The sequence below is a fragment of the Yersinia entomophaga genome, from assembly GCF_001656035.1.
Classification (GTDB): Bacteria; Pseudomonadota; Gammaproteobacteria; order Enterobacterales; family Enterobacteriaceae; genus Yersinia; species Yersinia entomophaga.
Map to the genome: position 1 here is coordinate 4,127,138 of NZ_CP010029.1, position 113,372 is coordinate 4,240,509.

Genomic DNA, 113,372 nt, shown 5'->3' on the forward strand with positions numbered 1-113,372 from the left:
CACAGGGGATTTCGCGAGAAAAAGTTGAACGTTCTCTTTGCGGTTCGCTTTGCTTTGGCGGTTACCTGAGCGGACGGCAAGTGGCGTTTGCTAGAGTCATCACCGATTGTGCTACCTTCGCTAATCTGGTGGATGTGTTTGTATTACCTGAATTTCGTGGTCAGGGTTATAGTAAACTGCTGCTCGGTGAGGTGTTTTCTCATCCGGATTTGCAGGGGCTGCGCCGTTTTACTTTGGCTACGTCAGATACCCATGGGCTTTATGCTCAATTCGGTTTTACGGCACTGAGTCAGCCGCAGACTTTCATGCAACGTTACTCTCCCAATATTTATCGAGAGTAGCTTGTAAAAAATGGCGTAAAGTGCGGAACTCATTCGCACTTAATCGGCGAGTGATGGAGGGTTAATATATTACCGTTATTAATGCGTTCCATTATGCGCTGAATTTCGTTCCGGCAGGGGCTTGATCTGTCACCTAGACTACGACAGGATCTGTGACCATTAAGTGGTCAGCACCCGCGGGTAAATGAATGAGGTCGTTACCACTTAAATAAAAAATGGCTGGTGAATAATACACCGGTAGGTGCTTTCTTGAAAAAACAACGAAACTCTGTCCCCGCGGGTGATTACACGGGGGGAATAGGTGATGCGCAGTTTGCACTGGTCGTGTTGCTGGCGACTTCTGCGGCATTAGTGGTTGTAACTTTGGCTGTAATTTTATGGATAGTTTGAGCAATTGTTGAGTAATGGAGGATGTGTGGATAAGAGTTTATTTGATGATAATAAAGTCATTGCCTTGGTAGGATTATTAACAGCGGCGTTAATTGCCGTCAGTGTGATGTTTACTCTGACTTATATGACGGAACGCCAGCGTAATGAAGCTAAAGTTGTAGATATCCAAAACTGTTATATCCAAAACAAATAACCCTGTTTAGATGCCAGAGCCACACTGCCGCTTTCTGAGGGCCGGGGCTAATATCATCTCAGGGAAAATTACGCCTGTTTTTGATGGATGGTGTGCAGCGGCGGGGCGATTTTCAAATCAATGTCGGCATTCTGTCGAAAATCGTAGGGTGTAATGCCGTAACGCTTCCTGAACATATAGGTAAAGTGCGACTGCGAACCAAAACCAAAATCCAAAGCAATATCAAAAATAGAAGTGTCACTGCTTCTCAATTGATAAACCGCGCCCGCCAATCTTCTTTCCCGGATGTATTTACCCAGAGAAATGCCGGTCACTTCCTTGAATATTTTTTGCATATGCCACAGCGAATAGCCTGAGTAAGCCGCCAGCTCCTCAAGGTGGATGACTCTACCGAGGTGAGTTTCAACCCATTTACTGAGGGCGCAGACTAACGAGAGATGGTTTTCTTGTTGCATTATTTAGTCTGTTCCGAAGATAAGTAGTGATGCAGTATACACAAGTTAAATCCAACAAGACAAAATCAGGGCGCCTTCCTGATTAGCATATATGATTAAATGGCACGATTAAGTAAAAAATGTATCAGCTGCGAGAGTAAAAGGAGTAGTGTCGTTTGTGGGGGATTCCCCCTGAGGAATTTGTCCGTTCCCGTAAGAAAAAATCAAAATTGATGAGGTGATCGCATGTTGATAACGGTGATTATGACTCTGATAGCGGTAGTTGGTGTTACGGTGTTTCTCATGATGCCAGTGATGATTTTGGATAAAGGCAAACGTGTTGGAGGTGATGAACTGTGAGAATAGGATTGCTGTGATGATTGTCTACTTCGAACCAGGCGAACTGCTCATCTAGCGCCTGGTTTTTTTATACTTTCCTTTTGGTTCCTCGTCAGTTTAAGACGCTCATTTCGCTACAATGCTATTGATTTTCAGAAACCGCGCACAGGGGTAAACGCTGCGTCAAATATCCCATTTCCAAGCAATCTCAAAGGTTAACCGTGGTTAAACCTATACAGATTATTCTGATGACGACACCCCGAATAAAGAAAAGTTGTTGCGAGCGTGATATTCTTTGCCTACTGAGCTGCAAATTAGGAATTTTATTGTGTCTGAGATTTTAACAAACGATCAAGAATTGGTATCCGATCTGGTTGCCTGTCAGTTAGTCATCAAACAAATCCTTGATGTTATTGACGTTATCGCGCCTACCGAAGTGCGCGATAAGATGTCTCATCAACTCAAATCCATTGATTTCTCTACTCATCCCGCAGGTGCCGATCCGGTGACTAAACGGGCAATTGAGAAAGCCATCGCCCTTATTGATCTGAAATTCACCCAAAACTGAAAAAACAACCCGCAGTATATGCGGGCTGTTAGTCAAGTTACTCAATCACCGAGGTGGTTTTTTTCAGTAATGGGCAGTCGGTGATGCCGATAAAGCCATTATCGCCATTCAGGAATTGTGCAGTAACAATACTTCTGGCTGTGAGGTACTTACACTGTAGGCCTAATCCAGCAGCGTTCTTTTCGCTGCCGATAAGGACACCATAGCCTGAAAAAAGCAGTGCCAGGTAAGCGACCAGCAAAATGAGTGCAAGTCTGAAAAGGGTCATAAAGAGCTCCATAAATTGAGATGTACTCAATCTGTTACAAGGTTGAGCACAACTCTAGCTGAAAGATTAAGGTCAGTTTACGCTAAAAATCCTAAACTTGCGGAGTAGGGCAAGGCGTTTAACCTGAGGAATAACATCCGTAGCCCGGGCAGGCAGAGTGATATAGAGAATGACCGTTCGGCTATGACCCGTTGAGGCTGGCTGAAGTATAATTTATCAAAATAATTAAAAGGTGCCTGATGTGAACATTAAGAAACTTGTTGCAACGGTGATACTGATAGCCGTTTGTTGCTTGTTTTATCTATTAGCGTTAGACAGTTACTGCGATCAAGGCGGTAATTTCTCTAATGGTATTTGTTCTATTACCGCTATTGTCCCTTGGTAATGTTGAACCGCGATCTGGCAAAACAGAGGCATAATTATTGCCCGTTGCCGTCTTTCCTCTGAACAAGTGTGCTACGTTTCAGTATTAGTTTGTTTTCTGAACGCGCCATTGGGCGCGGCGCAGTGATAAGATAGCGTTCTAGTCTCGCATGTAATAGGGTTGTCAATGTACGAAACAGGTATGGGCGCAGTGAATATCGCCTCAATTGGATTCTCATCGCTGGTGGTCGTGTTCTTTTTGGTCGTCTGGTTCTTTTTAAGCCGAGCCAGCGTTCGCGCCAATGAGCAAATTCGATTGCTTCAGGAAATCACTGAACAGCAAAAACAACAAATTGAGTTACTCAATACGTTAGTGCGTAAGACCTCCGGCGACGGCAAGGATTTACCGGATGGTGATACGGTAGAAGTGCTGGATTTTAAAGGATTCATTCCTGAGCGTTAATGCTGTGAAGGCACTGTGACCGGGTTGCAGTGCCTGCCCGATGTGCTGGTTTCACTCCTTTTTCTATTATCCTCCTCGCGGTAAAAATTGCTGCTTCAGCGTTATTGTTCCTTTCATTTATACATTATTAGCTTTAATCTTAAACCGACGCTGATTGTCATAAATGTGTCTTATTTTTCCCCTAATGTAGCCGGAATACTCCAGCCCAAGGGTAAACCTAGATGATTAAATGGTATGAAGAAAGCGACACCGAAGTGAACCGAAATATTGCACTGCTGACGGGAGAAGATCCGGACAAATGGTACCCTTACGGCGGTGTGAAAGGTAAAGACTATTGCAAGAATCCCTCCGATGCCTGGCCGATTATCTGCGCCAATAAAATAGGCATTCACTCTCCTGAAAATAGCGACGATAACCACTGGCAGGCGCGTATCGCCACAAGCCAGGGGGAATGGCAAGCCCGAAGCACCAGCCCATTACGGGCGGCAATGATCTGTTTTTTATTGAGTCAGGATACTGAGAAAGCCCTAATGTAGTTATCGAGTAAATCCGCCAGAAAATCTGGCTGGGTAGTATGCGTTATCCATATTTTAGCCAGTCATTTTGCGATGGAGCTGATCATGAAACGTATTATTAAAGGGGATATGAATTTATCCCACCTCGTTATTGCTCATACGGCGATTGATCGCCACCAACAGTCCTATGGCGATCGTCGTCAAGGCTGGCCTTCAACTTATCTCATCCGCTATAAAAATAATCGGGTCGCCGTTGAAGTTGTCACTCGACGTCAGTCTTATGTTGCCACATTAATGATAGGTGCACGTAATCTGAGTAGATTGTGCAATATTCCATCGCTTTATCCTTAATTAATTGCATCAATCACATCTTTGCCGTGGTTGATACTCAAACATCAATGGCATTGATATAACGAATTTTGCCACCGGGTTTATCACAAATTTCAGACTGATAAACCCCCATTTTCCCCGCAATGAAATGCCTTAATCCTTGATGCTACCGGGTTTAAATGTTAAAAAGCCGCGCGGCTTCATTTACGGACAGTCAATTTTCTCGTTTAACGGGAGGAAATTGCGGCAGAGGATACAATGCAAGAGCAGTTACAAGATTCGACCCTAAAACGAGGGTTAAAAAACCGACATATTCAGCTGATTGCGCTAGGTGGCGCGATTGGTACCGGCCTGTTTCTGGGCATCGCGCAAACGATTCAAATGGCTGGACCTTCGGTTATTTTAGGCTATGCCATCGGCGGGATTATTGCCTTTTTGATTATGCGTCAACTGGGTGAAATGGTCGTTGAAGAGCCGGTTGCTGGTTCATTTAGCCATTTTGCCTATAAATATTGGGGCGATTTTGCGGGCTTCCTGTCAGGCTGGAATTATTGGGCAATGTTCATTTTGGTGGGCATGGCTGAGCTGACGGCGGTGGGTATCTATATCCAATATTGGTGGCCGGAAATCCCCACTTGGGTTTCTGCCGCAGTATTTTTTGTCGTAATCAACGCTATAAATTTAATCAACGTCCGAATGTATGGTGAAACCGAGTTCTGGTTTGCCATTATCAAAGTTGCCGCCATCATCGGAATGATTGTATTTGGCGCTTATCTGCTGGCCTCGGGTTCCGGTGGGCCAGGGGCGTCCGTCACCAACCTTTGGGCACATGGCGGCTTTATGCCACATGGTATCAGCGGCCTGATTATGGCGATGGCGGTCATTATGTTTTCTTTCGGCGGGTTGGAAATGGTCGGTATTACCGCCGCTGAAGCCGAAGACCCGCGTCGTAGCATTCCTAAGGCGACCAATCAGGTGGTTTACCGGATTTTAATCTTCTACATCGGTTCTCTGTCGGTATTGCTTTCCCTGTATCCCTGGATAAAAGTGGTTGAGGGTGGTAGCCCGTTTGTCATGATTTTCCATGCGTTAGACAGCAATTTGGTTGCCACTATTCTTAACGTGGTGGTACTGACTGCGGCCCTTTCGGTCTATAACAGTGGAGTTTATTGTAATAGCCGCATGTTATTTGGGCTGGCAACGCAAGGCAATGCGCCTAAAATATTGACCAAGGTGAATAAGCGCGGCGTACCGGTGTTATCAATCGCTTTGTCTGCTTTGGCTACCTCCGCTGGCGTATTAATTAACTACATCATGCCCGGAAAAGCATTTGCTTTATTGATGGCGCTGGTGGTCTCAACGCTGGTGATTAACTGGGTCATGATCTGCCTGGCGCATTTGAAATTCCGCGCCGCTAAAGTGCGTGAAGGCGTAGAGCCAAGTTTTAAGGCTTTGTGGTATCCGTACGGTAATTATCTGTGCCTGGTGTTCCTCAGCCTGATTCTGGTGATTATGTACATGACCGAAGGGATCCGTATTTCCGTGCAGTTAATGCCTATTTGGCTTGGGGTGCTGTGGATCGGTTTTATACTGACACGACGGAAAAAAGCCGAGGCTTAAGATGAAACCGGCAGTTTGGGTTTATTTTCTCATGTCTGCCGTGCGAATGTTTTGAAACCTGACGTAAAGCCCGCTCATCAGCGGGCTTTTTTGTGAGCGAAATCGATAAATAGTCGGTGCTGAATGCGCCTCAACGCTTTGTCACGCGGATAAGAAATAGAGACGAAGAAAGACGGAGTGGATAGAGGCAAAAGGCGTTAGAGGCGGCGGGGGGCTATTTTCCGCCTTAATTTCGGGTTAATTTAGGCGAAGTAAAGAATATCTTGCCGAGTGTGCGAGCTAATAAATCAGTGCACCGAGTGAGTGCACTGCTATTTGAGAATCATTCCTGATAACGGCGTAGTTATCCATTAAGAGATCTGGTGCAAATTGGTTTGAGATATTACGCCACAGCAGGGAATATTATCTCCATATAATCAAATATGATTAGAACTGCCAGCGAAGCCAGGCAAACAATACGTTACCATTATTATAAGTCCCCGGAATGTAGGTGGCTTGCAGCGAAAGCTTATTATATTCGACGGAAACCAGCGGCAAAGGCAATGGCATCGGAATGTAATAGTACTCATGGCGCGCAGTGACGCTGAGAGTAAAGCCCGCGCCGAAACGCCATCCGTCCATTGCTCCTGGAATCCACATCTTCTGAAAGCCATAACCAATAATAGGCTCAACTTTATTGTGTGAATCCATAAAAGCCATGGCATACAGAGAGTGCCAGTCGTTATCTTCATCGTATCGATATTTGCCAAAGCCAAAGCCCCACGGATTCTCGTTATACGAGTCTGTCTTTTCCTTGTCGTAGGTCCAACGGTTATGCCATGTCAGCACCGGTAGGTAGAATTCACGCCCCGGCGCATCCCAGGTCAGCGAGACATTGCCTTTAAAACGTTCCCACAGGCCGCCATCTTCGGCTTTAATGGCATTAGGTTGATTGGCTACCGGTAACGCTTCGCTGCATGCCGGAAAGGCCACAGACAACAGACTCGGCGCAAGGAGAGCAGCACCTATAGCTGCAACTTTATATTTCATAATGGAGTCTCTGGTATCGATAAGTTGAATAGGGGGAGTTTCTGCCCCTTGTGCCTATCAAAGGTAAAACAAATTTTGCCGATTAATTATTATTGAAAATAATCCGACTATTAGCCGTTTTGATTACTTTCATAGGTGTCTTTATAGCTAGTTTAATTAATTTAGTAAAATACATCGGGCTTTAAATAAAGGCGGGTATTGTACTGAAAAAAATGCTGATGAAAAGGAAGAAATATCCTATTTACCCTTTTCATTTAGCTAAGGTATAAGAATCACTCGGTTTTTCAGGTGCGTTTACTTGATTAAAAGAGTCCGTTTTATGTGTATTTATGCCACTAGTGATAATCCATTCCATTGCACCATGATAGTGCGCATCCATTTTGATTAAATAGAATAATAAACTTCCGTTAATGATGAGGTACTAAATATTGATTAAATAGATTCCGATATTTTATTTATTATTCACATTTATTTTTTTAGGTAAATATATTTGTAGTCATTTATGCATCGTAACGTTTTTTTGTGAAGACCTGCGGCTTTTAGCCGTTATTGTCATCAGATTGTCATAAGCATGAGATTTCGCCAACCTGAGCATAAGTAAGGATTTAATCAACTAAAAGTTGAAAATTTCAACCCGGAGTGAGGTGTGGAAGGGCTGAGGGCTGGCAGAGCAGGTATATTCTATTTTTATATATCAAAGACCAATAGGCTTTATTAAAATAGATTTGTTCCGCGTAGAACGGATAGAAAATCGACAACGTTTATGACGTAATAGGTATTATAAAAATAGTTAGCAAGATTGTTAAAGTTAAGCAAAAAAAACGGGTTAAACAGTATAAAAAAATAGAGCAGAAAATACGATGACCTTCAACAAATTTCAGCATATTTAAGCAGTGTTTGTGATCGACTGGCCCAAATATGTGCGACAAGTACATCGTTGATTAAAAATGGCTTGCCAACGAATTCAGAGTATGTGATAACGCATATGGGTAAAACGAGGTACAGTTCTGTATATGTGTGGCATTTTCAGTAAAGAAGTTCTGAGTAAAGACGTTAGCGTTGAATACCGCTTCTCTGCCGATCCTTATCTTAGTGCCTCAAGCAGTAACGACTCTAGTTTGTCTATGTAACGCCTCCGGGCGAGTTAAACAATCCAAAGGAAATACTCAAGATGGCTAAGATTAAAGGTCAAGTTAAGTGGTTCAACGAGTCTAAAGGTTTCGGTTTCATCACTCCAGCTGACGGCAGCAAAGATGTGTTCGTACACTTCTCTGCAATCCAGGGTAACGGCTTCAAAACCTTGGGCGAAGGCCAGAACGTAGAGTTCGAAATCCAAGACGGTCAGAAAGGTCCGTCTGCAGTAAACGTTACTGCAATCTAATTCAGCTCTAGCTGAAAAAAACCCGCCTTGGTGCGGGTTTTTTCGTTTCTATAGTAATCCGTTTTATTAATAATTAAGGCAAGATGATTAAGCCGGAATATTGGTTTCTGCCGCTGATCCCTGGATGGGTTGGATCTATGGCTCGCTGCTGGCTATTGCGGCGGAAACTGGTGTATTTAAACGCAGGGACAAGCTCTTCCCGATTCTCGTTGGCCGAACCGGCTGATTTCGGCGGCATGCAGTCTGCCGGTGTACAGATGGTGCAACTTCCCGCGCGGTCTATCTGATGAAAACCCAATGATTGCAACTGATGCTCAGCAATGGCGGTAAGGTTGAGATGTCGATAGCGGGGAGAAATAACCGTTTTTGGGATATTCATATTATCAATAAATCGTGCCACTAAATCTTCGGTTACCTCGTAACAACAGGAACGTGCCGCTGGGCCAATAGCTGCAACCCATTCATGCGGCGAATCATCTTGCGATATACGTTCTGCCATTCGCAGTAAAATTCCATCCAATAATCCGCGCCAGCCTGCGTGAGCCACGGCGATAGCTTTTCCGTCCCGTCGGCTAAAAATGACCGGTAGGCAGTCCGCCGTGAGTACCGTTAGCAAAATACCGGGTTGGGTGGTGTATAAACCGTCGGTTTCACCGCAGGCTTGCTTGGGTTCGCGAACATCGACAATTCGCGTACCATGTACCTGTTTTTTCTCCGGCATGGTGGCACGAAATGGCTGTAAATTCTCCGGCAGCAATGCGGATTTACTGCCAAAGCCATGAAGAATATGAGGGACATGGGTAAATAATCTGGATACGTCAGTCATGTGAATCACTTTGCCTCGGTGGCTGCGGAGTAGCCCAGTGTAGGCCGAATTTTGATTAGTTGGCTACTGTTGGCTGCTTTAATAACCTGAATGACGTTCCCATTTGCGCTTTGTTGCAAAATAAGACGCCTTGTATCACTGTTTCCACCCTGTAACGGCCAAGGTTCAGGTTTAATGATCGACCAGAGCGGATAATGCCTACAGGGAAACCGAATGATTTCTAAAGTAAATAATGACGCTAACAATTTTGTCCGTTGGCGTTTTAGTCTGCTGTGCGGTTGTATCCTGCTGTCACTCCTAGGATTGCTTGGGCGGGTGGCCTGGCTACAGGTGGTTGAACCGGAGCCGCTGGTAAAAGAAGAGAATATGCGTTCGGTTCGCGTGATGACGACCCCGAATACTCGCGGCATGATTACCGATCGCAACGGTCATCCTCTGGCGGTGAGCGTGCCGGTGGCGGCAATTTGGGCCGACCCCAAGGTTTTGCTGGAAAAAGGCGGCGTCGGGAATGATGCCCGCTGGCGGGCGTTGTCCCAAATGCTACATATGCCATTGGCTGATATTGCCAGCCGTATCAATCAGAATCCGGATGGGCGTTTTGTGTATTTAGCGCGACAGGTGGAGCAGGCGTCGGCTGAGTATATTCAACGGCTTAAACTGCCGGGAATCGCCCTGAGAGCGGAGTCGCGCCGGTTCTATCCCTCGGGTGCTACGGTGGCGAATCTGGTCGGCTTCACTAATATCGATGACCAAGGCATCGAAGGTATCGAAAAGAGTTTTAATCAGCTACTGAGCGGAACGGCGGGCAATCGGGTAGTACGCAAAGACCGCTACGGCAACGTGGTGGAGGATATTTCCGCCACCGATAGTCATCCCGGTCAAAATGTTCAGCTCAGTATTGATGAGCGCTTACAGGCCGAAGCTTCCCATGCTTTAACCAATGCGGTGTTGTTTAATAAGGCGGAGTCTGGATCGGCGGTGTTGGTGGATGTGGACACTGGCGAAGTGCTGGCGATGGCCAATTACCCGACCTATAACCCCAATAACCGAACCGATACGCCGGAGGGAAATTTCCGCAATCGGGCTATCAGCGATATTTTTGAACCGGGTTCGACGGTAAAACCTATGGTGGTGATGACGGCATTACAGCGCAAACTAGTGAAACCCGATAGCGTGTTAGATACGCACCCTTATATTTTGAGTGGTCACCAAATTCGTGACGTCGGCTTTTACCCCGCGCTGTCTCTCACTGGCGTGTTACAAAAATCCAGCGACGTCGGCGTATCCCGCCTGGCATTAGCGATGCCCGCTTCGGCACTGCTAAAAACCTATGGCTCATTTGGGTTGGGCAAATCTACCGAATTGGGATTAACCGGAGAAAGCAGTGGGTTGATGCCGCACCGTCAACGCTGGAGCGATCTGGATCGCGCCACTTTCTCGTTTGGCTACGGATTGATGGTGACGCCACTGCAGTTGGCGCGGGTTTACGCCACGATTGGCAGTTATGGGATTTATCGCCCTTTGTCTATCACTAAAGTCGATCCGCCGGTGTTAGGGCAGCGAGTCCTGCCTGCGGAACAGGTTCAAGAAGTAGAGCATATGATGGAAAGCGTGGCGCTGCCCGGCGGCGGCGGGGTGAAAGCAGCGGTACGCGGTTATCGGGTGGCAGTTAAAACCGGTACCGCTAAGAAAATTGGCCCCAACGGACAATATATTGATAAATATGTGGCTTATACCGCTGGCGTGGCTCCCGCCAGCCAGCCGCGTTTTGCTCTGGTGGTGGTGATTAATAACCCGCAAGGGGGAAAATATTACGGTGGAGCAGTGGCGGCCCCGGTATTCAGCGAAATTATGGGGCAAATTTTGCGAACCAAGAATGTGGAGCCAGATGCCGTTCTTGGCTCGCCTCAGCGCCATAGCTGAGAATAGTGTCGGACAAGGCTGCCCCGGCTTGCAACCACGGAGGCGGTTCTTTAGACTAGCGCCGCCTTGCGCGTTCTCGCATTTTCCCTGCTATCTGGAAATATAACCATGTCTTATCAATGTCCTCTTTGCCATCAGCCGTTACAGCTTAATCAGAAGCAGTGGCGCTGCGAAAATAATCACCAGTTCGATTGTGCCAAAGAGGGCTATGTCAATTTGCTGCCCGTTCAGCATAAAGGCTCCAGGCAGCCGGGAGACAGCCCGGAGATGATGCAGGCGCGGCGCGCATTTCTTGATGCCGGTTACTATCAGCCACTGCAACGGCGGGTTGCTGCGCTGTTGGACGGCGTTTTGCCGCCTGAAGCCGGATTATTGCTAGATATTGGCTGTGGTGAGGGGTATTACACCGCGGCTATAGCTCAACAGCTGAAACAGCGGCGAGAGATGCAGGTTTATGGCTTAGACGTCGCCAAGGTTGCGGTGCGTTATGGGGCAAAACGCTACCCTGAGGTGAGTTTTTGCGTGGCATCCAGCCACCGTTTGCCGTTTGCCAACGGGGCACTGGACGGCGTTGTGCGTATTTATGCGCCATGTAAGGCGGAAGAATTGGCGCGAGCGGTGAAACCGGGCGGGTTTCTGGTGACGGTTGCGCCGGGCCCACGTCATTTATATCAATTGAAAGAAATGATCTATCAGCAAGTGCAGCTGCATGGTGAGAACGACGAACATTTGGAAGGATTTGATTTGGTTAGCCATGAGTCATTAGCCTACCCAATGGCGTTGCCGGGATCGCAGGCTGTCAATTTATTGCAAATGACGCCTTTTGCCTGGCGAGCGTCAGTTGAAACCGGTCAGCAGTTGGCCGAGATGGAAACTTTTGCCTGCGAAACAGATTTTGTTATTCGTGTGCATCAGCGGCATATCGATAAAACTGAATGTAGTGCAGATTAATGTCGGTTTCTATTTTATATAGCCAGATCATTATGGCTTAAATAATATTTAGATAAAGAATTATGAGCGTCAGGGAAAATAGGCGAACCTGACGCTCTATAACATTCAATGATGTAATAAACAGCGAAATAGCGATAATTAAGTCAAATCATTAGTGATAACTAGGGGTGACCGTTTTATAGTATTGGTAATGATTTAGATATTATCAATAAACCAATCAGATCGCGGGCCGGGGAAAGTGTCGGCCTAATGATGGGTCAATGAGCAACTGGATTGGTTCTTTCACTGTCATTTTATTAACTCTTTAAATTTAAAACGTATTATCTCTATTTTTGTGAGTTAAGATCCAGGTTACGCCATGTGCGTCCGCCAGACTCGGTCACCAGAATCGATGGTACGAAGCGCACTTGCTCTGCCACTTTCAAGGCTAAGTCGGCAACTTCCTGCTTATTCAACGATCCGCTGCCGTAATTATATTCGCCGTCCGGTAATTTATAAACTTTGTCCCGACCTATTAATCGGGTAAAACCGGCTTCGTCCATTTTTTCATTAAGCGTCTGGTAATCGCTTTCTTCGGCATTATGCAATTTAACACTCACGGTAAAGTAAGGCATAGAAATCCATTTATTTAGTGCGGGATAATATGCTGTATATCATGATGGGCGGCTTTTTATTATGACCGAGATCGAATTGCTGAGAATTAAGCAGGATGCGTTAAGGTAGGTGGCGGTTATTTGTACGAATCATTACGGCAAGCAGGATAATAATGAAGAGAAAAGAAGAGAAAAGAAGGGAAGAAAAGAGAAAGGAAGAAAAGAGAAAGGAAGGGAAGAGAGGAACAGTGCCAGTGCTCTGAGAAGTTAAAGACCAATCACCCATCGGTTACGACCACCGTGTTTAGCCGAGTAGCAGGCAATATCTGCCTGACGCAACGCCTGAACCGTGGATTCGGTTTGTTGGGTTAGATTGATATTATCGTAAGTAAAAAACAGGAAATTTGGCTTAAGGGATGTTTTTTAAGATAAAACGCATTCTAACTGCGTTTGTGGGCTATAAACTCGAATCGTTAATAGCGCCATATGCAGAGGCGATTAATCTTAGTGATGTGATTGCGTTGAGTGGTTACATTTATATTGTGGTGAACGGTGCGCGAAACGAATCAGCGTCTGTTCAATTTCTTATCTAAATTATTGACGCGCTGTAATGGGCAGGTAGAGCAAATTTCCAATCCATTCAAACGATAGCGTAAACAGCAAAGTCGGCGCTCAATTCTTATATTGCCACTTTTCTCCGTGACCTGACGAACAGGCTGAAACAGCTTGTTTTTGCTGCCGTCGGACAGGGTACGTAAAGCGAGAAAATGCTCGGCAATTTGCGTATTTGCCTGCTGTTCCTGCGCCATTTTTATTCCCTGATACAGACGAATCCCCGCGTTATTCCAAAACAGGCTTTCGCCCATACCCGCCAGTTGGCTCAGAGTACCGCAAACCGGTGTCAGATGATCTTGCACCAACTGCTGAAAACGACGTTCAGGGTCTTGTTGGGTTACTTGATGACCCGAATGGGAAAGAATAAAGCTTTCAACCACGCCGGCTTCATTGAGCGTCAGGCCGATATGCTCCGGTAAAATGGGCAACTGCCAGTTGAACTGCAAATTAATCCGCATCCACGGCCCCAACAGGCGGGCAAAGTACCATTGCGACCATTTTGATACCAAAGCTGCGCGATCTTCATTCGAATGAAGATTCAGCAGGGGCGAGATCAAGGTGAGTGCGCGTTCAGGCGTATATAAAGCACCGGCAGAAAAAGTCTCGCGTTGTCTCGAGGCTGCAGACGGAAAGTACTGTTCAATGGCTTCCTGTCGGGCGAGGCTGAGATTTTCTGCGGTTAGCGCCATAATAATCCTATTTAAAAACCTTATTCAAATCAGGCTTTGGGGCATCGGCTGACGAGTTCAGGCAAGCATAATAGGGGATAAGAATCATAATGAGAATCGTTTTTATATCCAGAGTGAGATTTCCCGCTTCCGGTGGTTGCAAGGGGTCGCATTGCTGTCGTTTGGCACATTTTCCTATGGTTCAACGCCACGACATCTGAATCTCAACCACATTATTGCATTGCGTGGGAATGCCTTCGTTCGAACGATTTTGGCGCTGGACGCAATAGCGTGAGCGGTGGCAGACAAGCTGGATTACGGGCAATTTTTTCGGGTGCTCCGCGCTTTATCTATCTGTTACGTAAACAAATCTCGTAAAAGCATTCAAATTAATGAACATAAACGCTTGCAAAGTGTCACGTCGGCGGCATAATTCGTGAATTCTTATAATAAGCATTCGCATTTAGTTATTAACATTTAGGCATCAACCTTTAAATATTCGCATTAGCGATAACATCGCAAACTTTCAGGGAACACCAAATAATGAAAAGCACAGCAATAATCCGGGGCGGTAAAAATCGTTTAGCGCCGCGCCTTTTGTTTGTCATGATCGGCGCAGCCTTGGGCACGCTATCTGCGCCGCTAATGGCAGCCGATGAAACAGCGGTAGCAACCAAAGACGCCGCTAAGCCAGCTGCGGCAAAAGGTGGCGATACTATTACCGTCGTTGGCACGCAGGAAACTTTCCGCGCGGGCGGTAACGATCTGATTCCGACCTATCTGGACGGTCAGGTGGCGAACGGTGGCCGCATTGGTTTCCTCGGCCAGCAGGATGCTCGTAACGTTCCATTTAACGTTATCGGTTACACCTCTAAGCTGGTGGAAGATCAACAGGCACATACAATAGCTGAGGTCGTGAAAAATGATGCCTCGGTACAAAATGTACGCGGTTTCGGTAATGCCTCACAAAACTATCGGATTCGTGGTTTTAATCTGGATGGTGATGATATTTCATTCGGCGGCCTGTTCGGCGTATTGCCGCGTCAGGTTGTTGACACCAGCATGATCGAACGCGTTGAAGTATTCAAAGGCCCAAACGTTTTTGTGAACGGTATTTCGCCGAGCGGTAGCGGCGTTGGCGGGATGATTAACCTTGAACCTAAACGCGCCGGTGATACGCCATTGACTCGCGTTAGTCTGGATTATACTTCCTCATCCAAAGTGGGCGGGGCGCTGGATGTGGGGCGTCGCTTTGGTGACAATGATCAGTTTGGCGTGCGTGTGAATATGCTGCATCGCGAAGGGGAGACGGCAATCCATGACCAGAAAGAGCGTACCACCGCACTTTCTACCGGCTTGGATTATCGTGGCGATCGCGCCCGTACTTCCATCGATGTGGGTTATCAGAAACAAACCGTACACGGCATGCGTACCGATGTTGCGGTAGGCGCCGCGACCGTTATTCCTGAACCGCCGGCGGCGACTTTGAATTATGGTCAGCAGTGGGTTTATACCGACATGGCGACCACCTTTGGTATGCTGCGCAGTGAATATGACCTAAGTCATAACTGGACCGTCTATGGTTCTGTTGGTGCCAGTCGTAACGAAGAAACCGGCCAGTATGGCTCACCTACACTGACGGATAACAACGGCAACGCGACTATTAGCCGCCTGTACGTGCCTTATACCTCGGATTCTATTGCCGCGTTAGGCGGGGTTCGCGGTCATTTCGATACTGGTTTGGTCACGCATAAAGTGAATATTGGTTATGCGGCCAACTATCGTAAAGCGATGTCCGCCTGGAATATGTCCGACCCGGTAGAGACCAATATCTATAATCCGGGCGTGATTCCATTCCCGCCGGCAACTTCAGGTAGTGCCAATCAGGATCCAACGCTTAACAGTCAGGTTCGCGCCAGCAGCATTTCCGTGTCTGATACCTTATCGGCACTGGATGATAAAGTGCAGCTGATGCTGGGGCTGCGTCGCCAGGAATTGGTGATTCGTAACTTTAGTAACGGTGTGCCGGACAGCGTCAATTCACAAGATGCGATGAAAGTGACCCCAATCTACGGCGTGTTGGTTAAGCCGTGGGAAAACGTATCTCTGTATGCAAACCACATTGAAGCGTTGTCTCCGGGGAAAGTTGCGCCCTGGTATACGGCAAACGCAGGTAATGTAACCGGCATTGTTCACTCTAAACAAAATGAAGTGGGCGTGAAATTTGATAACAAACGCTATGGAGGTACGTTAGCGCTGTTTGAAATTACCAAGCCGGCAGGTTCTATCGATCCTGTCACCAATACATACGCTCTCGGCGGCGAACAACGTAACCGTGGTATTGAGCTGAATGTGTTCGGTGAACCCGTATTTGGCACTCGCCTGTTAGGTAGCGCGGTCTGGTTAGATCCTATTCTGACTCAAGCGCAGGATAGTAAGAATAACGGTAACTACGCGGTTGGCGTTGCTCGCTATCAATTGGTGTTCGGCGGCGAATATGATATTCAGTCGGTTGAGGGGTTAACGGCGACAGGCACCGTGACTCGTTCCGGCTCTCAGTATGCGAATGATGCCAATACCTTGAAAATCAAACCGTGGACTCGTCTGGATCTGGGTATGCGTTATACCATGCCGTTAAAAGATACCAATCTAATCTGGCGTGCCAACCTAATGAACGTGACTAACGAACGTTATTGGGAATCTGTAGAAGATACGGGTACTTATATTTATCAAGGCAATCCGCGCGAGCTGAAACTGTCTGTCTCGATGGATTTCTAATTAGCTTAGGCTAATTAAACTCTCTGTCACTGTCCCGCCGTTGGGTTGCTAACAGCGGGATTTTTTTAATCGATAATAGCTCGTTTACCGATATTCTGCGCCAAACGCAGCAGATAACCGTCCGCATCTTGCACTAAACATTGTCGCTGGGCGATTTCGATTTCATTGGCACGATACCAAACGTCGGCACAGGGCTGAAACACCGGGCAGTTGACCTGCTGCAGGCGCGTCAGAATCGGGGCGACCTCAGTCACTTCAATCTGGAAAGTCACGCCATTACCCAATGTCTTACCGAAAGGTGCCGTCAGCCAATGATCATCATCTCCCTGATACTGCTCCAGCATAATTTGCGCACCTTCGCGAACCAGATAGATAAAGCCTTGTTCTGGTCGGTCGTATCTGATGCTGAAACCAATTATTTCACACCAAAAATAAATGCTTTTCTTGATGTCGCGCACCACTATTTCGGGAGCCAACGTCGCCCAATTTTCCATTTTCTGTTGTTACCTCAGTGAATAGCGGGAACAGACAGAATAGGGGAGAGAGGGCCATTCGCCAATACAAGGAGGGGAAAGTTGTGTTGTGAGTAGGATGAATCGTGAGGAAGAGAGTGTTCAGGCAGCCGATCAGGGAATAACTAACCGGCTGCGGAGGAGCTAGGCCATGTTATACAGGTGCTCGTATAGAATATTAAAGCCGATGCCGATAAGAATAACGCCACCGATAATTTCGGCTCTCTTGCCTAACAGTGGGCCAATATAGCGGCCAATCAGCATACCGAGCGTTGCCATTATCATGGTGGCCATACCGATAGCCATGGCGGTATGCAGGATATTGACCTGTAAGAATGCCAGACCTACACCGATGGCCATTGCGTCCAGGCTGGTGGCAATGGCGGTCATCACCAAAACCCAAAAGCCGTGACGCCTAACCTGCGCTTCGTCCGCAGAAGGCCCTTTACAGCCTTCGACAATCATTCGGCAACCTAAGATAAACAGCAGGCTAAAGGCTACCCAGTGATCCCACTCCATAATGTATTGGCTGGCAAATAAGCCGATGCTCCAGCCGATTAATGGCGTAATAGCTTCAATCACGCCGAAAATTAATCCGGTGCGAACGGCTTCACGAAAACGGGGTTTATACAGAGTGGCACCTTTGCCAATTGAGGCCGCGAATGCGTCCATTGACATGCCAAAAGCCAGAATAAGGGTTGCTGATAGATTCATGGTAAATAGTCTCGGCCGGGTGGCTCCATATACACGCAACCCACCCCCAACCTACGACGGAGTTACGTGTCTATGGTCTCGCCAACCTTACCTGGCTGCCCGCACCACGTTTCGATGAATGAAACGAGTATGTTGATACGGGCGTTTCTGAAAAGCGATGTAATGCAGGATTACATGCGTCAGAAACCGGCTACTCCCCAATGAACGGCGCAACCTTATCATATTATTTTGACATCGGACAACTATAAAAAAATAATAGCGATCGAGTTGATAATGATATTTATTCTTGTTATCAACTTCAGCGCTAAATCAGATGATATAAGCAGCAATAATAATGTGGACTTAAAGCGGAAATATATTTTTGTTGTTGGCAAATTAAGCATTCTGCGGAAATTTTAATCTGCCATTAGGTTCGAGGAAATATTTTCAACCTTGATTTTCAAGGAAAAAGTTATAAATTTTTTCTAGGTCATCCAAATGTGTCACTTGAATCAGTAACCTACGCTTTTCTAACTCGATAACTAGAATGCCATCTTCAGATAAATTCATAGTCTTTATCCGGTTATATTCTATAAAAGCGTTAGCGTAGAAGAATCCGGTGGGTTTAAACAATAATTTAGGCCAACGGATATAAGATATATACAGAGCGACTAAAGCCAAACCAAACAATAAATAAGTGGTGAGTGGGGCGCCGTCGGACATCACATTATTATAAATAAGAATGGCAATTAACCCGACAAAGATCAGGCAGTCGAGTTTATTTTTACGTTTTAGGCGGATGGCCAATAACGTTTTTCCCTTCAACGTCTTCATGATGAATTCGTCGTAAATAGCGTAGATAAGCAATAGGGTAATAAAGACAACCAAGACAATATCGGTAACCGACATGCGTTTACTCCTGAAAAAACAACCGGGGGCTAGCCCCCGGTTTGATACAGATATACAGACAGTGCGCGGAAATTACGGTGCCAGGAAACCAATCCAGTAGCCGAAGATACCGATGGCGAAGAAGCCCATAATAATCCACAGGGCGTTAACTTTACGGCGTAACAGCCACATACAGCCGAAGGTTAACAGTAGCGGTACCAGCCCCGGCATCAACTGATCCAGAATGGTTTGTACCGTCGTGATAGTGGTTTCACCGGCCTGGTTGGTAATACGGGATACCACCACCGGAATATCAACGTGCGTCCACTTGTTAACCAAGGCCCCCATAACAAACAGGCCGAGAATTGACGCCCCCTCGGTCAGTTTTTGCAGGAAGCCGCCGCCCATATCGTTAACGATATTGACCCCTTTCTTATAACCGTAGGCCACGCCGTAATAACGGGTTAGCAGGCGAACCAGGTTAAACAGCACGAAGAACAGGATCGGCCCGAGCAAACTGCCGCTCAAGGCGATACCGGCCCCCAGCGCCGCGAATACCGGACGTACGGTGCCCCAGAAGATCGGGTCACCCACACCGGCCAGAGGCCCCATTAAACCGACTTTGATACCGTTAATCGCTGCATCGTCAATCGGTGCGCCGTTAGCCCGTTGTTCTTCCATTGCCATGGTAACGCCCAGTACCGGCGCGGCCACGTAAGGGTGGGTGTTGAAGAACTCCAAATGGCGTTTAATTGCCTGCTTGCGCTCATCGTTATTCTCTGGATACAGACGACGGATCACCGGCACCATAGAGAAGCAGAAGCCCAGCGCCTGCATACGTTCGAAGTTCCATGACCCTTGGAAAAGGTTAGAGCGTAAAAACACACCGCGAATGTCGCTGGCCGTGAGTTTCTTTTCACCAGTAGTTGTTGTATCAACCATTTCTCTCACCTTCGCTTAGTCTAATTCGTTATCGAGATCGTTATTGGCAGGAGCCGGACCAGACTGCACAACCTGAGATTTGTTGTATTTCGGGCTGAGCTGAATGTAGAGAACGGCCATGACGACACCAATCACACCCAAAGCAACAAGGTTGAAGTTGGTGAAGGCTGCGGTAACGAAACCTAAATAGAAGAACGGCATCAAGTAGCCAGCACGCATCATGTTGATAACCATGGCGTAACCGACCACGACGATCATACCCCCTGCGATATTCAGACCGTTGGTAACGACTTCTGGGATAGAGTTAAGCAGTGACTGAACTTCCGATGTCCCGACGGAAAGGGCAACGATCAGTGCAGGAATAGCAATACGCATGGCCTGTAAGAACAGGGCAGAGACGTGTAGCCAGGTAATGGCTCGCAGACTACCGCGCTCCGCCGCACTGTCTGCCGCGTGCTGGAAAGCCACGGTAACGGTACGAACGATGATGGTCAGCACTTGACCGGCGGCGGCCAGCGGGATCGCCAGTGCAATACCGGCCCCGATGCTTTGACCACCGGCGATAACCAGAATGGTAGAAATGATGGATGCCAGAGCAGCATCAGGGGCAACGGCGGCGCCGATGTTCATCCAGCCCAGAGCGATCATTTCCAACGTACCACCGATGATAATACCGGTTTTCATATCACCTAAAACGATACCGATTAAGGTACAGGCGACGAGGGGACGGTGAAATTGGAACTCATCCAGAATGGAACCCATCCCGGCGATACAGGCAACGATAAATATCAGCACAATCTGAAGAGTTGTGATCTCCATTGTACTTCTCCTATGACTAAAAAAAGCTGAGTAAAATAACCCTGTTCAAACAGAACCGGACATAACCTTTCTGTGTAGTTATTTATAGAGCTAATTAGTTAAGTTTTGCGATCAGATCCATCATTTTTAAGCGACTATCCGAAGACACTTTTCGTACTTCCAGTTCGATCCCGCGTTCATTTAATTTCTTAAATGCTTCGACATCTTTCTCATCAACGGAAACCGCGTTGTTGACCTGGGTTTTACCCTGACGGAACGCCATACCACCAATGTTGACTGATTTAATATCCACGCCGCCTTCTACCAGGCGCAGGACGTCGTTTGGATTGGTGAATAACAGCATGACCCGATCTTTGGCATATTTAGGGTTGTTGTATACGCGAATGGCTTTTTCCACATCGACGACGTGGGCCGTTACGCCGGGAGGAGCAACCTGAGTCAGTAGGGTCTTACGCATATGGTCGGCAGCAACTTCATCACTGACAACAATAATACGATTGACGTTGGTTTCTTTGGTCCAGCGAGTAGCGACCTGGCCGTGAATCAGACGGTCATCGATACGCGCCAAACCGATCTTCATATGGTCATCGGGACCCAAAGGTGCAGCGGGCGCGGACGGCGCTTTGGCTGCGGGAGCTGGTTGCTGCGTCTCGGGCTTATCACTCGTATCTGGCGTTTTTAAGGCTTTTACACCAGTGCGACCGGTTTCCACCGCGATACTGACCAGTTCGGCGAAGGATGGATTATCATCACGCGCCATAAAGGTTTCTACCAGCATCGGAATGTTAACCCCGGTGACGACCTCATAGTTTTCTTTATCAACAACGATACGGCTGGCGGCATTAAAGGGACTGCCTCCCCAGGTATCGACCAGGAACAAGACACCTTTCGTGGTATCCAGACCTGCCAATTTCCCTGTGTACTTCTCAATAAGCGTTTCGGCATTTTCACCGGGTACGAAATCGATATACGCGACGTTTTCTTGCTCGCCTAGGATCATTTCCGCAGTACGCAGTAGCTGTTCAGCCGCTGCCCCGTGTGTGCCGATGATAATAGCTATACTCACTCGCTACCCCCTCAGTTAACTCAAGATTGAGTTCTGGCACGTCATGAAAGTTGGTTTACTACCAGCGCGTCCCTGCGGTACATATTGAATCTATTATGATAGTCGTAATCACTACGACCCGCCGACGATTTGTCCTTTATCCCCATGAATCGATTCAGGTCATGGGCACAATGCCGCTGGCTGGTATTTATTTTAGTCAGTGAAAAAATAATTTATGTGACGTTGCTCATTTATTGGGACATGTTATGAATAGATTTAGTCTGGTTGGATAATTAAACAGCACTGATGTGACAAAGAGTGTTGGAAGGTTAATAATTCCCGCTATGACATTAAAAAGATTCCTGATAAAGTTAAGTTCATTTTTATTTGTAAGGAGTTAAGGGCCTCAGCTCTCCCTATGGACTGTCACCGAAGTTACTGCTTTGAAGAAGGTTATCCCCCGCCTGCGGGTAAAAATCAGGTTATTCGATCGCGTATTTATCTATCGCTCATCTTCGTACAATCTTTCACTGAATTCCGACGTGTAATCGGTTTGCGGCGTTTTGTCGTGCCTGTTAAATCACGTCTGTCCCGTCAGTCATGTTCTAATTTTTGGAGTCTTGCATGGAATTTCTAATGGACCCCTCGATTTGGGCAGGGTTACTTACGCTGGTCGTGTTGGAAATTGTACTGGGTATCGATAACTTGGTGTTTATCGCCATTCTGGCCGACAAACTGCCGCCTAAACAGCGAGACAAGGCCCGAATTATCGGCCTGGCGCTGGCGCTGATTATGCGTTTGGGACTGCTGTCGGTGATTTCATGGATGGTTACCCTCACCACCCCGTTGTTTAGCGTCGCCAGTTTCAGTTTCTCCGGACGGGATTTAATCCTGTTGGTCGGCGGGCTGTTCCTGTTGTTTAAAGCCACCACTGAGCTACACGAACGGCTGGAAGGTAATCAGCATGATGGCAATGCTAACCGAGGCTACGCCAGTTTTTGGGCGGTAGTCGCGCAAATTGTGGTGCTGGATGCGGTGTTCTCGCTCGATGCGGTGATTACCGCCGTCGGCATGGTGAACGATTTACCGGTCATGATGACCGCAGTGATCATTGCGATGGGCGTCATGTTGCTGGCCTCTAAAGCGTTAACTAACTTCGTTAACGCCCATCCTACGGTGGTGGTGCTGTGCCTTAGCTTCCTGTTAATGATCGGCTTAAGTCTGATCGCGGAAGGTTTCGGTTTCCATATTCCGAAAGGTTATCTGTACGCGGCCATTGGTTTCTCTATCCTGATTGAGCTGTTTAACCAGATTGCGCGCCGTAACTTTATCAAAAATGAATCCCGGTTGCCGCGACGCCAGCGTACCGCCGAGGCGATTATTCGCTTGATGGGCGGACGTAATCAGGAGCAAGAGCAGGGCAATGCGCCTCAAAATGCGCCCGTTGAAGCTTTTGCGGAAGAAGAGCGCTATATGATTAGCGGTGTGCTGACGCTGGCTTCCCGCTCATTGCGCAGCATTATGACGCCGCGCACCGAAATCAGCTGGGTTGATTGCCATCGCTCCAAAGATGAGATTCGGATGCAGTTGTTGGATACGCCGCATAGCTTGTTCCCGGTGTGCCGTGACTCGCTGGATCAGATTATCGGCGTGGTGCGAGCTAAAGATCTGCTGGTGGCCATTGAGCAAGGCCAGTCTATCTGCGAATTTGCGGCGGCAACGCCACCCATCGTGGTGCCAGATACCATGGATGTCATCAATCTGTTGGCGGTGTTGCGTAAAGCCAAAGGGCGTCTGGTGGTAGTCAATGATGAATTCGGTGTGGTTCAGGGGCTGGTAACGCCGCTGGACGTGCTGGAAGCTATCGCCGGTGAATTCCCTGACGAAGATGAAACCCCGGATATCATCACCGACGGGGATGGCTGGCTGGTGAAGGGCGGTGCAGATTTGCACTCGCTGGAGCAAGCGCTGAACTGTCAGGAACTGGTTAGCCCGACGGAGGACTACGCATCGCTGGCGGGGATGTTACTTTCTCACTCCGGCCACATGCCATCTGCCGGAGATGTGATTGAACTGCATCAACTGCGTTTCCAAATCATTGACGTGACCGATTACCGTATTGAATTAGTTCGTATCGATAAAATCGAACCTTCAGACGACGAATAAGCGCAGATTTTCGGTTAACCAGTTATACCCTAAGGGAGCCAATCGGCTCCCTTTTAACAATCCAGCCTCCTCCTGCTATCTCGGCTTCTGAGGGGGCAATGCACTGACGTCAGCCGTATTTCTTAGCGCGCGAATAATGCGCTGACCATTGAAACGCTAAATTAGACGGCGAAATAACGCTGCGATAAACCGGATGCTGTTTAAACGGACGAGACTTTCATGGAGAGAAATATACGAGTTTACGTGAGTTGATAGACCAAGAAATGTGTCTGATCTCCGGCGGTAATATGGGCAGCGGGAATTTACAGGCCGCAGCGAGTGTGAATACCAATCATTCAGTGAATTAATTTCTGCTGGAGTGGACCCTCTATCGATATGAATGAAACAATAAATATCCTCCGGCATAGCCGGAGGTTTTTCATATGCGCCTATAAGGCTCTGTTGCCAGCCGCGCCCTAACAGGCGCATCGCGATCTGACATTTGCATTTATGGATTACTTACGGCCCGTAAACGGGCTGCCCGGATAGGGGATCGAGAGTTGCTCTCCCATTTTATCCTCTTCCAACTGGTGCTTTATGTATTCTTGTATCCTGGCTGTATTTTTCCCAACCGTATCAACGTAATACCCTCGACACCAGCACTCCCTGTTACGGTATTTGAACTTCAAATCGCCAAACTGCTTATAAAGCATCAGGCTGCTCTTTCCTTTCAGGTATCCCATAAAACCCGACACACTCATTTTGGGCGGGATTACCAGAAGCATATGGATGTGATCCACACAGCATTCTGCTTCCAGAATATTCACGTTTTTCCATTCGCACAGCTTTTTTAAGATACTGCCTATCGCTTTGCGCTTTTCCCCGTAGAACACCTTTCTTCGGTACTTCGGCGCAAAAACCATGTGATATTTACAGCTCCATCGCGTGTGCGCTAAGCTCTTTTCGTCCCTCATAGGGACCCCCTTTTGATTTCTTGTTGAACATTTGCAGTTGCCAGACCGCAAACTGTTTTAACAAATCAAAAGGGGTTTTTATAACTGGCTCAAAGCTGAAAGCTTTACCGAACCTCCAGCCTAGCTGGAGGTTTTCTGTGCACAATAAAACGGGAGCCGATTGGGCTCCCGTTTGCTGATTTATTTTTGCCGGTTTAGCAAAAGGCATCAGTGAGTTGCATTGTATATTTAGTTACACTGCACTTTGATCGCCAGACCGCCGCGAGAAGTTTCACGGTATTTAGCATTCATATCTTTACCGGTTTCAAACATGGTTTCGATAACCTTGTCGAGAGAAACGCGCGGTTCGCTGCTACGGCGCATTGCCATGCGTGCGGAGTTAATCGCTTTTACCGAAGCAATCGCGTTTCGTTCGATGCAAGGAACCTGTACCTGACCGGCAACCGGGTCACAGGTCAGACCCAGGTTGTGCTCCATACCGATTTCGGCCGCAATGCATACTTGAATCGGGCTAGCGCCCAGCAGCTCCGCTAAACCGGCCGCCGCCATAGAACAGGCTACGCCCACTTCACCCTGACAGCCCACTTCTGCACCGGAAATCGACGCATTCATTTTATACAGAATGCCGATAGCGCCGGAGGCGAGGAAGTAACGGATAAAGATTTCCGGTGTCACAGGCTCGATAAAGTGATCGTAGTAAGCCAGAACCGCTGGAACGATACCGCAGGCGCCGTTGGTTGGTGCAGTCACCACGCGTCCACCGGCGGCGTTTTCTTCGTTCACGGCCAGCGCAAACATATTCACCCAGTCAATCACGTTCATTGGATCGCTGGAAAGTTTATCGGAAGAAACCAACAGACGGCGTAGCGCAGAAGCGCGACGCGGAACGCGTAGCGGACCCGGGAGAACCCCTTCGGTATTCAGACCACGATCGATACAGGCGCGCATAGTGTCCCAAATCGCCGTAAAGTAAGCATCAATCTCTTCTTTACTGTGCATGGCCAGCTCGTTCTGCATCACCATACCGGAGATGGACATCCCGGTGGTGCGACAGTGGGCCAGAATGTCTTCAGCGGAGTTAAACGGATAAGGTACGCTAATCTCGTTGACTGAGGCTTTACCGAAATGTTCTTCATCGACGATGAAGCCGCCGCCGATAGAATAGTAAGTTTTGCTGTACACTTTTTCATCGCCAGCGAAGGCGTGAATTTGCATACCGTTTTCATGCAGGGGCAGGTTATCGCTACGGAAAACCATGCCGCCTTCACGCGGGAAATCAACTTCGTGCAAGCCATTGGCCAGCATCAGTTTTTCACGTTGCTCAACATCGCGAATAAAACCGGGAATGCTATCGATATCTACGGTGTCAGGCATATTGCCCGCTAACCCCATAATGATAGCGATATCAGTATGGTGGCCTTTACCGGTTAATGACAGTGAGCCGTAAACCTCCACGGCCACACGCGTGATAGAAGGCATTAGTCCCTGTGTTACCAGGTCGTCTACAAACTGTTTGCCGGCTTTCATCGGTCCAACCGTATGAGAGCTGGACGGGCCGATGCCGATCTTAAACATGTCGAAAACGCTAATCACGCTAGAACTCCTCAAAAGGCATTGTGTTTAAAGCCGATGTTTTATGGTCGAAGCGTTTAAAAATTACGCAACGGGAACATCGGTATTGTAGGTTGACTCGTCAATTTTCGTGACTTTATTCGCATGAAATAAAGTAATCGCGAGCCTTAGTTTATTTTGTTTTTACTGGTGTTAGCGGTATCGATCGGATACAGCAACGGTCACTCTGTTAACCAACAACATAAGTGACTTTTTTTACGGGTTATTAACCCCACACTATTAGTGGTTTATAGTGAAGGAAGCTATTTTACAGGTATTTCATAACGCTGACAGGCCTGTTTACAGTTTTTTTAAAAACTGCGATACAGAGAACATAGAGTAAAAGTGGTAAAAGTGAGGTGATAGGGATCGTTTTATGCTGAAAATGAGGGGGTTAGCGCGTGATGATGTGATGGTTATCACGCGTTTCAGCGCGGTTCGATGCTGACCTGCTGAGCCAGACGGCGAATAATGGCGGCGGTGAGTCCCCAGACAAATTGACTTTCGTACCAGGAAAGGTAAATCCGGTGGTGCGCGCCCGCGCGATGAACATCCAGTGGATAATAACGTGAAAGGCTTAACGCTTCGTATAGCGGCATTTCGAATAGACCGGCAACCTCCTCTTCATTACCGTGAAAGGGGACGTCCGCAGGAATAAGACCCACAATTGGCGTGACCTGAAAACCCGTCGAGCTATCCAGTGGCCCTAGCTGACCCAGCACGCGTACCGATTCAGGAGGAATCGCTACTTCTTCCTGCGCTTCCCGCAGAGCGGTTTCAATCAGCGAATGATCTTCTGGATCGGCCTTGCCGCCAGGGAAAGCCACTTGTCCGGCGTGTTTACGTAAATGAGCGGAGCGACGAGTTAACAGCAGCGTCGGCTCTGGGCGACAAATAATCGGCACCAGCACCGCCGCGCGATGATGATGAGCCGACAGGCTGCCGGGCTGGGGCAACTGAAGCTGAAAACGACTGATAAATTCGGCTAAACTGATCCCACTCACGGCTGCGGGTTCTCCCCCAATAATGGCAAAATGCGCGCGATTTTATCAAAAGTTTCTTGATATTCGGCTTGCTCCTGACTGTCTGCCACTATGCCACCTCCCGCCCAACAATAGATTTTACCCTTTTCCGTCAATAAGGTACGGATGGTGATATTGGTATCCATGGTGCCACAGCAACTAATATAGCCAATGTTTCCGCAATATCCATTACGACGATGAGGCTCCAGTTGTTCAATAATCTGCATGGCACGGATTTTGGGCGCGCCGGTAATCGAACCGCCGGGGAAACAGGCACGCAGCAATTGTGTTGGCGAACAATTCGTCGGCAGGGTGGCGGTGATGGTACTCACCAGATGATGCACCGCAGGGAAAGGTTCCACCACGAACAGCTCCGGTACCCGAACGCTGCCAGGTTCAGCGACGCGGCCAATATCGTTACGCAGTAAATCCACAATCATCAGGTTTTCTGCTCGATCTTTGGGTGACGCGGCTAAGCGCTCAGCCTGCTGCCGATCGGCATCCGCATCTTTCAGTCGTGGCAAAGTGCCTTTGATTGGCCGAGTCTGTATCTGTTGATTTTCTAGCCAGACAAAACGCTCGGGGGAAACGCTGATCACCGTATGTTCAGGCAGGCGAATAAATGCGGAGAAAGGCGCGCGATTGCTGGCGCTCAGGCGTAAAAAAGCCTGCCATTCATCCCCCTGATATTCGGCGCTGAAGCGTTGCGCCAGATTGATTTGATAGCAGTCGCCACTGTGCAGATATTCCTGTACCTGACGAAATTTTTCGCCGTACTCTTCACGAGCCATATTGGCCTGCCAAGGGCTTTGCAGCTCGAAAGACTGGGGCGTAGCCGGGCGCTGCTGCTCGAGCCATTGATGGCGTTGCTCTATATCCCCGTGGCTAATTAGCGTCAGTTTTTGCCGTTGGTGATCGGCAATCAGCGCCCAGTCATACAAACCAATGGCCATATCCGGCAAGTGAATATCTTGCTGTGCCAGCTCCGGTAAGACCTCGATTCTGCGTCCTAAATCGTAACCAAATAGCCCTAATGCGCCACCCAAAAAGGGTAGGTCTGGATTCGGTGAGCAGGTCAATCCCAAGCAATCCAGCTGTTGCTGTAATAAATCGAAGGGATCGATTTCTGAATATTGGGTATTCAGGGAATCGCTGATTTCCGTTTCTTTGCCTCGGGTGATCAAACGCACGCGGGGTTCAGCGACCAAAATATCAAACCTGTTATGGGAATGCTCGGCAAAACCCGAATGCAGCAGCATCGCCCAAGGCAAAGTGGAAATCGGAGCGAAATAGCGTAACAACGCATCGGGGTGATAAGGCAGGCTTTTACAGAAAGGAGCATTGGCTTGCAGGCTATGAGTATTTTTTTCGACTGACGACATGACAACTCGTGAAATAATTTCGGGGAAAAGATTCGGCCTGTAAGGTTATCACAGATTATGTGGGCGAGGGCAGTAGCGGCTTGACAGGGAATTCCCTATTACGCTAAAGAAACGGGTATACTTGCCGGCTAATTCGTAGGAGACAGATAATGCTAGCGGGAATGCCCTCACTTTCTCACCAAGAGCAACAGGAAGCTGTTGAACGTATTCACCAACTGATGTCCGAAGGGATGAGCAGTGGTGAAGCCATAGGTCTGGTTGCGGAAGAAATTCGCGAGCGCCACAAAAACGATCCTCAGGCAATGGTCATCTTTGATGATGAAGACTTTGAGGAACACAGCGATCCTGAATATCGCCGCGACAATGAAAAAGACGCGGACGAGTATGAGGATGACTACGAAGGTTAGTGATAACTATCAGTGACCAGAAGCTAAGTTATCCGAAGGCTAGCTAGCCAAAGTCAATCGCCATCATGAAGGTTTCGGTAAACTAGCCTGCAACCTTCATGATGTTTCGTATCACTTCCTAGAGCCTTGGATTTTTAGCTGTGGCTGACCGTGATTTGCCCAGCGGCATTTTTCGCCACGGCCACGGCTTGTTCTACCGTTTCGGCTACGGCCAGCGCGACGCCCATCCGCCGTCTGCCGGCAATTTCGGGTTTACCAAACAAACGCACGTCCACGTCACCCAGCAGCGCATTTCCCAAACCGCGATATACCACATTCTGGCTGGTTAACTCAGGTAAAATAACCGCCGAGGCGGCGGGGCCATACTGGCGAATCTGGCTGATTGGCATGCCGAGGAAGGCGCGAACATGCAGCGCAAATTCGGAAAGATTTTGTGAAATCAGCGTGACCATACCGGTATCGTGTGGGCGAGGGGAGACTTCGCTGAAAATAACTTCATCACCGCAGATAAACAGCTCCACGCCGAATAAACCGTAGCCACCCAAAGTTTGAACCACTTTAGCCGCGATCGCCTGAGCGCGTTGCAACGCCAGTTCGCTCATCTGCTGCGGCTGCCAGGATTCGCGATAATCACCCTCCTCCTGACGGTGGCCAATCGGCGCGCAGAAATGGATACCATCTACGGCGCTGATGGTCAGTAGGGTAATCTCGAAGTCAAAATTAACCAGACCTTCCACAATCACCCGACCGCCGCCGGCGCGACCGCCTTGCTGTGCATAATTCCATGCGGTTTGTCGTTGCTCTTCACTGCGGATCAGGCTTTGCCCTTTGCCAGAGGAACTCATCACTGGTTTCACAATGCACGGATAACCGATTTCGGCCACGGCTTGACGGAAGCGGCTTTCGGTATCGGCAAAACGGTAGCTGGAAGTGGGTAATCCCAGCGTTTCTGCGGCCAGACGACGAATGCCTTCACGGTTCATTGTCAGGCGAGTGGCTTCGGCGCAGGGCACTACGTGTTGACCCATAAGCTCCAGCTCCACCAGCATATCGGTGGCAATGGCTTCAATTTCCGGCACGATGTAGTGGGGGTTTTCCAGCTCCACAATTCGTTTGAGCGCCGCCCCATCCAGCATATTAATCACGTGACTGCGGTGGGCGACGTGCATAGCAGGGGCATCGGCATAGCGATCGACGGCGATCACTTCCAGCCCAAGGCGCTGACATTCAATCGCCACTTCTTTGCCCAGTTCGCCAGAGCCAAGCAGCATCACACGGGTTGCGCCGGGGCGCAAAGCAGTTCCAATGGTTAACATAATTCGATACCTACATCAGCAAGATAATATGCGAGGAAGAAACCGCCGCAGTATATACGAAAACGATTGCGCGGGCAGCGCTTAGGGCAAAAAACAGGTTTGAGTGCGGATAAATTCAGCAAAGTAAGGTCTGGAGCAATCAGGGGGGCGAAGATATCGAAAGGGATGCATTTGACCCATATCTAGGGTTACAGGAGAAAAACGCAGATTTCCCCGCGCTTTTTTACGCTTTAACTCAAGAAAAGGCCTCAACTCTGCTATTATCGCCGCAAATATTGCGCTTGCCTTCAGGCATCGCTTTCAATCCATTCCGTTATATAAGAGTTACCGCCGTGAGCACAACGTCCTTTTCTTCCCTAACGCTGCCTGCCGAGCAGTTGTCGAACCTTAATGAACTCGGTTATACCGAAATGACGCCGGTACAGGCCGCCGCGTTACCGGCCATTCTGAACGGGCAAGATGTTCGGGCCAAAGCCAAAACGGGCAGTGGTAAAACGGCCGCATTCGGCATTGGTTTGCTGGATAAAATTGCCGTGGGTGAGTTTGTGACTCAGGCATTGGTACTCTGTCCAACTCGCGAACTGGCCGATCAGGTCAGTAAAGAACTGCGTCGTTTGGCTCGTTTTACTCAAAATATTAAAATTCTGACCCTATGTGGCGGCCAGCCAATGGGGCACCAGTTGGACTCTCTGGTTCATGCGCCGCATATTGTTGTGGGCACGCCGGGACGCATTCAGGAACATTTGCGTAAACGCACCTTGGTATTGGACGATCTGAAAGTGCTGGTGCTGGATGAAGCGGATCGCATGCTGGACATGGGCTTTACTGACGCGATCAATGACGTTATCAGCTACACGCCGCCGCAGCGCCAGACGCTTCTGTTTTCCGCTACTTATCCGGCGGGGATCGAACAGATCAGCGCAAAAGTACAGCGTGAGCCGCTGAACGTAGAAGTGGCCGATGAAGGCGATGAACCGGCGATCGAACAGGTATTCTTCGAAACGACTCGTGAAAAACGTCTGCCGCTGCTGATCTCAGTGTTAAGCCACTATCAACCGGCGTCCTGCGTAGTATTCTGCAACACGAAAAAAGACTGTCAGAGCGTTTACGATGCGCTGGAATCACGTGGAATCAGCGTATTAGCGCTGCACGGTGACTTAGAGCAGCGGGATCGTGATCAGGTGCTGGTGCGCTTCTCTAACCGTAGTTGTCGAGTGTTGGTTGCCACCGACGTCGCGGCGCGCGGTCTGGATATCAAAGATTTGGAACTGGTTGTGAACTTCGAACTGGCTTTCGATCCGGAAGTCCATGTACACCGCATTGGTCGTACCGGGCGTGCGGGCATGAGCGGACGGGCAGTCAGTCTGTGTACGCCGTCAGAAATGGGGCGTGCGCACGCGATTGAAGATTATCTGCAAATCAAAGTGAAATGGACGCCGGCGGAGCAAGTGAGCCGCAGCGCCAATGTCATGCTGGAGCCAGAAATGGTGACGTTATGCATCGACGGTGGCCGTAAAGCCAAGATTCGCCCAGGCGATATTTTGGGGGCGTTGACCGGCGATGCGGGTTTGACGGCGGCTGACGTCGGTAAAATCGATATGTTCCCAGTTCATGCTTACGTTGCTATTCGCAAAGCCAGTGCGAAACGGGCTATACAACAATTGCAGCAAGGTAAAATTAAAGGCAAAAACTGCAAGGCACGTTTGTTAAAATAGTAAATAACGATTTTTACGGGGTAGCGTGTATTGCGTTGCTCCGTTTCAGCCCCTTATATTGAATGTTAATAACTGACGGATTTACTGTTTAAGTTATTGAATTTATATATTTATTTCGTTTGTTTGAGCTGGCCGGAATCATTCCTTCCGCTCAACGGAATGACTATTTAACCGCATTTAATAAAGGGAATGTATTAAATATGATACCTGTCATTAATCAGACCGCAGTATTTTTCCGCCCAGCTTCTCTTTCTTCTTCCTCGGTTAACCCTAATGATTTTGCACCCCCAACAGGTGAGATAAAGTCCGCGCTGGATCAGCATATTAAGGGAAAGCAGGTGCTGGTTTTTAGCGGCTTTTCCGGCATGGGGTACGACGATGTTGAAGCGTTTCAAACCTCACTTGAATCTACATTAAAAGAGGCCAGCCTCAACCACGGAAAACATAATGTAGTGGTGGTCGCGGGGGCGACCAGCGTAGGTATTGGAGCGGTTTATTCGCTAGCAAAAAAACTCGAAATTAAAACGCTGGGGATTGTTTCTGAACAAGCCAAAGGCGGCGGTGAAATAGCCAGTAGTTGTGACGATGTAATTTATGTTCCTGATAAAAAAGGCAGTTGGCAGGTGCTCTACTATATAGATAAGGCGAAGGGATTAACGGGTTCATATATGACTTATGTCGCCTCAAAAGCATCGCCAGCTTCAGGTGGTGAGTTCTTCGCTTTTGGGGGCGGAGACGTGACGGTGAGTGAACTTAAGGAAGCGAAAAAACTGGGAATAACCACGCGAGTTTATCCTGATTTCCAACCCAATCGGGATAAAGTAAAAGAGCGCCAGGCCAATAAACCGGGTAGCGATATGACGCCCGTGAAAACTTATATGACTCAGTTTTTGGAATAAAGCCTGACCACATTTTTCGGTAGCGGATGCCAATCCGGGTTTGAGATCCGTATTTACGAAAATCGTGTTCGCTAAATGAGTGTTCATCAATTTGCCGTTGAATGACTTCGAATAATGGGAAGCGCTGAGCCGCAACGAGAGCTTCCCATTATGTTATAATTTCTCCGGATTAAATATTTCCTGCTTATGTATCCGCCACTTATCGTTTTCAGAAATCCCTATTATTGGAAGGGATTTCGTTCTTTCATTTTGAGGTGAATAACGCAGCAGGGAATGATTACCATCATGTCTGAGTGTCTCTTCGGGGCGTCGCGGATATTAATAAAGTTACGGGTTGGTAAAAGGACTCTAATAAATGGCCGTTGAAGTAAAATTCGTTGTAGTACGACAGGGTGAGGAAAAAATGACTTTCACAACCAAAAAAGAAGCCGATGCATACGATAAAATGTTGGATTTGGCCGATAATCTGGCCGAATGGTTGTCGCAGTCCCCTCTGACGATGGAAGAAGAACAGCGTGAAGCGCTGAGTTTCTATCTGGCTGAAAATAAAGATGTTTTATGGCAGATTTTACGTGGCGCTGCTCCAACCGCAGCGGCGGAGCCTGTGGTGAAAACCAAGGCAGAGAAAGGCGCTGCCAATAAGAAAAATGACAAAACCGAAGAAATTCAAGCGGCTTAATGAGTTATCTCCCGGCAAAATGGGGAAAAAGGATCTAGAATGAATCGTGAAATCACCTTCTTCAGCCGTTTTGAGGCGGATATTCTGGCGAATCGTAAAACCATTACTATTCGTGATAGCAGTGAATCCGATTTTCAACCCGGTGAAGTTTTGCGGGTTTGCCGCAATGAGGATGGCGTATTTTTTTGCCACATTGAAGTGAAGTCAGTGACGCCAGTGACATTGGACGCATTAACTGAACGCCATGCGAAGCAGGAAAACATGTCATTGGATGAACTGAAAAAGGTGATAAAGGAGATCTATCCCGGTTTGCAGCAATTTTATGTGATCGAATTTACCCAGTGCTAGTTCTGTAATGGAATTCACTCTGTAACCTACAACGCGATCTTTTGCTGCACCTCCGGATAGAAATAATAACGATTGGAGGAGCAATGAAAAAAACGGCATTCACTTTGACTGCGATGATGATGGCGCTGGGTAGCATGGCTGCATCGGCTCAAAACCACGAGCAGGAGCAACGCACTGCGAAGTTCCCCGCCTGCGTGGGATTGACTCAGGCCAAGGTGGCGACTCAGGTGAAACGTGACTTTTTGCAAAATCGCATTGTCCGTTGGGAGTCTGATAAAAAGCTGCTGGGAACCGCAACGCCGGTGGCCTGGGTGAGTCCAGATGATATCAATGGGAAAGACGATATCTGGGAAGTGCCGCTGACGGTGCGCGGGACCAAAGCGAATAAAAGCTACGACGTGGTTCTGAACTGCGTTGAAGGGACGATAACCTACAGTTTGCCGCAGTAACAGGTTAAATTTAGACAGGTTTTAGTCGCTCAGGCTATTTTGAATGACAGTGTCCGAGTGCCGCTTTCTGACTGAAATCCCGATTCGCAGGAACGGCATTCGGCGCTGATTATAGTTTCTCCGAATTATTCAACGACTGTTTACGTTGCCTCTCGATACACCTCTTATTTATCATATGGTTACCACGACATCGGATTTGCCGAAAACGTGCAGGTGCTCTTGGCATCGTGCGTTAATCGTGTCACTCTGGCAAACATATATTGATACGGATAATTCACAGATGATCACACCTCCAAAGGCGGCCAAGCGCCCTCATACCATGACTTTGCACGGCGATACTCGTGTAGATGATTACTATTGGCTCCGCGATGATGAACGGAGCAATCCCGAAGTATTACGCTACCTGCAGGCGGAAAATGATTTCACCGAAGCGGTGTTACAGCCTCAGCAACCGCTGAGGGAAAGCTTGTATCAGGAGATGGTAGCGAGGATCCCTCAACAGGAAGCCTCGGTTCCTTATGTGCGTAATGGATATCGTTACCAAACTCGCTATGAACCGGGCAATGAATACGCTATTTACGTTCGCCAACCTAAAGAGGTCAATGCCGAATGGCATACGTTGCTGGATGGCAATATCCGTGCTGCAGACAGCGAGTTTTATACTTTAGGCGGTTTGGACGTGAGTCCGGACAATCAGCTACTGGCGGTTGCCGAGGATTTTCTGTCTCGCCGTCAGTATGATATTCGCGTTAAACAAATCAGCGACGATCGCTGGCATGACGAAGTCATCCGCAATACCTCGGGTAATTTCGAGTGGGCGAATGATTCGCAAACCCTGTATTACGTGCGTAAACACGAAAAGACGCTGCTGCCTTATCAGGTGTATCGCCACCGTATCGGCACCGATCCAGAGCAGGATGAGCTTATCTATCAGGAACAGGACGATACTTTTTACGTCAGCCTGGAAAAAACCACCTCGGAGCGTTTTATTCTGATTCACCTCGGTAGCACCACCACTTCGGAAATCCTGCTATTGGATGCCGATGACGCTGAGGCGATGCCGCAAATGTTTGCTCCGCGCCGTCAGGATCATGAATACGGTTTGGATCATTATCAGCAGCATTTCTATATTCGTTCGAATAAAAACGGGAAGAATTTTGGGCTGTATCAGAGCCAGCAGGCTGATGAAAGCCAATGGCAAACCCTGATCGAGCCACGAGTTGAAGTGATGCTGGAAGGCTTCAGCCTGTTCCGTGATTGGCTAGTGGTGGAAGAACGTAGTCAGGGGTTGACGCATCTGCGGCAAATTCACTGGCGTAGCGGCGAAGAGAAAACCATTGCCTTCGACGATCCAACCTACACCACCTGGCTTGCCTACAATCCAGAGCCGGATACCGCGCTGTTGCGTTACGGTTATTCCTCCATGACCACGCCAAGTTCGCTGTTTGAAGTCAATATGGATACCGGCGAACGGGTTTTGCTGAAGCAGCAGGAAGTGAAAAACTTCACGGCAGAACATTATCGCAGTGAACGGATTTGGGTGAGCGCGTCGGATGGGGCAAAAGTGCCCGTTTCGCTGGTTTATCATCGCGATCACTTTAAGCCGGGGACTAACCCGCTCATGGTTTATGCCTACGGTTCCTACGGGAGCAGTATGGACCCAGCGTTTAGCGGCAGTCGTCTGAGCCTGTTAGATCGTGGTTTTGTCTACGCATTGGCGCATATTCGCGGCGGCGGCGAACTGGGGCAGCAATGGTATGAAGACGGTAAGTTATTCAACAAAATGAATACTTTTAACGACTTTATTGATGTAACCAAGGCTTTAATCGAGCAAGGCTACGGCGACGCCGAACGAGTGTTTGCTATGGGCGGCAGCGCTGGCGGCTTATTGATGGGCGCGGTGATCAATCAGGCTCCTGAATTATTTAAAGGCGTAGTAGCGCAGGTACCTTTCGTTGATGTGGTCACGACCATGCTGGATGAATCTATTCCGTTGACGACTGGCGAATACGAAGAGTGGGGCAATCCGAACGATAAGGCTTATTACGACTATATTAAACAGTACAGCCCTTACGATCAGGTGCGCGCTCAGGATTATCCTCATTTACTGGTGACGACCGGCCTGCACGATTCCCAGGTGCAATACTGGGAACCGGCAAAATGGGTCGCGAAGCTACGGGAAATGAAAACTGACGACCATCAACTGCTGCTGTTTACCGATATGGACTCCGGCCACGGCGGTAAATCAGGTCGTTTCAAAGCCTACGAGGATATCGCACTGGAATACGCGTTTATCCTCGCGCTGGCTTAATTTACCTATGATTCCAGATAATGCGTTAGGGTATGGCGCATGTCTGGAGTCAGGTCTTTCACCGATTTCAGCATCCAACGCAGATAGTCCGGATCTTGCTGGGCTATCTGTTCAATGTTTTGCCCACGATACTTGCCAAATTTCAGCGTCCGTAACAGCAGGGGGGCCTGCGTCAGCTCAACCATTTTCTCAGCGCTCCAACCGGAGTCTTTAATTATGCGTTGCAGCAGGGCGGCGGTGATATAGCAGTCATATAATGCGCGGTGGGGATAAAGATTTTCCGGTGGCGTAACTTCCAGTCGCAGGGCATAACGCAGATATTGATTACTGTATTTGATATCCGGATACAGTGCTCGCGCCAATTTATAGGTACAAATCCACTCACCGCCCATTTCCGGCAAGACACCTCGGTCAAACGGGGCATTGTGCGCGACATAATATTGACTGCCTTGATATCGGCCAATGGCTTTAGCAATTCGAGGCTTACCTTCCACCATTTCTTCGGTGATATGGTGAATGGCCATAGCTTCAAGGCTAATTGGCCGGTCCGGGCTGATTAAATCACTGATCGGATTAACGATTCGCCCATCAATCAGATCCAACGAAGCAATTTCGACGATCCCGCCGTCTAACCCGCAAGTCTCAGTATCAATAATGCGAAAATTCATGTGTTCTCCAGAGACTGGCCATTATTCGGTTTTATCTGGCGATCATAATAGACTGGCCAGTCCCTGCCAACTTTCTTCAGTCAGGCGGGTAATCACCAGAGCCTCGTGTTACCGCTAATCTGGGCGATCGCGTTGCCTTGTTGATCCCACACTGCGCTTATGCCCGCGCCGATTTTAGCCGAATAAATTAAGTTATAGGCAATAAAAAACCCGCCTGAGCGGGTTAACTTAACGTGATGAAAAACCTTTACTCTGCGCTGGAAGAAGATGCCTTCTTCGCACGTTTCTCCGCCTTTTTTTCGGCCGGAGTTTTCAGTGGTTTTTTCTTCGCGTTCTTTTTGCTGTCCATTCCCTTACTCATGGTTTGCCTCTCTATGACCTTCGGTTAGGTTGGTACGCATCTTCATTAAGGCCCTAATAGCGAATACTTGCAAGGAGATAAAGTCGATAAAAGGCTAACACGCTGTTAATTATAATGATTATTAAAATGTAATACTTGATATTAACGAGGAATAGCGACATTAACATCCTTTGCCAGTGAAACCGATGTAATGATCGGTTATGGAATCTGCAGCGCATTTCCTAATGATTGACTCATCAACGGCGATAAAAAATGCGCGATAGGGATCGTATAACCGGTATTTAAATGATTAATCAGCTTTATTTGACCTCTTTAGTCGTTGACCCTGCGTCAGGCATAGGCTTTTATAGAGAGGTGATCAATAACAAAAATGGAAAATGCGATGGGACAATTACGGGGACTCTATCCGGCTTATGAGCCTTACGATTGCGGCTGGTTGGAAACCGGTGATGGGCATAGCATCTATTGGGAGTTATGCGGTAATCCGCAGGGAAAGCCCGCAGTATTTATTCACGGCGGTCCCGGTGGCGGCATTGCGCCATATCATCGCCAGTTATTCGATCCAACCAAGTATAAAGTGATGCTGTTTGATCAACGCGGCTGCGGGCAATCCAGACCACATGCCAGCCTGGATAACAATACTACCTGGCATCTGGTGGAAGACATTGAGCGTCTGCGCGAACTGGCGGGTGTCGGTCAATGGCTGGTGTTCGGCGGTTCCTGGGGCTCTACGTTGGCATTGGCCTATGCGCAGAAGCATCCGGAGCGGGTGAGTGAGATGGTGCTTCGGGGGATTTTCACCCTGCGCAGAGAAGAATTGCTTTGGTACTATCAGGACGGCGCATCCCGTTTCTTCCCCGATAAATGGCAAAGGGTATTATCCATTTTATCTGAAGAAGAGCAAAAGGATGTGATCGCGGCTTATCGCAAACGTCTGACATCCCCGGATCGGGCTGTGCAGCTGGAAGCTGCGAAATTATGGAGCCTGTGGGAAGGGGAGACGGTAACGTTATTACCAACTAAAAGCTCGGTTTCATTCGGAGAGGATGATTTTGCCTTGGCTTTTGCCCGCATTGAAAACCATTATTTCACCCATAACGGTTTTTTGGCCCATGACAACCAGCTTCTGGATGATGTTCCATTAATTCGTCATATACCGACGGTTATTGTTCACGGCCGTTACGATATGGCATGTCAGGTGAAAAATGCCTGGGATCTGGCCCATCGTTGGCCTGAGGCAGAGTTACATATAGTGGAAGGTGCCGGGCATTCATTCGATGAGCCGGGGATATTGCATCAGTTGATGTTATCAACGGACAAATTTGCCAAATAATCGGGTTCCCGCAGGCTAAACGCTGGCGGGAACCTTTCAGTCGCCTTACTTAATTTTAGGCTCATAAGGCAAACGTGAGAATTTATTCGATTCGCTCCGATAGTGCGCGAGGCGCTGCAAAAAGTAGTCTCGCAGGTTTTCCGTCTGTTCACGGGCAACCAGTTCAGGGATCACTGGCATGTTATAGCGTTCCTTAAATGCAACGCCCGATGCAGCTAAATCGACGTTCATTTTTGCCGTTTCTTCGTCAGAAAGCTCTGCCAAGTTGTAACCCATCGTTTTCTCCTCTTTCGACTTAAGCGGCGGATTGTATCAAATCAGCGTTGAAAATAATGCAGGCATCTCCCTATGGCAAGAGGGTGTGGATAACGGCAGAGAGGAATGTAGAGAAGAAATAGCGAGCCAAATAATAAATGAGAATGATTGGCGTTTATTTTAAATAATAAATTAAAAATAAGAATGATTCCTTTTATTATTGGCGGGCTTGTTGATAATAGTTATCAAAGTTATTTGCCCACTTTTTCCCAGATTAATTAAATAATTTATTTCCTCATATTAAACATGCAGTTAATACAATTTGTTGTTTTAATCTTTTTAAATGTGAATAGGGTGTTTTTATTTTGTGTTTATGTTGGCATAATACGTGAAATAACCTCCTGCCAACCTGCATGATAAAAACTAGGGACTAATTATGTTGAAGAAAGAAATGGCTCAAAAGCTCAATGAGCAACTCAATTTAGAATTCTATTCTGCCAATCTTTATTTGCAAATGAGTGCATGGTGCAGCGATAAAGGTTTTGAAGGTGCGGCCGCTTTCTTGAAAGAACATTCGCAGGAAGAGATGCAGCATATGCAGCGTTTGTTTGAATACCTGAGCGGCACAGGTTCGATGCCGATATTGGGCACCATCAGTGCGCCCCCGGTAGAGTTTGGCTCGTTAGCTGATGTCTTCAAGCTGACCTATGAACATGAGCAATTGATCACCACCAAGATCAATGAACTGGCACATGTTGCCATGACTACGCAAGATTACTCGACGTTCAACTTCCTACAGTGGTACGTTTCTGAACAGCATGAAGAAGAAAAACTGTTCAAATCCGTATTGGATAAATTGGCTCTGGTGGGTAACAGCGGTAATTCTCTGTTCTTTATCGATAAAGATTTGAAGAACATGGCCACCAGCGCGCAAATCCATTCTCAAGGTTAATTCTATCTTTTGAGCTATAACCGCAGTTTCTCTGTTATCGACAGAGGCTGCGGTTTTTTATTTTGTGTCATCCCTGCCTGAAACCATTTCTTGTCTGTGCCTGTAAGCTCGACTTCATACTCTCAACTCATTATTATTCATGGCTAACATACGGAAACGGATGACTTCAAGTGAGCATCCGGTGGCTTTTCGACCACTTATCCGATGTCGGCAGTTTATTTTGTGTGGTATCTCACATGTAGTACATCCAACTGGAAGCGATCGGGGTTTACGCCGCCAATATAGGGTAAAGTTGGTAGCAGCGATTTTTTTACCCCAATTTATTTAAGGGACTTTATGTTAATTAACAAAGTACGTTCATCCTGCCGCATGCTTTCTGCACTGGTTGTTTTGTTTGTTGGCCTTTCCAGCCAGCAGGCTTTAGCTCATGCTCATTTGAAAGTGGAAACCCCTGCCGCCGATACCACGGTAAGTGCCGCTCCAGAAGCGTTAACACTTAATTTTTCCGAAGGGATCGAGTTGGGTTTCAGCGGTGTGAAGGTGACGGGGCCAGATAATAACGCGGTGAAAACCGGCGCTTTAAAACTTGACCCGGTTAATAACACTCAGTTGATTTTGCCGTTGGATAATGCGCTAAGCGCAGGGAAGTATAATGTTTCCTGGCATGTGGTGTCCGTTGATGGCCACAAAACCAAAGGCAATTACAGCTTCACTGTAAAATAATATGTCTTTAGCGGCCTTATTTGTCCTGTGTCGCTTTGTGCATTTTATGGCGGTGATGCTGATGTTTGGTGTCAGCGTATTCACCGCCATATTGTCATCCGACCGTTTCGCTCTAACATTACAACAACGCCTTCAACCCTTGCTGGCTAGCAGTACGCTAGTCGCGGCATTTTCTGCCGTCGGCCTGTTGTCCATTCAGGCTGGAATTATGGGCGATGGATGGGCAGATACCTACCAGTTTCCCGTGTGGGGGTTAGTGCTGGGCACGCGTTTCGGCCAGGTTTGGCAGTGGCATCTCGCACTGTCTTTCATCAGTATCCTGCTGTTGTTTTTCAATCGAAAATCATATTTTTCGGCTCTGATGGTCGCCTGTTCGTCGCTGTTACTGGCTAGCTTGGCTTTTATCGGTCATGCGGCGATGCATGATGGCATAATTGGCTGGATACATCAGTCGAATCAAATTCTGCATCTTTTCAGCGCCGGTTATTGGTTCGGTAGTCTTTTACCTTTGCTGGTTTGCCTGCCCTATACCCGCAATAGTCAGCATAAACCCGCCGCTATCCATACTTTAATCCGTTTTTCCAGTTGGGGTCATTTGGCTGTCGTGCTGGTGGTTGTCACCGGAATGATTAATAGTTTCATTATACTGCGTGGTTGGCCCCTGGATTTCACCTCGACATATCAGAGATTGCTTTGGTGCAAAATTGTCTTGGTTGTTTTGATGATTATCATTGCGGTAATCAATAGGTATCGCGTGGTTCCAGCAATTCGTCATTTACCGGAAAAAGCGCACTATTGGCTGGTGATGAACGCTTGGTTTGAGGTGGTACTAGGGGCGGCGGTTCTACTTTTGGTGAGCACCTTTGCTACATTTGAGCCGGTATAAGCGGCTAGAGGGCTAACTAGCAGGGAACAAGGCTTGCTTCTTTAGGGTTAGATGCAGGAAAATCAGGTCAATCAGCTAACTTAGGAATAGTTAACATGAAGGGTTTCGCGCTAACGCTTTCTCTTTTGCTTCTGGCTGCTAATGCTGCGGCAGCATCAAAGATTATCACGGTCAGTAAGTTTGAATTTGGCAAGCAATGGGCATTCACGCGTGAAGAAGTGATGCTGGAGTGCCGCTCAGGTAATGCGCTGTTCGTGATTAATCCCAGTACACTAGCGCAATATCCTCTCAATGAAGTAGCAACTGAGCAGATGAAATCAGGAAAAGTATTGGCTTCATCATTAGATCCGTTGGTTTTGGAAGACAAAGATAATCCGGGCAAAAAAATGAGCCTGCAACCTTTCCAGCAACGAGCTCAAACTCTGTGTGAAAAATAGGGCGAAAGCGGATATGCCCGCCGGGATAGCGTTTGAATAATCTCATAATTACCAGTGGACTAACTAAGAAGCTATTAGTTAACCTGAGTGATTATTAAGTTATTATGTCGAAAGTTGGTAAAACGTGGGTCGTCTACTACGCTTAAGTAGTACGGCTGAATAAGCCTGCATGAAATGCCAACTTTTAGCGCACGGCTCTCTCCCAAGAGCCATTTCCCTAGACCGAATATAGGAATCGTATTCGGTCTTTTTTTATCTGATTGTTTTTATTGATGTTTTTTCTCTCCGTCCGAAAATGTCCGAAATTTGTCCGAAATCCTATACTCGGCCTAAATCTCAACCCACTCATTTTTACGTGAATCCAGGTATACATTCGTCATTTTCATCGACTTGTGACCAAGCAATTTCTGTGCAAATTCCTTACCGTATTCTGCTTCATAAAGCCGCGATGCCAGGCTGCGGATTTCATGAAAACTGGGCGGGGAGACTTCATAAACCAGATCGGTTGCCTTCAATGCTTTAACAAATGCTTTGGTGAGCGAGTCCGCATTTAATGCACCGGGCTCTCGGCCTGATTTTCTACTGGACGAGCAAATGAGATATTCGCTCTTATTGTTATTCAGGCATTGTTCTACAACGTCACCGACGGAGGTATTCATTATTTCCAACCGAAGTGATAGTGATATAGCTATCTGCATTTTAGTTTTACTTTGGACTATCCAAAGCTTGCCATCATGCACGTCGCTTCTTTTTAATTGCCGCACATCGTCACGGCGTTGACCGGTAATCAGCGCCAGTGCCAGGCTGAGTTGAACCCAGTTCTGTTGTTGGCCGGCAGCCTCATAAATCTTGCAAAAGGCTTCATAGTCGAGCCGCTCTCGCTTAACTTTTGGTGACGGCGTACGGGTTGCTTCCACAGGATTGCGGCTAATTAATCCATCAGCTATGGCCTCTCTGAAAACGTCTGATAAAACAGAGCGCAAATTAACCGCCATTGAACTTTTACCATTATCGACATAGGTATTAATAAAATCAGCGATATGCTTGGTGGTAACGGTTTCAATCGGCTTATCTCCAAATTCTTGGTTAATATATCCGATTTGCAGGACTCTCATTTTCATGGTGTTATCAGCCAGCTCCCGACGCTTTAATAGTCCTCATGTATTGGCCACCTGAATAGAGGTGATATGCTCACCTCAGAACAATACAGGTGCCTCAATGAAAAAAAGAAATTTTAGCTCAGAGTTTAAACGCGAATCAGCTCAACTCGTTGTTGATCAAAACTACACCGTTGCTGATGCGGCCAGCGCTATGGATGTGGGTCTTTCCACCATGACGCGATGGGTAAAACAGCTGCGTGATGAACGCCGGGGAAAAACGCCAAAAGCTTCTCCTATTACTCCAGAACAAATTGAAATACGTGAGCTAAAGAAGAAACTACAACGTATTGAAATGGAAAATGAAATATTAAAAAAGGCTACCGCGCTCTTGATGTCAGACTCCCTGAACAGTTCTCGTTAATCGGGAAACTCAGGGCGCGTTATCCTGTGGCCACACTCTGCCACGCGTTCGGGGTTCATCGCAGCAGCTACAAATACGGGAAAAACCGCCCTGAAAAGCCAGACGGCAGATGGGCTGTATTACGAAGCCAGGTTCTGGAACTGCACAGCATCAGTCATGGCTCTGCTGGTGCAAGAAGTATCGCCACAATGGCAACGCTGAGAGGCTTCCGGTTGGGGTGATGGCTCCATGAAAGAACTGGGTCTGGTCAGCTGCCAGCAACCTGTTCATCAATATAAACGTGGCGGTCATGAACATGTCACTATCCCGAATCATCTTGAGCGTCAGTTCGCAGTCACAGAGCCAAATCAGGTGCGGCGATGTGACATATATCTGGACCGGGAAACGCTGGGTATATAAAAATGGAAGCAATACGCTGTCTGAAGCGTTATATCTCACGCGAAGTTTATACATTACTGCGAAATCAAAACAGACAGATCAACAGCATCTCGATAACGGCTTGACTCTTAGAAGGGCGTCCAGGGTAGCCACTATACAAGCAGGCAGTTCCGACAGTCACTGTGGCGGTACCGGATCAGGCAAAGTATGAGTCGCCGTGGAAACTGCTGGGATAATAGTCCAATGGAACGCTTCTTCAGAAGCCTGAAGAATGAGTGGGTACCGGTGACGGGTTACATAAACTTCAGCAACGCAGTGCACGCAATAACGGACTATATCGTTGGGTATTACAGCGTGCTCAGGTCGCACGAATATAACGGTGGGTTACCGCCAAACGAATCGGAAAATAGATACTGGAAAAACGCTAAAGCGGTGGCCAGTTTTAGTTGACCACTACAAAACGCGTATCGTCGTCGGTCGGGTCGTCTTCGCCATGATCTGCTGGCGGGTTAATCGACGTGACTTCAATGGGATTGCTTGGCGCAGGAATACCGAGCCGAAAACTGGCCGCAGGATAATTACCTCTGCCTTGGGTCGCAATGGCGGAACTGGTTACCTTGGGGTATTCGCCATCGGTAAAATACACCCGATCATATTTATCCTGAGCGATTGGGCTATGTATCGCATCCACCTGTCCGCGCCAGGCAAACCAGAAATTATCCCGGTAACGGAATATTGTCTCTGGTTTGAAGGCAAAGGTTTTTCCGCCGTCACCATCAGCCATCATTGGGGTAATTACGCCGTGGCGGAAGTGGCAATTACGGGCAACCGTGGCGGCTTGTTCAGGTAACAGATGTGCGACCGCACGCGGCATTTCACCACGCATGGTCGTGATATCAATAGCGGGCATAATGAGTGATTTCCGACAGGCATAAAAAAAGCCCCACTAAAAAGTGAGGCTTGGCATCTTTGGGTAATTTAGCGCGTAACCTGTTCGGCATCAATGATATCGTCGTTTTTTTCGCAACCAGAGCATCAAACAACGACGGATAACACGAAAACCATGAGCGAGCCAACATCCACCTTATCAATAAGTATACAATTTGATAGTATTGTAAAAGATATTCAGATGTATTTTGTGAGTTCGGAATTTTAGGTTTTTCAGGAAATTAACGTAAGGGAATTATGTGGCTAATTTAATTTAATTTATTTGACTATAAAAGGCGAAAAACAGGGGCTTATCTCTGCTGGATGCTCAACTTATGACTCAATCGGCAATAAATTTCAAGCCGGTCATACTGACCAAATAATGGTCTACTCACTGACTCATGGTATCAACCGGGCTCAGAATGCGACTCACTTACCTATAAATATCGTTAAACCAATAGATAAGGCAACGCCATTATTAGGCACCGCTATTTCTGATAATGAAGTTTTGCATCTGACGTTGACCTCTACAGAACATCAAGTAATGGTCATCAAGAAATCTATTTTTCCATTGAAGTTAGAAATGCCAACATCAAGCATGTTGGTATAAATTACCCCCATATTATGACCAATAAAGATAGCCAACCCGAAGAAATGCTCAGTGTCACCTACCAAGATATAAAATGGGTCCATCACGCGGCAGGAACGACAGGTTATAGTTTGTGGGAAGATAGGGTTTATTAAGCCGTTATGACAGTGACTGGTAGTGTGCCGGTACATATATAGATATTGTCTGCTGTGTACCGGTATTTTTTTATTTCTTTTCTGATAAATCTTCCCAATTAGTTGAGCTGCCATTTATCAATTGATAGAGGGAAAGACCGACGGTAGAATCGCCAGTCACTTCGCTGATGAGTCCGGCAGCTCCCATGTCTCTCCATCCAATAATATAATCCTCTCTTATATGGTGGAAAAGCTTCCAGGCATCTTTTTTTAGTACCGACCTGAACAGCGAACCGGCAGAAAGAGAAAGATCACCGATGGAGAAGGCGATATCACCGTCTTTATCATCGCCGCCCAGAATCCTTGCCGACTGCCGGTATACGTTTCTTAATGGTACTAGACTAGGATCTTCTCGATATAAAAGATAATAGCCATTCTCCCATACGTTCTCTGAACCATGCAAAAGTAAAGGACTTCCCAAATAGGAGCATGCTGCCCCTAGGCTGGTATAACAAATCCCCCCGCCACCAATTATTTTTAACCATCCGCTTACAAAACCAACCTGTTTCAAGATAATATTGGTTATTGAATTCTGTTCTTTTTTTCTTTCCACAATGGCATATAGCTTCGCATTTCCCATATGAAGAGACATGCTTACTTTTAAAAGAGATTGATATTGGTCATGAAGTTTTGTATTGGCTTCGGAAAATTGAAGTCGTCCTAATCTATAACCAGTAACGCTGGCTTCTGCCATTTAATATTCATCGAAAATGAAATCACTAATAACGGCCCCATTATTTAAATATTGATAAGCAACATCTCTAGCCATGCGGTTTATCTTTTCTCGCTCTCTTTCTAATGCCATAATCGCATAACTATCCATGCTATCTCCCTCCTAATGAAAACAATACTTTAAAACTCCAGAATAATTTTTTGAAAAAAGGAGTAAAGATGTACATTATAACAAGGCCTGGTAGGTATATAGCACTAAATGTTATAATTTCTCTACTATCCATCTTATTGATGAAGAATAAGTAAGTCAGTATTATACATAGCGAATACCAATACAAACCGGATAAGCTTAAAAAAAATTGCCAGCTAACGCTTGTTTTTTTATATTTGGCGAGTTTAATTAATGTGCCAGCATCAATTTGTTTCATTCCCAGCGCGATTAGTTTGTTTTTTTAGCTCGACATCATCCATATGTTTAATTCCTTTTAAAAATAAGTATCTATGTTAGATAAACGTAGTCGTTCGCTTTAACCAGTTTTTATCCAACGGGCGAAAGTTTAACCTCCCCCCTCTCCAACCGCAAATCTACCCACCGCCCATGGGGAATATCCACCGCCTGGCCATTGCTGTAGCCGTCCCGTTTATTCTGGGCAAATGGCGGTGAGTTGGGGTGTTCGCGGTGATAAGTGCGGATGGTGATAACACCAGATTCATCCACTTCCCGTTCTAATTGAGCGTGAAAAGCGGATTGTCTTACAGGCCAAACACTTTATGCGAGTTCGTAATTAAACCGAAGCAGAATCACAACGGGGGCAATGAAGGTTAACGCAAGCCATGAGAAAACCTCAAAAGATCGCAATGTACATCAAATTCACACAACTGGAGTCATTATCTTTTAGAATAAAGATTCACCGTCTTCTAACGGTAATGTTTTCGGAAAGAAGCACTTTATGTTCTATCGCTGCGGCTAAAAGGAGAGTTAGCCACTTGTTTTGTTCATGATCGAAACCATCAACCCGATGCGTTTGCGGCAATTTTTCGTTGGCCGGTTGCATTTTTACACGACAGCTACTAGGCCATGCTGAAAGCATGAGGACAGTACGGCCTGATAATGTCTAAAGCGTGGGCAAGGTTGACGGAACCGTCTCAGCGTTACTCAGGGGCTTCATAGATATTGACGGTCATAGAACTGAAGATGGAGTAATGTTTATTAAATACCGAGCTCATCCAGTTTTCAAACTCAACTGTGGAGGTGAAGGATAACTCGCCGAAATTTGGATCCATAAAGCGGATATGGTCTTGCTCATCTTTTATACAGGCGACGGCATGTCCTGGTCCATCGTCTGGGGTGAGTAGATAACACATGTTGTAGCACCCCTTTTCGTCATTGCGTGCTAGGCTCATCGCTTGGGCAGCGAATTGGGGGGTAAAGTCTTCGTTGTTCACTATATAAGTACCAACGTGATTGAAGTGATCCTTCAGTTCATACTGGATTCTGGTTTGTGCTTCAGGGGGCGGTAGGGGGTGATAGTCATCGTTAAGATATTGAGATAATACCTGCCATTTGGCAGATGAATCGGCAAGCCAAGCGTAAAAACCCTCCCCCTGTGAATTCTTGACAAGATACTTTGCCGACATGGCCATGCAGACGCCGTTATCGGTCACATTGGTTTTAACACCAAACGCCTCATTGACGCTCTTGGTAATCTCCGATTGATTGTAGCTGGTTTCTATATGACCAAAGATCGTATTCTGATTGGTGACATTGTTTATCATGGCTGAATCTCTACGTCCTTAATGTGCTTTATTTCCCTGAGTTCTCTATAACAAGTGAAGGGGCTCAGGTTGGTTTTACTTAATAATATTAGAATAATGAGAGTTCCACTTTCATATTTCGTCCGGTCTTGTTGCAAGAATCGGTAATGACTCCAATTGTGTGAATTTGATGTACATTGCGATCTTTTGAGGTTTTCTCATGGCTTGCGTTAACCTTCATTGCCCCCGTTGTGATTCTGCTTTGGTTTAATTACGAACTCGCATAAAGTGTTTGGCCTGTAAGACAATCCGCGTTTCACGCTCAATTAGAACGGGAAGTGGATGAGGCCGGAGTTATCACCATCCGCACTTATCACCGCGAACACCCCAACTCACCGCCATTTGCCCAGAATAAACGGGACGGCTACAGCAATGGCCAGGCGGTGGATATTCCCCATGGGCGGTGGGTAGATTTGCGGTTGGAGAGGGGGGAGGTTAAACTTTCGCCCGTTGGATAAAAGACCGATGAAACATATTGGCCGATGACTACATTTATCCAGTATAAACACTGATTTTTTAAAAGGACTTAAATGTATGGATGAGCAAGAAATAAAAGACAAATTGGTTGGTCTTGGCATTAGTAGTTTAGATGCAATTACATTGATAAAAATTGCAAAAAATAAAAAAACCACTGTAACTCGAGTATTTATTTCAAATCATATAGGGCTATATATTGGCACGGCGGCATTGGTTGGGGTTTATTTTTTATTTGCAAGTACAATGAGTGAGAAAGAATTGATTTCATTCTCTGCTGCTTATATACCTGTGCTGTTTATAATTTATTTTTTAACTCCGTTCTTGAAGGAGTTTTTTTGGAGTTTAAAAGTTTTATTCTCTTTGAAAGGAATGTGATATGAGTAGCTTTACTCTTTCTGTCTTGGAAAGAAAAAAAGAGGAAATTAATCGTATCGCAGTAAATGTCGCATTTTTATATTTGAGTGATATAAGGCTACGAAGCGGGTTTATCAGCAGTAAAATCAATTGGCAGACAATAACATTAGTGAATTCAAGCTAGGGAGATTGTCGTTCAGTGAGGTTATGTCTAACCTCCATGAGCAATACAAAATTCTTGAAGATAGACATTTTGATTTGATGCTTGATAATGCTAAGTTATTTGTTATTGCCGAAAGGAAAAAAGAACAAAATTCTGCACTGAACATTATATTAAAGCAAGTAGGGTTTGTTAGCGGCGGGTTGCAGATAGTTGGCGGGGCCGGAATATGTAAAGTTAGCTTGGGAATGGCATGTGCTTCATTAGGTGTCCATTAATAGCCCACGGAGCATCAAACTTGAGTGAAAATGCACACTATCTTTTATTCCGTGAAGAACCGGAGGCAAGTTTTTTGCGGTATGCCTATCAGCATACTGCTATTGTGTTAGGAGGAACCAATCAGCAGGGAGATATAGCCTATTTTGCCCATCTCTCTGACCCGAAATGTCTTCCGTCGCCTGCATTATCCCATCGATATTATTGTTCAGTGTGTCCCCTGGTATCTGGCTTACTCACTGAGTTTACGCAACCAAAAAGAGATGATGGCAGAGCGGGGTATTGTCGTTGATCATTCCATACTGCGTCGTTGGGTTATCCGCCTGGTGCCGCTGTTAGATAAGGTTTTTTGCAAAGCTATTCATCATCACGGCGAACCCGAGAGGGCGGCGATTGATAAAAGTGGTGCCAACAGCGCGGTTTTGGCTATGCTCAACGCAGACAAACTCGATGAGGAAACGATTAACCTAAGACAAAGCAACTATCTGAACAACAACGTTGAGCAGGATCACTGCAACATCAAACGACGGATACGACACATACTGAGATTCAGCTCATCTCGACGGGAAAAGACAATTCTGGCCGGTATTGAACTAATACAAAAGGGCAATACAGAACCTGCAAAGTGAGGGATTATCATCCGCGGAATACTCAATAATCGGTAACGCAACTTTTGCCAACTTCATGTCACTAATGCGACAGAGCCCTATAAAGAGCCATTTTGCTGAAAAGTGTCTCAATAAAGTTTAGATGTGGAAAACGTAACGTCGGGATGAGACAAAACAAACTCAGTGAGACAAAAATACAGTCTCACTGAGTTGTCTATTTTAGGTTTACTCAAACAGGATAACAGCTACTCCTTCTCTGGAGTGGAGTATTTTATCTTACTAAAAATGAAACTCTCAGGGGCGGAAACATAATCCTGGTAAGCTCAATATCACTATCCTGTTATTATGACCGGGGTAACATTCTGGCTTTGATGATATATCGGTGAGATGTTCCATATTGTTCTGGGTTGTCCATATAAGACCTTCCTTCAGGAAGGTATTGTAAAGATGTTATCTTCATCCTGTTGTATAATGGAAACGTCACTTCACCCTCGGAGGCATACAATCCTTCAGAAACACCGGCGTGTCCTGGCTCAAGATCAAAGTGCCACATAATTGTTTTACCTGACACATAACCCATTTTAGGATCCTTAGCTGTAGACATTATGAGGGGAGATTTTATTTCTAAATCCATTGATTTTTGTACAGTATCGCTCTTACCTTCAGATTCATTTATAAACTCAGCAAGCCAAGAATAACTATTAGATATTACTGGCGTGTCTCCACGGAAGGTTTCGTTCACATCTGCTGAATGATACCCAGACCATTCAGCATCAATTTTGCCCAGAGTTTTCTGAACCTCTATAAACTTGTCGTGACTAATATCTCTTGCTGCCGGCTTCATGTTTCTACCAATTTCAGCCCACTTGCTTATAAAGTTGTCCATATCGATAATTGAATCATAATGACTGATATTAAGCTTCTGTAAGGCTATTGTGAATGAAGAATAGTATGGATATTCCCCCCCTTGCTGTTTATATAAAGCGGGGTCTTCCTTAATAACCCAGTTTTTCTTTGCTCCATTTTGCTGCCCGGGCATCGATGGTGGCGGCGGAGGGTTTCCTCCCGCCACCGGTGGCGGCGGCGGAGGGTTTCCTCCCATCATCGGTGGTGGTGGCGGTGGATTTCCCCCCATCATCGGTGGCGGCGGTGGAATCATAGTATTGATAGGGATTCTTCCATCATTGTCCTTCCACGCCACCGGATTATTCCGCACCATCCTGTACAGATTCAGCCCGTCCACCGAGCCCGCCGGGTCTGCACTTAGCCATCTGCCCGCCCACGGTTGGTAGTACCGGTAACCGTAGTAGTACAGCCCCGTTGCGTCCCGCTCCTTGCCTGAATACCTCACGGTCTTGTAGTTTGCCTCCACCGCGCTGCGAACCGTCCATACCGCTGTCCCGCCGTACGGATAGTATTCCTCCATGCTGATAAGTTTGCCGTCGCTGTCCAGCTCCAGCACGCTACTGCCGGTCAGGTTATCGTAACTGTAACGTACCTTGTCGTCAGTGATTCCATCCGGCCTGCCGCTCTCCCAGTGCAGCATCCGCACCTGCGCACGGCTCGCCTCACCCACAGTGATAACCTGCAGGCTTTCCGTTTCCGTATCGCCATTTTTCGCGCTGCGCAGTTCCAAGCCCGGAAGGTACAGCGCCCGCTGCGTCTGCGCGCTGTTACCGGTTTTCTGTACACTGACCTTCAGAATGCGCTGACTACCGCCGTCATAGCGGTAATTCTCGCTGTCATCCGCACTGCCATCTCGCATCACCGGCGTTACCTTCAACAGCTCATTACGTGCCGTCCAGACCAGGCCCAGCCCCGGCTGTAGCTGCGTCTGCTGGCCGCCCGCAGTGAACAGTGCGTCCACGTCTGCGGCGTTTTCGGTCAAGTTGCTAAGCACAGCCCGGTTGCTGCGGTTGCTTACGGTGATGTTGGTTGTGTAACCACTGCGTGTTGCCGGGGAATGGCGTATCTGCGTCAGGTTGCTGGCTTCGTCGTAGGTGTAGGTGCGGGTGTAACTGGTATATGCGGAGCTGTCTGTAGGAAAGGGGACGGTAGCTGACGGTAAACGGCTGCCCTGCTGTCCGACGTTTGCCATCTCGCGCCCGGTGGCACTGACCAGTTGGTACAGGCTGTCGTAGGTGTAGGTATTTTCCGGCACCACTTTCTGATTACTCCAGAAGCGGGTTGCTTCAGCATCATTGGTGATTTTCAGCACGTTGCCCACCGGGTCATACTCATAGCGCAGGTCCTGCAGCACCTTGGCACCCGAAGCGTGGCCGGCAGGTCGCTCCGTCCGGATGCCGGTCAGGCGCTGCGTCTCTGCCTCGTACGTGTACGTGATCACCACGCCGTTGCCGTGATCCTCGCGTTGCTTCTGCCCGGCGGCCGAGTACGTCAGGGACTTCACGATAACCTGTTCCGTACGGTCCCTCACCGTCAGCCAACTGCCTGACAACAGTCCCGCCACGTCGTACCTCACGCGCTGAATATTACCTTTCGCATCGGTGGTGGTCAGCACCGTCCCGGTGGCGTCAGCAGTGGTCAGGGTGACATACTCCTCGCCACTGAGCAGATCATTCCATGCAGAGGCACCTTCTCCTTGCCAGTCAGCCACGGTGTCCGGGTTATCCGCGTCCTTCAGCAGACGGCGGGTGACGGAGAGCGAGACGCCTGTCAGCGCTATGCTGTCTGTCTGCACCAGTCCTGCCGTATCGTAATGACGGACGCATAATCCCGCCAGGTTCAGAGTCTTCTCTGCGCCAGTATTGCCGGCATACACGAAGCGCTCCGTGATGCGGGCGACTTCAGTGCTGATCTGCTCCGTCACGTTCAGTGGTCGACCCGGAAGCGCCGCATCCTCATACTGCCAGGTGCGGGTCACCGCCAGGCTTCTGTCCTCAGTGCCCTCATCGGTGGCGCTGATATGACTGACCACGATAAACGGTCGTCCGGCGACGTCGTTCAGACTGACGCTAGTACCGTTATCCGCCCCCTGTGTACGCAGAACGCCTCCGGCCAGGTCCGTCAGGTAGCTGAAATTTACGCGACCGGCGTCGTGCAGCCGCGGGTCGGCGCTCTGCGTCAGAAAGCCGCGTGCGTCGTACTGGTGGGGTGTGATGCGTTCATTTGTCACCTCAGGGGCATCAGGGTGGCGATGGTACGCGATGTCGCGCGCGGTCAGGCCGCGGTTATCAAAGACCGTGACCTTCGGGGTTCTGCTGAACAACGATGTGCTCATGGTATTCTCCTGTTTATGATATGTAGCCGGTCAGGCTGCACAAGAAATAGCTTTGTCGCAGATTTATTAATGGTCAACGACAATACCGCGCTCTGCCATCATCTCTGTTGGGTTGCGTAAACTCAGTGAGTAAACCAGATATCCGCGGCCACACTGAACAATAATATCGATGGGATAATGCAGGCGACGGAAGACGTTTCGGATCAGAGAAATGGGCAGGTAATATTACAAAAAAAACAGCATGTTATATAACAATGCCTTAATGCGACAGAGTCTCCGCGAGTGCATAAAATTATAACTAAAATAGAATCTGCACCTGATATTCAACCACAGGTGCAGATGTTATTTATTAAAAATTAAAAATTAAAAATTAAAAATTAAGCTAGCTGTTCAAGTCGTAAATTATTAATGACCTTATACTCCTCGGCCTCGCCCGGATAAATCATGAGAATATCCATCGGTAGATCGATGCCCGGCGCTATAACATTGCCCTTTGTACTATCAAGGAAACACCAACCATTGACCGACTTATCTGTATTCAGCTCAATCCAACTGCTGTTTGCATTAAGCCAATCAACATCAACCATCGCGCCTTCTGGCAATAAGAAGGAGAGCTGCCAGCTGCGAACCTGCACCGAAGATGAAGTCAGGAGGAAATGATAGCTATACAAAAACTCTGGTTTATCCCATTGCTTACGCCAGTGAGATTTATACTCTTGTGAAACATCCAAATCGCGCTGCTCCGTCACCTGAATCACCGAGCTAGCCTGACTGTCACCGTTATTTGTGTAGCCGTTTGGCATGGTGAGTTTTGCTGTCATCGTTGCCGTCCCTGGGTTTTCGCCCATCAACGGAATATTGATATTGACAGACTTGCCGGCGGAAATATCAACGGACGGAGGGAAATATCCTACTGAGACAATCGCAGAATCGGATACCGTTACGCCAACAGAAACCCCTTTAATATCAGATGATTCAGAGTTAGAAATGTTAAGTACATTGTAATAGGTTTCGTCACTGGTCAGCACCAAATTGGATGCCACAGACATCGTCAACTCAACGTTAATGGCAGTCACGCTAACCCGAGTATTGATTTGGTTAGCACCACTATTAATCACGCCAATAGGCGTATGCAGTTGGGAAGTCAACGAGGTCGAGCCAATCGATTTACCCGTTAAAGGGATTGAAACCTTGACAGAGCCATTAGCGGGAAGAGTGCCAATTGCGGCAACATTTCCTACAGAAACAACATTGTTGTTAGCAGAAGAGACATCCAGAGTTAACCCACTCACGGCAATATTACTTTTGTTTGCAATAGTTAATTCTGCAACATAGGCTTTGTTCAGTGCAAAACTGATATTTTCTAGGGACATCGTAAGATTAACGGTTTCTACCGGGCGTGCGACCACCGACTGAGTTGCATCATTCCAGGTTCCCTTGCCCAGCGGATAGCTAACCAGTGACGGGATACTTTCACCGGCTGCCACCGACAGAGTTTCCCCGTCCAGATAAAGTCCGGAAACCAGCGTACCATTCTGCGACATTTTGTTTACGACACTGGAGACGCCATCATGACCGCCCACATAGAAACCGTACGACTCAAGCTGCTGTCGATTAAGTTGAATATCACGTGAAATAATGAGGATATCACCCAACTCCTGCTCATTGTAATTAATATTAGTGTAGAGTGCTATTTTACCCGCTGGGCACTTGTTTTCACCACGAGCATTTTTAATAAGCTGAATATCTGACATAATAATAGTCCTTGTTCTGAATAAGTAAGCGGAAAAGGCAAAGGTATGAAACCTCTGACTACCGCAATATGATTAGGTAATTAAAAATTAAAAGTAGAACGTTACAACTGAACCAATAACATACTCGGTTCAATTAATTAATAAAGGTATTTGCGGGAAATTAATAGTAGTTAATTACTTATTTGGAGCTTGAGGGCATTTTATAAGACAATCATTTTTTATATAATGGTTCCATATCAATTGCTCGGACTCTTTCGTATTAAGGTGCTGTCATATAATATGCTGTTTTTTGTGATATTACCTGCCCATATCTCTGATCCGAAACGTCTTCCGTCGCCTGCATTATCCCATCGATATTATTGTTCAGTGTGGCCGCGGATATCTGGCTTACTCACTGAGTTTACGCAACCCAACAGAGATGATGGCAGAGCGCGGTATTGCCGTTGACCATTACATGTTGGGATGCAGCTTATTTCGACGGGCAAAGATAATCCTGGCCGGGATTGAACTGATACATAGGATACGAAAAGGGCAATACAGAACCTGCAAAGTGAGGGATTATCACCCGCGGAACACTCAATAACCGATAACGAAACTTTTGCCAATTTCATGTCACTGATGCGACAGAGCACAATTCCAGGCACCAGATTTTAGGGGTGAACCATTGACAATGAGAACATCTGTCTGCTATTTCATTTGCCAGGTTTTACCTCCCGTAACCGTACGATATCGGGATGGAGAATCTCACTGTAACTCAATAATAAGTAAAGGGAATTAGTTTATGAAGAAATCATTTATTGCCTTATTTCTAACATTCTCAGGTTTTGCCACATCCGCGTATGCACAAGATGAATTAACTTATAGCAAACTGATGATGAATCCAGATATAAAGACAGAGTTTAAAAAGATGATTGGGAAACAAAAGTTGCCTAAGTGGGTCACAGAAGGCGGCACGTATTCCCCTGGCTACAACGTTGAGATCGGTGGGAATAAATATGTGGTAATGACTTCATGTAAGCCCCATGATTGTGCTTCACAACGTATCGCTGTGCTCTATTCTCCTGAATCAAAAAGATTAGCAGGTGTATTTTCTACCACTGACGAGATGGAAACAAACCAAAAGCTGCAGTGGCTGAGTATTCCAGATGAGTTGTCTATTGATGGAAAAACCATCTTATTCGCGGCACTGACGGGGAGTCTTGATAATCACCCAAATAGCTTTAACTTAAAGTAAAGTAGGTAAAGGTGGTGGGTATTCGTCTACCACCGTACTTTGCCCAAAGCGCTACATTAAATCAGGTCCCGTTAGTGCTGGAAGTATCACCAAAGACGATTTACAAATATATTCCAGCAGCCGAACAGGGGGAATGACGTTTTGTGACGCCACCATAAAGTGGATTAGTCGATACGCAAGCTGGGCAGTGCCATGTCGTAAGATATTTTCAAACTTGATAGTTGGCTAAGAGCGAAGAGCAGGTCTTAACTCTTCGCATCCGCAACATAGATTGTCATCGACTTAATCACTTTAACAGTAACCGTACCCCCAGAAATGCCATGAATCCTCCGCTTAATTTATCTATAAACTTGCGGTATCTAATGTAAGCCTGACGTGGTCGGTCGGTTGATAATAAGCATGAAACAAGTGCATACCAGAGCACATCAATAATGAACGCCATTAAAGGCAGGATAATATACATGGCAGGCTGAATATTAGTGGTAAGCGCTGCGGAAAAAATACTGGCAAATACCAGAGCGGTATGGGGGTTGCTGATTTGGGTAAATACGCCAGTAGTAAAAGCTTTTGATATGCTGATATCCTCTGTGCCTACTGAATGGGTAATTCTGCCGGAAGGACGACGAAACATTTTCAGCGCCAGCCACAAAAGATAACAACCACCGGCAATCTTCAGGCTCGTATAAAGTGACGGAACCAGAGTCAGCAGGGTATGAAGGCCCGCTAACGCAATGACCGCAAAGACAAGCGCACCAAAGCCCATCCCCACGGCCACCGCTAATGCCGCACGTCTCGAACTGGACATGGCTGTTCGCGCAACGAGCAGAAAACTGGCTCCCGGGCTCATTGCACCCAGAAGGATAGCCAAGCCAATTGCAGAAAGTGCAATCAAATCATATGTCATAATTTTACTCCAGCCATTTAATTTACCCTTCAGTTCTCTCATTGCGTGATCCGCGCACCTCATGAACCGAGCTCAATTTCAACATAACACGATGTCACCCACTTCCGCTTTCACTCAAGCGGACATCCTGGCCTATTAGCTTGAGTGATGGGCATTCCACTCATCACGAGTCATTTCCCACAACTCTGAGTCCAGAAGGCCGCTGACGAACTGTTTCTTTTCCGTTTTGATTAGGCGCATACCGCTGCTGACTGAAATGCTCTGAGAACGGAGATTTTTAGTTGCTTTTGGAGCACGCAATACTGCCCTGTTCAAAGTGTTAAACCAGTAATCTGTCGCCGCAAGACTGGCTTCGCGCATTAATCCGCGCCCCTGATATTCAGGAACCAGCCAAAAGCCACGATTATTATCTTCTTCATCATCTAGGCAGATAACACCTATTAAATTGTCAGGATTATCCCGGTGCCGTATGGTCCAAACCCAGGCGACTCCTTTTGCCATAGCTGGCAGCGCGACGTTATTAACATAGTGCGCTGCACCATCGTCAGGATAGGGCCAGGGAACCGATGCCACCATATAACGGACAATTTCCCAGCGTGGAAAGCGTTCTTGAATTTGTGATGCATCCTCAGCAACTATTGGCTTTAACAGTAAACGCTCTGTTTCCAGCGTGGGTACTTGCATGGCTCTTTTCCTTACTGGTTAATATATCCGTGACCATTTTTTACTGATTCAATATTTACTATGATTTATAGGGATGTACAGAAGATATTCAGGTAATCGGGTGGAAGACCAGAACCCGCTACGACGAAGCGAAGTTTTTGCTGGCACTTGAAGCGCGACGCTCGCCTTTACTTAGGCCATAAAAAGCTTGTTGGATGTCTCAGGGCGTGAAGCGGACTTTTAGTCCAAGGGTATAAATGTATTTCTGACTGCTAAAAGACATTTATAAAAATTTAATGTCTTACCCTAGAGGGATAAAATTACTTGATCAAGGCATCGCGCATGTGGCCTGCCTCCTCCAAGTAAGATGGGAAAGCGCGTAATAATCATTTGGTCGATCAGATCTTCATTGAGGAAATTTTGAATTGTTCGCGCCCCGTTTCAGGGAATAACAGAAAGCGGAGCGGCCGCGACGAAGGGCACTTTATGGCTTTCCCGCAGCGTGGCTCACATTCAATGCTCAACGGTGACCGGCCTCACTATTAATTAACATACTGTGGATTTTGTCATGACCGCTTCTGGCACTTAGCAGGTGGTCAAATCTAATTAACCCAGAGTAGAAAAGGGGGCAGACTAAATACTAATCAGTAAAAATAAATGCCCTGATTCATTGCCAAAATATTTTCTGATAAGAACCAATGCCTTTCCTAGAAACCGTCCAAAAGCCATGACTCAGCCCTTCACAAGCGATAACTCATAAATTATGCTGTATGCATATACAGTTTGCTGGGCTTTCATCATGCGTTTTCACTCCCTCTCGCCGCTGCGCGAAATTGTTCCTATCCCGTTGTTTAATGCAACGATCCCGGCTGGCTTTCCCAGTCCGGCGGCGGATTACGTTGATAGGCCAATCGATCTGAATGAGCTTTGTATTGCTCATCCGGCAGCGACTTATTTTGTCCGGGTGACCGGTAATTCAATGATTGGGGCGGGGATTTTTGACGGTTCGCTGCTGGTGGTGGATCGCAGCATTTCCCCGAGCCACGGCGATATTATCATTGCCTCTGTTGCCGGTGAATTCACGGTCAAGCGGCTGTGCCTGAGGCCTGTCGTACAGTTAGAAGCGATGAATCCTGATTATCCGCCGATAGTTCTGCACGATGGCGGGGATGATTTGGAAACTTTTGGCGTTGTCCGTTTCGTTATCAATGAGGCATCCGGTGTTTGCCCTGGCTGATGTAAATTCGTTCTATGCGTCCTGCGAAGCCGTATTCCGGCCAGATTTGCGCGGGCGGCCTGTGGTGGTGCTCAGCAATAATGATGGCTGCATTATCGCCAGAAATCAGGAAGCGAAGGCTCTCGATATCAAAATGGGTGGGCCATATTTTAAGCATCGACAGCTTTTCGAGCGGCACAATGTGGCGGTATTCAGCAGTAATTACGAGCTTTACGCGGATATGTCCAACCGGGTGATGACTGTGCTGGAAGATATGGCTCCATCGGTTGAGATTTACAGTATTGATGAGGCCTTTCTGGATGTCAGCGGCGTAAGCAACTGCATGAGTCTGGAGCAGTTTGGTCGTAACGTGCGGGCACGGGTATTGTTATGGACCGGACTGACCGTGGGGGTCGGCATTGCCCAGACCAAAACGCTGGCCAAACTGGCGAACCATGCGGCCAAACAATGGAGCAAAACCGGCGGCGTGGTGGATTTATCCGATCCGCTCAGGCAACGCAAATTGCTGGCGATAACACCGGTGGAAGATGTCTGGGGAATAGGGCGGCGGATCGGTAAGAAACTCAATCTGTTAGGTATCAAAACGGCGCTGCAACTGGCCGATACCAGCCCACAGATAGCCCGCAAACATTTCAGCGTGGTACTTGAGCGAACGGTGCGCGAGCTGCGCGGCGAATCCTGCTTGGCGCTGGAAGAATTTGCACCGACCAAACAGCAAATTGTCTGTTCCCGTTCATTTGGCGAGCGAATAACTGACTATCAGGATATGCGTGAGGCAATATGTGGCTACGCCGTGCGCGCAGCTGAAAAGCTACGGGGAGAACATCAGTATTGCCGAGGTATCTCCGCTTTCATCAAAACCAGCCCCTTTGCGGTGAATGAAGCCTACTATGGCAACGTGGCCAGCACCCAACTCTATACGCCCACGCAGGATAGCCGAGATATTATAACCGCCGCCACGCGTTGTCTGGACAGTATTTGGCAGGATGGTCATCGCTACCAAAAGGGGGGCGTGATGCTGGGCGATTTCTACGGTCAGGGCGTGGCACAACTCGGGTTATTCGATGAAAACTCGCCGAAAGCCAATAGTGAACAGCTCATGGCAACGCTGGACAGAATAAACCAGTCAGGCAAAGGGAAAATCTGGTTTGCTGGGCAGGGCATACAGCGCGCATGGCAGATGAAGCGAGACATGCTGTCACCGGCGTACACTACTAGGTTGCAGGATTTATTGAAGGTGAGGGCTTGATGTTGTTTGGATTCATAGGCTGTTTTTTTCTGCATATCCTGTGCCCAGTTTCCGGCTAGGTATTCCCGCTCCGAGTAATCCCACCGAGATCACGGCGATTAATCAGTCAGCCGATTACGGCGAGGATGACCCAACCGACGACGATACGCGTTTTTATGTGGAAACCTACGTCACTTTATGGTTAAGAAGGGCCGCTGGGGCCGGTATCGCAAGAGGTCACGATCACCTATCCTGGCAGTAGTGTGGGTCCGTACCCCCTGAACATCTCAGTTCCCCCATTTACTCAGAATAAAAGGGCTGGCTACAGTGATGTCCAGCCGGTGGATATTCCCCATGGGCGCTGGGTGGATTTGCGGTTGGAGAGGAGGGAGGTTAAGCTTTCGTCCGTTGGATAAAAACTGATTAAAGCGAGCGACTACGGTTATCTAACATAGATACTTATTTTTAAAAGGAATTAAATGTATGGATGAGCAAGAGCTAAAGAACACATTATTGAGTTTGGGGATGGATAATGTCGATGCCACTCTATTGATCAAGATAGCAAAAAATAAAAAAACCAGTGTAAGTCGAGTTTTCATTATGAGCCTGCTAGGTTTATATATGGGGACTGCAACTCTTATTGCCATATATTTTTTATTTACATATAAAATGGAGAAGAACGAGGTGTTGATATTTTCAGTATCTTACATACCAGTTGTGTTAATAATTTATTTCTTCACTCCATCTTTAAAAAAATTATTTTGGAGTTTGAAAGTTTTAGTTGCGTTAAAGTGGAATTAACATGAGTGGTTTTGCGATTAATACTCAAGAAAGAAAAAGAGGATACAACTCGTATTTTTCATAGGTCTGTAGCTCATGCATATTATTGACATACCCCCCAGAAGTGGTTTTATTAATAGTGAAACGGAGTTAGTTACTGATTATATAAATGAATTTAAATTAGGACACTTATCACTTGGTGAGGCTACGTCTAAGCAGCATGAACAGTACAAAATATTGGAAGAAAGATATTTTTATTTAATAGCGAACAATGCAAAGTTACTTGCTGTAATAAAAAGAAAAAGATAAAAACTCAGTTAGCAATATTGTCTTGGCGCAGGTTGGTTTCGTTAGTGGCGAGTTACAAGTAATAGGTGGACATGGTCTCTGTGCAGCAAGTATGGGTGCCGTGTGTGCTTCATTTGGGGCACCTCTAATGGTTCATGAAGCAGAAAATCCATGGGGAAATACACATTATTTAGTCGTGTGGGAAGAGGTTATTATTACATCATTAGAAAACGCGTATATCTATGCGGTAGAAAAATCAGGTTAGACAAAAATAGCGGAAAATTGCCACTCTATCGGAGATAGAGTTCTTTCTATGGGGGCTGGATTCAGACATGTACTCAAGCCAGATGCGTGGAAATTATTTAGGTATATTAAGAATGATTCTATTATAGGATAGGAATACTATGGTTGCTCCTGTTAGCCCACAAAAATATTGCAATTCCTCCGTATCTACGGACATATTCTATCCCGACGTCAATCGAAATATTTTTTAGACAATAACTCATTTCCTTTTTAGGTTGAACTCCATTTTTACCATCGAGATAATGTGCTAATACTCTTGTTTATTTAAAATAATACAAGCTATTTGGTGTCTTTATCGCAAGGTAAAAACCTAAAAATAGGTCAATTAAAATAGCAAAAACAACAAAACTACCGGTAGGCTCATTGGCCAGGTTAAACCAATAAGAAGCGCAGTAAAAATCCGGATTTTCCATGAGGGATCAACGCTGGTCACCAGGGTGATAACCGTGGAGAGGGCCATTCCAACCCAGTAGATCATTTTTAAAGCGATCCATGCAGATGACATTGTAATTCCAAAGCCTTGTTAACGTACGGTGACACAGCAAATAATTAACAAAGATTTTACGCCCACCGATTTTAGATCGCCAGCCTTAATCAGGACGAAAACGTACATTCGTATTTTTTTCTGTTCAAAATATGCACAATACAGATTTCCATTTCTGCACGCGTCGAAAAGTCCGTTGGGAGTCAGTCTAAGTTTTGTGATAGGAATTATTGCAATGATCGGAACAGCGTCTAAGGTGAATAGGTTATGTAAGCCGTATTCCCGATGACTTCTGACCATGGATAATCCTGTGATTACACTTTATTCTGACGCTGATTTTTTTAGTCCGTATGTAATGTCCGTTTTTGTTGCCTTAACCGAAAAACAACTTCCTTTTGAGCTGAAAAAAATCAATCTTTCGGATAATGAAAATATGCAGCAGAGTTACGCCCAACTCTCTTTCACTCGCCGTGTACCAACTTTGATTATTGATGACTTCCGAATTTCAGAATCGTCGGCTATTACTGAATATTTGGATGAAGCTTTTCCTGCCCCTGCTTATCAATCCCTATACCCGAACATGATGCAGCAAAGAGCTAAAACCAGAGAGATTCAGGCGTGGTTACGCAGTGATTTATTATCCATACGATTAGAAAGGCCCACAGAAGTGCTGTTTGGTGGGATGAAGTGCCCGCCGTTATCGACTATTGCCAGTAACGCGGCGGATAAACTATTCGCAGCCGCCAATTGGCTACTGGCTGATGGACAGGATAATTTGAACGGAGAATGGTCTATTGCCGATACTGATTTAGCTTTGATGCTTAATCGTTTAGTGATGAATGGGGATGATGTACCGGCTAATTTACAGCGTTATGTGTCCTATCAATGGCAACGCCCTTCAGTTCAGCAGTGGTTAACGCTGTCCAAATAAGCCACTACCTATTCGTGAGATCACTACCTATTCGTGAAATAGTGAAGGATGTATTTCGTGGCTGTCAGCTGCAATTATCTGATGACGAATATTGAAACTGTAGCAGCCTGCATTTAGATCTAAGGCTGTATTTCCCTGTTAATTATTCAGGATACCTGAACCCTGTAGGTTGGGTTGCCGTCTTGGGTAACTTGGTAGGCAGTGACATGCAGACATTCTTTAATGATCACACTGTTGTTTTTTAATCCGGTTCGAGAGATAAACGCCTCACCTCCAATACCGGATAAGATCAGTCTAGCCGACGGGCCGAAAAGGTTGATTTTTGCTCGATCATTTTTTGTCTGCGTCAGACAAGTTACTTTATTTTTGTTCATTTTAACTTCGATCAATGAAAGGGTGTCGTCCGAATTTACTAAAAAGAAGTCGGGCACTATCCGCTGACCCTCTGGGTTTTCAAAACGAACCTCTCGTCCCCAGCTTATAATATGTTCGTTGCGACATAAGAATAATGCTATTTCTATTTGTAACCAGTTTTCCCAACCGGTGATATCCATATCGCTAATTAGTCGTAGTTTGTGTTTAAAATCGGGATGATCAAAGAAAGTCTTAAGGGCTAGTGCGTAACTCATTGAAGCTCCATGGCGAATCGGTTAATTATTAAGTCAGAAAAAGGGCCGGGAAGCGTAGTGTAAATCGAATTTATCTGGCGTTATGCGATAATTAACGCACTGTTTATCGGTATTTTTATCTCTTACAATCGGTGATTTGCTCTTTGAGAGTGTATCTGCAATTTTATGGCGATGAGAATCAAGGCTGAAAAGTGAGAGAACAGGTCGCTAGAGCGGCTTGGAAGTACTGCGAGAGAATTCTGAACAATTAGCGCTGCCGGAGATTGTATCTTTTACCGCGTTAATTAATTTACGTTCTCAAACCGTGATGGAACGTTTAGGGTTGGAGCGGCAGAAACCCGATTTTGATCACCCCGGCGTTGCTGTAGGTTATCCATTACGTAAACATTGTTGGTATCGTGTGACGTGAGAACAGTGGATAACACGCTAAACGACTTTTCTGTCATGGTGAAAAAAGTAGTATATTGATAGATAAAGCAGGCTAGCGTGTCAGGCGGAAATTAAAATGTTCAATCGCATTAAAACGGCACGTTTTGTTAGCGTAATCTTAGCGATCGTTTTCCTGGGCGCCTGTAGCCAATTACCACGTAACCCTTTGCCGGTCGAATTAATGGACGAAGCTGAAATTCCCGGTATGCCAAATATTCGCGCGGCTGCTGGTCATATCAGCCCGATCTTCGAAGCAGATTTATTGCAATCTTATAAAGATGAACGACCGGATCAATTCCTCCGTCCTGACGGTCAGCGAGTCTATCCGCATTTAGCGCTATCCGGCGGTGGGCCTAACGGCGCATTTGGCGCAGGTTTTTTAAATGGCTGGAGTAAGACCGGTAAGCGGCCAGTGTTTAAAGTGGTAACTGGCGTATCGACTGGCGCGTTAATTGCGCCTTTTGCATTTTTAGGCAGCGATCACGATCAGGCGTTACACGATTTTTATACCACGACGACGACGCGAGATATATTTCATCTCGATAACTTATTATTCCGTCTTTTCTTCCGTGAGGCCCTAGCGGATACCAGCCCACTGTCACAGCTAATTGATGGCCATATTACTGCGCAATTATTGCGTGAAATAGCGGTGGAATATCGTCATGGTCGTCGTTTGTATATCGGAACGGTGGATCTCGATTCTCAACGCTTTTTTGTCTGGAATATGGGCTGCTCGCCACAAAAGGCACGCCGGAATCATTAATACTATTTCGCAAGATAATGCTGGCATCGTCCTCCGTGCCGGTGGCGTTTGCTCCGGTCTTTTTCGACGTGGTGGCCAAGGGTAAACATTATGACGAAATGCATGTTGATGGCGGCGTCGGAGCCAGAGTGTTTTATAACGGCGGCGTATTCAGCGGCAAAATTGTGCGCGCCAGAGCCGGTATTACGAATAGCAAAGAAGATATTTATATAATCCACAACGGCCAGCTCGGGCCACGTCCTGAACCTACGCCTCGATTGGTTCGGAATATTGCCATGCGTACTTTGGATTCTTCGAGTAAAGCTACGGTGGTCGGGGATTTATACCGTATTTATGCGTTCTCCCTAGCCGAGGGAGCCGATTTTCATTGGATCACTATTCCATCAAATCTTGATATCAATGGAGCCGAAATCTTTGATCCAGTGAAGATGGAGAAACTTTATCAGGCAGGCTACGCCGAGGCGCTGCGTGGCCCTGTATGGTCATTGCGACCGCCGGGAACGATCGAAATGGATGTGCTGCTCAGCGAGGCCGCGGCACAGCAGGCTAGCGAGACAAAATGACTTCACTGACCGACTGTGGCTGGATAACGGCTGAACGGGCAGATTTATTGTTGCTGAAAGGGGTTGTTAATGTACCAGAATTTCAACGGTGAACTGACTTGGGCTGAACGCCATATGACACGTACGCTGGCCGCAGTGGCGGCATTACCGGATCTCAGCCAGGTGCGTCTGGCCTGTAACATGCACCTGGATTTGAAAATGGCACCGCTGGTGGCCGGTTTATTGAGAAAGGGGGCGCGGGTTTATCTGACAACCTGTAACCCGACGACGGTACAAAATGATGTGGTGGAATATCTGGTATCTCAAGGCGCAGAAGCTCACGCCTGGCGAGACATGAGCGCTGAAGAATGGTCCGCTTCGTTCGATCGGGCGCTGGCATGGCAACCGACACACTTATGCGAAATGGGCGCTGATTTAACAACTCGGCTGCATCAGTCTCCTGATGGGCCTAAAATTAAAGCCGGCCTGGAAGCCACGGGCTCTGGTATTAGCCGTTTACAAGGTCTGGCTCCGCGTTATCCGATTTATAACTGGGATGATTTGCCGGTGAAAGAGGGGCTGCATAACCGCCATATGGTGGGGCTGACGGCTTGGCATACATTCTTCCAAACTACGCATCTAACCTTGCATGAGAAAAAAGTTGTGGTGATCGGCTATGGTCTGGTTGGGCAGGGCGTGGCGGCATCGGCTAAAGCGTATGGTGGTCAAGTATCTGTGGCAGAAATAGATCCTGCCAGAGCCTTACAGGCGCGTTATGACGGCTGGCAGGTTGTTGATTTGGCTGACGCTGTCAAAGAAGCGGACGTGATTGCTACCGCGACCGGTGCGAAAAATGTACTTTCCGGCGCTCGTCTGGCTGATGCCAAAGATGGGGTGTTTATTCTCAACGTGGGTCACGTTGCAGAAGAGATTGATACCGCTTTCTTAAAACAGTACCCGAGCAGTGAGCCGATGCAGCACGTTTTCGCCTATTCGGTTGGAGAGAAAACTGTGTATCTGCTGGCCGATGGTTCCATGTTTAATTTGACCGCGGGTTATGGCGATAGCCTGAATGCTTTTGATGTCACACTGGCTGTGATGGCCGCGGGGATTGGGCATATTGTTGGTGCAGGGGAGTCTGCGGAGGCGGCGGTGTATTTATTACCGCAGTCAGCTTGGAAGTCGGTGCTCTAACGCACCTTGCTGATATCAACGGGGGTCGATGGATTTCGGTCGGCCGCCGGATTTATTGCAAAAAGAAACGGTTGAGTTATCGATTGCCGCTGCCGCCACATAGACGATGAACAGCAGGTATAAAAAGAGATTATTGGTCATGTTGCACCTCCATTATCCTGAACGGATAACGTCTCTGAATACTGACTGTGACATCATATGAGCGATAAGTGAACAAAAAATGAACAGTCAGTGAAAGATTAATGACAGTGAGGCGAGTATTAGCAATATTTCTAATGAAGAAATTGCTTTGATGGAGAATTGTTTAGATTGAATTGGACTATTTATCAGACACTTGGTGTAATTTAAAAACAATTTAACCAGCATGTGATCAAGAGGGCAGTGATTGTGCTACACTATGCGGCCGATAATCAAGGATAAATCATGAAAAAAGTCTCAATTATTGCTCAGTGCTTAGTAAATGCTAAGAGTTTCAGTGAGATGTCAGAAGCTGAATCCTCGATCAAAAAAGTATTCAATGATAGCTATAGCGATCACTCATTTGACGAATGGAATACCGAAGTTTCCGCGTTGAGTGCCAAGCGAGTTATCAGCCTGGTTGCTGGGTCATCCAAGGTTCGCGTCAGAGGTTTAATTCAGGAACTGTGGAATCACTGATCCTGCTCTGATACTTAACTCCTCTCTGATTTTTCACTGCGTAGAGCATGCCTGTCATGCCACGTGGTGAAAAGTAGACCTTCCTGTTGCAGCGGTAACTCACCGCCGTTCTCTCTTCTCGGGCTGGCACGATCTCTAAACTGCTTTATAAAGCACAAATTTTAACCAATGACGGCGTTGGCACAGTTTCTTTGGCGCGGTTCACGTAACTTCATGACATAGACAACCACGAGGTAAGATTATGTCATTGATCGATAGCTTCAGAAGACTGATCAGCAAGGCTCAAACTAAAGTCACTTGCCCTGAATGCGGTAAGGCATCTCAGCAGGATACAGAAAAAGTGCAGAAAAATAAGGCGTTGGTTTGTCTAAAGTGCGGCAGCCTATTTTTGCCCAGCGATCAAAAACGTTAACCAAATACCATCGCTGCCCAGCGTAATAGCAGCAGAGCCAGGCAAATGCATAACAGTACCAGGAACATTTTCCAGTGCTTTTTATGTAATCTTTTGGTTACCATCATTTTCCTCTTATCTATCTGGTTCATTTACGTCAGTATAGTAACGAAAAACTATGCTGATGAGCAGATATACTCTGTGCGCATTGCTTGAGATAAAGTGTAATATGCGTTGTATCAATAATGTAAGAAATAGAATTCGAAATAAGGAAAATCATGGCCACTAGCCTTCCTCAAAAATATGAAAATGCTGAGCGTTGGGCATTTGGTGATACTGAAAGCGTCGCAGATGAGCTATTGGCGCTGGTATTGCAAGGCGTAAAAACGGCCACTTGTGCCTCTTTAGATGGAGATGGCGTACCGCAGGTGGGCGATGTATTTGTGGTAGTGAATGGAAAAAATGTGCCGGCCTGTGCCGTTGAACTGACGGAAGTGGATCTCAAAACCTACGATCAGGTCGATGAAGCACATGCTTTTGCCGAAGGTGAAGGGGATCGTACTCTGGCCTATTGGCGTAAAGAACATCAGCGCTTCTTTGAGGCTTATGATATGTTCTCACCTGATATGACATTGATCTGCATGAAATTTAAAGTGATTGAGACGTTTTGATTTTAGTCTGAAAACACGACTTGTTCGGCAGGAATGAATAATCTAACGATTCGATACGAATACTGCCCGATAAGGGTTAAAAATATTGAGGGAAAACCCGCCGTCTGTCACCTCGTGTTATTCGACGGACGGGTTTTCTTGCTAACCAACTATGTCATCCTCATTACCCAGGCATCCTGATGCCGATCATAATGTTTCTTATACAACAACGTTTGTTTCCCATCCAAGAGCGCCGGAACGCTGGTGTGGTCATCCCAACCGTCTAATTGCGTGCAAAGATCTGGATCTGATTTGCAGGGAATACTAAGCGTATTTTCCCCTTTGGTCTGCTGAGGGGATATTTGCGCATCATCAATCTCAAAACTGCCTATTTTTAATACTGACTTTCTCATTGAAACTCCTGGAGATTATGGTGGTAGGAGGTGTGACCAGATAAGGCCGCATTATTGAGAATAGCCGAGGTTATTAAAAGCGCCAAATGCAGACGTAGAAAAATACGGGTTTTTATTCGGCCAGTTTCTGGATGTTATATTGGTTACGCCCATTATTTTTCGAGAAATACAGTGCCTTATCCGCCGCTAACAGCAGATGAGATTGATCGATGTCGGGTGAGTGCACTAATGGATGATAAAAACTGGCACCAATGCTGATTGTCACTTTCTGGAATTCGCTGTCCGCATGTTTAATACCCATGATACGAATGGATTCCAAAATATGTTTAGCGACCAACGCTGCGCCAGCTTCGTCGGTATCGGGGAGAATTGCGGAAAACTCTTCTCCTCCATAGCGAGCGACAATATCCGTACTGCGTTTTAGTGATTTTCTTAAGGCGCGGGCAACCAATCTCAGGCAGGCATCACCAGAAACGTGGCCGTAGTGGTCATTAAAGTTTTTGAAATAATCAATATCGATCATCAATAATGCCAGTGGCGTATCTGTACGCTTGGCACGTAGAAATTCGTGAGATAAAACCTTCTTGAATTCCCGTCTATTCGGTAATTTGGTTAATGAGTCAGTGCGTGCCTGAATCTCCAGACGTCGATTGGCTTTAACCAGCTTTAGCTCCAGCAGCTTACGCTCATGAACATCTTCCGCCGTGCCATACCAGCAAATAACGTTACCGTCAGTATCCAGGCTTGGCGTGGCGCGAATTCGCATCCAGTTCCAGCCCTTTTCAACGTGGCAAAAACGGATTTCAATATCGAGAGATTCGCCGGTGCGCAGCGAATGCTCCCAACTGACCAGCGCGATATGCCGATCCTCTGTATGAATGGTTCTAACCCATTCATCTTCCAAGGCCTGTTTGCGAGTAAAACCGGTTATTTTTTCAAATCGGCTGCTGATATCGGTAATTCGGCCGTCGGGTGCCGCGGTCCAGGGAATTTGTGGGTTCAGCTCCACCATATTACGGTAATGTTCTTTGCTACTGCGCAGCGCGGCTTCCATTTGTTTCAGGCAACTGATATCTATCATGGCGACGGATAATCCGGTTACCCGGCCTTGGGTATCTCGAGCCGCTTTCATGCGAATAAAAAAAATGTGTTTCTCGCCGGGCATCTGAAATTCAGCGTCCAGAATATTTTCGTTATTATAAGCCCGCAGTAGAGCCTGACGTAGAATAGGAACAATGCTCGGCATGATCTCAACCACTTTTCGACCGTTAATTTCATTGGCGTGTTTACCTAATAAATTCGCCAAATAATCGTTAATGGTGACGTAGCTCAGAGTGGTATCAACAAAACATAATCCGGCGGGAGCGTTGGAATAGATAGATTCTAATTCAAATAAGCGCTGTGGGGCGTTGATAGGAAAATTTGTCAAGTCGCGATCTATACCTCTATAACCTTTGAATTCGCCGTGCTCATCAAATAACGGAACTCCGCTGGTTTCGAGTAAGATTTCAGAACCATCAATGCGGAGATTACGATTTTTTAAACCAGAAAAAGGGCGACGCTCGGCGCTGATTTTGCTGAAAACATCCATGAATCGCTGTGCTTCATCCTTGGGCATAAAATCATATAATGATTTACCGATAATTTCATGGGGCGCTCGGCCAAAGAACTCTAGGCATTTAGAGGATGAAAAGGTGTAGTGGGCATTAGCGTCAATTTCCCAAATCCAGTCTGAGTTATTCTCGATAATATCGCGCAACTTATTTATTTGTTGGCGTAGAGTCGTCGTCAAAGACTCATTTTTATTTTCATCATCTGGCATGATGTCACTCCTGTTTGAGCACGACTTCCTTGAGTAAGAAAAACTGTCACCATATTCTGGCTTGCTGATTGTATATCAGCCATAAAATGAATACAGCTTATTAGGAGTAATCTGAGCGGCTGGTGTTGAATTAATCCACTATTTTATAATGACAAAACATTAACCAAAGTAGAAACATAAGTAAATTTTCAGAATAATGTTTTGTCAGCTTTAAATTTATCAGCACACTCGGTAGGGAAACTAAATATTTAGGCGTTAATGGGTTAATTCATTATTACAGAATAGGCTAAATCTGTATTAATTACTGCGAACTCATCTCTGCGTTTGGACCTCGGTGGTTCATTGATTTTTATTCATTTTTTATGATGCCAGGTAAAACACCAGACTGTCCATGCTACGAATAATAGGTGACGTTATCATTTTTTGTTATATACAAAGTTAATTCTTTTGATGTGTTATCGGAAATATTGAGCGGTTTTAGGCTAAAGCTATTCATCTAATTTAAGTGTTCGTCAGGTTTTAATATGAATAATTGGTAATGGATTCTTCTATAAAAAACGAGTTTGACCGAATGTCTATGCTGACAGGGTTAGGATTTTATGCCAAAAAGAGATTGATTGTTGCAGCGTTCAGACAAGAAAATAATACTCGGTCAATATGCAGAGAAATATGGCTAGACCATAATTAGAATGCGTAATGACACCCTAGGGCTTTCATATAATCATCAAGGAGTCTGACTCGAATCTTGTTTACCTCAGGTTTCCTCTTCTTCTTTTTTAGCATATCGGATTCTTTAAAAAAACGCCGGATGGCCATAAACGACCTATCCGGCGAGCTTATTTAGAGAGGCTAGAAGCGAGGAATCGCTGTACCCCAATTGCGCCAATCTTTAGGTTCTTCAGTATTCAGCAAGAAATGCTGATTGACCGAAGCCTTCGGTGCCAATGGCGTTGTCGGTGGCGTTGCAAAGGCGATACCGCCGCGAATAAATTGCTGGAAGGTGCCGCTTTTCACTACGCCGCCGGTTAGACCAAACTGTAGGTTATAGCCGGAAGCCAGCCAGAACACACTGTTTTGCCGAACGAGCTGTTGGTATTTCTTACTGATTCGCAGCGAAACCTGTACTCGATCTGACATCGCGCCAAGATTGAATCCGGTGACCGTACCGACCTCCATTCCGCGGAACAAGACCGGCGTGCCGATCTGTAATGAACCGGCTTCGGCAGTATCCAGCACGATGCTCAGACCGTCTAGATAGCGCGAATCAGTAATGGTAGCGGTTTGTAGTTCGAAATTACGCAATGCCTGCCCACGCCCCGGTTCCACGTTAATATACGGCTGGAGTAGGGTGTCCAGGTTATTGACGCCGGCGGCGGAAATTTCCGGTGAAACGATAGAGAAGCGGGTGCCGAAGCGAGCAAAGCTCTCCACGTATTCTGGATAAAGTACCGCTTTGGCCAGAACTTCGTTGCGCTCGGCGGACAATTTCAGCGATTCGACCTGACCAATATCGATTCCCAGATAACGAATAGGCATACCTGCCGCCAGTTTGCTGGCATCGTAAGTGCGTAGCGTAATTTGGCTCCCCACGGCGCGGGCGGCGGTTTCTGTGGCATACAGGGTGCGTTTAACGCCTTTGCCCAAGGTTACGCCGTCGAGATTATCGAAGCTAATGGCGCCTTTGAGTGCCCGGTTCAAAGGCGAAGCTTGCACGGTGAGTCCGCTGCCGTTTAACTGTACTTTTGCTCCGCCCTCAGCCCAGAAGATACTTTTACTGCTCAACAGGTTACGGTATTCCGGCTGAATATAAACATCCACCTCAAACTCATTGGCTTTTGGGCGAACATTGACTATTTCGCCGACCTGAAACTTGCGGTACAGAACTACCGAGCCAGTTTGCACGTCGGGCAAGCTGCTGGCCGTTAGAGTGAGGGTCGTCGCAGGCAGGTTACCCAGAATACCGTCTTCAGCCTTTTCGCGACTGCTGTAGAGCGGATATTGGCTTTTCGGTTCACCTTTACCCCCGGCCAGCAGCTGAATACCGCCGTCAAACCATTCTTGTGCGCTGGCACCCTGAACATTGATGCCATCAATACCGATTTTGACGTCGATACGGCTGTTAACCACGAACTTGCTATCGTTATGCACCAAATGACGATATTTGGCCTCAATGGCAGCGGTAAAGGTGATACCGGAATCATCCAGCGTGCGGGTAATAACCTGCCCGATTTTAATGCCGTGCAGCACAATAGGTTGCCCGACATCAATACCGTAGCTTTGCGGCGCGGTGAGGGTTAACTTCAGTACATCCGGCTGCTGTAACAGGCTTTTGTTGCTATCTAGTACGATAAAGTGCTGTTGCGGCTCTCCGTCTCCGGGAACCAGCTCTAGCGTATTACCGGTCAATAATTCACTCAGCTTGGTATCATTGAGGCTGATACGTGGACTGTTCATTTCGATACGGCTGCCGGTACGCATAAGATCGACAACCGAAGGATCGATGGTCAGTTCGCCGGTGACCTTACTGTCTGGTTGCAATACCAGTTTGGTCAATGTACCAACCTGTAATCCCTGATAAATCAGCGGGGTACGGCCTTCAGCCAGATTATTGCCATTGGGTAAATCCAAGGTTATGGCTACGCCGCGGTTACTGTGGGCCAAATCGGGGTACAACTGGAACTGTTGATCGGTTTTGGCATCCTGGCTTTGCTGCGGTGAATCAAAGGCAATTGCGCCGTTAACCAAGGCCGCCAGACTCTCCATCTGGACTGACGCGCCGCTCAGGCTAAAATCGCCTTTAAAACCTGAGACATTCCAGAATCGGCTGTCATTTTTCACCAGATGAGCGAAGCGGCGATCAATCAGCACGTCAATGATTACACCATTGTTATCCGGCGCAATGTTGTAATCATAAACTTTGCCTACCGGAATTTTGCGGTAGTACACCAGAGAACCGGTATTGAGAGAGCCGAGATCTTTGGCGTTCAAATGAATCATCAGCTCGCCGGTATTCAGGCGGAATTTGGGTTGAGTATCTAACGCGGTGAAATGGGTTTGCGGTTTACCGTGGCCCGGCATCATACCGATATAGTTACCACCGACCAGTGCGTCTAACCCGGAAACCCCGGCCAGAGAGGCTTTGGGGGTAACCAGCCAGAATTGGGTCCCTTCTCGCAACGAGTCTTCCAAATCGTTTTTAATACTGGCAGTCACGACAATGCTGCGTAAGTCTTTGCTCAGACTGATGGATTGCACCGTGCCGACTTCAACCCCTTGATATCGAATAGGGGTACGACCGGCGACAATACCGGCGGCAGATTGAAAATCGATTGTGACTTCAGCTCCGCGATCTTGCCAGTTGGTATAAACCAGCCAGCCCGCAATCAGCAGAGCAATGAAAGGCAGCAGCCAGAAGGGTGAAATTCGGCGTTTGTGCCTAACCTGAGCCTCAGTCGGCGTATTCGGCGTTTCCTGTTGCATGTGCATCCCAAATCAATCGGCTATCCAGCCATTCAACGGCAAGAATAGTCAAAATTACCGCAGACCCAAAGTAAAAGGCAGCCGGTCCCATAGTGAACGAAAGTAGCTGATCTCTGTTGATCAGCGACATCATTAACGCAATAACGAACAAATCCAGCATTGACCAGCGGCCAATCCAGGTAATGACACGCATCAAACGCATACGGGTCTTCAAACTGTGCTGAGTTTTCAAATGAATACTCAGCAGCAAGGTAATCAGTACGATAACTTTAGTAAAAGGAACTAATACGCTGGCAATAAATACCACGGCGGCGATCGGCATATTGCCGGAGGAGGCCAGAGAAATCACGCCAGAGAAAATGGTATCTTCCATACGCACGCCGTTGGCGTAAACAATCGAGATTGGCAGCAGGTTGGCGGGCAATAGCAGCACCATAGAGGCAATCAACGCAGCCCAGGTTTTTTGCAGGCTGTGGCGGCGGCGATGGCGCAGCGGCGTGTGGCAGCGCGGACAGCGACCCTTGGCGTCAGGATGGCCGGTATAGTGGCAGGAGAGGCAAACCCGCAGCGTTTCCCTTGGCCCCGGCGGCTGTTCCTGCGGGTAAAAGCGTTCCCACAGTTGCTCCAGATTCAGGTGAATTAGCGTCAGAATACTTAATAAGGTTAGCGCCAGATAGGCCGTAAGCCCAAGCCCTGGGGAAATGTCGGCATATTCTTTGACTTTGATACAGGCAACAGCCATACCGATCAGATAGATGTCCAGCATCACCCATTCTTTTAATCTCTCCAGCATCAGTAACACCGGCCGCAAATTCATGCCGATACGGCTACCAATGCGCAGATAAAGGAGAGAAAGCGTCAGTGTGAGCGGCGCGCCAAAAATACAGAAAGCCACCATGCTGGCGGTTAAGGGGTCGCCTTGTTTGGTCATCTGCCAGATGCCTTCCAACAGACTGGCATCGATATGGGTGCCGAGCAGACGAATGCTGATTAAGGGTTCGCTAAAGGCAAAGGGCATCAACAGTAGCATTGCTACGGCCATTGCGGTTAGGCGAGTCAGGGACCAATCACGGCCGCTGACGACCTTGGCGCAACAGCATGGGCAATAGGCGGCCTGATTACCTTGCATTGGTGGCAGGGTAAATAGGGCGTCACATTCGCAGCAGCGCTGTTCTCGCGCGGTGGAAAGAGGGCGGTAAATCGCTTCTATCTTCATAAATATCTAATCGATGGCTCCGCCGGTGATGAAAAGCCCAATAGCAATATGGGTAAATGCCGAACCAGGGTACAGAAAGTCGAGGTATATAATTTGGAGCACATTAAATTCGCAGCGCATCAAATTACGCTATAAATCAAATATAGTGTGCGACGGGGCTGAGCCGCGGTTTTTATTCTCGAACGTGACAGCATAACCCGTTGTGTGAACCCTGAAAATCAGTCAATTCCCTATTGTAGGGAACTCTTTTACTCAGTTAAAGATGATTAGCCTTGTGGCAATGTACATTTAATGCTTACTTTAGAGAGGCTAAGCACCGGTTGCCTCTGGCTATTCTTAGGTTTGTTAATGGTTACGACATGAAAAAAGAAGAATTCTACGCGGAATTAAAACGCGATATGAGAGCATTAATTGCTGGTGAGCATAATTTTATCGCTACACTTTCCAATGTCAGCGCGCTGTTGTATGAGCGCCTCGACGGGTTGAACTGGGCCGGTTTCTACCTGATGGATGGCAATCAACTGGTATTGGGACCGTTCCAAGGGAAAATCGCCTGTGTACGTATTCCCGTGGGTAAAGGCGTGTGCGGTACGGCAGTGTCAGAAAATCGCGTACAGCGGGTTGCGGATGTCCACGCTTTCCCCGGGCATATTGCCTGTGACGCCGCCAGTAATGCCGAAATTGTCCTGCCAATCGCGATAAACGGCGTTGTCATCGGGGTTTTGGATATTGACAGCACAGTTTATGATCGTTTCGATGAAGAAGACGAAAAAGGGCTGACGTCAGTCTTGGCGGGGCTTTGCGCCCATCTTGAACACTGTGACGTTGCGAAATATGTCACACAGACTGCAAGTTGATACACGGATAACGTGGCAATTGCTGGAGGCGTCATTATAATGACGCCTGTTCATGCCTGCGCTGGTTGGCAAACCCGTTGTAATCAGGAAATTTCATGGAAAATCAACCTAAGTTGAACAGTAGCAAAGAAGTCATAGCCTTTTTGGCCGAGCGATTCCCGCTTTGTTTCACCGCCGAAGGCGAAGCACGCCCATTAAAGATCGGCATTTTTCAGGATCTGGTGGAGCGAGTTCAGGGGGAAGAGAATTTAAGCAAAACGCAATTGCGTTCAGCCTTGCGTCTATACACCTCAAGCTGGCGTTATCTTTATGGGGTCAAAGTCGGAGCAGAGCGTGTTGATCTGGATGGCAACCCTTGCGGTGTGCTGGAAGAGCAACATGTCGAACATGCCCGCAAACAGCTGGAAGAGGCGAAAGCCCGTGTTCAGGCACAACGTGCTGAGCAACAAGCTAAAAAACGCGAAGCTGCCATTGCTGCGGGTGAAACCCCAGAGCCACGTCGCCCACGTCCGGCAGGTAAAAAACCTGCACCACGTCGTGAAGCAGGCGCTGCTCCGGAAGCTCGTAAGCCTCGTCAGCCAAATCGCCCACAGCAGGCCCGTGCTCCTCGCCCAGCGGCAGAAGAGAACCAGCCACGCCCTGTGCCGGTCACAGATATCTCGAAACTGCAAATTGGTCAAGAAATCAAAGTCAGAGCAGGCAAGAGTGCGATGGACGCAACCGTATTAGAAATCGCTAAAGATGGCGTACGGGTGCAGCTATCTTCAGGTCTGGCGATGATCGTGCGCGCAGAACACTTGCAGTTCTGATACGGAGGCCAACCTAGGCATGAACAAATTTGTCAGATTAACAGCATTAGCAGGCTTGTTACTGGCGGGGGCGAGTTACGCTGGCGATACGACTACTTATCGTATCGATCAGTTACCTCAACTGCGTCAAGAGCCTCAGCACTCGACGGTGAGTGAGCGCGTCGCTTCGCGCTTCACTCGCTCTCATTATCGTCAGTTCGCGCTGGACGATCAGTTTTCCGCCAAGATATTTGATCGCTATCTCAATATGTTGGACTACAGTCACAACCTGTTGCTGGCATCAGATGTGGCACAGTTCGCCAATAAAAAGAATTCACTGGATGATGAATTAAAATCCGGTCAGTTGGATACGCCTTATGCGCTATTCAACCTGGCGCAGAAACGTCGTTTCGAGCGCTATCAATACGCATTGTCAGTGTTGGAAAGACCAATGGACTTTACCGGCAATGACACCATCGATTTGGATCGCGCCAAGGCGCCGTGGCCCACTAGCGAAGCCGAGCTAAATAAGCTGTGGGACGCCAAGGTCAAATATGATCAACTTAATCTCAAATTAGCCGGTAAAACGGATAAAGAGATCAAAGAAACGTTGACCAAACGCTACCAGTCAGCCATTAAACGCCTGACGCAGAGCAACAGCGAAGACGTTTTCCAGCTGATCATGAATGCTTTTGCTCATGAAATCGATCCGCATACCAATTATTTGTCTCCGCGTAACACCGAGCAATTCAATACTGAGATGAGTTTGTCTCTGGAAGGCATTGGCGCGGTATTGCAAATGGATGATGATTACACCCTGATTAACTCCATGGTGCCCGGTGGCCCAGCGGCCAAGAGTAAGGCGATTACCGTCGGCGATCGTGTGGTTGGCGTCGGTCAGACCGGTAAACCTATGGTCGATGTGATTGGCTGGCGTCTGGATGATGTGGTTGCGCTGATTAAAGGGCCGAAAGGCTCCAAAGTGCGTTTGGAAATCCTGCCTGCGGGCAAAGGAACCAAAGTGAAAACCGTCACCCTGACCCGCGAACGCATCCGACTGGAAGACCGAGCGGTTAAAATGTCGGTTAAAACCATTGGCAAAGAGAAAGTGGGAGTGTTGGATATTCCTGGTTTCTATGTCGGTTTAACCGAAGACGTGAAGGTTCAGCTGCAAAAACTGGCCAAGCAGAATGTGAGCAGTATTATTATCGATCTGCGCAGCAACGGCGGTGGCGCTTTGACCGAAGCGGTCTCTTTGTCTGGCTTATTCATCCCAAGCGGCCCGGTCGTGCAGGTGCGGGATAATAACGGCAAAGTGCGTGAAGACAGCGATGCCGACGGCATTGTGTATTACAAAGGCCCGTTAGTCGTGCTGGTGGATCGTTATAGCGCCTCGGCGTCTGAAATCTTTGCGGCAGCTATGCAGGATTATGGTCGTGCGCTGATTGTCGGTGAACCGACTTTCGGTAAAGGTACGGTGCAGCAATATCGTTCTCTGAATCGGATTTACGATCAAATGCTGCGTCCAGAGTGGCCTGCATTAGGTTCGGTACAGTACACCATTCAGAAATTCTATCGCGTGGACGGTGGCAGTACCCAGCGTAAAGGCGTGGTGCCAGACATTGTGATGCCAACCGGTGTCGATCCGGCGGAAACCGGTGAAAGCTTTGAAGATAACGCGTTGCCGTGGGATCGCATCAACGCCGCAACCTACACCAAGGTTGATGATTTGAAACCTTTCGAGCCAGCGTTATTGAAAGATCATGCGGCCCGTATCGCTGTCGATCCTGAATTTAAGAGCATTCAGGAAGATATCGTGCGCTTTAAGGCGTTAAAAGCGAAACGCAACAATGTTTCCCTTAACTATGCGCAGCGTGAGAAAGAGAATCAGGAAGACGACGCCACCCGTTTGGCGCGCTTGAATGAACGTTTCAAACGCGAAGGTAAAAAGCCGCTGAAGTCTTTGGATGATTTACCTAAAGATTATCAAGAGCCGGACCCTTATCTGGATGAAAGCGTCCATATTGCTTTGGATCTCGCCCAGTTGGAAAAAGCGCAGCAACCAGCCGCTAAATAAGCCGCCAGTGATGCAAAAATCATCCGGGGTCTCTTATGAGGCCCCGGATTTTTTTATGGTACGAGTGGGCCGTGATCGTAAAAAACGCGCTAAAGGATCGCCGGAGTGGCTGGGGCGGCGGAGGGAATCACGGGGAAAACGGCGCAGGAAGACGACTGAATGTGATAAAATATGTTCAAATTTGTAAAGTTATGTTGATTTAATCAGTTACGGCTTAACAAGCCTTGAAAATTTATTAGATGCCCATAGGATCAGGATATCTCAATAGGAATTTCGGTAAACGGCTAAACAAATAAGGAAGTAAAAATTTATGATGCGTATAGCTCTGTTCCTTCTCACTAACCTGGCGGTGATGTTGGTCTTCGGGCTGGTGCTAAGCCTGACTGGAATTCAGTCAAGTAGTATACAGGGGCTGATGATTATGGCGCTTCTGTTCGGTTTTGGTGGTTCATTCGTTTCACTGCTGCTGTCTAAATGGATGGCGCTGCGTTCCGTTGGTGGGGAAGTGATCGAACAGCCACGTAATGAAACCGAACGCTGGTTGCTGGATACCGTACGTCGTCAGTCTCAACAGGTTGGCATCGCTATGCCACAGGTTGCCATTTATCAGGCTCCGGATATTAACGCCTTTGCGACCGGCGCTCGCCGTGATGCTTCGCTGGTGGCAGTGAGTACCGGTTTACTGCAAAACATGAGCCGCGATGAAGCGGAAGCAGTTATCGCCCATGAAATCAGTCACGTAGCTAATGGTGACATGGTCACAATGACGCTGGTTCAGGGCGTGGTGAACACCTTTGTTATCTTTATTTCTCGTTTAATTGCGCAGGTTGTCGCTGGTTTTGTGTCTGGCGATCGGGAAAACGAAGGCAGTTCTTCTGGCAACCCAATGGTGTATTTCGCCGTGTCTATGGTGCTGGAACTGGTATTCGGTATTTTGGCGAGCATTATCACCATGTGGTTCTCTCGTCACCGGGAGTTCCATGCGGACGCTGGCTCAGCCAAATTGGTGGGTCGTGAGAAGATGATTGCGGCGTTGCAACGCCTGAAAACCAGCTATGAGCCGCAGGAAGAAAGCAGCATGATGGCGTTTTGCATCAACGGTAAATCTAAGACTTTCAGCGAATTGCTGATGTCTCACCCACCGTTGGACAAGCGCATTGAAGCACTGCGTACTGGCGAATACCTGAAATAAGCCACAACCGCTTGTGGTGAAGCAGTTAGAAAGCCCCGTGAATAGCGGGGCTTTTTTGTGCCTTTTTATTGTCGAATTTTCAGCGCGCTAGCTGGTTTTAGATGAAATGCGCAGCAGGCTAACCACCGCCGCCAGCGTGGCAAAACCGCCGGCAAGTAGCAAAGAAGCATAAGTAGCATTGTCCGCAAACTGATGGAACATTAAGGCCACTAACGCCGCGCCAGAGGTCTGCCCTAGCAGACGCGAGGTGCCTAACATACCGCTGGCACCGCCGCTGCGGTTGGGCGGCGCGGCAGAAATGATCGTGTGATTGTTCGGCGACTGGAATAAACCGAAGCCGACGCCGCAGAGCATCATGCGCCAGATAATATTCAAATCGCTCGGATTGGCCGGAAGAGTTGCTAGCAGGAAGAGTCCGCTGGCGAAAACTGCCAGTCCGATGCCGCCCAACAGACCCGCCTGATAGCGTTCCACTAACCGACCGGCAATCGGTGCGGCCACAACCGTTGCCAGCGGCCATGGGGTGAGCAACAGCCCGGTCGCCACTTCATCCCGCCCTAACACGTTTTGCAGGAAGAACGGCAGCGACACCATCGCCAGCATTTGTGCAATAAAAGAACAAATCGAGGTGCCGACGGAGAGGGCAAAAATCGGGATACGTAGCAGATCGACGGGTAATAACGGGAAAGGTTGCTTGAGCTGGCGACGCACGAAGAAAAAACCAATCAGTAATAGCGCTATGATTTCACCGGCAATTAGCGTCGGGCTTTGTCCTTGGGCAAAGCCGCTAATGGCGATAATCAGCAGGCCAAAGGTTATGGCATTCATCAGACAACTGACAATATCGAATTTATTACCGTTACTCTTGGCTACGTTAGCGGGTAAGTATTTCATGCCCAAACACCAGGCGAGCAGGCCAATTGGAACATTGATGGCAAAAAGCCATTGCCAGGATGCTATCGATAGTACGGCGGCGGCGATGGTAGGGCCAGCGGCGGCAGAAAAGGCCACGATCAGGGAATTAATGCCAATACCGCGTCCAAGTTGGGCTCGCGGATAAATGATTCGAATTAGCGCCGTATTGACGCTCATCAGCGCTGCAGCCCCAAACCCCTGTAATACCCGTGCAAAAGTCAACGTCCAAAGGGAATCGGACAGGGCGCAGAATAATGATGTCAGGCTGAAAATAAGCAATCCAGCCTGATAAACCCGCCGGTAGCCGATGATATCCCCGAGGGATGCCAGTGAGAGCAGCGAAATGGTGATGGCTAACTGATAGGCATTGACGATCCAAATAGAATCGGCCGGGCTGGCATTCAAATCGCGGGCGATGGTGGGTAACGCTACATTTGCAATAGTGCCATCCAGTACCGCAATAGTAATACCCAAAGCTATCACCAAAATGGCGGCGTAGCGCTGGGGAACCGGCAACCCATCAGTCTGAGAAGGTGTCATATGGAATTTTATCTGTAAAAGTAATGAAATGGCTAAGTATTATAATGCTAACGGCAAAGGTGGCAGATTGCATCTTTGCCACTCGGATAATTGTCATAGCTAATTGTCATAACTGATTGTCAACGAATGTGTGCAGGATGCAGGAGTGGCCAAATCATCATGATAAGACAGATAAAAGCCAGAAAATATCAATGCTATTGGCTAAAACGAAACTGCGATCACGGAAAAATGAAACATCGTTCCTATAATGGATTGTCACATGTTAACCAGCTGATGCTGCCAACATTTTTCATTCTCTGACGTTTTAAGGATTCCTCGGATGGCCAAAGGTAAACTCATTCCACTGACATTTCACACCTATCAGGATGCCTCTACCGGTGCCCAAATTACTCGTTTAACGCCTCAGGACGTGACCTGTCATCGTAACTATTTCTATCAAAAGTGCTTCACTCAGGATGGCCGTAAACTGTTATTTGGCGGCGCTTTTGAAGGGGCGTGGAACTATTATCTGCTGGATTTGACTACTCGGATAGCCACTCAATTAACCGAGGGAATCGGCGATAATACTTTTGGCGGTTTTCTGTCGCCAAACGATGACGCGCTATATTACGTAAAAAATGGCCGTAATCTCATGCGGGTAGATTTGGATTCACTGGAAGAATTCTTGGTTTATCAGGTGCCTGACGGGTGGATGGGGTATGGCACTTGGGTAGCGAATTCAGATTGTACTAAGTTGGTTGGTATTGAAATCAAGCAGGAGGACTGGCAGCCGTTAACCGATTGGAAGAAATTCCACGATTTCTATTTCACTCATCCTTGCTGCCGTTTAATGAAAGTCGATCTGCGCACCGGGCAATCAACGGTGATTCTTCAGGAAAACCAATGGCTAGGCCATCCTATTTATCGTCCTTTCGATGATGCTACCGTCGCTTTCTGTCATGAAGGCCCGCACGATTTGGTGGATGCACGTATGTGGCTGATCAATGAAGACGGCACGAATATGCGCAAAGTGAAAACCCATGCGCCGGGAGAGAGTTGCACCCATGAATTCTGGGTGCCGGACGGCTCGGCTTTGGTTTATGTTTCTTATATGAAGGGTAGCCCAGACCGTTTTATTTGCAGCGCCGATCCGCTCACGTTGGAAAATCGCCAGTTGACCAAAATGCCAGCCTGTTCCCATTTAATGAGCAATTATGACGGTTCTTTGATGGTGGGCGACGGCTCTGATGCGCCGGTAGATGTGCAGGACGATAGCGGCTACAAGATTGAAAACGATCCTTTCCTGTACGTATTCAACATGAAAACCGGCAAACAGCATCAGATAGCGCGCCACGACACCTCATGGAAGGTATTTGAAGGCGAACGTCAGGTAACCCACCCGCATCCTTCTTTTACACCAGATAATAAACAAGTGCTGTTTACTTCAGACGTTGACGGCAAGCCCGCACTGTATTTAGCGACTTTGCCTGAAACTGTGTGGTTATAGCATCTTTGCTCTGGCCTCCGGGGTAAAAAGAGGCCAAATCCCTATTTCTCAGTGTGATATCAGATTAATTATATTGCATCATTGCGCAATCTCACCGCTTCCTCTTATAATAAAACCATTGTTCTATTTTTTTTAAAACAAAAAAACGAGTAGGGTAACGACACAATGGCTACGAATGATTTTGATAAACAGCCCGACTCAGTTTCGTCGGTTCTGAAAGTTTTCGGTATCTTACAAGCGTTGGGTGAAGAGCGAGAAATCGGTATTACCGAACTCTCGCAGCGTGTGATGATGTCCAAAAGTACGGTTTACCGGTTTCTGCAAACTCTAAAGTCTTTAGGCTATGTGGCGCAGGAAGGGGAATCTGAAAAGTATTCGCTGACGCTTAAGCTGTTTGAATTAGGCGCAAAAGCGCTGCAAAACGTCGATTTGATCCGCAGCTCGGATATTCAGATGCGCGAATTGTCGAATCTGACCCGTGAGACCATTCACCTGGGCGCTTTGGATGAAGACAGCATTGTCTATATCCATAAAATTGATTCGATGTATAACCTGCGAATGTATTCCCGAATTGGCCGTCGTAACCCGCTGCACAGTACCGCTATTGGTAAGGTGCTGCTGGCCTGGCGCGATCGCGGCGAAGTGGAAGAAATTCTGTCTCATATCGAGTTTACCCGTAGTACCAAACACACGCTGGACAGCGCTGCGGTGCTATTGCCAGTGCTGGATCAGGTGCGTGAACAAGGTTTTGGCGAAGATATCGAAGAACAGGAAGAAGGGCTGCGTTGTATCGCCGTTCCGGTTTTCGACCGTTTTGGCGTTGCCATCGCGGGGCTGAGTATTTCATTCCCGACGCTGCGTTTCTCAGAGGAACATAAGAGCGATTATGTAAAGTCATTGCATCAGGCGGCGCGTAATATCTCGGAACAAATGGGTTATCGCGACTACCCGTTTTAATGGGCGGCGTTTAATGCATTATTAGCTAGGTAAATCCAGCGGCTCCTGATTCAGGGGCCGTTTTTTTTGCTGGTTTCCCCCATGATGGTAAATTCTTAAGGTGCAAATGATACTTATGCAGAATGTATCGTTTACATACCATTTAGTTTACATCAGTTACTGTGAATCGAGTTTATCAAACGACAGGGAGTGTGAATGATGAAAAAATTATTGCCGGCGGCGCTGTTGCTGCTTTTGGCTGGGTGTAGCAGTAGCCCGCATAAATTGATCGATCGCGGTGATTATCAGGTAGATACCACCCATCCTGCGGTGGGGCAGAACGATCGGGTGCGCTTTCTAGTGTTCCACTATACGGCGGTTGACGATGCGGAATCCCTGCGATTGCTGACTCAAGAGCAGGTTAGCGCGCATTATTTGGTGACGGAACATCCGCGTAAAGAAGGTGGCAAACCGGTGGTACTGCAACTGGTTCCCGAAGATAAACGCGCCTGGCATGCTGGGGTCAGCGAATGGCAAGGACGTACCAGCCTGAATGATACCTCGATAGGCGTGGAAATCGTCAATCTGGGCTATACAGAGGAGCTGCTAGGGCGTAAGTGGTATCCGTTTAACGAAAACCAGATTGAATTGATTGAGCGGCTGGGGAAGGACATTGTTGCCCGTTATCATATTGCTCCGACAGATGTTGTAGCGCATAGTGATATTGCTCCGCAGAGAAAGTCCGATCCCGGCCCGTATTTCCCGTGGAAACGTTTATATGAAGCTGGCATTGGCGCTTGGCCAGACGAAGGGCGGGTTCAGGAACTGATTGATGGCCGTGATAAACACGAGCTGGTGCCGGTTGAGTCTATTCAGAAAGCGTTAGCGACTTACGGGTATAAAATCCCGCTAACCGGTGAACTGGATGAGGAAACCCTGAAGGTGATAGCTGCCTTCCAGATGCACTTCCGCGCCAGCGATTTCAGCGGCGTACCGGATGTGGAAACCCTGGCTATCGCACAGGCTCTGGTGGAAAAGTACCGTAGTTAATCCAGTTTGAAGAACCCAGGTGAAACAAAATTGAAAAAGCCGGACAGTTTACGCTGCCCGGCTTTTTACTGATTACGATAAGTGAGACATTTAGCGATGCGCTAATTCCACCTCGTCATCACTGTTTAGAATCTCTTTGTCGGTTTGTTTCATCAATTGGCTGGTGATGGTACCGGCAGTCATAGAACCGCTTACGTTCAAGGCGGTACGGCCCATATCAATCAAAGGTTCAACGGAGATTAACAGAGCAACCAGCGTGACCGGCAGACCCATGGCTGGCAGTACAATCAAGGCTGCAAAGGTTGCGCCGCCACCTACACCGGCTACGCCAGCTGAACTGACGGTGACCATACCGACCAATGTTGCAATCCAAATCGGGTCCAGTGGGTTGATACCTACGGTTGGAGCCACCATCACCGCCAGCATAGCCGGATACAAACCGGCACAGCCGTTTTGACCAATCGTTGCGCCGAAGGACGCAGAAAAGCTGGCAATGGATTCAGGGATACCCAGACGGCGAGTTTGCGCTTCCACACTCAGTGGGATGCTGGCAGCACTGGAACGGCTCGTGAAGGCAAATGTCAGCACCGGCCAAACTTTCTTGAAAAATTTCAGCGGGTTGATACCGGTAAAGGCAATCAACAGACCGTGAACCACGAACATGATCGCCAGACCCAGATACGAGGCCACAACGAAGCTACCCAGTTTGATAATGTCCTGAACGTTAGAGCCAGCGACGACCTTGGTCATCAATGCCAGCACGCCGTATGGGGTCAGTTTCATAACCAGACGAACCAGTTTCATCACCCAGGATTGCAGGGTATCGATAGCAACCAGTACGCGTTTACCTTTTTCAACGTCGTCTTTCAGCAATTGCAGTGAAGCAATTCCCAGCAGAGTCGCAAAGATAACTACGCTGATAATCGAAGTTGGGTTTGCACCGGTTAAATCGGCAAACGGATTTTTCGGGATAAAGGACAAAATCAGCTGAGGCACGCTCAGATCCGAAACCTTGCTCAGATAATTGCTTTCAATCGCGCTTAGGCGAGCCGCTTCCTGAGTGCCCTGAACCAGACCTTCAGCGGTCAGGCCGAACAGATTGGTGACAAATACACCGACTAACGCCGCAATCATGGTAGTAAACAGCAGGGTGCCGATAGACAGGAAACTGATTTTCCCCAGCGACGCCGCATTATGCAGCTTGGCGACGGCACTTAAAATGGACGCAAATACCAACGGCATCACGATCATTTGCAGTAATTGTACATAACCGTTACCGACGATATTGAACCAGGTAATAGATTCTTTCATTACCGGGTCGTCAGAGCCATACACCAAATGCAGGCCGAGGCCGAACACCACGCCTAATGCCAGACCAGCCAGAACTTTTTTGGCCAGGCTCCACTGTTTGTGACGGGTTTGTGCCAATAGCAACAGCAATGCGACAAAAATCGCCACATTAATTACGAGCGGTAGGTTCATCCCCAAATCTCCAAAATTCTATTATGAATACTTTTTGCGTATTCTATTTATATTGCTGACCTTGATAGGTCGCGAAGCCAACTATCCTAACAGTTACTGAGTTGGCTCACTTATATCCAAAAAGAATTTGATATAATTTTTTACGCAAATTTGTATAAAGTATATGCTTTGGGTGATGATTTCGGCAGTTAATTGTGATCAGAGTTTGAAACTCTTCAATTGCTCAACATAGGATTGGACGGGAAATGAGCGGTCGCTCTGCCAGTAAACGGCGTAGCATACTAAAAGTACGCAAAACACGCGTTCCAGCTGATTCCCTTTTTGCGAATTGAGCAGAGGCAGGCGAAACCGCCAACGGCACGGCCACAGCAGTGGTACGCCAGCAGGCGTCAGCATATCCGCCAATAAATGGCTGAAATAGCCGACGATCATCGCATGCATGACGTCAGGTGGGATAAACCAACTGCGGGGAATTTCAAGCTGAAATAACGCTATTCCACCGAGGATCGCTAATAAACTGTGGGTAAAACCGCGATGGCCAAAAATCCGTGCAATAGGCGCGGAAATCCACTTCAAGCGTTGCCCCAGAACAGAGCGGGGATGGTCAATATCAGGTAGTAGAGACGTCAAAAGGGCGCCCGGTATAATGTGCCACCAGTCCCCCTGTGTAAGCTCGGGAGTCAACCCGGCTTTTTTGGCAAAAATTGCGCAGGCGACAGAAAAAATCAAATGCCCTTCCGCGGTCATACAAACGTCCCAAACTATAACTGTTAATTTATCCAGTATATGGGATTTCTCTGGGTGAAGATAGCCGTTACGCTGTAACTAAATGTCACATTAGGAGTGATTTTAGGGTGAATGTTGTTTTTTCAGACAATCCACAGCTGGCGCGTGGCTGGGCGGCGGATATTACAGGAAATGGAAGGTGAAAAAAACGGGGAAAAGCGACTGGGAGTCAGATTTTTCCCCAAACACGGGTAACAGGTTTGCAGCGGCAGTTACTGCAATACTAATGATGAGTATTCAATCAAATCGGACATACTGAGGTTATAACGGTGACCAGGTTATAACGACGATCAGAAGGTGTACTGCACCCCCACGCGGAAACGGGTCTGGCGTTCGTCGGTCAGGCTGCTGCCAGAAACATTGCCGATAGCCACATAAGGTTTCCAGTTTTTATCCCATTTGTAGGCCAATTTGACATCATGACTCCAGTCATACTTTTCGTTATTTGCCAGAATTTTGTCCTCAGATTTTTTGTAATCCAACTCATATTCGACGGAGTAATCTTTCAGGAAGTTATAGGCAAATAGCAGGGTGAATTGATGGCCTTTCTCAGTATCTTTGGTGGAAGGCTGGTTACGTTTGTAATAAGGGCGATAGCGTAGAGACGTAGAGAAATCGTCAGTAAAGGCAACTTTGCCGCGTAAATATGGCCGGTAGTTATTGCTGTCTGATGAGGATTCCAGAGAGAAGCCCGGTTCCAACTGGAAGGTCTTGTTAAATTTATACACATAGCTGGCTACCACTTCGGTACCATTACTGACCTGTTCGTGAAAAGGTTTGTTTGCGGTGTTGTCCGAGCTGTGTTGCCGCCATTTGCCTTCCAAAGAAAGGCCAAAGCCGTTAGCGAAACGGTTAGAGAACAGCAGACGATCTTTATGATCGTTCGAACCGCTATCCAGCATTTCATGACGATAATCGATAGTTGTTGCCACAGAGCTGAAACTGATAACTGATGCCATTGCCAGAGTAAGTAATTTAAATTTCATTTTTATAATCCCTGAGTGATGTATTTTCGCATCAATAAAGAATACATTCTTAAAAAAGAAACATCGTTTCATTTATTGTGGTTTTATATTCTATTTATTATTTTAATAATTTTTGTGATCGATGTCGTCATTGTTCCCTAATAAAATAAAAGCATTTTAAACTTGTGATGACGATCTAATTGATTGTTTTTATTGTAATTTAATCAAGCAGAAAAACCCCGCCAAATAAATGGCAGGGTGAGTTTAGTGCCTTATTCTTCGATTTATCGCATGGCGCGTTTTAAAATTCGGTCACCCTGACGATTAAAATATTCTGCAGTTTCCTCTACGGTTTTCTGACCATAATCGATGTATTGAATGGCGTCGCCAAATAAAGAAACAATTTGTGGATCATCGAAATAAGGCGAGGTTTTCATTTCGTGCGGCAAGGCTAATGCCATATTTAGGCCAGATACGGACGGATCGGTATCTTGAATAGTGCCGCTGGTGCGTAATTGTTCAACCGCCGTCGCGCTAAGCGGCACGCCGCGTTCCAACCCAAGCGCTTCCACACCTTCTTTGCTGTTTAGCAGGAAGTTAATCAGAATGGCGCTTTCTTTCGGATGTTGGGTAGATTTGCCAATAGACAGCATTTGCGCAGGTTTAAAGAATAAACCGGCATCTTTGGCACCTGGCAGCATTGGGTAGGGGCCTAACACCAATTTAGCCGGTTTTTTCAGGTTGTCGGAGTATTTATTAATGGTGGAGTTCCACATATATGTACCGGCCCACTCACCGTTAATCCAGGGTTTCATTTCGTACATATTACTTTTGCCGAAGGATGCATAGTATTTGGTCGAAGGCATTACATGGCTATCTACCATTTTCTTATACAGAGTAAAAAACTCCACCCATTGCTCTTTGCTATAGGCAAATTTTTTGTTGGCTTCGTCAATCGTTGGAATATTGTATTTTTGCGTCATATAAGAGCGAATTAACGCCAATGTGTCCTGATGCTCTAAAACGACGGGATAATATTGGTTGCCCAGTTTTTCTTTAAATACGGCGCCTGCGGCTAGCAGCTCGTCCCAATTTTTTGGATATTCTAGACCCGCATTTTTCCAGGTTTCATCGTTAAAATAGAAAATACGGGCGGTAACCGAAATCGGAATACCGTTCAGTTTACCGTTAACCGTAGTTTGCTGTAATTCTTTGGGATCGAACTGATCCAAATCCAACGTGTCTTTGACTTTAAATAAATCGTAGAAGCCTGCGCCATCTTTAGAGAAAATCGGCAGCCAGTTCCAGTTGGTTTGCATCACATCCGGTTCAGTACTACCGGCAATTTGCGTAGTTAAACGAGAAAGATGGCCGTCCCAACCGGTATATTCGGCTTTAACGTTAATATTCGGATGCTGCTTATGGAATTCCTCCAAAGCTTTTAGCGTGACCTGATGGCGGCCATTACCACCCCACCAGGACATACGAAGATTAACCTCATCCTGAGCAAAAGACTGGTGTGATAATAGTGCCAGAGTAGAAGCTATCAGCGTGTGTAGGATCGCTTTTTTCATTGGGTACTGCTCCTGTTAAAGAGAGATGTTTTTTTCTGTTTTTGCGTCAAAGATATGGCATTTATCCATATCAAACTGGAAATAAACGGTACGGTGCAGTCCGTTCTCAATAATGGGACGAGCTTCATCAGAAGGCAGACGGCAGGTCAACTCGAAGTCATCGACTTTGACGTACATAAAGAACTCATGCCCCATATTTTCTACCCGCACTAATTCACCCTGAGAGTGATGGGTGGTGAAAGGCGCTTGTGACATACGAATAAATTCCGGACGCACGCCGAAGAAAACTTTTTCTCCGCTGTGTGCCGCTACTTTTCTTTGTTGGGAAGGATTTAATACCAGCGTATATTGACCCACCGTCAGGCCAATTTGCCCCTCGGTTTCTACCAGTTTACTCGGCTTAATATTCATCTCCGGCGCGCCAATAAAACCGGCGACAAACATATTGACCGGATAGTGATACAAATTGTCTGGCGTATCGACCTGCATAATATGACCCAGTTTCATCACGCAGATTCTGTCACCCATGGTCATAGCCTCGGTTTGGTCGTGTGTGACATAAACCGTGGTAGCAGCTTTACCGCTTTTCTTTAATTGCTTATGTAAATCGGAAATACGGATGCGCATTGATGCGCGCAATTTAGCATCGAGGTTCGATAACGGTTCATCAAATAAGAACACGTCCGGTTTTTTTACAATGGCGCGCCCCACGGCAACGCGCTGAGCTTGCCCACCAGAAAGTTGACGCGGCAGCCGATCCAATAAATCTTCTAATTCCAGAATTTTGGCTGCTTCGCTGACCTGAGTTTCAATTTGTTCTTTTGGTAATTTGCTGAGCTTCAGGCCAAAGGCCAGATTTTCTTTCACTGTCATATGTGGATACAGCGCGTAGTTCTGAAACACCATGGCAATACCGCGAGATTTTGGTGCCAGATTATTAACCACCCGATCGCCAATACGCACTTCCCCATCGCTGATGGTTTCCAGACCGGCCAACATGCGTAGAGTGGTGGATTTCGCGCAGCCGGACGGCCCGACGATAACCATAAATTCGCCGTCGTGGATGGTCAGATCGATACCGTGTACCGCTCTGAAACCGTTGGAATACACTTTGCCTAATTTGTTGAAAATGACTTCAGCCATGATAAATCCTCTTTTAACCTTTAATTCCGCTGCTGGTGACGCCCTGCACGAAATAGCGCTGAGCCAGGAAGAAAACAATGATGGATGGCAGAATGGAAATACTTGCCATTGCCAAAATCTCGTTCCACGGAGCGCCTTCCGTTACATCGATAGACATTTTCAGAGCCAGCGCAATCGGGTATTTATCGACGCTGTAGACATAAATCAGCGGGCCGATAAAATCATTCATTGACCACATAAACTGGAATAGGGCGACGGAGATAATGGCCGGTTTAAGAATAGGCACGACTACGTACCACAGCACTTGGAAGGAATTACAGCCGTCAATTTGCGCCGCTTCTTCCATATCACGCGGTACGCCGCGCAAGAATTGAATGAGCATAAAGACGAAGAATCCCTGAGTAGCAAAAGCTAAGGGTAAATACAGAGGTAAATAACTGTTCAGCATGCCCATTTCGCGAAACATTATGTATTGCGGGATCAACAGCACGGTACTTGGCAGCAACATGGTGGTAATCAACGTAGCGAACCAGAACTTTTTCCATGGAATATCGAAGCGGGCAAAACCGTAGGCGACGATAGTAGAGGAAATAATGGTCAGAATAACTTTCGGGATGACGTATTTGAATGTGTTCAGCATATAATGGCCGAAATTATATTCAGTACCGGTTTTCCAACCATTAACAAAACCGTCTTTCGTTGCGTGCTCTGGCCATAGTCCTAAAGTCGTGAAGATCTCGTTATTCGGTTTAAATGCGGCGGAGAACATCCATAATAATGGATACAACATTAATAACCCGACGATAATTAACACCACATAACGGAGGGCCGCACTTATTTTTTCTTTTCGCAATGTCCGGCTGATTTCTTCAGCGGCGCTTTGCTGTGTAGCTGACAGATTTTCTGATTGAGATCGCGGGTTTTGTTGGATATCAGTCATTTTTTCCTCCTTTATCGGCGGAGTAGAACACCCAATATTTCGAAGATTTAAAGGCAATCGAAGCGAATAAAGCAACAACCAAGAATAATATCCAGGCCAATGCGGCACCGTAGCCCATGTCGAAATATTTAAATGCGGTGTCATAAATATAAAGGGAGAATAAATAAGTGTAGTGCGTTGGCCCGCCACCGGTAATAACGTAAGGGGCAGTAAATTCCTGGAAGGCCTGAGTGGTTTGCATAATAAAGTTAAAGAAAATAACCGGTGTAATTAATGGCACCGTGACTTTCATAAACATTTGCCATTTAGAGGCACCGTCTATCATGGCGGCCTCATACTGAGACTGAGGAACGTTTTGCAATGCTGCGAGGAAGATAACCATGGCGGAACCAAACTGCCAGACGCGCAGCAGTGTTACCGAGGTTAACGCCAAAGAAGGTTCGCCGAGCCAGTTAACCGGATCAAAGCCAAGCACGCCAATAAAGCCGTTCAATAAGCCGTCGATGGCAAATAGCGCACGCCACAGTACCGCAATGGCCACACTGCTACCGAGGATTGACGGAATATAAAAAGCGGTGCGAAAGAAGCCAATGCCTCTTAACTTAAAATTTAGGACAAATGCAATGCCTAAAGCGAAGGCCAGCTTTAATGGAATCGTCAAAAATACATAGGCAAATGTAACGCCCATGGATTTCCAAAATAAATCGTCCTCAGTTAGCATATGACGATAATTCTCTATCCCATTAAATACGGGCGGATTCATAAGGTCATATTCAGTAAAACTGAGAAAGAAAGATGAAACAAAGGGGAATGCCGTGAAAACTATCAATCCTATTATATAGGGAGAGATATAGGCTAACCCCAGCATTCTGTTTTCATTCATAATGCTTACCTATTTTATTAAAAGAAAAAGCTAAATTGTCTGACTCAAAAGAGTCGGGTAAATGAAATCGATATCGTAAATTACGTTATTGCTGCCATTCCTTTGATAGTCCCCGTGGATGTACCCACCATTAGTCAACAATACCGGCACTTCGGCTAATTTATTTTCTTTGGCAGCAATTAAGGTTAATAACGTTAAAGCAATAGGATCATCGATGCGGACATAGCGATGTTGTGCAGACTCAACAAATAATCCCCGATGGTAGTGCTGTTTAAATAATGTTTTCCCTACGCGCCAGGCGAGATTAAACAATTGTTGATCCTGGCAATGCTGCGCCAGCTCTATGAATGCTAAAAGTAAATAAGGGGAGGCTGCCGGTGGCTCAATCGCTAATAGGGTAGTGTGAAAAGGTCTCTGTTTTAATTCGACCAAATTTAAGCGTTTCAAAATAACGCTGATTAGGTCGAACAACTCATCGTCGTTGCTTAAACGCCAGGCGCGTACCAGTGGCAATAAATAATCAGGATTTAAAGGACAGGGTTTGATTTCGCAGCCTTTTGAACCGTAATAACCGTCTCTGGGAAGAATATAGCCAGTCATATCCTGACCGTCGATCCACAAGGGGCGCAGAGTATTACTTTTTAGATCATAGGCAAAGCGATAGTAATTTTTGAGTCCTTCAATGACCCATTTTTCCATTTCTGCGTCGGGATGTTGACGCAGAATATCCAACATTGCCAGTGGGTTATCCACTAGTAGCGGGCGCATATCGCGGAATAATACATTGGCTTCTCGCGCTAGATAGCCAAATTCTGCGCCAAACTGACGCGCCGCCCGATCGCCATACCAAGACTGAGTTTGGTTATCATCTGCGGGGATCGGCTGGCGTTGCAACGGTGAGCTGAATTGATAGGCAGGTAAACCGGTTTCAGGGTGACGTGCCAGAACGTATTGACGATATAAATGTTTTCCCCAGGCCGCAGCCTGATCATCGCCAGTGAAGGCGGCATATTTAAAGGCGGCATAGATCAGATCGGTGCCGGCGTTGACAAAGGTTAATCCTTTGGTTTCAGGCAATTGTGGCCAGAGCGCGGGATCGACAACATCGTGGCGCGGATGTGCAAAAACCTGTGGGTCTCGTATTTTGCTGTATTCACCGTGGCGACCTAAATCCAGCGTTTTCCAATCGTCAACGTGTGCATGCCAAAATCCTTGTATGAAATTCAGCGTGGATTCACGATCGATTTCTGCTAAAAAATCATAATAAGGAAGGTGGTGCTTAAGCTCATGCACCAATGATTTTGATGCTGGCCCTTCGGAACTCAGGGTATCCAAGTGAAAGAAGTGGTGCCCACCCCAGGCAAACAGGCCGCTGGCGGTATGAACGCCATGCTGTAAGAAATAGCGCGTTTGGATTTCTGCTCGTTGCCGGTACTGTGGGTCATGAGTTACCTGGCTGAGCGCTGTCAGGGTTCGCAGCCAATTTTGCTGGCTGGCAAAATTCGAAATAGGCACCCGACGACCATCAGCGAATTGCCAGCACACCGGCTGATGGGTTACCACATCGAAACCGTCGGCTAGCAGCGGGGTGGGATGAATCTGGCTTTGACCAAGAGTTTGCACTGAATCTGCATGCTGGCGAATCGCCGTCAGCCACTGTTTGATGTCTGCTTCGCTGCCTTTAATGTCGCCTGCAAAATGCATCGCCGTCACCTCTTGGTGGAACCAAATTACAGTTCCTTATAAATAGAAACATCGTTTCAATACATTATATTTGGATTTATTGGCGAGTCATTGAGCGAATGATAAAAGTGTGATCTAAGTTGGAACGTTGTTTTGATTTTTTTAAGCGATGAGTTTTAGGCTGCAAGTGATTCAAGAGGTTTACTTTTAAATTAATGATATATAATAAGAAATATACGGTGTTAGGAGTGGCGGTATTATTTCGCGCAGGCGAGAAGCTTTACAATAACTTTAGTGTATTGATTGTAATCATAATCATAATCATGCTTTCGTTGTGAGACAGATCGTGTCCATTGAATTTAGGCAACACAAAAGCACAGCGTTGCGCGCCGTGCCTATGAAGTTTATTCGTCAGAATTAGCGAGCTAACCAACCACCATCCACGGCGATAGTGTAGCCACTAATATAATCGGAGGCATTGGACGCTAGGAATACCACCGGCCCCATCAAATCACTCGGTAAACCCCAGCGAGCGGCAGGGATTCGATCCAAAATCTCTTTGCTACGTTCTTCATCTTTACGTAATTGCTGAGTATTGTTGGTTGCCATATACCCAGGGGCTATAGCATTGACGTTAATATTGTATTTGGCCCATTCATTTGCCAGCAAGCGGGTCACGCCCATTACGGCACTTTTTGAGGCGGTATAAGAAGGAACGCGCACGCCTCCCTGGAAAGACAACATTGACGCTACGTTGATGATTTTGCCGCCGGTTTCCTGCTTGATAAATTGGCGGGCGACCGCCTGTGACATAAAGAACACCGTTTTGATATTTACATTCATCACATCATCCCAGTCTTTCTCACTGAAATTGATGGCGTCTTCCCGGCGAATAATTCCGGCATTATTGACTAAGATATCGATTTTGCCGAATTCAGCGACCGCTTGTTCCAGTATCCCCGGAATACAATCAATATTGCTAAGATCGGCGGTCAGGCTATAAAAACGGCGGCCTAATACAGTTATTTTCTGAATGGTTTCCTGAGGTTCAACAATATTAACGCCGACAATATCGCAGCCCGCTTCCGCCAGACCAATAGCCATACCTTGGCCCAAACCAGTATCACAGCCGGTTACCAGTGCAACTTTACCTTTCAAATCAAAGGAATCTAAAATCATAGCTGAAGTCTCTTTTCATGCGGTTTATTGATGGCCGCGATAGCAAGATCATGAAGAGAACCGGTATTTCCCAGCTCTCCAATCGGTCAATATTCCATTTGGACAATTTTTAACGTAGGTCACTCACCGCGATGTGGTCCATATCGCCAAAGACCTGATTTTCGCCCACCATGCCCCATATGAAGGTGTAGCGCTTAGTACCCACACCTGAGTGAATAGACCAGCTTGGCGAGATAACGGCTTGTTCGTTGTGAACGAGCAGATGGCGAGTTTCCTGCGGTTGGCCCATCATGTGGAAAACGGCCGTTTCTTCATCCATATCGAAATAGAAATACACTTCCATACGGCGATCGTGGGTATGGCACGGCATGGTGTTCCACAGGTTGCCCGGAGCCAGTTTGGTCAGACCCATTGTCAGTTGGCAGGTTGGCAATACGTCCGGCACGATATATTTGTTGATGGTACGGCGGTTACTGGTGGCATCGTCACCCAGTGTTTGCGGTGCGGCTTCTGCCAGCGTGATTTTTTTGTTGGGGTAAGTGGTGTGAGCCGGTGCGCTGTTATAGTAAAACTTTGCCGGTTGAGTGCTATCTATGCTACTGAACTCAACGTTTTTCGCACCTTTCCCGACATATAAAGCTTCTTCGTTAGCAATTTCGTAAGTCTGACCGTCAACCACAATCAGGCCTGGCCCACCGATGTTAATCACGCCCAGTTCACGCCGTTCCAGGAAGTAGCTCACGCCGAGCTGTTTCCCCACGTCATCCCCAATGCTGACGGTTTGGGTCGCCGGCAGAACTCCCCCGACGATGATGCGGTCAATGTGGCTATAGGTCATGGTGTAATCATCTGCGACAAAAATCTTTTCAATTAAGAATTCGCGGCGCAGGCCAGCGGTATCGAGTTGTTTGGCGTGGTCGCTATGAATGCTTTGACGAACTTGCATGTCAGTGCCTCTCTTTCAGAACAGTATCTTAGATGGGTAAGCCCGCAGGAGAAACGCAGTGTGCCGTTGAGAAAGGGCTTCTAGTACGAAGCTTTTTTCTTTCTTTAGCCAGCTACGTTTCTGGTGATGTTGAGGATAATAGTTCGTGTGGGATGACAATTCAATAAAAATGGAACTATGTTTTATTATTTTTTTGAGTGATGTCATGAATTTTGGTTTTTCCCCGCGATTTACACCTTTGGTGCCAGTAGAATGCAAAAGAATTCGCGAGCTGGCCGTGGTTTAACTGCGATAGGCCGATTTAACTTCATGAGGGTGCAATGATGCATATGTTCTTTATCAATGATGAAACTCCGTGGGAAGTACTAGGAAATGGGATCAAGCGAAAGGTGATGACCTGGAGCGACGAATTAATGATGGTTTGCGTTCATTTCGATAAAGGCGCAATTGGTGTGGCGCATCAGCATGATATTCATGATCAAATCGCCTATGTGGCGGCGGGAAGTTTTGAGGTAGAAATTGACGGACAAAAACGCATCTTAAAGGCTGGAGACGCCTATCGGGCGGTAAAATATGAAATGCACGGTGCGGTGTCTCTGGAAGCTAATAGCATGCTAATCGATACTTTTTCACCGAAACGTGCCGATTTCCTGTGACACAAAGGATCGCTTAGGAATGCTTTCCGAAGAGATAAATGAAGTGATGGGGAATGAAGGGGGAACTTTCCCCCTTAATCTGCCACATTATCAACCAGAGTTAGCAGTTAAATCGGGCGGCGTAACGAGAATATTTATCTGTACGATGATTTAATGCGAGAAGCGTATTGTCCAGAATTCTGCCATCTTCCTAAGCCTATAAGCCTAATAAAGCGTTAAGCTGGGTTAAGAAATGTCTTCAACCCGAAGTTCCTCTAACGAATCCAGCTGGATATCTGCCAGCGCCCAGCGAGGATCTTCACGTAGCTCTGCCGCAGGAATGACGATAGAACGCATTCGCGCAGCTTTGGTCGCTATCATGCCGTTAAACGAATCTTCCAAGGTCACGCATTCCAATGGGTCAACGCCCAGCTCAGCGGCGGCGTTCAGATAAACTTCAGGGTGCGGCTTGCTGTAAGGCAGATGTTCTGCGGACATCAAACAGTCAAAGTATTTCTCCAATTCGAACATGGCTAATACTTTTTGCTGCATCACCAGTGGGGACGCTGACGCAAGACCGATTTTCAACCCCTGACGGCGACACAATTGCAGCGCGTATTCAACGCCGGGAAGTAGAGGGCGGGTTTGCTCCACCAGTTCAATAGAGCGGGCAATAATTCGACGGCAGACTTCCGCTTCGTCGGGGCCTTGCCAAGGTTGGGTTTTGTACCACAGCTTAACCACCAAATCGATGCGTAGCCCCAGAGTGTTGGGCAATTTGTCTCTGGACGTGGTATCCAGCCCCAGTTCACTGAATATATCTAACTCGGCTTGGAGCCAAAGCGGTTCGGAATCAATCAGTAAACCGTCCATATCAAAAATAGCGGCTTTTATCGGATGCAGATTAGCCATCAATCATCGCTCCTGTCGGTTGGAGATATAAGAGAAACACACTGTAGCATTGTGCTGCCGTTACGCTAAAACTATTGCTGCGCGTTGTTTCGCAAAACCGCCTGAAACTGGGTTTGCAGCACGCAATTTGCCTGTAATGATAAATAAATTGAGTTTTTCCCATAAGAACATCCATTCGCTGGGGATTAATAAGCTAGGCTTGGATGACGCAGATCGATGATTATTACGGTGAAATCATTGCACACCTGACAGAAAGTACGGGTAAACTGTACCAATAAAGTGTGGCACTCATAAGGGGAACTCATGACGTATCAACAGGCTGGTCAGGTCGCTGTGGTCAAAAGGATTGCCGGCTGGCTGGTATTTATTCCGGCACTACTATCGACGCTGATCTCAGTGATTAATTTTGTCTATCATTACAGCGAAAAAACTGCGGGTGTAAATGCAGTAATGTTGGATTTTATCCATGTTATGACCGATATGATCCGTTTTAACACCGGTTTTTTGAACATATTTTGGTTTAACTCGCCGGTGCCTAGTCTGGATGCGGGGTTCTCTGGTGCCAATATCATGTTCTTTATCATCTACATGCTGATTTTTGTTGGTTTGGCACTACAGGCTTCCGGCGCTCGGATGAGTCGGCAGGTCAAACATATTCGCGAGGGGATTGAGGATCAGCTGATTCTGGAGCAGGCCCGTGGCAGCGAGGGGCGGACTAGAGCGCAATTAGAAGAAAAAATCGTTGTGCCGCGACACACTATTTTCTTGCAAGTGTTTACCCTCTACATTCTGCCAATCATTATCGCTGCGGTGGCTTATTTTGTTATTCAGCTACTCGGCGCGATGGCCGCGGGCTAACTATCTTGCCTGAAATAAACACTGTGTCTGAAATAAACACTGCGTCTGAAATAAGCACAGTGTCTGAAATAAAAAAGCCTGTATCCGCGAGGAACAGGCTTTTTTAACGGCTAATAGCGATTTATTCAGGGTGTAACAGTTGTTCTACCGCTTTTTGCGCGGCAACCAAATGTTGACCACCAAATAGGTTACTGCGGTTTAATAAATAGTAGAGCTGATACAGCGGTTGCCGTTCAATAAAACCGCTTGGCAGTGGCCAAACGCTTTGATAACCATCATAAATTTGAGCCGGAAGGTCGGGGTAGAGCGGTAGCATGGCGAGATCGCATTCTCTGTCACCCCAATAGCAGGCGGGATCAAAGATAACGGGGCCATTGGCGCTGGCGGCGCAGTTAGCAGGCCAAAGATCGCCGTGTAAAAGGGAAGGCTGCGGCTGGTGGTTTTGTAATTTCGCCTGAACTAAGGCAATGATTTCGTCAATATCCCCGAAAATCATGCCTTTCTCTGCCGCTAGCTGTAATTGCCAGCCAATACGTTGCTCGGCAAAAAATTGTGCCCAGCGCCGTTGCCATCCGTTCGGCTGGGGTGTGGTAGACAGATCGTTATCGAAATCAAGGCCGAACTGTAGCTGTTCACTCCATTGATGCAAATGTGCCAACTGCTGCCCCAGACAATAGGCTGAGTGCACATCCAGAGATTTGAGTGGCAAATACTCCAGTAATAGGAAGCTGCTGTCGTCGCGATCGCTACCAACGCCGTAAACCTGCGGAACACGGACTGTTTTACTGCGAGCGAGCAGGGAGAGCTGATCGGCCTCGGCGGTAAAAATAGGCAACATATCCCGACGATCGCATTTGACGAATACATCTGTATGACCATAACTAAGTCGCCAAGCTTGATGAATATCACCGCCGGGCAGTTCGGTACGCTCACGCACCTCGGCATCGCCGAGTTGTTCGCTTAGTAGACGATTCACTGCTTGCCACATGATTCACCTCCTCAGAGCTGCCAGTTATATCATTAGGTTAACGTCTTTACCGTGTAAAAAACAGGAGCTGGCGCACAGGGATACACTCGCCGAAAACCTCAGATCAGTTTCAGGGGTGAATCTATCGAGCGTCGAAAGGAGGAATCCCGCGCCGCTCAAGAGCAACGCGGGATAAAGTACGCGTGGAACAATTATAGCAGCTTAGTTTTAGGCTCACCGTCAGTGCTATTTTGTCCTACTTTACCCAGAGGACGGGGGCGTTTAACCGGTTTAAAATGGCTGTATATTAGCGCCGCAACAAAGAATAAAGCTTGAACGATAACGATGCAGGGGCCGGTGGCTCCATCAATATGGAAACTGATCAAGGTACCCAACACGCAGGCGATAACCGACACTAACGTTGCCACAATCAGCATTTTATCGAAGCTGCGGCATAGCATAAATGCAATGATGCCTGGCGCAATCAGCATGGCGATCACCAGAATGACCCCGACGGCTTGCAAAGAAGCGACGATAGTCATGGCTAACAGGCACAACAAACCGTAATGCAGCAATTTAACTGGCAAACCTATTACTCTGGCGTGATTAGGATCGAAGCAATACAGCATGAAATCTTTGCGTTTCAGCAACACGACCAGCAGCGTTATCGACGCAATCCATAGGGCCTGTTTCAGTTCATCCTGCGTAATGCCTAACATATTACCGAATAGTATGTGGCTAAGATGTTGATCGGTATCCATACGGGAAAATAGTACGATACCAAAAGCAAACATGCCTGAAAAAACGATGCCCATCACGGTATCTTCTTTCACCCGGCTGTTATCTTTCAAATAACCGGTGGCTACCGCGCAAAAAATACCGGAAACAAAGGCGCCTATGGCTAAAGGAATGCCTAGCCAGAATGCCAGCACGATGCCGGGTAATACCGCATGAGAAATCGCGTCTCCCATAAGCGACCAGCCCTTCAGTACCAGATAGCAGGACAATACGGCGCACACTACGCCGGTAACGACCGCTGCCAGAATGGCGCGCTGCATAAAGGGATAGGCAAAAGGCTCGCTGAGCAGGGTAAATAGAGTATTCATAGGCTATCTCCCTGCGGTTTTACCGTGCTGTTGCGCTTTCTGTGAATGCGAAAACGCGTTGCCAACAGGCCGTGTTTGGGAGCAAAGACAAACGCCACCAGGAAAACTAACGTTTGTAGCGTTACAATTACGCCGCCGGTTGCCCCATCCAGATAGAAACTGAGATAAGCCCCGAAAGCGCTGGTTAACGCGCCGATAGCGATGGCAAGGATTAGCAAGCGACCAAAGCGGTCAGTCAGGAGATAAGCGGTGGCGCCGGGGGTGACGACCATGGCTATCACCAGAATAGCGCCGACAGTTTGTAATGCCGCTACGGTACAGGCGCTTAGCAAGGTGAAGAACAGAATTTTCAATCGTAGAGGAGAAATCCCGATCGACATCGCATGGTTTTCATCGAAAAACACTGCCAGCAGATCTTTCCAAATCACGCACAGAATAACGAAAGAAACCAGAATGATAATTTCGACCTGCAATACATCTTCATCGGCGATACCGAGAATATTACCGAAAATAATGGATTGAACGTTCACCGAAGTTGGGTTGAGGGAAACAATCAACAGCCCGACGGCAAAGAAGGTCGAAAATATAAAACCAATAATGGCATCTTCCCGCAGCCGTGTGATGTGGCGCACTAGCGTCATGGCAAGCGCGGCCAGCATACCGGTAAAGAATGCGCCAGCGGCGTAAGGCAGGCCGAGAGCATAGGCTCCAGCCACGCCCGGCACCACCGAGTGGGAAAGAGCGTCGCCCATCAGCGACCAGCCTTTGAGCATCAGATAGGCGGAAAGAAAGGCGCAAACCGCTCCCACGATGGCGCTGACCCAAATAGCCTTTACCATGTAGTTGTAATTAAAGGGTTGTAACAGAATTTCCAGCATTAGGTTTTCTTCTCCTTTTGCTGACGCTGCGCCGGCGGGCTGTCTTTGGTCTGACCATAGAATACTGCCGGACGTTCATCATCGGTAATCACCGTCACGGTACGCGGATCGTTATCATCGTGCAGATCGGGACCGGATAGGTTGATATGGCGCAGGACGCCGCCGAAAGTGATCTCCAGATTCTTTTGGGTGAAGGTGGTTTCAGTCGGACCCGCGGCGAGTACGGTCTGGTTGATCAAAATAACGTGATCGCAAAATTCCGGCACGCTACCCAGATTATGCGTCGATACTAAAATCAGATGCCCTTCGTCACGCAGCGCCCGCAATAGATCGATAATGGCATTTTCGGTCTTTACGTCGACGCCGGTAAAAGGTTCATCCAGCAGTAAAACCGAACCTTGTTGTGCCAGCGCCCGGGCAAGGAACACGCGTTTCTTTTGCCCGCCGGAGAGTTCGCCAATTTGCCGCGAGCGCAGCGCGGTTAGTCCCACGCGCTCAATGGCTTTATTTACAATAACCCGATCCTGACGGTTGGGAATTCGCAAAAAATTCATTTTCCCGTAACGGCCCATCATTACAACGTCTTCCACTAATACCGGGAAATTCCAGTCAACTTCCTCGGTCTGCGGCACGTAGGCAATGATATTTTGTTTGAGTGCATGAATAACCGGTTTCCCGCTTAGTTGAACGCTGCCTTCAGTGGGTTTGACCAGCCCCATAATACTTTTGAATAAGGTTGATTTACCGCTGCCGTTCACGCCCACTAATGCGCAGATAGTTCCCCCGTCCAGGGTAAAACTGGCATTGTGGATGGCCGTATGGCCGTTGTTATAAGTCACAGAAACATCATCGACTATCAGTTCAGGACGAACAAAATCCGCATTAATCATTGGCCAAATCCTTCCGCAATCGTGTTCACGGTGGTATTGATCAAGTCGATATAAGTCGGCACCGGGCCTGTCGCATTCGACAATGAGTCAACATAAAGCATTCCGCCGTATTTGGCGTCGGTTTCTTTAGCGACTTGTCTGGCGGGTTTATCCGAAATGGTACTTTCGCTAAACACGACCGGAATTTTATTGGCGCGAACGATATCGATAACCCGGCGAACCTGCTGTGGAGAGCCTTGCTCCTCGGCGTTGATTGGCCACAGATACACTTCTTTGAAGCCATAATCTTTAGCCAGATAGCTGAATGCACCTTCACTGGTGGCCAGCCAACGCTGACCCGCTGGGATTTTGTCTAAACGTTCGCGTAGTGGGGTATCCAGCGCGCTAATTTTCTCTGCATAAGCTTTGGCGTTACGGTTATAAGTTTCCGCATTAGCCGGATCGTGTTTTTCCAGAGCTTTACGGATATTATCGATATAAATCAGAGCATTGGTAGGAGACATCCATGCATGAGGATTAGGAATGCCTTTATAAGGCCCTTCGCGAATAGGCAGCGGTGTAATGCCTGCGGTGACAACGACGGATGGAACGTCTTTCACATTCTCAAAAAAGCGGTTAAACCAGCGCTCAAGATTCATCCCGTTCCAGAGCACTAGATCGGCCGACTGAGTTTTGACGATATCTTTTGGCGTTGGCTGGTAATCATGAATTTCAGCGCCCGGTTTGGTAATGGATTCGACGATAGCGGCGTCACCGGCAACGTTTTGCGCAATATCCTGAATGATCGTGAATGTCGTTACGACCTTAAACTTCTTTTGGGAGGTCGGATTATTTGTGGCGAACGCGGTAGTACTGACAAATGAGAATAATGCCAATAGCGCAAACAGGGTAAAACGGCGTAAAAATATGTTCCCGGTGTAAGTCAAAGCAGGCAGAGAGGTTTTTTTATACTGATATAACATTGCGATGCTCCCTTTTATAAATGAAAATGATTATCAATATCATTTGGTTTTAAGTCAAGTATCACCATACAATAAAGCTAAGTTTACTGATAGTTACGTTATATCACCTGATTATTATGTTTATAATCGCCAAAATGTACCAAAAATATATTTTGGCGTGATGACAAGTTGTATATGCTACAAAACGGCCTACCAAAGTGGGGAATACTGTGAATCCAAAACTAGGTTGCCTTATGGCAATATTATTGTTGGCTGGGTGTGCTAAACAGACCCCTCCAACACAGTCGAAAAATGGTTGGTTGAAGCCCCCGCAACAGGGGAAGTTCAATCCGAGTTCCAGAACTGATAGTGGAACCGTAGCTTATAACGAATACATAAAGCAGGCCGCCAGCCATTACGGCGTTGATGAAACCTTGATCAAAGCCATTATTCAGGTTGAGTCCGGCTATAACCCTGAGGTCGTTAGCACCTCCAATGCGATAGGGCTGATGCAGATTAAAGCCTCTACCGCGGGGCGCGATGCCTACCGTATGAAAGGGCGCAACGGGCAACCCAGTTCCCGCGAGCTGAAAGACCCGGCGGTCAATATCGATATTGGCACCGCCTATATTAATATTCTGCAAAACCAGCAGTTGGTCGGCATCAGCGATCCGCAGACATTACGTTATGCCACCATTGTTTCTTACGCTAACGGTGCAGGCGCGATGCTGAGAACCTTCTCCTCAGACAAAAAGCTGGCGCTCAATAAAATAAACCGCCTCAGCCCAAACGAATTCTATCAACATATTCAAACTAAGCACCCAGCACCGCAGGCCCCGCGTTATTTATGGAAGGTGGACACGGCTTACCGAGCGATGACGGAATAACAGATTAAATCGCTAACCGATGCATCTTGCAGGCAGTATTTCATCGGTTAGCGTTTATCTTCATTGGTCAAATGTTTCTGTCTCATCCCGCGCCTTAATTTCTGATATTTACACTCCTTTGCACTTTATCCCTTATTGCATTCATTAATTTATTGCTAATGCGTCACGTTATCATTTAGTGTTTTCCTCACTGAAATAATAAATTTGCTGTGTTTTGCCAAGGAGCCATAACGTGCGATTAACGCTTTCCCTGACGGCACTGGTATGTGCCTCGCTGTTTTCTACTTCATCCCTGGCAACAACTTATCCGGTGACGATTACTGATACTGATGGGCAGAGGCTCACTTTCAAGCAAGAGCCTAAGCGTATTGTGATGCAAGACGGAAGGGACATTCTGACATTGGCTTTGCTGGATCGCAGCGATCCTTTTGAGCGGCTGGTGGCCTGGAATAATTTGCTGAGAAAAAGCGATGGCACGACCTGGAATCTGCTTAGTAGCAAATGGCCTAAGGCCGAAAAAATAATGGATATGGGATTTAGCGATAAAGGCGAAGTTAATCTGGAGGCCGTTATTGCGAAAAAACCAGACTTAATGGTGGCTCAGCTTCGTTCTAAGAGTTTATTAATTAACCTTGGGGTGTTAGATAAACTCAAACAGCTAAACATCCCTGTGCTTTTTATTGATACCAACCTCAAGCCACTGGAAAATACACCTAAAAGTATCACGCTGTTAGGTGAAGTTATTAATCGCGAAGCTGAGGCTCAGCAGTATACTGATTTCTATCAACAGCATTACCAAAACATTATCAACAAAACTCGCAGCGTTGAGCCAAAACCCTTGGTGTTTGTGGAAGCTAAGGCGGGTTTGGGCGGGGTCGAATCATGCTGCTTTACTCACGGACATGTAGGCTGGGGAGCGCTGATTGAAGCTGTCGGGGCACATAATATCGGTTCAGATTTATTACCGGGAGCCACAGGGGATGTCTCGCTAGAAAAGGTCATCGCGCTGAAACCTGCGGCCTATATTGTCTCCGGTTCGCAGTGGGCAAGTAAGAATAATGCGGCAGTACCTTTCGGCTATGGGGTGACACAAAATCAGGTAGATGTTGCCTTTACCAAATTAAAACAGCGTCCTGCTTTTGCGCAAATTTCGGCGGTTAAAGAAAATCGGCTATACGGGGTTTATCACAATTTTTACAATCACCCTTATAACATTGTAGGGATGGAGTATCTGGCGAAATTTATCTATCCGGTACAATTTACCCAGCTGCAGCCACAGGATACTTATAACGAAATTATTGCCAAATTTACTCAAATTCCGACAGAACCTGCTATTTTGGGGGCGCAGGCTTCGGCGGTGAAGCCTTAATAAAATAAACACATTTTTAAAAATAGCCCCTGATTGGACTGCGCCTTACTAGGTTGGGCACTCAATTTAGGGGCTTTGACGTTTTACATAGCCGGATGGAAAGTTGAAGCAATTTCCAGCACACCATTAATAATGAATTGCACGCCCATGCAAACTAATAAGAATCCCATCAAGCGGGAAATAGCCTCGATGCCGCTTTTCCCTACCCAACGCATAATGGCACCTGAGCTCAACAAGCATCCCCACAGGATAAGGGATACGACGAGGAAGGTTAATACCGGAGCCACGGCCAATACCCAAGGAGTAAAATCGGTATGGTCTTTCATCGTCGCGGCGGAACTGATGATCATGGCGATAGTACCTGGCCCGGCGGTACTAGGCATAGCCAGTGGGACAAAGGCGATGTTAACGGAGTTACGCTTCTTTAAATCCTGTGATTTGGCTTCCAATTGGGTATCTTCGGTCGATTGCTGAGGGAACAGCATACGGAAACCAATAAATGCTACGATTAATCCACCGGCAATTCGCAATCCGGGTATAGAAATACCGAAGGTGCTCATCACGACCTGACCGGCATAGAACGAAATAGTCATAATAAAGAAGACGTATATCGAGGCCATTCTAGACTGATTATTCCGTTCCTCTGTGGTCATATTGCCCGATAGTCCCAAGAGCAAGGCTACAGTAGTCAATGGGTTAGCTAAGGGAAGCAGCAACACTAACCCTAAACCAATGGCCTTAAATAACTCAAAAATACTTAACATCAATCAAACTCCACAAACTTAGTCATATCCCTGAAAACCAAATTGGGCATTACCTTGCTATTTTGTCTCAAATAAGACAAAAAATGCATAAGAAACCCATCTTGCATTGATGTGCTCTATGAGTAAAGGCGCATAAAGAAGATAGGGGGAGAAGATCGGTGTTTGGTGTTGTGTGATCCGGATCATAGCTCGACAGTCCGGTAGTTGGTTCACCGCCAAAAATATCGAATAATCATAAGATTGTATCAATTTCGGGGAAGGGTACTTTTGTGTGTATTTGTGATATCAGCGTCGAAGATGAATATGTTCGCCAGCCACTCTCAGCCTCGGCAGCTTGGGTTTTGGATCGCCAGGCTGCTCGTTCCCGTGGGCGTTTGCGTTTCCTGAAACCGAAAAGAGAGCCTCGTCCTCGTTGGCGTCTGGCTCCATTAAAAGACACTTATGAAATCCGTTTTTATCCTCAGCGATTACCTGAACTGTGGTTCTTCAGTGCTGAAAGTGCGTTGCGTAAACGCTTATAATATATAGAAATGTACGTTTGGACATTTCAATTGTCTGACCCAATGCTCCAATCAACCCCCAAAATGCCGCCTCTTATGGTGGCGTTTTTTACGTAATTGAATAAATAACCTTTACTGACGATTTTTCTGAGAAAAGAAAGCGCTATTTTGCCAGATCCTAAACGGTTGATTGACACCCGCGCCTGTTGAATATAATTTCAAATATCGAGAATAATAATTCAGTTGGTATTTGTGATGTCTAACCCATTAACACCGGTAGAAAACCAGTTTTATGCTTATAACGCTCACGATTTAGCTGCATTTTCAGCCAACTTTAGTGAGGATTTTATTGCCTACCGTATGCCGTCTTTAGAACCATCAATTGTTGGTAAAATGCAGCTGGAGGCCTTCTATCGTACCCAGCGTTTTAATCAGGCCGAGTTAAGAGCAGAGTTAATTTCGCGGTCGGTTTTGGGGAATAAAGTTTTTGATTATGAAAGAATCTATGGTTTAAGCGCAGAGCCAATCGAAAGCGTAGCTATCTTCGAGGTGGTTGAAAGTTTGATTGTAACAGCTTGGTTTTTCTATAAATAGAATGATGAAGCAATCTCGCCGTTGATATCTGCGTTTCAATAAACCGTAGATATCACGGCGTTTAATGTTATAGTTAAATGGCTATTAGTTAAATACCTATTAGTTAAATGCATAGATAACTACGATTTTTTCCCTGAATAAGGTCTAAGTAACTCATCCAATATTTCCATTCTTTCACCCACAGGGATGTAGATAAAACGACAAAACCAACCTTTTATTTCCTTATTTTTTACTTGTGTCCGTAAGAAATATCGGTGAAATACTTTTAGGTCATCTTCAATGTTACTCATGATTTATTCCTTTTACTAAGATATTCATTTAATACTAAACAATAAAATAGGGAATAAACACTGATGATATTGGTTATTTTTGTTCATGTTTTCTAAATAATTGAAATACATGCATTTAATTTGTTTCTTTAAAGGCGTGGTGCAGGAGGTTCATTTCTTCTGAAAACATCACACCTGGTATTCTGGATGAAAATCAAAAGCACGCCATTATCTGATAACCAATGGCATATAAGCATCCTATTATAATTAAGGTGAGGCCAATAGCTAAATACGATAAAGGAATGCAAATTCCCGATAGTTCACTCCATAAACGTTTAAACATTTTCACTTCCTTGTGTAATCAGAATAATGATGACAAATAAATAAATAAGATAAAAATCGGTTCTTCAGATCAATAGGCCATGATTGATCGGTGAAAGCTATTGTTTATCTCGCGTACACTTAATTTGTTGTGATAAATTTAGATGAATAAGTGAATGGTAACGTTTGGTGATGCCCTTGAGCGACATTCAATAATAAGTATCTATTAAATTTAATGTTTATTAATGGGATTGAAATAAATTTATTTTCCAGCATCGGTTTAAATGAGCGTGCTAATTTTACTTTTTATCAGATTGATTATTTGCATATAGCATACTTCGCCATGATTAGGCGTGCTAAAAGCTGTTTCGTTATGATATGGGTAAAGGTGGTTAGGATAAGCGTTTAGTAATTTGCTGATAGATAGAGCGGTTGCATTGGGGAAGGGCGATAGATAAGTGAATGATTTGGTGACAAGCGACATGGGTCATCAAAACGAACATACCGATAAGTGATGAGCTGATAAAAAGCCTAGACGCTATAATATTAAAACGCCTCGGCTGCATAAACAGTCGAGGCGGCGTTCCAGTAACCATTGCTACACGGAAACGGAAACCCATTATGAGCAGCTTTTTCTGGAATAGCAATATGGATGATGGGAAGCTTAAGTGATTAAATTGCAAATTTTCTTATATCGAAGCCCTCCCAAAGAGGGCTTGATGGGGTGATGAACCTAGGCGATTAACTATGATCAGAAAGGAGGCCAGTAGTGGGTCTGCTCATGCCAGCCTCTTTTATACATACAGGCATCAATAACGGCATTGCGAGCTGATGCATTACGATCTTTCTGAACCGTTTTAAATTCAGGTTCTTTCTCGTAGCGATATCCCTTGTCACAGCCATCTTTACCCTTTTCACAGGATTTGTATTTATCCTGATAAGAGAATTCAAAATCAGTCACGATATCGGGACTGTGTCTCTCGTAGCCAATAGCCTTACATTCCGCAGAATCTCTTTCGCGGTCTAACTGTGTAGCACCACCTTTTTCCCATTGGGTACAACCAGAAAGAGCAAGGATCAAAAGAACAAAAAGTGAGTTAAAATTTTTCATCATTATGTCAGCAAAAGTTTTCGGAAGAATACGCGAAGAATCCGTTTCACGGTTCTCATTCACGAGTAAGGAACGGAGAGTAATAAATAAGGCATCAGTAATGCAAATGACAATTGAGTACGTTTATCAATCGTTGAGTTATTGATGATTATCTGAACGATTGATTTAAGTCGAGGAAATCTGTCTGTCATCACCACAAAATTGAATTTTTTTGTACGTAATTCAGGCTGATTCCACTTCTTATGATAATAATCGCAGCCTGTGTCTTTATAAATGAGACTCAAATTGGCATCATTGCGTTAGAAATCACTTTTTAGGATGGATAGTTATGAAGCAGTTTCCTTTCGACCAACGTTATGAAATCGAAAATGCGAGCGGTGAACGTGAATATTTCATCGAAGGTGATGTATATATTCGTTTACTAGAAGGATCTCCAGTTTACCGTATTGATGGCTATGAAGTTTATACTCATGGCGATAATGGTGAATTAGTCGGTTTTCTGGAAGGTGAACGTATTACCCGTTTGGATGGCGAAGAACTGTTAGTTATTTTAACTCAATAACGCTATCGCCTTCGACTCGCTTCGTATTTGAAAACTATTGGACTCGCATCAGATAAGAAATCGCCACCTGTATTTCAGAGCGTAAATATAGGCGGCGATTGATAGCTACAGGAAGATGAAATGCGTTAGAAACGGTAATTTAACATAGTCACTAACACATCATCGGTGCTGATACGGTTAGCACGAGTAAATTCATTTTCTTTCAACAAGTTAAGTTTGTATTCAACGATCACAGCCATATTCTTGTTCAGATCATAAGTTGCGGCAAGATCGATAAACTTCACCATATTTTTGTTGTCGCCAAATTCGCTTTCGAGATTTTTGCCGCGTCCCTGCAAATAGGCGATCGATGGACGTAAACCCCAGTCAAATTGATATTGCGCGACAAACTCTATGGCCTGAGTCTGGTTGGCAAAGCCATCTTTTCTACCGACATAGTGCATATTTCGCACATCCGCGTACATGGCGGCCAGATAAATATTGTTGGCGTCATATTTCACACCTGCATTCCAACCGTCGGCTTTTTTACCGCGATGATCCAACTGTTGCTCATCGGTACGTTTCGATGCGGCATAAGATGCGCCGAAACTGAGACCATTATCCAGCGTGTACACTGCGGATAATCCCATACCATCGCCGTTTTGGTTAGCTACGCTACGCGGGTTATTGGTACGTGGACCTGTTTGATCTTCAGTATTATTCCAACCGTCGTTTTTGCCTTGGACCTGAAGTCCGATATCTAGTCCATCTACCAAATTGAATAGATTGCGGTTACGGTACGTTCCCACATTGTTGGTACGATAGGTCATAAAGTTATCGGTATTATCGTAACTCTGTCCACCAAATACAGGAATAACCGCGCCGGTCCATCCATTAATATCGTTTAATATTCCGTAATTACGACCGTAATCAAAAGATCCATATTCACCGAAGCTCAATCCGGCAAAAGCAATACGGGTAGTATCTTTCTTAGTGCCCGCACTTTCTGCCTGATTCATTTTGACGTTATATTCCCATCGGGCATAGCCAGATAGGGTATCGTTAATTTTGGTGTCGCCGGTTAAGGTAAATTTAACTTTAGACTGGTCGCCAGCAAAACCCTTATCATCGGAGAAATAATGGCGAACCTTAAAAGAACCGGAAAGTGCAATACGGTTGCCATCTTTATTGTAGAGCTCTGCCGCACCAGCGGGTTGCACCATACATGCCAAAGGTACTATTACTGCAAATAATTTCAAATTGAATAATTGCGATTTCATCTTCTTCCCTGGTTTTTGTTATACAAAATTATTTCCGCAGTAAATTAACCAAGCGTGATATATTTTTATGCGATGACGCTCACAGTTATCCTTATGCAACAAATATGTACACCACAAAAATTTGAAGCTGCTCGCGTTTTAATCTCACTGACTGAAGATAATAGAACTGGTAAGGGATGAATTAATTCTTAAAACAACGGTAAGGCAGCTAAGATGAAAAACAGAACAAAGGCGCTGAGTGCATTAGCATTAATTTTCAGCAGCTATTTTAGTATTCAGCACGCAATATCGGCACCGTCGACCGATATTTTCCCCGGGGCAACGCTGACCCAATTACAGTCGCAATACCCTATTCATTGGGTCTCTGTAGAGCAAATTTCTGCGAGTTTGAAAGGGAAAGAGCCAATTAGTGTAGGTTTTGATATTGATGACACTTTGCTCTATTCCAGCCCGGCGTTTTTCTACGGGAAAATGATTTACTCACCTGATAGTTTTGATTTTTTAAAGAATCCTAAATTTTGGGACGAAGTCAGTAACGGATGGGACAAATTCTCTGTGCCAAAAATTTCAGGCGCAGCCTTGCTAAACATGCACTTATCGCGAGGTGACCGGGTGTACTTTATCACCGGTCGACCAATGCCATCTTCCGGGAAGGAAACGGTGACAAAAATCTTACAACAGGATTTTAATATTCCTGATGAACAGTTAAATAAAGTGATATTTGCCGGGATTGGCGATGGAGCCAAAGTGAGCCATATGAAGGAAAAAAATATCTCGATATTCTATGGAGATTCCGATAATGATATTGCTGATGCTAGAGCTGCAGGAGCAGAAGGTATTAGAGTGTTACGGCCATTAAATTCTACCAATAAACCTATGCCTAAGAATGGTGATTTTGGTGAGAAGGTTGTCATTAATTCTGATTATTAGTTCACGCTAATATTGGATCGGGATTGACAGCGACTCAAGGTAAGTCCCGTACTTACTGACATTGTGAGTGTAGCAATGGACTGTATTATGCCCGTTAGAGGCAAAACATTATCTTTATTTATTATGACTAATACACCAGAAGAAATTGAACGACCTATTTTACAACTCTTTCAGAAGTATCCACAGAACAAATATAGCGTGCAGGATGTAATGAGGAGCCTACAGGAAATTAGCCGCTATAAAATAGAATATCGGTTGAAAAAACTCGCAAATAGAAGGCTGATAACCTGCCACAAACGCAAGGTGGGAATCGTCATTCGTTACTATTGGCAACTAAACGAGCGTAAGGAATAAGCTCAGTGGCGAGTGATTACGTAGTAAAAATAGCGATTGACTTTGATTTATCGGTTTGTTGTTTCTCATTTTCGCAGAGAAAAAACGTCGCACAAACATATATGTTTTTAGCTACGTAACAACCGGGGCACATGGTTAGGTATAAAAATACAAACAGTGGAAGGGCGGGCACTTCCACTGGCAATCATTCTAGGCTAGGCAATCTTTCGACAAAGGTATTTATCTTTGATCACGCCATCAAAGAAACGCCCTTTAGACACCACAGACATAAAATCGTTA

115 protein-coding genes, 8 pseudogenes and 1 riboswitch (2 of these 124 running past the window's edge) are annotated in these 113,372 nt (G+C 46.8%); of the genes and pseudogenes, 61 read left to right on the plus strand and 62 right to left on the minus strand.

The window, feature by feature from the left end; translation table 11 throughout:
* Positions 1 to 341 carry the 3' portion of a GNAT family N-acetyltransferase gene (locus tag PL78_RS18515; RefSeq protein ID WP_064517927.1) on the plus strand. The gene continues 79 nt to the left of window position 1, outside the view, so 341 of the gene's 420 nt are visible here — the last part of the coding sequence; its start codon lies off the left edge, out of view; it ends in the stop codon at positions 339 to 341.
* A 415-nt stretch (positions 342 to 756) separates the two neighbouring features.
* Entirely contained in the window at positions 757 to 924 is a 168-nt protein-coding gene (locus PL78_RS20610) for a hypothetical protein (RefSeq protein ID WP_049600422.1), read from the plus strand.
* 68 nt (positions 925 to 992) lie between these two features.
* Here the strand turns inward: PL78_RS20610 and PL78_RS18520 are convergent, their stop codons facing one another.
* The gene (locus PL78_RS18520) at positions 993 to 1,379 is read right to left on the minus strand and encodes a helix-turn-helix domain-containing protein (RefSeq protein ID WP_064517929.1); all 387 of its coding nucleotides are present in this window, start codon (positions 1,377 to 1,379) and stop codon (positions 993 to 995) included.
* Positions 1,380 to 2,025: 646 nt separating this feature from the next.
* Between PL78_RS18520 and PL78_RS18525 the strand changes: the two genes are divergently transcribed.
* Positions 2,026 to 2,265, plus strand: a complete 240-nt coding sequence (locus PL78_RS18525) for a DUF2766 family protein (protein WP_049600431.1) — start codon at positions 2,026 to 2,028, stop codon at positions 2,263 to 2,265.
* 37 nt (positions 2,266 to 2,302) lie between these two features.
* Here the strand turns inward: PL78_RS18525 and PL78_RS18530 are convergent, their stop codons facing one another.
* Positions 2,303 to 2,533, minus strand: coding sequence for a YobH family protein (locus PL78_RS18530; RefSeq protein WP_049600433.1), 231 nt, complete (start codon positions 2,531 to 2,533; stop codon positions 2,303 to 2,305).
* Positions 2,534 to 2,774: 241 nt separating this feature from the next.
* On the opposite strand from PL78_RS18530, the gene mgrB reads away from it, so the two are divergent.
* From mgrB to PL78_RS18550, 5 genes are all read left to right on the plus strand, one after another.
* Positions 2,775 to 2,918, plus strand: coding sequence for a PhoP/PhoQ regulatory lipoprotein MgrB (gene mgrB, locus PL78_RS19815; RefSeq protein ID WP_071925617.1), 144 nt, complete (start codon positions 2,775 to 2,777; stop codon positions 2,916 to 2,918).
* Positions 2,919 to 3,083: 165 nt separating this feature from the next.
* Positions 3,084 to 3,359 carry a YebO family protein gene (locus PL78_RS18535; protein ID WP_064517931.1) on the plus strand — a complete coding sequence of 92 codons (276 nt, stop codon included), beginning with the start codon at positions 3,084 to 3,086 and terminating at the stop codon, positions 3,357 to 3,359.
* 221 nt (positions 3,360 to 3,580) lie between these two features.
* A complete protein-coding gene (locus PL78_RS18540; protein WP_064517933.1) occupies positions 3,581 to 3,895 on the plus strand; it encodes a phage protein NinX family protein in 315 nt (104 codons plus the stop codon).
* An 84-nt stretch (positions 3,896 to 3,979) separates the two neighbouring features.
* Complete coding sequence (locus PL78_RS18545) at positions 3,980 to 4,225, plus strand: DUF4060 family protein (protein ID WP_064517935.1); 246 nt, start codon at positions 3,980 to 3,982, stop codon at positions 4,223 to 4,225.
* Between the two features lie 237 nt (positions 4,226 to 4,462).
* Entirely contained in the window at positions 4,463 to 5,824 is a 1,362-nt protein-coding gene (locus tag PL78_RS18550; protein WP_064517937.1) for an amino acid permease, read from the plus strand.
* Positions 5,825 to 6,250: 426 nt separating this feature from the next.
* On the opposite strand, the gene pagP is transcribed toward PL78_RS18550, so the two are convergent.
* Positions 6,251 to 6,853, minus strand: a complete 603-nt coding sequence (gene pagP, locus PL78_RS18555) for a lipid IV(A) palmitoyltransferase PagP (protein ID WP_084414363.1) — start codon at positions 6,851 to 6,853, stop codon at positions 6,251 to 6,253.
* Between the two features lie 1,013 nt (positions 6,854 to 7,866).
* Here pagP and PL78_RS19820 point away from each other — a divergent pair.
* Positions 7,867 to 7,983 carry a DUF2627 domain-containing protein gene (locus PL78_RS19820; RefSeq protein ID WP_002211058.1) on the plus strand — a complete coding sequence of 39 codons (117 nt, stop codon included), beginning with the start codon at positions 7,867 to 7,869 and terminating at the stop codon, positions 7,981 to 7,983.
* 41 nt (positions 7,984 to 8,024) lie between these two features.
* Entirely contained in the window at positions 8,025 to 8,234 is a 210-nt protein-coding gene (gene cspE, locus PL78_RS18560; protein WP_038243301.1) for a transcription antiterminator/RNA stability regulator CspE, read from the plus strand.
* Positions 8,235 to 8,307: 73 nt separating this feature from the next.
* On the opposite strand, the gene pgeF is transcribed toward cspE, so the two are convergent.
* Complete coding sequence (pgeF, locus tag PL78_RS18565) at positions 8,308 to 9,060, minus strand: peptidoglycan editing factor PgeF (RefSeq protein ID WP_064517939.1); 753 nt, start codon at positions 9,058 to 9,060, stop codon at positions 8,308 to 8,310.
* 213 nt (positions 9,061 to 9,273) lie between these two features.
* Here pgeF and ftsI point away from each other — a divergent pair, with 213 nt between their 5' ends.
* A complete protein-coding gene (gene ftsI, locus PL78_RS18570; RefSeq protein WP_064517941.1) occupies positions 9,274 to 10,983 on the plus strand; it encodes a peptidoglycan glycosyltransferase FtsI in 1,710 nt (569 codons plus the stop codon).
* A 108-nt stretch (positions 10,984 to 11,091) separates the two neighbouring features.
* The gene (gene rlmA / locus PL78_RS18575; RefSeq protein WP_064517943.1) at positions 11,092 to 11,934 is read left to right on the plus strand and encodes a 23S rRNA (guanine(745)-N(1))-methyltransferase; all 843 of its coding nucleotides are present in this window, start codon (positions 11,092 to 11,094) and stop codon (positions 11,932 to 11,934) included.
* Between the two features lie 326 nt (positions 11,935 to 12,260).
* Here the strand turns inward: rlmA and PL78_RS18580 are convergent, their stop codons facing one another.
* On the minus strand, positions 12,261 to 12,548 hold the full coding sequence (locus tag PL78_RS18580) for a hypothetical protein (RefSeq protein ID WP_064517945.1): 288 nt from the start codon (positions 12,546 to 12,548) through the stop codon (positions 12,261 to 12,263).
* A 545-nt stretch (positions 12,549 to 13,093) separates the two neighbouring features.
* On the minus strand, positions 13,094 to 13,831 hold the full coding sequence (gene fhuF, locus PL78_RS18585) for a siderophore-iron reductase FhuF (RefSeq protein WP_064517947.1): 738 nt from the start codon (positions 13,829 to 13,831) through the stop codon (positions 13,094 to 13,096).
* A 522-nt stretch (positions 13,832 to 14,353) separates the two neighbouring features.
* On the opposite strand from fhuF, the gene PL78_RS18590 reads away from it, so the two are divergent.
* The gene (locus tag PL78_RS18590) at positions 14,354 to 16,588 is read left to right on the plus strand and encodes a TonB-dependent receptor (protein ID WP_064517949.1); all 2,235 of its coding nucleotides are present in this window, start codon (positions 14,354 to 14,356) and stop codon (positions 16,586 to 16,588) included.
* Between the two features lie 65 nt (positions 16,589 to 16,653).
* Here PL78_RS18590 and PL78_RS18595 read toward each other — a convergent pair whose 3' ends face one another.
* From PL78_RS18595 to manX, 6 genes are all read right to left on the minus strand, one after another.
* Positions 16,654 to 17,082, minus strand: coding sequence for a bleomycin resistance protein (locus PL78_RS18595; RefSeq protein ID WP_064517951.1), 429 nt, complete (start codon positions 17,080 to 17,082; stop codon positions 16,654 to 16,656).
* Positions 17,083 to 17,244: 162 nt separating this feature from the next.
* The gene (gene mntP / locus PL78_RS18600; protein WP_064517953.1) at positions 17,245 to 17,814 is read right to left on the minus strand and encodes a manganese efflux pump MntP; all 570 of its coding nucleotides are present in this window, start codon (positions 17,812 to 17,814) and stop codon (positions 17,245 to 17,247) included.
* Positions 17,815 to 17,825: 11 nt separating this feature from the next.
* Positions 17,826 to 18,025: riboswitch (yybP-ykoY riboswitch) on the minus strand.
* A 215-nt stretch (positions 18,026 to 18,240) separates the two neighbouring features.
* Entirely contained in the window at positions 18,241 to 18,702 is a 462-nt protein-coding gene (locus PL78_RS18605; protein ID WP_064517954.1) for a DUF986 family protein, read from the minus strand.
* Positions 18,703 to 18,774: 72 nt separating this feature from the next.
* Positions 18,775 to 19,623 carry a PTS mannose transporter subunit IID gene (locus tag PL78_RS18610; protein ID WP_064517956.1) on the minus strand — a complete coding sequence of 283 codons (849 nt, stop codon included), beginning with the start codon at positions 19,621 to 19,623 and terminating at the stop codon, positions 18,775 to 18,777.
* A 15-nt stretch (positions 19,624 to 19,638) separates the two neighbouring features.
* Positions 19,639 to 20,442 carry a PTS mannose/fructose/sorbose transporter subunit IIC gene (locus PL78_RS18615; RefSeq protein WP_049600476.1) on the minus strand — a complete coding sequence of 268 codons (804 nt, stop codon included), beginning with the start codon at positions 20,440 to 20,442 and terminating at the stop codon, positions 19,639 to 19,641.
* Between the two features lie 94 nt (positions 20,443 to 20,536).
* Complete coding sequence (manX, locus tag PL78_RS18620; protein ID WP_064517958.1) at positions 20,537 to 21,508, minus strand: PTS mannose transporter subunit IIAB; 972 nt, start codon at positions 21,506 to 21,508, stop codon at positions 20,537 to 20,539.
* A gap of 603 nt (positions 21,509 to 22,111) precedes the next feature.
* Here manX and PL78_RS18625 point away from each other — a divergent pair.
* On the plus strand, positions 22,112 to 23,653 hold the full coding sequence (locus PL78_RS18625) for a TerC family protein (RefSeq protein WP_064517960.1): 1,542 nt from the start codon (positions 22,112 to 22,114) through the stop codon (positions 23,651 to 23,653).
* Positions 23,654 to 24,147: 494 nt separating this feature from the next.
* On the opposite strand, the gene tnpA is transcribed toward PL78_RS18625, so the two are convergent.
* The 5 genes from tnpA to pabB all read right to left on the minus strand — a co-directional run bounded on the left by tnpA (position 24,148) and on the right by pabB (position 28,621).
* Entirely contained in the window at positions 24,148 to 24,606 is a 459-nt protein-coding gene (gene tnpA, locus PL78_RS18630; protein WP_071925618.1) for an IS200/IS605 family transposase, read from the minus strand.
* Positions 24,563 to 24,814, minus strand: a complete 252-nt coding sequence (locus tag PL78_RS20500; RefSeq protein ID WP_064517964.1) for a hypothetical protein — start codon at positions 24,812 to 24,814, stop codon at positions 24,563 to 24,565. Before PL78_RS20500 ends, tnpA begins: the two co-directional genes overlap by 44 nt.
* A 20-nt stretch (positions 24,815 to 24,834) precedes the next feature.
* Positions 24,835 to 26,199 (minus strand): L-serine ammonia-lyase, encoded by a 1,365-nt coding sequence (sdaA, locus tag PL78_RS18640; RefSeq protein WP_049600486.1) that lies wholly within the window; start codon positions 26,197 to 26,199, stop codon positions 24,835 to 24,837.
* A gap of 446 nt (positions 26,200 to 26,645) precedes the next feature.
* Positions 26,646 to 27,221, minus strand: a complete 576-nt coding sequence (locus PL78_RS18645; protein ID WP_371112922.1) for a CoA pyrophosphatase — start codon at positions 27,219 to 27,221, stop codon at positions 26,646 to 26,648.
* Positions 27,218 to 28,621, minus strand: coding sequence for an aminodeoxychorismate synthase component 1 (gene pabB / locus PL78_RS18650; protein ID WP_064517968.1), 1,404 nt, complete (start codon positions 28,619 to 28,621; stop codon positions 27,218 to 27,220). Before pabB ends, PL78_RS18645 begins: the two co-directional genes overlap by 4 nt.
* 149 nt (positions 28,622 to 28,770) lie before the next feature.
* On the opposite strand from pabB, the gene PL78_RS18655 reads away from it, so the two are divergent.
* Positions 28,771 to 29,028 carry a YoaH family protein gene (locus tag PL78_RS18655; protein ID WP_064517971.1) on the plus strand — a complete coding sequence of 86 codons (258 nt, stop codon included), beginning with the start codon at positions 28,771 to 28,773 and terminating at the stop codon, positions 29,026 to 29,028.
* Positions 29,029 to 29,162: 134 nt separating this feature from the next.
* On the opposite strand, the gene purT is transcribed toward PL78_RS18655, so the two are convergent.
* Positions 29,163 to 30,344: a formate-dependent phosphoribosylglycinamide formyltransferase gene (gene purT / locus PL78_RS18660; protein WP_064517973.1), complete on the minus strand. Its 1,182-nt coding sequence runs from the start codon at positions 30,342 to 30,344 to the stop codon at positions 29,163 to 29,165.
* A gap of 332 nt (positions 30,345 to 30,676) precedes the next feature.
* Here purT and dbpA point away from each other — a divergent pair, with 332 nt between their 5' ends.
* The 6 genes from dbpA (at position 30,677) to PL78_RS18690 (ending at position 36,745) form a co-directional block, all read left to right on the plus strand.
* The gene (gene dbpA / locus PL78_RS18665) at positions 30,677 to 32,059 is read left to right on the plus strand and encodes an ATP-dependent RNA helicase DbpA (RefSeq protein ID WP_064517975.1); all 1,383 of its coding nucleotides are present in this window, start codon (positions 30,677 to 30,679) and stop codon (positions 32,057 to 32,059) included.
* Positions 32,060 to 32,259: 200 nt separating this feature from the next.
* Positions 32,260 to 32,958, plus strand: coding sequence for a hypothetical protein (locus PL78_RS18670; protein WP_064517977.1), 699 nt, complete (start codon positions 32,260 to 32,262; stop codon positions 32,956 to 32,958).
* 355 nt (positions 32,959 to 33,313) lie between these two features.
* Positions 33,314 to 33,637 (plus strand): YebG family protein, encoded by a 324-nt coding sequence (locus tag PL78_RS18675; RefSeq protein ID WP_064517979.1) that lies wholly within the window; start codon positions 33,314 to 33,316, stop codon positions 33,635 to 33,637.
* A gap of 39 nt (positions 33,638 to 33,676) precedes the next feature.
* Positions 33,677 to 33,985 carry a N(4)-acetylcytidine aminohydrolase gene (yqfB, locus tag PL78_RS18680; protein ID WP_064517981.1) on the plus strand — a complete coding sequence of 103 codons (309 nt, stop codon included), beginning with the start codon at positions 33,677 to 33,679 and terminating at the stop codon, positions 33,983 to 33,985.
* An 83-nt stretch (positions 33,986 to 34,068) separates the two neighbouring features.
* Positions 34,069 to 34,434, plus strand: coding sequence for a protein YebF (gene yebF / locus PL78_RS18685; protein ID WP_064517983.1), 366 nt, complete (start codon positions 34,069 to 34,071; stop codon positions 34,432 to 34,434).
* A 280-nt stretch (positions 34,435 to 34,714) separates the two neighbouring features.
* Positions 34,715 to 36,745: a S9 family peptidase gene (locus PL78_RS18690; RefSeq protein WP_064517985.1), complete on the plus strand. Its 2,031-nt coding sequence runs from the start codon at positions 34,715 to 34,717 to the stop codon at positions 36,743 to 36,745.
* 5 nt (positions 36,746 to 36,750) lie between these two features.
* Here PL78_RS18690 and exoX read toward each other — a convergent pair whose 3' ends face one another.
* A complete protein-coding gene (exoX, locus tag PL78_RS18695) occupies positions 36,751 to 37,413 on the minus strand; it encodes an exodeoxyribonuclease X (protein WP_064517987.1) in 663 nt (220 codons plus the stop codon).
* Between the two features lie 743 nt (positions 37,414 to 38,156).
* Here exoX and pip point away from each other — a divergent pair.
* Positions 38,157 to 39,107, plus strand: a complete 951-nt coding sequence (pip, locus tag PL78_RS18700) for a prolyl aminopeptidase (RefSeq protein ID WP_064517989.1) — start codon at positions 38,157 to 38,159, stop codon at positions 39,105 to 39,107.
* 45 nt (positions 39,108 to 39,152) lie between these two features.
* Here pip and PL78_RS18705 read toward each other — a convergent pair whose 3' ends face one another.
* The gene (locus tag PL78_RS18705; protein WP_064517991.1) at positions 39,153 to 39,383 is read right to left on the minus strand and encodes a DNA polymerase III subunit theta; all 231 of its coding nucleotides are present in this window, start codon (positions 39,381 to 39,383) and stop codon (positions 39,153 to 39,155) included.
* Between the two features lie 415 nt (positions 39,384 to 39,798).
* On the opposite strand from PL78_RS18705, the gene ftnA reads away from it, so the two are divergent.
* From ftnA to PL78_RS18725, 4 genes are all read left to right on the plus strand, one after another.
* Positions 39,799 to 40,314 (plus strand): non-heme ferritin, encoded by a 516-nt coding sequence (gene ftnA, locus PL78_RS18710; protein WP_064517993.1) that lies wholly within the window; start codon positions 39,799 to 39,801, stop codon positions 40,312 to 40,314.
* A 336-nt stretch (positions 40,315 to 40,650) separates the two neighbouring features.
* Positions 40,651 to 41,037: a CopC domain-containing protein YobA gene (gene yobA, locus PL78_RS18715; RefSeq protein ID WP_064517994.1), complete on the plus strand. Its 387-nt coding sequence runs from the start codon at positions 40,651 to 40,653 to the stop codon at positions 41,035 to 41,037.
* A 1-nt stretch (position 41,038) separates the two neighbouring features.
* A complete protein-coding gene (gene copD, locus PL78_RS18720; protein WP_064517996.1) occupies positions 41,039 to 41,923 on the plus strand; it encodes a copper homeostasis membrane protein CopD in 885 nt (294 codons plus the stop codon).
* 95 nt (positions 41,924 to 42,018) lie between these two features.
* A complete protein-coding gene (locus PL78_RS18725) occupies positions 42,019 to 42,360 on the plus strand; it encodes a YebY family protein (RefSeq protein ID WP_064517998.1) in 342 nt (113 codons plus the stop codon).
* A gap of 329 nt (positions 42,361 to 42,689) precedes the next feature.
* Here the strand turns inward: PL78_RS18725 and PL78_RS18730 are convergent, their stop codons facing one another.
* Positions 42,690 to 43,481, minus strand: coding sequence for a tyrosine-type recombinase/integrase (locus tag PL78_RS18730; protein WP_064518000.1), 792 nt, complete (start codon positions 43,479 to 43,481; stop codon positions 42,690 to 42,692).
* A gap of 97 nt (positions 43,482 to 43,578) precedes the next feature.
* Between PL78_RS18730 and PL78_RS20050 the strand changes: the two are divergent.
* Positions 43,579 to 44,709, plus strand: a pseudogene (locus tag PL78_RS20050) (IS3 family transposase).
* On the opposite strand, the gene PL78_RS18745 reads toward PL78_RS20050, so the two are convergent.
* Positions 44,702 to 45,169 (minus strand): hypothetical protein, encoded by a 468-nt coding sequence (locus PL78_RS18745; protein ID WP_064518002.1) that lies wholly within the window; start codon positions 45,167 to 45,169, stop codon positions 44,702 to 44,704. The pseudogene PL78_RS20050 and the gene PL78_RS18745 overlap by 8 nt on opposite strands.
* Positions 45,170 to 45,463: 294 nt before the next feature.
* Between PL78_RS18745 and PL78_RS18750 the strand changes: the two are divergent.
* A pseudogene (locus PL78_RS18750) lies at positions 45,464 to 45,930 on the plus strand (Hcp family type VI secretion system effector).
* Positions 45,931 to 46,000: 70 nt separating this feature from the next.
* Here the strand turns inward: PL78_RS18750 and PL78_RS18755 are convergent.
* The 4 genes from PL78_RS18755 to PL78_RS18765 form a co-directional block, all read right to left on the minus strand.
* The gene (locus PL78_RS18755; protein WP_064518004.1) at positions 46,001 to 46,663 is read right to left on the minus strand and encodes a DUF4225 domain-containing protein; all 663 of its coding nucleotides are present in this window, start codon (positions 46,661 to 46,663) and stop codon (positions 46,001 to 46,003) included.
* Positions 46,664 to 46,792: a hypothetical protein gene (locus PL78_RS20925; protein ID WP_256966768.1), complete on the minus strand. Its 129-nt coding sequence runs from the start codon at positions 46,790 to 46,792 to the stop codon at positions 46,664 to 46,666.
* Positions 46,793 to 47,179: 387 nt separating this feature from the next.
* Positions 47,180 to 47,359: a phage tail fiber protein gene (locus PL78_RS21200; RefSeq protein ID WP_476726587.1), complete on the minus strand. Its 180-nt coding sequence runs from the start codon at positions 47,357 to 47,359 to the stop codon at positions 47,180 to 47,182.
* Positions 47,360 to 47,793: 434 nt separating this feature from the next.
* Entirely contained in the window at positions 47,794 to 48,417 is a 624-nt protein-coding gene (locus PL78_RS18765; protein WP_064518007.1) for a YopT-type cysteine protease domain-containing protein, read from the minus strand.
* 317 nt (positions 48,418 to 48,734) lie between these two features.
* On the opposite strand from PL78_RS18765, the gene PL78_RS21205 reads away from it, so the two are divergent.
* The 4 genes and pseudogenes from PL78_RS21205 to PL78_RS18780 all read left to right on the plus strand — a co-directional run.
* Entirely contained in the window at positions 48,735 to 48,914 is a 180-nt protein-coding gene (locus PL78_RS21205; protein WP_476726588.1) for a phage tail fiber protein, read from the plus strand.
* 76 nt (positions 48,915 to 48,990) lie between these two features.
* Entirely contained in the window at positions 48,991 to 49,308 is a 318-nt protein-coding gene (locus PL78_RS18770; RefSeq protein ID WP_064518009.1) for a hypothetical protein, read from the plus strand.
* Between the two features lie 240 nt (positions 49,309 to 49,548).
* Positions 49,549 to 49,811 (plus strand): annotated as a pseudogene (locus PL78_RS21150) (DUF4225 domain-containing protein); the annotation flags it as partial.
* Between the two features lie 64 nt (positions 49,812 to 49,875).
* Positions 49,876 to 50,322 (plus strand): annotated as a pseudogene (locus PL78_RS18780) (DDE-type integrase/transposase/recombinase); the annotation flags it as partial.
* A 352-nt stretch (positions 50,323 to 50,674) separates the two neighbouring features.
* On the opposite strand, the gene PL78_RS18785 reads toward PL78_RS18780, so the two are convergent.
* The 3 genes and pseudogenes from PL78_RS18785 to PL78_RS18790 form a co-directional block, all read right to left on the minus strand.
* The gene (locus PL78_RS18785) at positions 50,675 to 53,572 is read right to left on the minus strand and encodes an RHS repeat domain-containing protein (protein WP_338063263.1); all 2,898 of its coding nucleotides are present in this window, start codon (positions 53,570 to 53,572) and stop codon (positions 50,675 to 50,677) included.
* Between the two features lie 69 nt (positions 53,573 to 53,641).
* Positions 53,642 to 53,785 (minus strand): annotated as a pseudogene (locus tag PL78_RS19840) (IS6 family transposase); the annotation flags it as partial.
* A 164-nt stretch (positions 53,786 to 53,949) separates the two neighbouring features.
* Positions 53,950 to 55,326 carry a hypothetical protein gene (locus tag PL78_RS18790; RefSeq protein WP_064518014.1) on the minus strand — a complete coding sequence of 459 codons (1,377 nt, stop codon included), beginning with the start codon at positions 55,324 to 55,326 and terminating at the stop codon, positions 53,950 to 53,952.
* A gap of 307 nt (positions 55,327 to 55,633) precedes the next feature.
* Between PL78_RS18790 and PL78_RS20055 the strand changes: the two are divergent.
* Both PL78_RS20055 and ivy read left to right on the plus strand, forming a co-directional pair.
* A pseudogene (locus tag PL78_RS20055) lies at positions 55,634 to 55,786 on the plus strand (IS6 family transposase); the annotation flags it as partial.
* A gap of 321 nt (positions 55,787 to 56,107) precedes the next feature.
* The gene (gene ivy / locus PL78_RS18795; RefSeq protein WP_064518016.1) at positions 56,108 to 56,560 is read left to right on the plus strand and encodes an Ivy family C-type lysozyme inhibitor; all 453 of its coding nucleotides are present in this window, start codon (positions 56,108 to 56,110) and stop codon (positions 56,558 to 56,560) included.
* Between the two features lie 286 nt (positions 56,561 to 56,846).
* Here the strand turns inward: ivy and PL78_RS18800 are convergent, their stop codons facing one another.
* The 3 genes from PL78_RS18800 to PL78_RS20410 all read right to left on the minus strand — a co-directional run bounded on the left by PL78_RS18800 (position 56,847) and on the right by PL78_RS20410 (position 58,553).
* Positions 56,847 to 57,464, minus strand: coding sequence for a LysE family translocator (locus PL78_RS18800; RefSeq protein ID WP_064518570.1), 618 nt, complete (start codon positions 57,462 to 57,464; stop codon positions 56,847 to 56,849).
* A gap of 135 nt (positions 57,465 to 57,599) precedes the next feature.
* Entirely contained in the window at positions 57,600 to 58,148 is a 549-nt protein-coding gene (locus tag PL78_RS18805) for a GNAT family N-acetyltransferase (RefSeq protein ID WP_064518018.1), read from the minus strand.
* 285 nt (positions 58,149 to 58,433) lie between these two features.
* Positions 58,434 to 58,553: a hypothetical protein gene (locus tag PL78_RS20410; RefSeq protein WP_256966719.1), complete on the minus strand. Its 120-nt coding sequence runs from the start codon at positions 58,551 to 58,553 to the stop codon at positions 58,434 to 58,436.
* Between the two features lie 373 nt (positions 58,554 to 58,926).
* On the opposite strand from PL78_RS20410, the gene umuD reads away from it, so the two are divergent.
* The 5 genes and pseudogenes from umuD (at position 58,927) to PL78_RS21155 (ending at position 62,057) form a co-directional block, all read left to right on the plus strand.
* Positions 58,927 to 59,364 (plus strand): translesion error-prone DNA polymerase V autoproteolytic subunit, encoded by a 438-nt coding sequence (gene umuD / locus PL78_RS18810; RefSeq protein WP_064518020.1) that lies wholly within the window; start codon positions 58,927 to 58,929, stop codon positions 59,362 to 59,364.
* Complete coding sequence (locus PL78_RS18815) at positions 59,348 to 60,613, plus strand: Y-family DNA polymerase (protein ID WP_064518022.1); 1,266 nt, start codon at positions 59,348 to 59,350, stop codon at positions 60,611 to 60,613. Before umuD ends, PL78_RS18815 begins: the two co-directional genes overlap by 17 nt.
* 242 nt (positions 60,614 to 60,855) lie before the next feature.
* A complete protein-coding gene (locus tag PL78_RS21210; RefSeq protein ID WP_442538071.1) occupies positions 60,856 to 61,008 on the plus strand; it encodes a phage tail fiber protein in 153 nt (50 codons plus the stop codon).
* Between the two features lie 67 nt (positions 61,009 to 61,075).
* Positions 61,076 to 61,393 (plus strand): hypothetical protein, encoded by a 318-nt coding sequence (locus tag PL78_RS18820; protein ID WP_064518024.1) that lies wholly within the window; start codon positions 61,076 to 61,078, stop codon positions 61,391 to 61,393.
* Positions 61,394 to 61,703: 310 nt separating this feature from the next.
* A pseudogene (locus tag PL78_RS21155) lies at positions 61,704 to 62,057 on the plus strand (DUF4225 domain-containing protein).
* A 231-nt stretch (positions 62,058 to 62,288) separates the two neighbouring features.
* Here PL78_RS21155 and PL78_RS18830 read toward each other — a convergent pair.
* Positions 62,289 to 62,468 (minus strand): GhoT/OrtT family toxin, encoded by a 180-nt coding sequence (locus PL78_RS18830; protein ID WP_064518027.1) that lies wholly within the window; start codon positions 62,466 to 62,468, stop codon positions 62,289 to 62,291.
* A 277-nt stretch (positions 62,469 to 62,745) separates the two neighbouring features.
* On the opposite strand from PL78_RS18830, the gene yfcF reads away from it, so the two are divergent.
* Positions 62,746 to 63,378: a glutathione transferase gene (yfcF, locus tag PL78_RS18840; protein ID WP_064518031.1), complete on the plus strand. Its 633-nt coding sequence runs from the start codon at positions 62,746 to 62,748 to the stop codon at positions 63,376 to 63,378.
* Positions 63,379 to 63,524: 146 nt separating this feature from the next.
* Here the strand turns inward: yfcF and PL78_RS18845 are convergent, their stop codons facing one another.
* A complete protein-coding gene (locus PL78_RS18845) occupies positions 63,525 to 64,007 on the minus strand; it encodes a hypothetical protein (RefSeq protein ID WP_064518034.1) in 483 nt (160 codons plus the stop codon).
* 217 nt (positions 64,008 to 64,224) lie between these two features.
* On the opposite strand from PL78_RS18845, the gene PL78_RS18850 reads away from it, so the two are divergent.
* The 3 genes and pseudogenes from PL78_RS18850 to PL78_RS18860 all read left to right on the plus strand — a co-directional run bounded on the left by PL78_RS18850 (position 64,225) and on the right by PL78_RS18860 (position 66,935).
* Entirely contained in the window at positions 64,225 to 64,416 is a 192-nt protein-coding gene (locus tag PL78_RS18850; protein WP_064518036.1) for a GNAT family protein, read from the plus strand.
* 96 nt (positions 64,417 to 64,512) lie between these two features.
* A pseudogene (locus PL78_RS18855) lies at positions 64,513 to 65,762 on the plus strand (patatin-like phospholipase family protein).
* 69 nt (positions 65,763 to 65,831) lie between these two features.
* Positions 65,832 to 66,935, plus strand: a complete 1,104-nt coding sequence (locus PL78_RS18860) for an adenosylhomocysteinase (RefSeq protein WP_064518039.1) — start codon at positions 65,832 to 65,834, stop codon at positions 66,933 to 66,935.
* A gap of 15 nt (positions 66,936 to 66,950) precedes the next feature.
* Here the strand turns inward: PL78_RS18860 and PL78_RS20930 are convergent, their stop codons facing one another.
* Entirely contained in the window at positions 66,951 to 67,076 is a 126-nt protein-coding gene (locus PL78_RS20930) for a hypothetical protein (RefSeq protein WP_268806861.1), read from the minus strand.
* 282 nt (positions 67,077 to 67,358) lie between these two features.
* On the opposite strand from PL78_RS20930, the gene PL78_RS18865 reads away from it, so the two are divergent.
* The gene (locus PL78_RS18865) at positions 67,359 to 67,592 is read left to right on the plus strand and encodes a hypothetical protein (RefSeq protein WP_049600573.1); all 234 of its coding nucleotides are present in this window, start codon (positions 67,359 to 67,361) and stop codon (positions 67,590 to 67,592) included.
* A gap of 241 nt (positions 67,593 to 67,833) precedes the next feature.
* On the plus strand, positions 67,834 to 68,004 hold the full coding sequence (locus tag PL78_RS20615) for a YnfU family zinc-binding protein (RefSeq protein WP_167349943.1): 171 nt from the start codon (positions 67,834 to 67,836) through the stop codon (positions 68,002 to 68,004).
* On the opposite strand, the gene yniD is transcribed toward PL78_RS20615, so the two are convergent.
* On the minus strand, positions 68,001 to 68,108 hold the full coding sequence (gene yniD / locus PL78_RS20865) for a small membrane protein YniD (protein WP_235601050.1): 108 nt from the start codon (positions 68,106 to 68,108) through the stop codon (positions 68,001 to 68,003). The genes PL78_RS20615 and yniD overlap by 4 nt on opposite strands.
* Before the next feature lie 153 nt (positions 68,109 to 68,261).
* Here yniD and PL78_RS18870 point away from each other — a divergent pair, with 153 nt between their 5' ends.
* The gene (locus PL78_RS18870) at positions 68,262 to 68,654 is read left to right on the plus strand and encodes an ASCH domain-containing protein (protein WP_064518040.1); all 393 of its coding nucleotides are present in this window, start codon (positions 68,262 to 68,264) and stop codon (positions 68,652 to 68,654) included.
* A gap of 149 nt (positions 68,655 to 68,803) precedes the next feature.
* On the opposite strand, the gene PL78_RS18875 is transcribed toward PL78_RS18870, so the two are convergent.
* From PL78_RS18875 to yebS, 4 genes are all read right to left on the minus strand, one after another.
* Positions 68,804 to 69,046, minus strand: a complete 243-nt coding sequence (locus PL78_RS18875) for a DUF1480 family protein (protein WP_064518042.1) — start codon at positions 69,044 to 69,046, stop codon at positions 68,804 to 68,806.
* Between the two features lie 112 nt (positions 69,047 to 69,158).
* Positions 69,159 to 70,868: a diguanylate cyclase gene (locus PL78_RS18880; protein ID WP_064518044.1), complete on the minus strand. Its 1,710-nt coding sequence runs from the start codon at positions 70,866 to 70,868 to the stop codon at positions 69,159 to 69,161.
* 849 nt (positions 70,869 to 71,717) lie between these two features.
* Positions 71,718 to 74,348 carry a PqiB family protein gene (locus tag PL78_RS18885; protein ID WP_064518046.1) on the minus strand — a complete coding sequence of 877 codons (2,631 nt, stop codon included), beginning with the start codon at positions 74,346 to 74,348 and terminating at the stop codon, positions 71,718 to 71,720.
* Positions 74,317 to 75,564, minus strand: coding sequence for a membrane integrity lipid transport subunit YebS (gene yebS, locus PL78_RS18890; RefSeq protein ID WP_064518048.1), 1,248 nt, complete (start codon positions 75,562 to 75,564; stop codon positions 74,317 to 74,319). Before yebS ends, PL78_RS18885 begins: the two co-directional genes overlap by 32 nt.
* A 359-nt stretch (positions 75,565 to 75,923) precedes the next feature.
* Between yebS and PL78_RS18895 the strand changes: the two genes are divergently transcribed.
* The 4 genes from PL78_RS18895 to htpX all read left to right on the plus strand — a co-directional run bounded on the left by PL78_RS18895 (position 75,924) and on the right by htpX (position 80,478).
* Entirely contained in the window at positions 75,924 to 76,421 is a 498-nt protein-coding gene (locus PL78_RS18895; RefSeq protein WP_064518050.1) for a GAF domain-containing protein, read from the plus strand.
* Positions 76,422 to 76,516: 95 nt separating this feature from the next.
* On the plus strand, positions 76,517 to 77,230 hold the full coding sequence (gene proQ / locus PL78_RS18900; RefSeq protein ID WP_064518052.1) for an RNA chaperone ProQ: 714 nt from the start codon (positions 76,517 to 76,519) through the stop codon (positions 77,228 to 77,230).
* A gap of 19 nt (positions 77,231 to 77,249) precedes the next feature.
* Positions 77,250 to 79,286: a carboxy terminal-processing peptidase gene (gene prc / locus PL78_RS18905; protein WP_064518054.1), complete on the plus strand. Its 2,037-nt coding sequence runs from the start codon at positions 77,250 to 77,252 to the stop codon at positions 79,284 to 79,286.
* A 310-nt stretch (positions 79,287 to 79,596) separates the two neighbouring features.
* Positions 79,597 to 80,478 (plus strand): protease HtpX, encoded by an 882-nt coding sequence (htpX, locus tag PL78_RS18910; RefSeq protein ID WP_064518056.1) that lies wholly within the window; start codon positions 79,597 to 79,599, stop codon positions 80,476 to 80,478.
* 87 nt (positions 80,479 to 80,565) lie between these two features.
* Here the strand turns inward: htpX and PL78_RS18915 are convergent, their stop codons facing one another.
* Entirely contained in the window at positions 80,566 to 81,933 is a 1,368-nt protein-coding gene (locus PL78_RS18915) for an MFS transporter (RefSeq protein WP_064518058.1), read from the minus strand.
* Positions 81,934 to 82,252: 319 nt separating this feature from the next.
* Between PL78_RS18915 and PL78_RS18920 the strand changes: the two genes are divergently transcribed.
* The 3 genes from PL78_RS18920 (at position 82,253) to PL78_RS18930 (ending at position 85,405) form a co-directional block, all read left to right on the plus strand.
* The gene (locus PL78_RS18920; protein ID WP_064518060.1) at positions 82,253 to 83,419 is read left to right on the plus strand and encodes an oligogalacturonate lyase family protein; all 1,167 of its coding nucleotides are present in this window, start codon (positions 82,253 to 82,255) and stop codon (positions 83,417 to 83,419) included.
* Between the two features lie 165 nt (positions 83,420 to 83,584).
* Positions 83,585 to 84,376, plus strand: a complete 792-nt coding sequence (gene kdgR, locus PL78_RS18925; RefSeq protein WP_064518062.1) for a DNA-binding transcriptional regulator KdgR — start codon at positions 83,585 to 83,587, stop codon at positions 84,374 to 84,376.
* A gap of 198 nt (positions 84,377 to 84,574) precedes the next feature.
* Positions 84,575 to 85,405, plus strand: a complete 831-nt coding sequence (locus PL78_RS18930; RefSeq protein ID WP_064518572.1) for an N-acetylmuramoyl-L-alanine amidase — start codon at positions 84,575 to 84,577, stop codon at positions 85,403 to 85,405.
* Positions 85,406 to 85,495: 90 nt separating this feature from the next.
* On the opposite strand, the gene PL78_RS18935 is transcribed toward PL78_RS18930, so the two are convergent.
* The 10 genes from PL78_RS18935 to kduI all read right to left on the minus strand — a co-directional run bounded on the left by PL78_RS18935 (position 85,496) and on the right by kduI (position 96,986).
* Positions 85,496 to 86,887 (minus strand): L-cystine transporter, encoded by a 1,392-nt coding sequence (locus PL78_RS18935; RefSeq protein ID WP_064518064.1) that lies wholly within the window; start codon positions 86,885 to 86,887, stop codon positions 85,496 to 85,498.
* A gap of 198 nt (positions 86,888 to 87,085) precedes the next feature.
* A complete protein-coding gene (locus PL78_RS18940; RefSeq protein ID WP_064518066.1) occupies positions 87,086 to 87,634 on the minus strand; it encodes a metal-dependent hydrolase in 549 nt (182 codons plus the stop codon).
* 329 nt (positions 87,635 to 87,963) lie between these two features.
* Positions 87,964 to 88,659, minus strand: coding sequence for an oligogalacturonate-specific porin KdgM family protein (locus tag PL78_RS18945; RefSeq protein WP_064518068.1), 696 nt, complete (start codon positions 88,657 to 88,659; stop codon positions 87,964 to 87,966).
* 263 nt (positions 88,660 to 88,922) lie between these two features.
* Positions 88,923 to 90,212: an ABC transporter substrate-binding protein gene (locus PL78_RS18950; RefSeq protein ID WP_064518070.1), complete on the minus strand. Its 1,290-nt coding sequence runs from the start codon at positions 90,210 to 90,212 to the stop codon at positions 88,923 to 88,925.
* A 15-nt stretch (positions 90,213 to 90,227) separates the two neighbouring features.
* Positions 90,228 to 91,355, minus strand: coding sequence for an ABC transporter ATP-binding protein (locus PL78_RS18955; protein ID WP_064518072.1), 1,128 nt, complete (start codon positions 91,353 to 91,355; stop codon positions 90,228 to 90,230).
* A gap of 13 nt (positions 91,356 to 91,368) precedes the next feature.
* Positions 91,369 to 92,295, minus strand: coding sequence for a carbohydrate ABC transporter permease (locus tag PL78_RS18960; RefSeq protein ID WP_064518074.1), 927 nt, complete (start codon positions 92,293 to 92,295; stop codon positions 91,369 to 91,371).
* Positions 92,288 to 93,178 (minus strand): carbohydrate ABC transporter permease, encoded by an 891-nt coding sequence (locus PL78_RS18965; RefSeq protein ID WP_049600619.1) that lies wholly within the window; start codon positions 93,176 to 93,178, stop codon positions 92,288 to 92,290. The genes PL78_RS18960 and PL78_RS18965 overlap by 8 nt, the downstream gene beginning before the upstream one ends.
* A 30-nt stretch (positions 93,179 to 93,208) precedes the next feature.
* Positions 93,209 to 94,882, minus strand: a complete 1,674-nt coding sequence (locus tag PL78_RS18970; RefSeq protein ID WP_064518076.1) for a pectate lyase — start codon at positions 94,880 to 94,882, stop codon at positions 93,209 to 93,211.
* A gap of 396 nt (positions 94,883 to 95,278) precedes the next feature.
* A complete protein-coding gene (gene kduD / locus PL78_RS18975) occupies positions 95,279 to 96,040 on the minus strand; it encodes a 2-dehydro-3-deoxy-D-gluconate 5-dehydrogenase KduD (RefSeq protein ID WP_064518078.1) in 762 nt (253 codons plus the stop codon).
* A gap of 109 nt (positions 96,041 to 96,149) precedes the next feature.
* Positions 96,150 to 96,986 (minus strand): 5-dehydro-4-deoxy-D-glucuronate isomerase, encoded by an 837-nt coding sequence (gene kduI / locus PL78_RS18980; RefSeq protein WP_064518080.1) that lies wholly within the window; start codon positions 96,984 to 96,986, stop codon positions 96,150 to 96,152.
* 323 nt (positions 96,987 to 97,309) lie between these two features.
* On the opposite strand from kduI, the gene PL78_RS18985 reads away from it, so the two are divergent.
* On the plus strand, positions 97,310 to 97,642 hold the full coding sequence (locus tag PL78_RS18985; RefSeq protein ID WP_064518574.1) for a cupin domain-containing protein: 333 nt from the start codon (positions 97,310 to 97,312) through the stop codon (positions 97,640 to 97,642).
* A gap of 225 nt (positions 97,643 to 97,867) precedes the next feature.
* Here the strand turns inward: PL78_RS18985 and hxpB are convergent, their stop codons facing one another.
* On the minus strand, positions 97,868 to 98,533 hold the full coding sequence (hxpB, locus tag PL78_RS18990) for a hexitol phosphatase HxpB (RefSeq protein ID WP_064518082.1): 666 nt from the start codon (positions 98,531 to 98,533) through the stop codon (positions 97,868 to 97,870).
* Between the two features lie 303 nt (positions 98,534 to 98,836).
* Here hxpB and PL78_RS18995 point away from each other — a divergent pair, with 303 nt between their 5' ends.
* Positions 98,837 to 99,391, plus strand: a complete 555-nt coding sequence (locus tag PL78_RS18995; protein ID WP_064518083.1) for a YniB family protein — start codon at positions 98,837 to 98,839, stop codon at positions 99,389 to 99,391.
* Positions 99,392 to 99,512: 121 nt separating this feature from the next.
* Here the strand turns inward: PL78_RS18995 and PL78_RS19000 are convergent, their stop codons facing one another.
* The 5 genes from PL78_RS19000 to PL78_RS19020 all read right to left on the minus strand — a co-directional run bounded on the left by PL78_RS19000 (position 99,513) and on the right by PL78_RS19020 (position 104,194).
* Complete coding sequence (locus tag PL78_RS19000; protein ID WP_064518088.1) at positions 99,513 to 100,379, minus strand: fructosamine kinase family protein; 867 nt, start codon at positions 100,377 to 100,379, stop codon at positions 99,513 to 99,515.
* A 191-nt stretch (positions 100,380 to 100,570) separates the two neighbouring features.
* Positions 100,571 to 101,464: an iron/manganese ABC transporter permease subunit YfeD gene (gene yfeD, locus PL78_RS19005; protein ID WP_064518091.1), complete on the minus strand. Its 894-nt coding sequence runs from the start codon at positions 101,462 to 101,464 to the stop codon at positions 100,571 to 100,573.
* Positions 101,461 to 102,342, minus strand: coding sequence for an iron/manganese ABC transporter permease subunit YfeC (gene yfeC, locus PL78_RS19010; protein WP_064518093.1), 882 nt, complete (start codon positions 102,340 to 102,342; stop codon positions 101,461 to 101,463). The genes yfeD and yfeC overlap by 4 nt, the downstream gene beginning before the upstream one ends.
* Positions 102,342 to 103,232 (minus strand): iron/manganese ABC transporter ATP-binding protein YfeB, encoded by an 891-nt coding sequence (gene yfeB, locus PL78_RS19015; RefSeq protein WP_064518095.1) that lies wholly within the window; start codon positions 103,230 to 103,232, stop codon positions 102,342 to 102,344. The genes yfeC and yfeB overlap by 1 nt, the downstream gene beginning before the upstream one ends.
* Positions 103,229 to 104,194: a metal ABC transporter substrate-binding protein gene (locus tag PL78_RS19020; RefSeq protein WP_064518097.1), complete on the minus strand. Its 966-nt coding sequence runs from the start codon at positions 104,192 to 104,194 to the stop codon at positions 103,229 to 103,231. The genes yfeB and PL78_RS19020 overlap by 4 nt, the downstream gene beginning before the upstream one ends.
* A gap of 209 nt (positions 104,195 to 104,403) precedes the next feature.
* On the opposite strand from PL78_RS19020, the gene PL78_RS19025 reads away from it, so the two are divergent.
* Together PL78_RS19025 and PL78_RS19030 are read left to right on the plus strand one after the other, a co-directional pair.
* The gene (locus tag PL78_RS19025; RefSeq protein ID WP_071925622.1) at positions 104,404 to 105,060 is read left to right on the plus strand and encodes a transglycosylase SLT domain-containing protein; all 657 of its coding nucleotides are present in this window, start codon (positions 104,404 to 104,406) and stop codon (positions 105,058 to 105,060) included.
* A 232-nt stretch (positions 105,061 to 105,292) separates the two neighbouring features.
* A complete protein-coding gene (locus PL78_RS19030) occupies positions 105,293 to 106,429 on the plus strand; it encodes an ABC transporter substrate-binding protein (RefSeq protein ID WP_064518100.1) in 1,137 nt (378 codons plus the stop codon).
* 83 nt (positions 106,430 to 106,512) lie between these two features.
* On the opposite strand, the gene PL78_RS19035 is transcribed toward PL78_RS19030, so the two are convergent.
* Positions 106,513 to 107,193: a MarC family NAAT transporter gene (locus tag PL78_RS19035; protein WP_064518102.1), complete on the minus strand. Its 681-nt coding sequence runs from the start codon at positions 107,191 to 107,193 to the stop codon at positions 106,513 to 106,515.
* Positions 107,194 to 107,462: 269 nt separating this feature from the next.
* Between PL78_RS19035 and PL78_RS19040 the strand changes: the two genes are divergently transcribed.
* Positions 107,463 to 107,714: a hypothetical protein gene (locus tag PL78_RS19040; protein ID WP_049600658.1), complete on the plus strand. Its 252-nt coding sequence runs from the start codon at positions 107,463 to 107,465 to the stop codon at positions 107,712 to 107,714.
* Between the two features lie 234 nt (positions 107,715 to 107,948).
* Positions 107,949 to 108,287 carry a nuclear transport factor 2 family protein gene (locus PL78_RS19045; protein WP_064518104.1) on the plus strand — a complete coding sequence of 113 codons (339 nt, stop codon included), beginning with the start codon at positions 107,949 to 107,951 and terminating at the stop codon, positions 108,285 to 108,287.
* A gap of 119 nt (positions 108,288 to 108,406) precedes the next feature.
* On the opposite strand, the gene PL78_RS20505 is transcribed toward PL78_RS19045, so the two are convergent.
* The gene (locus tag PL78_RS20505; RefSeq protein WP_158513776.1) at positions 108,407 to 108,577 is read right to left on the minus strand and encodes a hypothetical protein; all 171 of its coding nucleotides are present in this window, start codon (positions 108,575 to 108,577) and stop codon (positions 108,407 to 108,409) included.
* 1,051 nt (positions 108,578 to 109,628) lie between these two features.
* Complete coding sequence (locus PL78_RS19050) at positions 109,629 to 109,991, minus strand: hypothetical protein (RefSeq protein ID WP_306423399.1); 363 nt, start codon at positions 109,989 to 109,991, stop codon at positions 109,629 to 109,631.
* Between the two features lie 325 nt (positions 109,992 to 110,316).
* On the opposite strand from PL78_RS19050, the gene PL78_RS19055 reads away from it, so the two are divergent.
* Positions 110,317 to 110,550, plus strand: a complete 234-nt coding sequence (locus PL78_RS19055) for a hypothetical protein (RefSeq protein WP_064518105.1) — start codon at positions 110,317 to 110,319, stop codon at positions 110,548 to 110,550.
* A 125-nt stretch (positions 110,551 to 110,675) separates the two neighbouring features.
* On the opposite strand, the gene PL78_RS19060 is transcribed toward PL78_RS19055, so the two are convergent.
* Complete coding sequence (locus tag PL78_RS19060) at positions 110,676 to 111,752, minus strand: porin (protein ID WP_235601051.1); 1,077 nt, start codon at positions 111,750 to 111,752, stop codon at positions 110,676 to 110,678.
* A gap of 270 nt (positions 111,753 to 112,022) precedes the next feature.
* Between PL78_RS19060 and aphA the strand changes: the two genes are divergently transcribed.
* Positions 112,023 to 112,739, plus strand: coding sequence for an acid phosphatase AphA (gene aphA, locus PL78_RS19065; protein WP_064518109.1), 717 nt, complete (start codon positions 112,023 to 112,025; stop codon positions 112,737 to 112,739).
* Positions 112,740 to 113,287: 548 nt separating this feature from the next.
* Here aphA and PL78_RS19860 read toward each other — a convergent pair.
* Positions 113,288 to 113,372, minus strand: partial view of a KTSC domain-containing protein gene (locus tag PL78_RS19860; protein ID WP_071925623.1) — the 3' end only. It continues 128 nt past the right edge of the window; the window shows 85 of its 213 coding nt (coding positions 129-213); the start codon falls outside the window, past its right edge; the stop codon is at positions 113,288 to 113,290.

What these genes read in the sequence shown, in the direction of transcription:
- PL78_RS18520 (WP_064517929.1), bottom strand. Translation starts at nt 1,379, where the DNA reads ATGCAACAAGAAAACCATCTCTCGTTAGTCTGCGCCCTCAGTAAATGG.
- PL78_RS18530 (WP_049600433.1), bottom strand. Translation starts at nt 2,533, where the DNA reads ATGACCCTTTTCAGACTTGCACTCATTTTGCTGGTCGCTTACCTGGCA.
- PL78_RS18535 (WP_064517931.1), top strand. Translation starts at nt 3,084, where the DNA reads ATGTACGAAACAGGTATGGGCGCAGTGAATATCGCCTCAATTGGATTC.
- PL78_RS18540 (WP_064517933.1), top strand. Translation starts at nt 3,581, where the DNA reads ATGATTAAATGGTATGAAGAAAGCGACACCGAAGTGAACCGAAATATT.
- PL78_RS18545 (WP_064517935.1), top strand. Translation starts at nt 3,980, where the DNA reads ATGAAACGTATTATTAAAGGGGATATGAATTTATCCCACCTCGTTATT.
- PL78_RS18550 (WP_064517937.1), top strand. Translation starts at nt 4,463, where the DNA reads ATGCAAGAGCAGTTACAAGATTCGACCCTAAAACGAGGGTTAAAAAAC.
- pagP (WP_084414363.1), bottom strand. Translation starts at nt 6,853, where the DNA reads ATGAAATATAAAGTTGCAGCTATAGGTGCTGCTCTCCTTGCGCCGAGT.
- PL78_RS19820 (WP_002211058.1), top strand. Translation starts at nt 7,867, where the DNA reads ATGTGTGGCATTTTCAGTAAAGAAGTTCTGAGTAAAGACGTTAGCGTT.
- cspE (WP_038243301.1), top strand. Translation starts at nt 8,025, where the DNA reads ATGGCTAAGATTAAAGGTCAAGTTAAGTGGTTCAACGAGTCTAAAGGT.
- pgeF (WP_064517939.1), bottom strand. Translation starts at nt 9,060, where the DNA reads ATGACTGACGTATCCAGATTATTTACCCATGTCCCTCATATTCTTCAT.
- ftsI (WP_064517941.1), top strand. Translation starts at nt 9,274, where the DNA reads ATGATTTCTAAAGTAAATAATGACGCTAACAATTTTGTCCGTTGGCGT.
- rlmA (WP_064517943.1), top strand. Translation starts at nt 11,092, where the DNA reads ATGTCTTATCAATGTCCTCTTTGCCATCAGCCGTTACAGCTTAATCAG.
- PL78_RS18580 (WP_064517945.1), bottom strand. Translation starts at nt 12,548, where the DNA reads ATGCCTTACTTTACCGTGAGTGTTAAATTGCATAATGCCGAAGAAAGC.
- fhuF (WP_064517947.1), bottom strand. Translation starts at nt 13,831, where the DNA reads ATGGCGCTAACCGCAGAAAATCTCAGCCTCGCCCGACAGGAAGCCATT.
- PL78_RS18590 (WP_064517949.1), top strand. Translation starts at nt 14,354, where the DNA reads ATGAAAAGCACAGCAATAATCCGGGGCGGTAAAAATCGTTTAGCGCCG.
- PL78_RS18595 (WP_064517951.1), bottom strand. Translation starts at nt 17,082, where the DNA reads ATGGAAAATTGGGCGACGTTGGCTCCCGAAATAGTGGTGCGCGACATC.
- mntP (WP_064517953.1), bottom strand. Translation starts at nt 17,814, where the DNA reads ATGAATCTATCAGCAACCCTTATTCTGGCTTTTGGCATGTCAATGGAC.
- PL78_RS18605 (WP_064517954.1), bottom strand. Translation starts at nt 18,702, where the DNA reads ATGTCGGTTACCGATATTGTCTTGGTTGTCTTTATTACCCTATTGCTT.
- PL78_RS18610 (WP_064517956.1), bottom strand. Translation starts at nt 19,623, where the DNA reads ATGGTTGATACAACAACTACTGGTGAAAAGAAACTCACGGCCAGCGAC.
- PL78_RS18615 (WP_049600476.1), bottom strand. Translation starts at nt 20,442, where the DNA reads ATGGAGATCACAACTCTTCAGATTGTGCTGATATTTATCGTTGCCTGT.
- PL78_RS18625 (WP_064517960.1), top strand. Translation starts at nt 22,112, where the DNA reads ATGGAATTTCTAATGGACCCCTCGATTTGGGCAGGGTTACTTACGCTG.
- tnpA (WP_071925618.1), bottom strand. Translation starts at nt 24,606, where the DNA reads ATGAGGGACGAAAAGAGCTTAGCGCACACGCGATGGAGCTGTAAATAT.
- PL78_RS20500 (WP_064517964.1), bottom strand. Translation starts at nt 24,814, where the DNA reads ATGCCTTTTGCTAAACCGGCAAAAATAAATCAGCAAACGGGAGCCCAA.
- pabB (WP_064517968.1), bottom strand. Translation starts at nt 28,621, where the DNA reads ATGTCGTCAGTCGAAAAAAATACTCATAGCCTGCAAGCCAATGCTCCT.
- PL78_RS18655 (WP_064517971.1), top strand. Translation starts at nt 28,771, where the DNA reads ATGCTAGCGGGAATGCCCTCACTTTCTCACCAAGAGCAACAGGAAGCT.
- purT (WP_064517973.1), bottom strand. Translation starts at nt 30,344, where the DNA reads ATGTTAACCATTGGAACTGCTTTGCGCCCCGGCGCAACCCGTGTGATG.
- PL78_RS18670 (WP_064517977.1), top strand. Translation starts at nt 32,260, where the DNA reads ATGATACCTGTCATTAATCAGACCGCAGTATTTTTCCGCCCAGCTTCT.
- PL78_RS18675 (WP_064517979.1), top strand. Translation starts at nt 33,314, where the DNA reads ATGGCCGTTGAAGTAAAATTCGTTGTAGTACGACAGGGTGAGGAAAAA.
- yqfB (WP_064517981.1), top strand. Translation starts at nt 33,677, where the DNA reads ATGAATCGTGAAATCACCTTCTTCAGCCGTTTTGAGGCGGATATTCTG.
- yebF (WP_064517983.1), top strand. Translation starts at nt 34,069, where the DNA reads ATGAAAAAAACGGCATTCACTTTGACTGCGATGATGATGGCGCTGGGT.
- PL78_RS18690 (WP_064517985.1), top strand. Translation starts at nt 34,715, where the DNA reads ATGATCACACCTCCAAAGGCGGCCAAGCGCCCTCATACCATGACTTTG.
- exoX (WP_064517987.1), bottom strand. Translation starts at nt 37,413, where the DNA reads ATGAATTTTCGCATTATTGATACTGAGACTTGCGGGTTAGACGGCGGG.
- pip (WP_064517989.1), top strand. Translation starts at nt 38,157, where the DNA reads ATGGGACAATTACGGGGACTCTATCCGGCTTATGAGCCTTACGATTGC.
- PL78_RS18705 (WP_064517991.1), bottom strand. Translation starts at nt 39,383, where the DNA reads ATGGGTTACAACTTGGCAGAGCTTTCTGACGAAGAAACGGCAAAAATG.
- ftnA (WP_064517993.1), top strand. Translation starts at nt 39,799, where the DNA reads ATGTTGAAGAAAGAAATGGCTCAAAAGCTCAATGAGCAACTCAATTTA.
- yobA (WP_064517994.1), top strand. Translation starts at nt 40,651, where the DNA reads ATGTTAATTAACAAAGTACGTTCATCCTGCCGCATGCTTTCTGCACTG.
- copD (WP_064517996.1), top strand. Translation starts at nt 41,039, where the DNA reads ATGTCTTTAGCGGCCTTATTTGTCCTGTGTCGCTTTGTGCATTTTATG.
- PL78_RS18725 (WP_064517998.1), top strand. Translation starts at nt 42,019, where the DNA reads ATGAAGGGTTTCGCGCTAACGCTTTCTCTTTTGCTTCTGGCTGCTAAT.
- PL78_RS18730 (WP_064518000.1), bottom strand. Translation starts at nt 43,481, where the DNA reads ATGAAAATGAGAGTCCTGCAAATCGGATATATTAACCAAGAATTTGGA.
- PL78_RS18745 (WP_064518002.1), bottom strand. Translation starts at nt 45,169, where the DNA reads ATGCCCGCTATTGATATCACGACCATGCGTGGTGAAATGCCGCGTGCG.
- PL78_RS18755 (WP_064518004.1), bottom strand. Translation starts at nt 46,663, where the DNA reads ATGGCAGAAGCCAGCGTTACTGGTTATAGATTAGGACGACTTCAATTT.
- PL78_RS20925 (WP_256966768.1), bottom strand. Translation starts at nt 46,792, where the DNA reads ATGGATAGTTATGCGATTATGGCATTAGAAAGAGAGCGAGAAAAGATA.
- PL78_RS18765 (WP_064518007.1), bottom strand. Translation starts at nt 48,417, where the DNA reads ATGATAAACAATGTCACCAATCAGAATACGATCTTTGGTCATATAGAA.
- PL78_RS18770 (WP_064518009.1), top strand. Translation starts at nt 48,991, where the DNA reads ATGGATGAGCAAGAAATAAAAGACAAATTGGTTGGTCTTGGCATTAGT.
- PL78_RS18785 (WP_338063263.1), bottom strand. Translation starts at nt 53,572, where the DNA reads ATGAGCACATCGTTGTTCAGCAGAACCCCGAAGGTCACGGTCTTTGAT.
- PL78_RS18790 (WP_064518014.1), bottom strand. Translation starts at nt 55,326, where the DNA reads ATGTCAGATATTCAGCTTATTAAAAATGCTCGTGGTGAAAACAAGTGC.
- ivy (WP_064518016.1), top strand. Translation starts at nt 56,108, where the DNA reads ATGAAGAAATCATTTATTGCCTTATTTCTAACATTCTCAGGTTTTGCC.
- PL78_RS18800 (WP_064518570.1), bottom strand. Translation starts at nt 57,464, where the DNA reads ATGACATATGATTTGATTGCACTTTCTGCAATTGGCTTGGCTATCCTT.
- PL78_RS18805 (WP_064518018.1), bottom strand. Translation starts at nt 58,148, where the DNA reads ATGCAAGTACCCACGCTGGAAACAGAGCGTTTACTGTTAAAGCCAATA.
- umuD (WP_064518020.1), top strand. Translation starts at nt 58,927, where the DNA reads ATGCGTTTTCACTCCCTCTCGCCGCTGCGCGAAATTGTTCCTATCCCG.
- PL78_RS18820 (WP_064518024.1), top strand. Translation starts at nt 61,076, where the DNA reads ATGGATGAGCAAGAGCTAAAGAACACATTATTGAGTTTGGGGATGGAT.
- PL78_RS18830 (WP_064518027.1), bottom strand. Translation starts at nt 62,468, where the DNA reads ATGTCATCTGCATGGATCGCTTTAAAAATGATCTACTGGGTTGGAATG.
- yfcF (WP_064518031.1), top strand. Translation starts at nt 62,746, where the DNA reads ATGGATAATCCTGTGATTACACTTTATTCTGACGCTGATTTTTTTAGT.
- PL78_RS18845 (WP_064518034.1), bottom strand. Translation starts at nt 64,007, where the DNA reads ATGAGTTACGCACTAGCCCTTAAGACTTTCTTTGATCATCCCGATTTT.
- PL78_RS18860 (WP_064518039.1), top strand. Translation starts at nt 65,832, where the DNA reads ATGTACCAGAATTTCAACGGTGAACTGACTTGGGCTGAACGCCATATG.
- PL78_RS20930 (WP_268806861.1), bottom strand. Translation starts at nt 67,076, where the DNA reads ATGACCAATAATCTCTTTTTATACCTGCTGTTCATCGTCTATGTGGCG.
- PL78_RS18865 (WP_049600573.1), top strand. Translation starts at nt 67,359, where the DNA reads ATGAAAAAAGTCTCAATTATTGCTCAGTGCTTAGTAAATGCTAAGAGT.
- PL78_RS20615 (WP_167349943.1), top strand. Translation starts at nt 67,834, where the DNA reads ATGTCATTGATCGATAGCTTCAGAAGACTGATCAGCAAGGCTCAAACT.
- yniD (WP_235601050.1), bottom strand. Translation starts at nt 68,108, where the DNA reads ATGGTAACCAAAAGATTACATAAAAAGCACTGGAAAATGTTCCTGGTA.
- PL78_RS18870 (WP_064518040.1), top strand. Translation starts at nt 68,262, where the DNA reads ATGGCCACTAGCCTTCCTCAAAAATATGAAAATGCTGAGCGTTGGGCA.
- PL78_RS18875 (WP_064518042.1), bottom strand. Translation starts at nt 69,046, where the DNA reads ATGAGAAAGTCAGTATTAAAAATAGGCAGTTTTGAGATTGATGATGCG.
- PL78_RS18880 (WP_064518044.1), bottom strand. Translation starts at nt 70,868, where the DNA reads ATGCCAGATGATGAAAATAAAAATGAGTCTTTGACGACGACTCTACGC.
- PL78_RS18885 (WP_064518046.1), bottom strand. Translation starts at nt 74,348, where the DNA reads ATGCAACAGGAAACGCCGAATACGCCGACTGAGGCTCAGGTTAGGCAC.
- yebS (WP_064518048.1), bottom strand. Translation starts at nt 75,564, where the DNA reads ATGAAGATAGAAGCGATTTACCGCCCTCTTTCCACCGCGCGAGAACAG.
- PL78_RS18895 (WP_064518050.1), top strand. Translation starts at nt 75,924, where the DNA reads ATGAAAAAAGAAGAATTCTACGCGGAATTAAAACGCGATATGAGAGCA.
- proQ (WP_064518052.1), top strand. Translation starts at nt 76,517, where the DNA reads ATGGAAAATCAACCTAAGTTGAACAGTAGCAAAGAAGTCATAGCCTTT.
- prc (WP_064518054.1), top strand. Translation starts at nt 77,250, where the DNA reads ATGAACAAATTTGTCAGATTAACAGCATTAGCAGGCTTGTTACTGGCG.
- htpX (WP_064518056.1), top strand. Translation starts at nt 79,597, where the DNA reads ATGATGCGTATAGCTCTGTTCCTTCTCACTAACCTGGCGGTGATGTTG.
- PL78_RS18915 (WP_064518058.1), bottom strand. Translation starts at nt 81,933, where the DNA reads ATGACACCTTCTCAGACTGATGGGTTGCCGGTTCCCCAGCGCTACGCC.
- PL78_RS18920 (WP_064518060.1), top strand. Translation starts at nt 82,253, where the DNA reads ATGGCCAAAGGTAAACTCATTCCACTGACATTTCACACCTATCAGGAT.
- kdgR (WP_064518062.1), top strand. Translation starts at nt 83,585, where the DNA reads ATGGCTACGAATGATTTTGATAAACAGCCCGACTCAGTTTCGTCGGTT.
- PL78_RS18930 (WP_064518572.1), top strand. Translation starts at nt 84,575, where the DNA reads ATGAAAAAATTATTGCCGGCGGCGCTGTTGCTGCTTTTGGCTGGGTGT.
- PL78_RS18935 (WP_064518064.1), bottom strand. Translation starts at nt 86,887, where the DNA reads ATGAACCTACCGCTCGTAATTAATGTGGCGATTTTTGTCGCATTGCTG.
- PL78_RS18940 (WP_064518066.1), bottom strand. Translation starts at nt 87,634, where the DNA reads ATGACCGCGGAAGGGCATTTGATTTTTTCTGTCGCCTGCGCAATTTTT.
- PL78_RS18945 (WP_064518068.1), bottom strand. Translation starts at nt 88,659, where the DNA reads ATGAAATTTAAATTACTTACTCTGGCAATGGCATCAGTTATCAGTTTC.
- PL78_RS18950 (WP_064518070.1), bottom strand. Translation starts at nt 90,212, where the DNA reads ATGAAAAAAGCGATCCTACACACGCTGATAGCTTCTACTCTGGCACTA.
- PL78_RS18955 (WP_064518072.1), bottom strand. Translation starts at nt 91,355, where the DNA reads ATGGCTGAAGTCATTTTCAACAAATTAGGCAAAGTGTATTCCAACGGT.
- PL78_RS18960 (WP_064518074.1), bottom strand. Translation starts at nt 92,295, where the DNA reads ATGACTGATATCCAACAAAACCCGCGATCTCAATCAGAAAATCTGTCA.
- PL78_RS18965 (WP_049600619.1), bottom strand. Translation starts at nt 93,178, where the DNA reads ATGAATGAAAACAGAATGCTGGGGTTAGCCTATATCTCTCCCTATATA.
- PL78_RS18970 (WP_064518076.1), bottom strand. Translation starts at nt 94,882, where the DNA reads ATGCATTTTGCAGGCGACATTAAAGGCAGCGAAGCAGACATCAAACAG.
- kduD (WP_064518078.1), bottom strand. Translation starts at nt 96,040, where the DNA reads ATGATTTTAGATTCCTTTGATTTGAAAGGTAAAGTTGCACTGGTAACC.
- kduI (WP_064518080.1), bottom strand. Translation starts at nt 96,986, where the DNA reads ATGCAAGTTCGTCAAAGCATTCATAGCGACCACGCCAAACAACTCGAT.
- PL78_RS18985 (WP_064518574.1), top strand. Translation starts at nt 97,310, where the DNA reads ATGCATATGTTCTTTATCAATGATGAAACTCCGTGGGAAGTACTAGGA.
- hxpB (WP_064518082.1), bottom strand. Translation starts at nt 98,533, where the DNA reads ATGGCTAATCTGCATCCGATAAAAGCCGCTATTTTTGATATGGACGGT.
- PL78_RS18995 (WP_064518083.1), top strand. Translation starts at nt 98,837, where the DNA reads ATGACGTATCAACAGGCTGGTCAGGTCGCTGTGGTCAAAAGGATTGCC.
- PL78_RS19000 (WP_064518088.1), bottom strand. Translation starts at nt 100,379, where the DNA reads ATGTGGCAAGCAGTGAATCGTCTACTAAGCGAACAACTCGGCGATGCC.
- yfeD (WP_064518091.1), bottom strand. Translation starts at nt 101,464, where the DNA reads ATGAATACTCTATTTACCCTGCTCAGCGAGCCTTTTGCCTATCCCTTT.
- yfeC (WP_064518093.1), bottom strand. Translation starts at nt 102,342, where the DNA reads ATGCTGGAAATTCTGTTACAACCCTTTAATTACAACTACATGGTAAAG.
- yfeB (WP_064518095.1), bottom strand. Translation starts at nt 103,232, where the DNA reads ATGATTAATGCGGATTTTGTTCGTCCTGAACTGATAGTCGATGATGTT.
- PL78_RS19020 (WP_064518097.1), bottom strand. Translation starts at nt 104,194, where the DNA reads ATGTTATATCAGTATAAAAAAACCTCTCTGCCTGCTTTGACTTACACC.
- PL78_RS19035 (WP_064518102.1), bottom strand. Translation starts at nt 107,193, where the DNA reads ATGTTAAGTATTTTTGAGTTATTTAAGGCCATTGGTTTAGGGTTAGTG.
- PL78_RS19045 (WP_064518104.1), top strand. Translation starts at nt 107,949, where the DNA reads ATGTCTAACCCATTAACACCGGTAGAAAACCAGTTTTATGCTTATAAC.
- PL78_RS20505 (WP_158513776.1), bottom strand. Translation starts at nt 108,577, where the DNA reads ATGAGTAACATTGAAGATGACCTAAAAGTATTTCACCGATATTTCTTA.
- PL78_RS19050 (WP_306423399.1), bottom strand. Translation starts at nt 109,991, where the DNA reads ATGATGAAAAATTTTAACTCACTTTTTGTTCTTTTGATCCTTGCTCTT.
- PL78_RS19055 (WP_064518105.1), top strand. Translation starts at nt 110,317, where the DNA reads ATGAAGCAGTTTCCTTTCGACCAACGTTATGAAATCGAAAATGCGAGC.
- PL78_RS19060 (WP_235601051.1), bottom strand. Translation starts at nt 111,752, where the DNA reads ATGGTGCAACCCGCTGGTGCGGCAGAGCTCTACAATAAAGATGGCAAC.
- aphA (WP_064518109.1), top strand. Translation starts at nt 112,023, where the DNA reads ATGAAAAACAGAACAAAGGCGCTGAGTGCATTAGCATTAATTTTCAGC.